We start from the raw sequence: 85,813 nt of genomic DNA, 5'->3' as shown, positions 1-85,813 counted from the left end.
TCATGCGCCGCCTGCTGCGCGACGTGGCCGAGGGCCGCGAACTGGGCGACACCTCAACCCTGGTGGACCCCAACGTATTCGAGTCCATCCGCGCCCGCAAGGCGTAAACAGGCACACCCCGCGAGCGGCCCCTGATCGGCGATCGCGGATTACAGGGGTCGTCGCAACACCGCTGCTGGTTGGTGGTGGACAAGAGCATAGCGAGGCGCTCGGCTGGGGTATCCCAGCCGAGCGTTTTGCGTGGTCGGTCGCTGAGTTGCTGGGCGACGCATTCGAGTCTTCGTGGCTGTGGACGACGAGATCCGTGCCCTTCGAAGTACTGGCGCAGAAGGCCGTTCTCGCAGCCCTGGTCCCAGGTCAGCGAGCCGCGCAGGTGAGCGGGCTCCGAAAACGACACGGCCGCCGCAACCTCTCGAATAGAGAGTGTTGCGACGACCGTGTGACCCCGCGACTCACGTGCGGGGGCGCTTCGGGGTGGAACTGATCGACTAGACGCTCACGCCCACACGCAGCGCGTGCGGCTCGATCGCGCCGCGGACCAGAGCCTGCGCGTCGATGGTCTCGGCCCGGTAGGGCAGGGTCGCCAGGGTGGCGGTCATCTTGGCCACCGGATCCGCGATCGCCTTCGGGGTGCCGAAGATGAAGGTCCACTCGTGCTCGTCGCTGACGTAGGGCACGACGGTCTCGAACAGGTTGTGGAACCGGGTCCACGAGCGCTTCAGGGTCTCGTTGCGCCACATGGTCTGACAGCCGGCCTGCGCGGCGAGCACGCCGCCCTCGGCCAGCAGCGCCTTACAGCGGTTGAGGAAGTCGTCCTCGTAGAGGCGGTTGTGCTGCGCGTCCTCGACCCGCTCGTCCGGCAGGTCGATGCAGATCATGTCGTAGCGCACGCCCGCGGCCTCGGCCTTGGCCAGGAAGTCCCAGCCGTCGGCGTAGTGCATCTTGATCGGGCCGGTTTGTGCGACCGCCTCGGCCAGATCGGCCTGGCTGTAGCCGTAGGGGAGGTGCTCGGCGCACAGCTCCACCTCCAGCTGGTCGATGTCGACGTGGTCGACGAGCGAGGCGCCCGCAGCCACCGACATCTGCGAGGCGACACCCTCACCGGAACCGATGATCAGCACCTTGTCCAGCTTCTCGGCCAGCGCGTAACCCGGGACCAGCATGGCCTCGTGATAGGTGAGCTGCGAGAACTCGGTGGACTGGCGGTCGTCGTCGGAGAACAGGGAGATGCCCTGCTCGGTGCGTGCGATCACCATGTGCTGGAACGGGGTGTTGGTGTCCACGATGGTTTCCGTGGTGTTCCACACCCGGGTCAGGCCCTCGCCGACCGGCTCGTGGATCCGGCGGGCGGTGTGGCCGCGCTGGATGACCTCGATGTTCACCGAACCCGGGGACAGCTCCTGCTGCAGCAGTTCGACGGCCTTGGTGGCGCCGGAACCGATGCTGCCGCAAGTGAACACGTCGACGAAGATGTCGCCGGACTCAGGGTAGGTGTGGATCGAGGCATGCGACTCGGCCAGGAGGGCCAGGATGGTGACACCCTGCGGCTCGAACTTCTTACTCACGACATCGCAGATGGTCACCCCCGCGGCGACCAACGATTTTCGAAGCGCGGTTTCGAGTCGTTCGAGGTCGTCGCAGAGGCTGGCGTCGACACCACCGAACTCGGCCAGCACGTGCCAGCCGGTGAATTCTGCCGTGATCATGGCTAAAACTCACTCTCGCTCAGCGCCAGTGACATGGACAGTCAAAGGCGGAAAACCGTTGAAGGACACCGACGAATAGCTCGCCGTATAGGCGCCGGTCTCGAGGATCCGAACGGGATCACCGGCTCGCAACGTGGTCGGAAGGAGGACTCGCGTGCGTTGATAGAGTACATCGTCGCCATCACACGTAGGACCGGCCACCACAGCTTCGTCCTTCGGATCCGCGTCCCGATCGGTTTGGAATCGGTAGGCGATGTACTCGTTCTCGGTCTCGGCCATGCCGTTGTAGCGGCCGATGTCGAGGTATACCCAGCGCCGCCCGTCCGGCGCTACGCGAACATTCACCACTTCGGCATGAATCACACCGGTGTTGCCCACCAGGGCGCGACCGGGTTCCACGACGAGTTCGGTGTGTTCCGGGAGAAAGCGGCTCGCCGCCTCGGCGATGGCCGCGCCCAGCTCCGCGAGTCCGGGAGCCGGATCGGCGTACGAAATCGGAAGTCCCCCACCGATATTCACCGCCGTGACTGGAATGTCCTTGACCGCCAACGCTTCCGCGATGGCGCCTGCCTGCTCGATCCCGATGCCCCAGGCCTTCGGGTCCAGCTGCTGCGAGCCGACGTGGAAGTAGGGGCCGACCACGGTCAGGCCGAGATCGTGTGCCCGCACCAGCAGCCGCTTGGCCTCACCCGGTGCGCAGCCGAACTTGGTCCCGAACGGCGTCTGCGACTGCGGAGCCGACGACAGGAACCGGCACTCGACCTCGGAACCCGGCGCGTGCTCGGCGATGCGTTCCAGGTCGTCCTCGGTGTCGAAGGCGTAGCGCCGCACGCCCGCCGCGTAGGCGGTGGCGATCTGGGAAGCCTTCTTGATCGGGTTGCCGTAGCACATGACGGCCGGATCGACACCTTGCGCCAGGCAGAGCTCGATCTCACCGACGCTGGCGACGTCGAACTCCGCGCCCTCGTCGTTCAGCAGCCGGATGATCTCCGGCACGGGACTCGCCTTGACGGCGAAGCGAATTCGTGCCGCGGGAAGTGCGGCGTGCAGTGCGCGGTAGTTCGCGCGGACCCTGTCGAGGTCGATGACCAGACAGGGTGACTCGGGCAGGTTTCGACCGGGCAATCTAAGGGAACTCTTTTCTGTCGGCCGGAACGGCAGGGACTCAGGCAACCTGCGAGACGATACACGCGTTGGGCCTCGAAAAACGAACCGGTGGACGATCGATTACGTCACTCTAACGCCGGGATTCGTTCGGCTGCCCCGCGCGACGTCTTACGGGAGTGTGACCTCGGACCGCCGGCAGCGGCGCGCCGCTCCCCGCGGTCACCGAAAGCCGGCCCGCGGTCACCGAAAGTCAGCCCGCGGTGACCGAAAGGTCGTCGAACACCACTTCACCCGCGGCATCGGACTCGGCCAGATCCACGATGGCGTCGATGGACCAGCCGTGGTCGCCGTTGGGGTCGTCGAGTACCTGCCGGACATCCCAGAATCCCGGCCGTTGCTCGACCCGGAACAGCTGTGGTCCACGGGCGTTCGGACCGGTCCCAATGGTCCCGTATTCGTCGAAATAGGGGCCGAGTTCGGCCGCCCAGTCCAGTTCGTCGCCCAGCTCGGCCAGGGCGTCCCAGCGCCGCAGCGCGGCCAGGTCCACGCGCCGGAACATGGCATTGCGCACCAGCACCCGGAACGCGCGCTCATTGGCGGTGATCGGCCGTACGGTCTCGGCCCCGAACGCCACCTGCTGATCGTCGGACTCCGCACCGGGATTGGTGAGCTGCTCCCACTCGTCGAGCAGGCTGGAGTCGACCTGCCGGATGAGTTCGCCGAGCCATTCGGTGATGTCGTCGAGTTCCTCGGTGCGCGCCTGCTCGGGCACGGTCCGCCGCAGCGCGCGATAGGCGTCGGCCAGATACCGCAGCACCACGCCCTCGGAGCGGGCCAGTTCGTAGCCCGACACCAGTTCGGCGAAGGTCATGGACCGCTCGACCATCTCCCGCACCACGGATTTGGGGGAGGGCTCGAACTCCGACACCCAGGGGTGCCCGGCCTTGTAGGTCTCGAACGCGGGCTCGATGAGTTCGGCGGCCAGGGGCTTGGGCCAGGTGACTTCTTCGAGGAGTTCCATGCGCTCCTCGTATTCGATCCCGTCGGCCTTCATCTCCGCGACCGCCTCGCCGCGCGCCCGGTGCTGCTGGGCCATGAGCAGCTGGCGCGGATCCTCGAGGGTGGACTCGATCAGTGAGATCACATCGAGGGTGTAGGTCGGCGACTCCTTGTCGAGCAGTTCCAGTGCCGCCAACGCGAACGGCGAGAGCGGTTGGTCGAGCGCGAAATCGCGCTGCAGGTCGACCATGAGCCGGGCATGTCGTCCGTACCGGTCGGGTTCGTCGAGCTGCTGGACCACGCCCGCGTCCCGCAGCGCCCGGTACAGCCGGATCGCCTTGAGGATGTGCTTGCGCTGCGCGGCCCGCGGCTCATGGTTCTCCTCCAGCAGGTGCCGCATGGCGTAGAAGCAATTGCCTTTGCGCGCAATCACATTCAGCAGCATGGAGTTGGTCACGTTGAACCGCGACACCATGGGCTCGGGCGAGGCCGCCACCAGCCGGTCGAAGGTGTCCTCCGACCAGGACACGAAACCCTCGGGCGGCTTCTTCTTCTGGACCTTCTTCAGCTTCTTGGGGTCGTCGCCCGCCTTGGCGATGAGTCGCGCGTTCTCGACCTCGTGCTCGGGGGCCTGCACGACGACCGTGCCCAGGGTGTCGTAGCCCGCGCGCCCCGCCCGGCCCGCGATCTGATGGAACTCGCGGGCATTGAGCCGGCGCGTGCGCACGCCGTCGAACTTGGTGAGTCCGGTCAGCATCACGGTGCGGATCGGCACGTTGATTCCGACACCGAGGGTGTCGGTGCCGCACACCACCTTCAGCAGCCCATCCTGGGCGAGCTTCTCGACCAGTCGCCGGTACTTGGGCAGCATGCCCGCATGGTGCACGCCGATGCCGTGGCGGATGAACCGCGACAGCGTCTTGCCGAAGCCGGTCGCGAAGCGGAACTCGCCGATGGCCGCGGCGATGGCCTCCTTCTCGGCCTTGGACGAGACATTGACGCTCATCAGCGCCTGCGCCCGCTCCATGGCCGCGGCCTGGGTGAAGTGCACGACGTACACCGGCGCGAGGCTGGTGGTCACCAGATCCTCGAGCGTCTCGGTGATGGGTGTGCGCACATACGAAAAGCTCAGCGGCACCGGCCGTTCCGAACCGGACACCACGGCGGTCTCACGGCCGGTGCGCCGGGTCAGGTCCTCGGCGAAGAAGTCGACCTCGCCGAGCGTGGCCGACATGAGCAGGAATTGCGCGCCGGGCAGTTCGATCAGCGGCACCTGCCACGCCCAGCCGCGATCGGGGTCGGCGTAGTAGTGGAACTCGTCCATGATCACCTGGCCGATATCGGCGGATGCGCCCTCGCGCAGCGCCAGATTCGCCAGGATCTCCGCGGTGGCGCAGATGATCGGCGCCTCCGGGTTCACCGCGGCGTCGCCGGTCACCATGCCCACCCGGTCGGCCCCGAAGACGTCGCACAGCGCGAAGAACTTCTCGCTTACCAGCGCCTTGATCGGCGCGGTGTAGTAGCTGCGCTGGCCCCGGTTGAGCGCGGCGAAGTGCGCGCCCAGCGCGACCAGCGACTTCCCGGACCCGGTCGGGGTGTTCAGGATGACGTTCGACCCGGTGACCAGCTCCAGCAGCGCTTCTTCCTGCGCCGGATACAGATTCAGGCCGGCCGAGCTCGCCCAGTCGGCGAAGGTCTCGTACAACCAGTCCGGGTCCACGTCGGATACGGCACGGTCGGGAACCAATTCGGACAGCTGCACGCCGCCCAACGTTACCGGTCGCCGCCGCGGCCGCCGGTAGCGACCACTACCGCAGCGGCGGGTTCTCCGGTCCGTCGCCGTCTGCGTAGCCGGCCTGCTCGGCCAGGAAGCGCTCGAACTCCGCGCCCAGCTCGTCACCGGTGGGCAAGTCGTTCTCGCTGGCCAGCAGGCTGGACTGGCGTTCCTGGGCGGTGACGAAGCTGTCGTACTGGCGTTCCAGCGCCGCCACCACGGTCTCCACCTCGGAGTTGCCGGCGATCTGCTCGTTGACCTGTTCGCGCACCCGTGCGGCGGCATCGGTCAGCGCGGCCAGCGGTAGTTCGAGGCCCGCGTTCTCGGCGACGTTCTCCAGCAACGTCTGCGCGGCCTCCGGGTAGGCGGTCTGGGTCAGGTAGTGCGGCACATGGACCGAGAAACCGACCGACTCGTGCCCGTGCTGGGCCATCCGGAACTCCAGCAGCGAGGACGCGCTGCCCGGCACCTGCAGCTCACCCGGCCAGCGCTGGTGATCGCCGATCAGATCGGAGTCGGAGGCGTGCGCGGTGACGCCGAGGGGACGGGTGTGCGGAATCGCCATGGGAATCGCGCTCAGACCGATGGTCCGGCGCACGCCCAGCTGCTCTGCGAGCAGGCGCACCGCGGTGACGAACCGCTCCCAGCGCAGATCCGGTTCCAGCCCGGCCAGCAGCAGGAACGGCGTGCCGGCGGTGTCCTTGAGCGCCCACAGGCTCAGCTCCGGCTCGGTGTAGTCGGAGAAGTGGTCGGTCTTGAAGGTCATCAGCGGCCGCCGCGAGCGGTAGTCGAGCAGCTCGTCCATGTCGAACGAGGCGACCAGTTCGTGCTCGAGGCTTTCCTTCAGGTGCGTGGTGGCGAGGCGTACCGCGTGCCCGGCATCGGTGAAGCCCTCGAGACCGTGCACCAGCACCGGACCCGAGCCGTCGGCGGACGACAGCTGCGGAGCCGGGAACTCCAGCTCGTACATTCGCGACTCGTAGTCCATCGCGTACTCCTTCCTGCGTGGCCTACTTTCGCGACCAACCCACATTGTCCCTCATGCGCATGACAGGTGTGCACCACCCGCATTGGGTGTGCAACACGCCGGGCCCGGACGCGCATTCCCGGCAGTGTGCCGCGCGGCGTGGCATTCGGTGTGAACAGCCGATTTTCGGCATAGTGGGCGGAGTGATCGCGCCTTCCCGCACCCCCGCACGCAGCAGCCTCAGGACCGCGCGCACCGTGGGGGTCGTGGCGCTGAGCGGGTTGCTCGCCGCGTGCGGGACGACGGTTTCCGGTCATCCGATCGCCGCCCGCACTCCGGTGCCGGCGGCCGGCTCCGACGCCGGTCTCACCAAACTGCTACCGGATCCCTCGCAATTCCCGTCGCGGTACCCCGCGATCGTGCTGCCCGCCGAGGCTGCGAGCCAGGCAGCCAATGATCTCGAGGGTTACCTGCCGGGGGCGCACGTGGATCCGAACACCTGCGCACCGGTCGCGCCCACCGCGGGCCCGGCCGTGGCGGTCGGCACCGACGACACCGCCCGCGCCACCCTCACCGTGGCGCTCACCCGGTCGGGTCGACCGCTGTCGGCACTGCGAGATCAGTTGCAGCGCTGCGGAACCGTGCGTGTCGGGCACTCCGGCGTCACCTCGGTGGTGACCACGCGGCTGGATCCGCCGCCGCCGGTCGATGCCGACGACTCACTCGCGCTGCGCCGCACGGTCGGCACCGACAAGAGCGCGACCGGTCTCACCAGGACCATGCAGACGCTGGTGGGTCAGATCGGCGATGTGCGAATCGCGGTGACGTACATGACCTCCGGGTCCACCTCCGACACCGAGGCCCTCGACGCCCTGTTCACCACCGCGGTGCGCAAGGTGCGCAAGGGCTGAGACCCGAGGGAGCCGACCTCTGCCCATTCCGGCTCCCGGGCCCGATCAGCAGACGGGAAGCGGAGTGGCCGACCCCGACGCGGAACCGCTGCCCGCCGAACCGCTTCCGCCCGAGCCGCTGGCCGAGCCACTGCCCGCGGAACCGCTTCCGCCCGAGCCGCTGGCCGAGCCGCTGCCCGCGGACCCGCTGCTCGACGAGCCCGGGAACAGCGAGGAAACCGGCGGGCAGGAGCCGCCCTTGCCGACGACGTAGACGATGGTCGCCTGGCCCACGCCCTGCCGTACGCCGACGGTGTAGGTGCCGTCGGAGGTCGGGTGCCAGGGCATGTTCGCGGCGGCGCCGGCGCCGTACGAGGTCGGGGTGAGGGTGCCGATGACCGCGCCGTTCACCAGGAAGTCGACCGGGCTGAGCTGGTCGGAGCCGGACAGCGAGGCCTGGATGGAGCAGCCGTCGGCGACAGAGCACGTCTTGTCGCTGGTGAGCCCGGCGACATTGATGTTGTCGACCGCCGCCCCGGCGGGGGCGGCCAGTACCGACCCGGCCACGACCGCGAGCGCCGCGGTCGCGCAGGCGCCGGCGGCGGACCGTCGCAGATCCGGGGAGAGCTGATTACTCATGGGTGAATCCTTTCGGCGCGTTGAAGGGGTCGCGCCGGGCGGACTGTAACAGTGGCGGGCCGCTCAGTAGAGCGAAATCGCCACTGCTGCAACATGATTCGAATATCGCATAACAGAGAAGCGGTTACTCGCCGGTTCGGTAGCGCTGCACCAGCTCGGCGCCCAGCCGGGCGAGTTCGGCGCGCACCGACTCCGGCTCGACCACCTCCAGGGCCGCGCCCCAGCCCGCCAGCTGCTGGGCGATCATGAGCGGCGTCGGCGCGGTGATCCGGGCCCGGACCCGCCCGTCGGCGGTCGTGCCGTCCAGAACGCAGTGCCGCCCTTGCTGTTTGCGCAGCACCGGCGCGAGCGCAGCCTGGATCAGCACGGTGGCCGAGAGGGCGGAGCGCTGCCGTTCGACCTCCTCGACCACCTCCGACCAGGCCGTCGGCAGGTCGAAATCCTCCGGCCGGCGGGCGATCTCGTCGGTGATCGCCAGGGTGGCGATCCGGTCCACGCGGAAGGTCCGCTGCCCGTGCTCGGTTCCGGCCACCAGGTACCAGTTGCCGTCCTTGTCCACCAGGCCCCACGGATCGACCACCCGCTCGGTCCGCCGCCCGGCCCGGTCGTAGGCGAACCGGATCCGGCGGCGGCGCACCACCGCTCGCTGCAACTCGTCCACCAGCGCGGGCGGCCGCTGGTCCGATTCGCCCCAGCGGGCCGGGTCCACCACGATCGCGCCCGCCGCCGCCTCGGCCTCGGTGCGGAAGGGTTGCGGCAAGGCTCGCAACAGTTTCCGCAGGGCCGACTTGGTGGCGGGAGTGGCCGTCGCCACCGGGCCCAGCAGCAGGAACAGGGCCTGGGCCTCGGCGGCGGTGAGGCCACTGAGATCCGTGCGCGCGCCGCCCACCAGGGCCCAGCCGCCGCCGCGTCCGGGCTGCGGGTAGATCGGAATCCCGGCCGTGGACAGGGCCTCCAGGTCCCGGCGCGCGGTGGCCACCGACACCTCGAGCTCGGCCGCGACCTCCGCCGCGGTCACCCGGCCCCGGGTCTGCAGGAACAGCAGGGTGGCCACCAGTCGATCCGCGCGCATATCCGGAATTCTGCCCGGTAAAGTGCTCATTCGGTGAGCACTTTGAGCGCGATGATGGATTCAGATCGAGAACCACCTTCGACCCAGGAGAACGACCATGCTGCGTGGAATGGCCACCGTCAACTACTTCGCCGACGATCTGGAGGCGGCCAGGGACTGGTACAGCGAACTGCTCGGTGTCGCACCGTATTTCACCGTGCCGGGCGGGTACTACGAATTCCGCATCGGTGACTACCAGGCCGAGCTCGGGATCATCAACAGGAAGTTCGCACCGTCCCACCCGGATGTTCCGGGCGGTCAGATCGTGAACTGGCACGTCGACGATGTGGCGGCCACCTTCGGGCGGCTGCTCGACATGGGAGCCACCGTCTACGAGCCGATCATCGAACGTGGCGAGGGGACCGGGTTCGTGACGGCCTCGGTGGTGGACCCGTTCGGCAATGTCCTGGGCATCATGTCCAATCCGCACTACCTGGAGATCCTGGGTGAGTCCCGGCCGTGATGAATCATGCTCGGCATGGCGCGATACTCCTTCCGGCACTGCGCAGGACACTCCTTCCAGCACTGTGCGGGACCAGTGCCGAGGCGGACTGTAGCAGCGTGACCGCGCCCGCTCGGTCAAAATGAAACGAATACATTTCACGTTCGGGTCCGGCGGTCCGGGCGCACGGTAGCAGCGGGCACCGACAGCTCGCGGCCGTACTCGCCCGGGGCTCGCCGAGTAGTCCACGGCGCGCCGAAACATCCACAACCACAGCGAAACCCGAGGTCGGCCGCCTGGGTCGGTCTGCGGCGCGGCGCACTCTCGACGGCATGAACGCACCCGATGAATCCACGCCACCCGATCGCCCCGAGCCTGCCGCCGATAATCCCTTCGAAGATCCCGGCGAGCCCGGGGCGCGGCTGCGGGCGCCCGGCGATCTGATCGCGGCCGTCCCGGCCATGCTCGGGTTCATGCCCGCACGGTCGCTGGTGGTGACGGTGCTGCGAGCTGATCAGGCGTCGCCGGATATCGCGGCGGTCGAGGTGGTGACCCGGATGGATCTGGACAATCCCGGGCGGAGTGCGATGGGGATGCTGGTCGAGCGGGTCGCGGGCATCTGCGTGCGGCACCGGGCCGTCGCGGCGCTGGCCCTCGTCGTCGACGACCGGGCTACGGTGCCGACCCGCAAGCATCGGGGCGTGCGGGCGCGCAAGCACCACGATCTCGTTGCGGCGCTGGAACATCGGCTCGATGTCGACGCCGTGCCGCTGGCGGGGGCCTGGGCGGTGCAGGCCATCGGTGCGGAACTGCCGTGGTGGACGCTGTCCGGACCGTGGTCGCGGGGACTGCAACCGGATCCGGCGGCCTCGATGGTGACGCTGCGGCATGTGCTGGAGGGCCGGCCGCTGCGCGGTTCCCGGCGGGAGCTGACCGATATCCTCGCCGTCGACCCGGTGGCACGCGACGCCACCACCGCCGCTCTGGAGGTGGCGGTGGCCGCCGCGGCCCGGCGGCTGGCCCGGGTTGTGCAGCACGGCGATCCGCGCGTGCGGCTGCGGCTCGAGGTGTGCCGGGTGCTGCGCTACCTGGAACGCGTCGAGGCCGGTGCCCGGCTCACGCCGGCCGAGGTGGCGGATGTGGCCGTGGCCCTGCGGGATTCGGCGCTGCGCGACATCATGTTCGGGCTCGCCCCGGGTCCGCGCGCCCCCGGTGCGGAGGCGTTGTGGCTGCAGCTGGCGCGGGCGTTGCCGGATCCGGATCGCGCCGAAGCGGCGGCACTGCTGGGCTATTGCGCCTATACGCGCGGGGATGGCCCGCTCGCGGGCGTGGCGCTGGACGCCGCGCTGGCCGCCGATCCGAAGCACCGCATGGCGATGCTGCTGGACCTCGGCTTACAGACGGGTCTGCGACCGGAGCGGCTGGGCCGCCTCGCGGACTCCGGCCGGGAGGCGGCGGCCGAACTCGGCATCCACCTCGGGCCGGAGCCGCGATGACAATGCGGTCGACGATGAAACCGCGGCCGGCGCCGCGGACTCAGCGTGCGCTGTGCGCGCGGTCACCCAGCGAGCGCAGGAAATCCCAGGCGTCGGAGACGATCTCGTCGAGATCGGTGTGCTCGGGCCGCCAGCCGAGTTCGGCGATGGCCTTGGCGCTGGAGGCGATCAGCACGGCGGGGTCACCGGCGCGGCGCGGCGCGTCCACCGAATTGATCGGCAGGCCCGTCACCCGCGCGCACGCCGAAATGACCTCGCGCACCGAGAAACCGGTGCCGCTGCCCAGATTGAAGATGCGGTGCACGCCCGGCTGCGACTGCGCCAGCGCCCGCAGGTGCGCCTGCGCCAGATCGCGAATGTGGATGTAGTCGCGTACCGCGGTGCCGTCCGGCGTCGGGTAGTCGGTGCCGAACACCGAGATCGACTCACGATGACCCAGTGCGGTCTGCAACACCAGGGGGATGAGATGGGTTTCCACCACACGGTTCTCGCCGAGCCCGGCGTACGCGCCGGCCACATTGAAATAGCGCAGGCTGGTCGCGGCCAGACCGTGCGCCGCCGCGTACGAGGTGATGGCGTAGTCGATGGACAGCTTCGACGCGCCGTAGGGGTTGGTCGGCTGCTTGGATGCGTCCTCGACGATAGGCACCTGCTCCGGCTCGCCGTACACGGCCGCGGTGGAGGAGAACACCAGCCGCGGGGTGCCCGCGTCGCGCATGGCCTCGAGCAGCGCGAGGGTCTTCACCACATTGCCGTGCCAGTACTTCTCCGGCGCCACCACCGATTCGCCGACCAGCGACTGGGCCGCGAAATGCAGGACGCCGTCGAAGGATTCGGCCGCGATGAGCTCGGCGCCCGCGGTGGCGATATCGCCCTCGACGAACTTGGCCCCGGCCGGGACGCCGTCGGCATTGCCGGTGGACAGATCGTCGACGACCACGACCTCATGGCCGTCCTCGAGCAGAACCTGCGCGCAGACGCCACCGACGTAGCCGGCGCCTCCGGTAACCAGAAGCTTCACGTATCAGACCAACTTCACTTGGACGGCGTGCGCCATCTCGTCGGACAGTTCGAATCCCTCATGGCCGGGCACCGAGATGATCACCGCACCCGGTTTGGTCTCCACGGTCACGCGGGCATCGGGCACCACGCCCGCCTCCCGGAGCTGATTGATGGTCTCCGGATCGGTCTGGATGTGCTCCGAGAGCCGGCGCACCACCACGGCCTGCGCCTGCCCGGTCGGCAGATCGCTGAGCCGGACCAGCTTCTCGTCGGCGGAGGCATTGGCCTGCAGGCCCAGTTCGTCCAGGCCCGGAATCGGATTGCCGTAGGGGGAGGTGGTGGGGTGGTTGAGCACCTCGACCAAGCGGCGCTCGACCTCCTCGCTCATCACGTGCTCCCAGCGGCACGCCTCGGCGTGCACGTTCTCCCACTCCAGCCCGATGATGTCGACCAGCAATCGCTCGGCGAGACGGTGCTTGCGCATCACGGCGACCGCCATGGCGCGGCCCTTCTCGGTCAGTTCGAGGTGGCGATCACCGGCGACGGTCAGCAGGCCGTCGCGCTCCATCCGCGCGACCGTCTGGCTCACCGTCGGGCCGCTCTGCTCGAGACGTTCGGCGATGCGCGCGCGCAGCGGCGTGACGCCCTCCTCCTCGAGGTCGTAGATGGTACGGAGATACATCTCCGTGGTGTCGACCAGATCCTTCACCTGTTAAACCCCTTCGTCGGCACGAATTCTACCCATGCACGGCGGCTGCACCGGGCGACAGCTTATTTCGCGAACTCACTGTCAACACCCAGGACGGGCAGCGTGTTCCCTGCGGGTTCGCCGTGCGCACACAGCGTCGGCGATACCCTGCCATCCCGGTACGACAGCATTGCGGTGTCCAAAGCCTACGAACTCGTGCGACGCATTAGCGTGGCAGGTATGCCTGGCCGAGTTCGTGGTGACGGAACCCCCATTGGCGATGGAACCGTTGCCGGCAAGGGAACCGTCGTCTGGTCCGATCGGTTCCTCGATTACACCTGGACCCCGGAGCATCCCATGCGGCCGGTGCGGCTGCAGTTCACCATGGCGCTCGCCGAGGGGCTCGGATTGCTCGACGGAGTGGAGCGGGTCACACCCGGGGCGGCCGCGGAATCGGAACTGCTGCGGGTGCACACCCACGACTACATCGAGGCGGTCAAGCACGCTCAGCAACCTCCCGGACCCGCTCCGACCGCACCGCCCTACGGACTCGGCTCGGCCGACAATCCGGTCTTCCCGCACATGCACGAGGCGGCCTCGGTGATCGTGGGCGGCACCCTGGCCGCGGCGCAGGAGATCGCGGCCGGGCGCACCCGGCGGGCGGTGAGCATCGGTGGTGGTATGCATCACGCCATGCCGGCCTCGGCAGCGGGGTTCTGTGTGTACAACGATGTAGCGGTGGCGATTTCGTGGTTGCTGGACAACGGGTTCGACCGCATCGCCTATGTCGATGTGGATGTGCACCACGGTGACGGTGTGCAGCGGGTGTTCTACGGTGACCCGCGCGTGCTGACCATTTCGGTGCATCAGCACCCGGCGACGCTGTGGCCCAACACCGGATGGCCGGAGGAGACGGGCTCGGGTCCGGCCGAGGGGACAGCCATCAATCTGCCCATCATGCCCGGCACCCGGGACCCGTTGTGGCTGCGCGGTTTCCATGCCGTGGTGCCGGGCGCGCTGGCGGCGTTCCGGCCGCAGATCGTGATCAGCCAGTGCGGGGTCGACACCCATCGCGAGGATCCGCTGGCGGATCTGGAACTCACGGTGGACGGTCAGCGGGCGGCCTTCATCGCCATGCGCGATCTGGCCGACCGGTATGCCGAGGGCCGCTGGCTGGCGGTCGGCGGCGGCGGGTACGGGCTGATCCGGGTGGTGCCCCGGGCCTGGACCCATCTGCTGGCAACGGCTCTGGACCGCACCATCGATCCCGCCACCCCGACGCCGCCGCAGTGGCGTGAGCAGGTGGGCGCCTACGCGCCCATGGTCGCCGTGCCCGAGAGCATGGGCGACGGCGGGGATGTCGGCTTCGCGCGCTGGGACGGCCCCGGGGGCGGCCGCGAGACCGGCGACGAGCGCGCCGACCGCGCCCGCCAGGCTCTCGACATATCCGTATTGGCTACGCGCCGGGCGAGTTTCGGCCTGCTCGGCCTGGATCCGGAGGATCCCCGTGACTGATTCCGCTGCCCCGCCCCTGCCCTCGGACACGCCCGGCACACCCGTGAATCCGCCTCCGCCGCCGGAGCATTGGTTCGCCGACGTGCTGGCCTCCGACGGTGGCGTGGTGGGATTGCGGCCGATCACCCCCGACGACGCGGAGGCGCTGGAGCGTTTCCACGAGGGGTTGTCGGACCGCACCCGGTATCTGCGGTACTTCGGTCCGTACCCGCGCATGACGCCGAAGGACCTGTACCGGACCACGCACGTCGACTATCGGGACCGGGTCGGGCTGGTGACCGAGCTCGGCGACGAGATCATCGCGGTGGGCCGCTACGAGTACCTGGCCGATCGGCCGGGACCCCGTGCGGCCGAGGTGGCCTTCGTGGTCGCCGACGGCCATCAGGGGCGTGGGCTGGGTTCGATTCTGCTCGAGCATCTGGCGGGCGCGGCGGCCGAGAACGATTTCGAGATCTTCGTGGCCGAGGTGCTGGCCGAGAACAATGCCATGGTGCAGGTGTTCCGGGATGCCGGATATCAGGTGCAGCGCAGCCGCGACGGGTCGGTGCTGCATCTGGAGTTCGCCATCGACCCCACCGAGGCGCTGCTGTCGGTGCGGGATTCGCGGGAACGGGCCTCGGAAGCGCGCAGTGTCGGGAACCTGTTGTCGCCCAAGTCCATCGCGGTGATCGGGGCGACGCCGTCGACCAGCCGGGTGGGTGGCGCGGTGCTGGCCAACCTGCTGTCGGGGGCCTACCAGGGGCCGGTGTTCCCGGTGAACCGCAATCGCACGGCGGTGCGCGGGGTGCGGGCGTATCCGACGGTGCGCGACATTCCCGACGAGGTCGATCTGGCGGTGATCGCGGTGCCCGCCACCGAGATCGGGTCGGTGCTCGACGATTGCATGGCCAAGGGCGTCAAGGGTCTGGTGGTGCTGACCGCCGGATTCTCCGAGACCGGTCCGTACGGCTATCAGGCCGAGCGGGAGCTGGTCGACGCCGCGCGGGCGCACGGTATGCGGGTGGTGGGGCCGAGCGCGCTCGGTATCGCCAATACCGATCCACGGATCGCGCTGAACGCCACCCTCGCACCGGTGCTGCCCGGGCGCGGGCGCATCGGATTCTTCTGTCAGTCCGGACCGTTGGGCGCGGCCATTCTCGGTGAGGCGGCGGCGCGGCAGCTGGGACTGTCCACCTTCGTCTCCGCCGGCAACCGCGCCGACGTCTCCGGCAACGACCTGCTCCAGTACTGGGACAGCGATCCGGACACCGATGTGGTGCTGCTGTACCTGGAGACCTTCGGCAATCCGCGCAAGTTCTCCCGCATCGCGCGGCGGGTCGCGCACACCAAACCCATTGTGGCCGTGAACAGCGGCCGCAATGCCGCGCGGGTGGAGGGGGACCGGGACCTGGACCGGTCGCTGGTGCGCAATCTGTTCGCGCAGGCCGGGATCATCCAGGTCGATTCCATCACCGAGCTTTTCGACTGCGCCATGCTGCTGGCCTATCAGCCGCTGCCCGCCGGGCCGCGGCTGGCGGTGATCGGCAACAGTGCCGCGCTGAGCTGGCTGGCGGTCGACGCGGCGCGCGGCGAGGGACTCGAGGTCGATGAGCCCACCGACCTCGGGCCGCAGGCGAGTCCGGCGGACTACCTGACAGCCGTCGCCGCGGCGGTCACCGACCGGGCCGTGGACGCGGTCATCGTCATCTATTCGCCGCCGGTGCCGGCGGCGGTCGCCTCCTTCGCCGAGGCCATTCGCTCCGGCGCCCAATCCGATCCGGCCACACCGGTTCTCACCACCTTCGTCGCCGATCAGGGCATGCCCAACCTGCTCGCCACGCGCGGTGTGGGCGGAATTCTCGAGCGCGGTTCCATTCCCTCCTACGGGGATCCGGAACGGGCCGCGCGGGCGCTGGCCCGGGCGCGCCGCTATGCCGACTGGCGTACCCGACCGCTGTCGCCGGTGGTCCGTCCGGGCGGCGTCGACACCGCGCGGGCACGGGAACTGGTGGCGGAGTGGATGAACGCGGACTCGGCGCACTGGCTCACCGACCTGCAGGCCGCGGAACTGCTGGGCTGCTATGGAATTCGCGTGGTGGAGTTCCGCGAGGTGCTCGACGCCGACGCCGCGGTGGACGCGGCCGAGGAGCTGGGCTTTCCGGTGGCGGCCAAGGCGACCGGCGAAATGTGGCGCAATCGGCCGGATCTCACCGGGGTGCGGCTGGATCTGTGGCGCCCGGACGCGGTGCGGCGCGCGTTCACGGACCTGAGCGAGATCTCGGGCAATCCGGTGCACATTCAGCGCATGGCGACCAAGGGCGTGGGCTGCACCTTCCGGGTGCAGGACGACCCGTCGTTCGGTTCGGTCATCAGTTTCGGGCTTTCGGGCACCATCATCGATCTGCTCGGCGACCGCGTCTACCGGGCGCTGCCGCTGACCGAGGCGGAGTCGGCCGAACTCATCGACGCGCCCCGCGCCGCCCCGCTGCTGTCGGGCACCGTGGGCGGCCGCGATATCGGCAAACCGGTGGACAAGGGCGCGCTGGCCGAACTGGCGCAACGGATCTCGGCGCTGTGCGACGACCTGCCGGAGGTGCGGGAGCTGCAGTGCGAACCGGTACTGGCCTCGCCGGAGGGCGCGGCCGTGCTGTACGGACGGGTGCGGATCGGGCCGGAACCCAACAGGTTCGACATCGGTCCGCGCCGGATGGGTTGAGCAGCCGCCCCGGCTACGACAAGGACGAGCGGCCCGGGACACCAGAAGCAGTGCTTCGGAGAGGTGAACGTAGTGCAGGCAAACCAGATCGAGACAGCGACCGCGCCACTGCGCGACGACATCCGGTTCCTCGGCGGGATCCTCGGTGACACCATTCGTGACCATGAGGGTGCGGAGATCTTCGACCTGATCGAGCGCGTCCGGGTGGAGGCCTTCCGAATTCGCCGCTCCGAGGTGGAGCGCAGCGCGGTGGCCGACATGCTGCGCGATGTCGACATCCGCACCGCCATTCCGGTGATCCGCGCCTTCAGCCACTTCCTGCTGCTGGCCAATCTGGCCGAGGACCTGCAGCGGGATCGGCGGCGTGCGGTGCACGAGGCGGCGGGGGAGCCACCCCAGGATTCCAGCCTGGCCGCCACCTACCGCAAGCTCGACGCCGCCGGACCGGACGGGGACGTGGTGGCCGACCTGCTCGCCGACGCCCTGGTGTCGCCGGTCATCACGGCGCATCCGACCGAGACCCGGCGCCGCACCATCTTCGATGTGCAGGCCCGGATCACCGAACTCATGCGGCAGCGGCAGCGCTACAACAAATACGAGCCGGAGTTCGCCGAGCTCGAGGTCGACATCCGCCGGCAGGTGCTGCAGCTGTGGCGGGCGGCGCTGATCCGGCTGGCGCGCCTGCGGATCCAGGACGAGATCGAGGTCGGGCTGCGCTACTACGACCTGACGCTGTTCGATGTCATCCCGCGCATCAACGATCAGGTGCGGGCCGCGCTGCGATCGCGGTGGCCCGGACACGAACTGCTGGCGCGCCCGATCCTGCGGCCCGGCTCGTGGATCGGCGGCGACCGGGACGGCAATCCCTTCGTCACCGCCGACGTGGTGCACCGGGCCACCCACCGCGCGGGTGCGGTCGCGTTCGACCGGTACCTGAAATCGCTGCTGGAACTGGAGAAGACGCTGTCGCAGTCGGCGCGACTGGTGCCGGTGACCCCGGAGCTGTCGGCTCTCGCCGATGCTGGATTCGACGATTCACCGCAGCGCGCCGACGAGCCGTACCGCCGTGCCGTTCGCGGTATCCGCGCGCGGCTGAGCGCCACCGCGTGCCGGGCGCTGGGGGAGATCCCCACGGACGGTATCGATGTCGGCGCGCAACCGTACGCCGGGCCCGCGGAGCTGCTGGCCGATCTGGGCGTGGTCGACGCGTCCATGCGCGCATCCGGTGACGGGCTGCTGGCCGATGACCAGCTGGCCACGTTGCGGGCCGCGGTGCAGACCTTCGGGTTTCATCTGCAGGGCCTGGACATGCGCCAGAATTCCGAAACCCACGAGCAGGTCGTGGCCGAGCTGTTCGCCTGGGCCGGAGTGCATTCCGACTACGCCTCCCTCGACGAGGCGCGGCGGGTCGAGCTGCTGTCCGCCGAATTGACCACGCGCCGGCCGCTGGTCGGACCGAACGCGAGACTGAGCGAGCTCGCCGCCAAGGAACTCGCAGTGGTGCGCGCCGCCAAGTCCGCGCTCGACGATCTGGGTCCGGACACCGTGCCCAACTACATCATCAGCATGTGCACCTCGGTGAGCGACATGCTCGAAGCCGCCCTGCTCCTGAAGGAGGCGGGCATTCTCGATCCGGGTGACACGGCCACTCCGCCGTCCAGTCCGGTCGGGGTGGTGCCGCTGTTCGAGACCATCGACGACCTGCGCGACGGCGCCGAAATCCTCGGCGCCGCACTGGAGGTGCCCGCCTATCAGCGGTTGGTGGCCGCGCGCGGCATGCAGCAGGAGGTCATGCTCGGCTACTCCGACTCCAACAAGGACGGCGGGTATCTGGCCGCCAACTGGGCGTTGTATCGCGCCGAGCTGAACCTGGTGGAGGTGGCCCGCAAGACCGGAATCCGCCTGCGGCTCTTCCACGGTCGCGGCGGCACCGTCGGCCGCGGCGGTGGCCGCAGCTACGACGCCATCCTGGCCCAGCCCGCCGGTGCGGTGCGCGGTGCGCTGCGCCTGACCGAGCAGGGCGAGGTCATCTCCACCAAGTACGCCGATCCCGGCACCGCCTACCGCAATCTGGAGGCGCTCGTCGCGGGCACCCTGGAGTCCACGCTGCTCGATGTCGAGGGCCTGGGCGCGGATGCCGAACCCGCCTACGAAATGCTGGACGAGCTGGCCGAATCGGCCCGCGCGGCGTACTCGAAGCTGGTCCACGAGACCCCCGGCTTCGTCGACTACTTCCGGGCCTCCACCCCGATCGCGGAGGTCGCCGACCTGAACCTGGGCAGCCGCCCCGCCTCCCGCAAGCCCACCAGCTCCGTCTACGACCTGCGCGCCATCCCGTGGGTCATGGCGTGGAGCCAGTCCCGCGTCATGCTCCCCGGCTGGTACGGCACCGGCACCGCGTTCGAACAGTGGATCGGTGACGACCCGGCCCGCCTGGCCGCCCTCTCCGACCTCTACCGCCGCTGGCCCTTCTTCCGCACCGTTCTGTCCAACCTGGCCCAGGTGATGGCCAAGGCGGACATGGACATCGCCGCCTCCTACGCCGGCCTGGTCCCCGATAAAGCCCTGCGCGACACCGTCTTCCACATGATCTGCGACGAGTTCACCCGTACCGTCCGCATGCACGCCGCCATCACCGGCACCGACGAACTCCTCGCCGACAACCCGGCACTGGCCGAGTCCATCCACAACCGTTTCCCGTACCTCGAGCCCCTCAACCAGCTCCAGGTCGAACTGCTGCGCCGCCGCCGGGCCGGCGACACCTCCGAACTCGTCGAACGCGGCATCCTGCTCACCATGAACGGCCTGGCCACCGCACTCCGCAACTCCGGCTAGCCGCACTCTGCCCCGGCTCGGCTGCCCCCGAAGGGACTCGGCTGCCCCGGAAAGCTGGGGCAGCCGAGATAAGTGGAATCTAGATATTTCACACTCTACGAACGTTAGTGTTCGTCGACCCCTTCGGCGGGGTCGACGAACAGGAGTTTCAAATGAGTACGAGTGGCATGCTCCGTCGCCGAATCGGCTGGGGCGCAACGAGTTTGATGGCGGGGGCCGCTGTGGTCGGAATGACCGCTGCGACTGCTTCGGCGGACGGCCTGCTGCAGATGAAGATCATCCCGCCCTCCGGTGGCTTCGTGGTCGGCGCGACCGCGAGTATCCAGGCGATGGCCGGTGGTTCGCTGTTCCCGACCGCGAGCTCGCGGGTGATCTTCCGTGACAACGGGGTTTGCTTCTATGCCTTCTACCCCGGGATGGACGAGGCCGGGTTCGGCGCCGAATGGACGCCGACGACCGCGGGCACTCACACGGTCACGCTCTCGCAGGGTTCGGATTCGGTGACGCAGACCGTGGTGGTCGCTCCGGCGCCCGCCGGTACCCCGGTCCCGAGTCCCTCGGCTGCGGGTTGCGGCGGTGGCGGCGGCAGCATCGGCACCGGCAGTCTCGGGTTCTGAGTTCCGTCCTTTCGTTTTTCGATGGCCGCGGTGTCCGACTCCGTGGCCATCTTTCGGTCAATTGGGTAGGAGAAATCCTACGGTTGACGGGTAGGTGGTTTCCTACCTATTCTGTGGTCATGCCGTACCGCTTGAAGTCCGGGACCGCCGATCGGGTGTTCGGCGCGCTGGCCAATCCCACCCGGCGCGACATTCTCGAGCTGCTGCTCGAGGGGGAGCAGTCGGTGCAGGTGATCGCGGAGCGCTTCGATATGGCGCGGCCCAGTGTGTCGGAGCATTTGAAGGTGCTGCGGGATGCCGGGCTGGTGGCCGAGGACAAGCGCGGCAGGCAGCGGTTCTACCGGGTGGAACCCGAACCGTTGCACGACTTGCAGTCCTGGCTCGATCCGTTCGAACGGTTCTGGCGGGCCCGGCTGCGCGACCTGGGCGCGGTGCTGGACGCCATGCCCGACGATCCCGAGGAGAAGGACCGATGATGACCGACGACATCACCACGATCGAACTCGATCACTACTACCCGCATCCGCCGGAGAAGGTGTGGCGCGCGCTCACCACGCCGGAACTCATGGGGCAGTGGATGATGCGGCCCATCGGTTTCGAACCGGTGGTGGGCACGGTCTTCGAGATGCGGAGCCGGCCGATGCCCGGTCAGAACTTCTCCGGCGAGATTCGCGGCGAGGTGCTGGAAGTCGTTGCGCCACAGCTGCTCAGCGTCAGCTGGAACGACGCGAAGTCCGATCGGGACAGTGGCTGGGTGATCAGCTGGACTCTGCGGCCGGAGGGGCACGGAACTCGAATCCTGTTCAGCCACCGTGGTTTCGATCCGGAGGATCCGGTCATGCAGCGGGCGCGCAGCATCATGGGCGGCGGCTGGAAGGGCATGCTGGACCGGCTGGAGTCCGTCCTCGCGGACGCCGAGCCGGTCCAGCAGACCCCGGAGTAGGCCCGGGAACGGCCGGGGCGGGAACGTCAGGCCGTGAAGGCGTCGGTGTGGTCGCGCACCCAGTCGGCGTAGCCGCGCGGCGCGCGGCCGAGCACCCGCTCGACATCGCCGGTGATGATGGCGTTCGCGCCCGCGGCCACGTAGGCCTGACCGGCCAGCGCGCCGGCCGCGAATTCCTCGGACATGCCCGCCCCCAGCATGAACTCGCGTGCCGCGTCGTGCGGAATATCGGTGACCTCGATCGGGCTGCCGAGCGCGGCGGCGAGGACGTCGGCCTGCTCGCGCGTGGTCAGCCAGGCCGGGCCGGTGAGCGTGAGCACCCGGCCCGAATGCGCGTCGGAGAGCAGCGCTTCCACCGCCACCGCCGCGACGTCACGCGGATCGACCACGCCCTGCGCGCCGGTGCCGGTCATATTCGGCACCGGCTGCCCCGCCTTGATCGCTGCGCTCCAGCTCAGGGTGTTCGACGCGAAACTGCTGGGCCGCAGGATGGTCCACGCCACGCCGCTGTCCCGGACCGCCCGCTCGCCGGGCGCGTGCCAGGTGCCGACCCGGCCCAGATCGGGGTCGCCGGTGCCGATGGCGGACAGCTTCACCAGGCGCTGGACGCCCGCGTCGCGGGCCGCCTCGATCAGCGCGCGATCCAGTTCGACATAGTCGGGTCCGAGCAGCCCGACCAGGAATGCGGCTTCGGCCCCGCTGAAGGCCGCGGCCATCGACGCGGTGTCGGCGTAGTCGCCGCGCACCACCTCGACGCCGTCGGGGACCTGGGCGTTCTCCGGATTCCGGGTCACCGCGCGCACTTTCACCCCGCGCGCCGCCAGCTGCCGGACGACTTCACTTCCAATGGTGCCCGTGGCACCGGTGATAACGATCATGGGAATCACCCTGCCGACCCACCCCGTCCGGCTATAGGAAAAACCGGCACACCCGTGAGCGCCGAAGCTGCCTAGAGTTGATCGGGTGACCACTGCGCAAACCCCGGCTCCCGTCGTGACCGCCGAGGATCTCGAACGCCGCCTGACCCCGCCTGCAGCGCTGCGTCCGTGGATCACCGAGATCGCCCACATTCCGACCGTCCACCCCGGGTCCGCCGCCTTCACCCACATTCCCCAGGCGGTCACCTCGATTGTGCTGCGCACCGAGGAATCCGGTCGCCGGGACGCGTGGGTGCTGGGCCCGCGCACCCGCGCCACCTACTCCAGCCCGGACACGGCCGCGGGCTGCACCCGAATCCGGCTGGCTCCCGGTGCGTCCCGGTCCCTGCTGGGTATCGCTGCCGCCGAGCTGACCGACCGGATCGCCGTGCTGTCGGACCTGCCCGGCCCGGTCGCCGATCTGGCCGACCGGCTGCTCGAGCTCGATCCCGACGAGGTCGCCCCCTTCCTGGAAGCCGTGCTCCCGCAGCGCCTCTCGGAGGATTCGGTTCGCCGCGACCACCGTCGGCTGCTGGATTCGGCGGTCGCCGCCATGGACACCGCCGGCCCGGTCACCGCACTCGCCGCGAACCTGGCCGTCTCCGAACGCCAGCTGCGCAATCTGTTCGCCGCCGGAATCGGCGTGTCGCCCAAGCACTATGCCCGCATCGCCCGGGTTCGTCAGGTCCTGGCCGCCGCGGGCAATACGCCGTGGTCACACGTGGCCACGGCCTCCGGCTACTACGACCAATCCCATATGACCGCCGACTTCCGCTCCCTCATGGGCGTCCCGCCCACCGCCTACTTCCGCGGCGACCTTCCGGCCCCCAGCCCCTGCCAACCCCTGACCCGGCTCTGACCCTGAGCCGCAGGGGATGCGGAAGCCGCGGCCCGGCAACCGCATTCGTATCGGAGGACCCGGCACATGGAAACGCCGGCCGACTCTGCCCGCCCGGAGGGGACGTTCGGGCAGCGGAATCGGCCGGCGGAATCGGGCCAGCGCCTCGAAAGTGGCCCGACGATCAGAGGGTGCGGAGCCGGGCGGGGGGACCGGCTCCACGGGTGTGAACTAGCTGGCGTAGGCGCGCAGGCGGTCGGCGCGCTCGCCCTTGCGGAGCTTGGACATGACCTCGCGCTCGATCTGGCGGACGCGCTCGCGGGACAGGCCGAAGAGCTTGCCGATCTGGTCGAGGGTGCGCGGCTGGCCGTCGTCGAGGCCGTAGCGCAGGCGGATGACCTGCTGTTCGCGCTCGTCGAGGGTGGCCAGCACGCTGCGCACGTCGCGGTGCAGCAGACCGGCGATGACGGCGCTCTCGGCGGAGGTGGCCTCGGAGTCCTCGATGAAGTCGCCCAGCGGGGCCTCTTCGTCATTGCCGACCGGCATGTCCAGGGATACCGGGTCGCGGCTGTGGTCGAGCAGGTCGGCGATCTTGTCGACCGGGATGCCCGACTCGTTGGCCAGTTCCGCGTCGGTGGCCTCCCGCCCGAGCTGCTGGTGCAGTTCCCGCTTGATGCGGGCCAGCTTGTTCACCTGCTCGACCAGATGGACGGGGAGGCGGATGGTGCGGGACTGGTCGGCCATACCGCGGGTGATGGCCTGACGGATCCACCAGGTGGCGTAGGTCGAGAACTTGAAGCCCTTGGTGTAATCGAACTTCTCCATGGCGCGGATGAGACCCAGGTTGCCCTCCTGGATCAGGTCCAGCAGCGGCATGCCACGACCGGTGTAGCGCTTGGCGAGGGAGACCACGAGGCGGAGGTTCGCTTCCAGCAGGTGCTGGCGGGCGGCCTGACCCTCGCGAACCAGGATCGCCAGATCCTTCTTCTTCGCGGCGGACAGACGCTTGCTCGTCTCCAGCAGGTGCTGAGCGTAGAGGCCCGCCTCGATGCGCTTGGCCAGCTCGACCTCGTCGGCCGCCGTCAGCAGCGCCGTCTTACCGATCCCGTTCAGGTACACACGTACCAGGTCGGCGGCGGGGCTCTGGGCGTCGAGGTCTTGTTCGCTGGTGCGCACGTCAGTGGTGGCGGGGCTTGTCATGACTTGCCTCCTGTCGGTGGTGTCTCGCTCCGTTCAACGGACCCGACTTCAGGAAAGTTCCCCGCCAGACCACCGGTAAACCGCGCCTGATCTGCGGTTTTTACGGCGCACGGCTGAGAAGTTCCTGAGAAGCGCGCATCGCCGGGAACACGCGCCACCGGCGGACGACCCTCGGTGACCGGGTGGTTGCCCACCGCCGCGCCCGAACTTCCTGACGCGACAAGCGAATACGTGTGTACGGGTCTTGCCCGCACGTAGTGATTCGAGCACGTAGTTGAACGAATCGCGGCTCGGGCGCATTCCCGCGGCCGCCCGGATCGGTATCTGGGCGACATGTGATCGTGACGGACCTCACCGCCCGTCAGCGCCGGTTTCCTGCGGAAATACCGACGGCCGCCGGGGCGGGCCCGGCGGCCGGCGGCGGGGGGGAGCCGTCGCTCAGCGCGGGTGTACGAGACCGTGCCGGATCAGTCCGGCCACCACGGTCATCGCCGCGCTCTCGAAGTCGGGGGTCGCGGCGTCGCCGGTTTCGCTGAAGGCCAGCAGTTCGAGGAGTTCGCGCAGGGGGAGACCGTCGGGGCGCATCCCGGCCAGCAGCGCGGCGGTGGTGTCGTCGACCTCGTGCTGCCAGCGCGGGCCGTCGCCGCGGTGCAGCCGCGCCACCGCCTGCGCCCAGCCCGCGTCGCCGGGGAGATAGACGCGTTCGAGCGCGGTGGCCGGATCGACCTGGTAGCGCGAGTCGAGGATGAGGTCGGGATCGGCGGCTGCGGCGCGCAGCCAGGCCGAGCGCTCGAAATAGGCGATGGCCTCGGGGCCGAGCGGGTCGTCGAAGCGGTGGGTCAGGTCCTCGGCGAGCAGTTCGGTCGGGCCGTCGGTGGCGCGCAGGTAGACGAAACCGAAGCCGATGCCCTCGACGTCGGCCTCACGGAAGGCGTCGAGCCAGCGTTCGGCGCGGGCCTGGGCGGCGGCCTCCCGCGGATCCAACCCGGCGTCGCGCAGCCAGGTACCGACATAGAGGGCCGGATCGGCGATGTCGCGCTGCACGATCCAGGCGTCGATACCGTGGTCGGGCAGCCAGCTCGCGACGCGGCTGCGCCAGTCCTGGCCGTCGAGGTGCACCCAGGAGGCGAGCAGTGCCGCGGTGCCGCCCGGGGTCAGCAGGTCCGGGAGGCCGGAGATGACGAGTTCGCTCGCGCCGTCGAGGGCGAGGCCGGAGTCGCGGTAGGTGTGCTCGACGCGGGCGGGGCCCACCACGAACGGGGGATTGGCCACCACCTGGTCGAAGCGGCGGCCGGCCACCGGTTCGAACCAGGAGCCTTCCAGCAGTTCGATATCGAGGTCGTTGAGCGCGGCGGTGGCCTCGGCCAGCCAGAGGGCGCGCTTGTTCACGTCGGTGCCGGTGACGGTGCGGCCATAGGCGGCGGCGTGCACGGCCTGCACGCCGCAGCCGGTGCCCAGATCCAGGACGGTGCCGACCGGTCGGGTCGGGGTGGCGCGCAGCAGCGACAGCGAGGCGTGGCCGACGCCGAGCACGTGGTCGGCGTCGAGGCTGCGGCGGCGCATGGAGTCGTCGAGGTCGGACAGCACCCAGCGGGTGCCCTCGCCGAGATCGAGGGGACGCAGATCCAGGGCGGCGCGGACCTCGTCGCCGTCGCGCTCCAGCAGCCCCGCCGCGGTGGCGCGGTCGATGCTCACCGGCGAAAGGGCCGCTGCCGCTTCACGTTCGGGGACCGGATCGCCGAGCAGCAGCAGGCGCACCAGGGTGCCGAGCTCGCCGAGATCGGCGGCGGCGCGGCGGACGGGGACCGGTTCGCCGCGGCCGAGGGCGGCGTGGGCGGCGTCGCCCAGCGCCTCGAGCAGGGTGTCCGCGTCGTAGCGGACGCGGGTCAGCGCCGCGCGTAGATCGGGCGCGAGGTCGGCGAGCAGGGACGAGGTGGTCGTCTGATTCGTCGGCATGACATCGAACTCTGCCACCGCTACTGATGGGCATCCGGCAGCGGGCCCGGTTCACCCGATCGGATTGCGGGGAAACCGGTTGGTAGCTGGCCGCCGGACGCCATGAATTTCGGCTCACTTATCGATGAATTTGCGATCTCACCTGCAGTTATTCGACCCGCTCCCAAGCATCTTCGTTGCTACTGTGACCGGGATCACCAGGAGGTATCGCAGTTGACAACTGAATCCCAGACCGAATCCCAGACCGGCAGTCCGGATCCTGACTGGACCGAGGTCTACGACAGCCCCGAGTTCCAGCGCCTGCGGCATCGCTTCCGGCGCTTCGTCTTCCCCATGACCGCTCTGTTCCTGGCCTGGTACGCGCTGTATGCGCTGCTCGCCGACTACGCGCACGACTTCATGTCGCACAAGGTGGGCGGGAACATCACCGTCGGGCTGATCTTCGGCCTGCTGCAGTTCCTTTCCACCTTCGTCATCACCGGCCTCTACGTGCGCTACGCCGACCGCACCCTCGACCCGATGGCCGAGCAGATCCGCGCCGAACTGGAAGGACCGACCCGATGACCGTGTATCTGGCAGCGGCCGTGGAGGGCAGCAGGCCCGGGCTCAACATCACCATCTTCGCGATCTTCGTGGTCATCACGCTGGGCATCGTGGTGTGGGCCAGCCGCGACAACCGCACGGCCGCAGACTATTACGCCGCCGGGCGCGCCTTCTCCGGGCCACAGAACGGCATCGCCATCTCCGGCGACTATCTATCGGCCGCCAGCTTCCTGGGCATCGCCGGGGCCATCGCGGTGTACGGCTACGACGGCTTCCTCTATTCCATCGGTTTCCTGGTGGCCTGGCTGCTGGCGCTGCTGCTGGTGGCCGAATTACTCCGCAATACCGGCAAATTCACCCTCGGTGACGTGCTGGCCTTCCGCATGCGGCAGCGGCCGGTGCGGGCGGCGGCGGCCACCTCCACGCTGGCGGTGAGCCTGTTCTATCTACTCGCGCAGATGGCCGGAGCGGGCGTGCTGATCTCGCTGCTGCTGGGCGTATCCGGTTCGGCGGGGCAGAATCTGGTGATCGCGGTCGTCGGCGCGATCATGATCGTCTACGTGCTCGTCGGCGGTATGAAGGGCACCACCTGGGTGCAGATCGTCAAGGCGGTGCTGCTGATCGGCGCGGCCGCGGCCATGACGGTGTGGGTGCTGGGGCGCTACGACTTCAACTTCTCGAGCCTGCTGCACGACGCGGTGACCCATGGTGGCAAGACCGGCGCCAAGCTGCTGGAACCGGGATTCAAGTACGGCAAGAACGGCACCAGCAAGCTCGACTTCCTTTCCCTGGCACTGGCCCTGGTGCTGGGGACGGCCGGGCTGCCGCACGTGCTGATGCGGTTCTACACGGTGCCGACGGCCAGGGAGGCACGCCGGTCGGTGGTGTGGGCGATCGGCCTGATCGGGGTCTTCTATCTGTTCACGCTGGTGCTCGGGTACGGCGCGGGCGCGCTGGTGGGGCCGGAGAAGATCGCCAAGGCGCCGGGCAAGGAGAACGCGGCCGCGCCGCTGCTGGCCCTGGAACTGGGCGGGCCGGTGCTGCTGGGATTCGTTGCGGCCGTGGCGTTCGCGACGATTCTGGCGGTGGTCGCGGGCCTGACCATCACCGCGTCGGCGTCTTTCGCCCATGACGTGTACGCCAACGTCATCAAGCGCGGGAACGGCGACAGCCGGGACGGCGAGGTGCGGGTCGCGCGGATCACCGCGGTGGTGATCGGGGCGCTGGCCATCGTCGGCGGCATTCTGGCAAAGAATCAGAATGTGGCGTTCCTGGTGGCGCTGGCCTTCGCGGTGGCGGCCTCGGCAAACCTACCGACCATTCTGTATTCGTTGTTCTGGCGGCGCTTCAACACCGCCGGCGCACTGTGGAGCATCTATGGCGGATTGGCCGTCACGATCGTCTTGATCGTGTTCTCTCCGGCGGTCTCCGGAGCGCCCACCGCGATGATCAAATCCCATGACTTCCACTGGTTCCCGCTCGCCAACCCGGGGCTGGTGTCCATCCCGGTTTCGTTCGCTCTGGGCTGGCTGGGGACCGTGCTGTCGAAGGAACGTGACGACGCCAAGTACGCCGAGATGCAGGTGCGGTCGCTGACCGGCACCGGAGCGGAAAAGGCTGAGCAACACTGATGTCCGAATAAAGTGGCGGAAAGTTCGCTGAAAAGCGTTTCAGAATTTCAAGATCAACAATTTGAAGATCAAAAATACTGCCCCGCAACGAGGTTGGGCTGTGTATGCTATTGATCATGCACGGCCCCACTACGAGGTGGGATGACGGCGAGGCGGTGTCGTATTGGACCTCAACAGGCTACGGATGCGTAGAGCGAGTGCTATTGCAATCGCTTTCGGCGTACTGGCATTGATGGTCACAGGGGCGTTCGATCGATTGTTGCTGGGTGTTTTCATGGCCACCGGTCTGACGCTCGGCTGGGTGAACGCCCGGCTTACCTGGATGTCCATCGTCCGCATCACGGATGCGGAAACACCCAGCAAACAGAAACTGGCGCTGTCCTCGGCGTCGCGGCTGCTCATTTTGACCGCTTTGTCGATTGTGGTGGCATTCCTGACCCGACCCTACGGCGTCGGAATCTTCTTCGGGCTGGCGGTCTTTCAGCTGATTCTGGTACTCCATACCGCTCTGCCCGAGGTGAAAGGGCTTCGACAGCAGTCATGAGCATTCCCGTCGCTTCCCTCGCCCATTCGTCGGCGCCGGCGCTGCTGGCCGCCGAGGATTCCTCGGGGGAGTCCAAGATCCATGTCGGCGACCACGCCCAGGCGCATCTGCTGGGCATGACCTTCAATGTGGACACCATCGTGTCCACGGGGGTGGCTGCGCTGATCGTGCTGGGCCTGGCCTTCTACCTGCGGGTGAAGCTCACCTCCGGGGTGCCCAACGGGGTGCAGCTGTTCTTCGAGACCATCACGGTCCAGATGCGCAGCCAGGTGGAGACGGCCATCGGCATGAAGGTCGCGCCGTTCGTGCTGCCGCTGGCGGTCACGCTGTTCACCTTCATCCTGCTCTCGAACTGGTTGTCCGTCTTGCCCGTTCAGTACGGTTCGGGGGAATTGATCGCGCCGCCGGCGTCCGATTTCAATTTCACGCTGTCGCTCGCGTTGTTCGTGTTCCTGCTCTATCACGCCGCGGGCGCATGGCGGCGCGGCCCGGGTGGGCACGTGAAACAGTTGCTGAAGGGCCACACCGGCTGGGGCCCGATGGTTTTCATCAATGTGGTCGAGGAAATCGCCAAACCGCTGTCGCTCTCGTTGCGACTTTTCGGCAACATGTTCGCGGGCGGCGTCATGGTTTCGGTGATCACGTTGTTCCCCTTCTGGATCAGCTGGGGCCCGAATGCCATCTGGAAGCTCTTCGACCTGTTCGTCGGAGCCATTCAGGCATTCATCTTCGCCCTGCTGACCATCCTCTACTTCAGCCAGTCGATGTCGCTGGAGAGTGAAAACCACTGAGCGGCTTCAGCTGTTCAGCGCTATAACCCTTTGTCAAAGGAAGTGAAAAATGGCAGACCCAGCAACCGCGAGTATCGTCCAGGGCGCTCTCATCGGCGGCGGCATCATTCTGGCGGGCGGTGCCATCGGCGCGGGTATCGGTGACGGTCTGGCCGGTGCCGCTCTGATCAACGGCGTCACCCGGCAGCCGGAGGCGGAGGGCCGCCTGCGCGTGAACTTCTTCCTGACCGTGGGTCTGGTCGAAGCGGCGTACTTCATCAATCTAGCGTTCATGGCATTGTTCGTATTCGCTACTCCCGGTAAGTAGACGTCATCATGTCTCCCAGAACGGATGTGGAGGCCGCGGGGAACTTCCTGGTTCCCAACGGCACCTTCTTCGCTGAGTTATTGATCTTCCTGATCGTGCTCGGAGTCATCTGGTTCTTCGTGGTTCCGCCCATACGAAAGGTGCTGGCGGAGCGGGAGGCACGTGTCGAGGTCACGACGGCGACCGCCAAGGAAGCCAGCGAAACCTTCGCCGAAGCCGAGGCGCGCTACGAGTCCGCGCTCGAGAAAGCCCGTACGGAAGCGGCCGACATCCGCAACCAGGCCCGGGCCCAAGGGCGCGCGATCCTCGAGGAAATGCGCGGCGAGGCACAGAAAGAGGCCGACCAGATCGTGGCCGAGTCCACGGCGCACCTCCGCGCCGAGGCCGACCAGGTCGCCGCCGAACTACGCGAAGCCGTCGAACCACTCGCTCAGGACCTGGCCGGCCGGGTCCTGGGCGGGAACGATCGTGCCCGGACCAGCGCGGGCCAGCAGAGAGGACGGGGGTCCGCATGATCCTCACCGATACCCATCTCGCCGAGGGTATTTACAACATCACCTTCGATTGGCCCGTCTTCTTCAGCCAGCTGTTCGGCTTCGCTGTCATCGTGTGGTTCTTCGTGAAATACGTTGTGCCACCGGTGAAGAGGATCATGAACAACGCTCAGGACCAGATCCGGCGGCAACTCGAGGAGAGCGAGGCGGCGGCGCAGCGACTGGCCGCCGCCAAGGCTGCCTACGACAATGCCGTCGCCGAGGCACAGGCCGAACTCGACCGCATGCGCGAAGAGGCCCGGGCCGACGCCGACCGCATCATCCTGCAGATGCGCGAGGCCGCCGCGGCCGAGGTCGAGCGGGTGCGCAAGCAGGGCCGCGATCAGATCCTGCAGTACCGCAGGCAGATGATCCGCGACCTGGAGCAGGATCTGGCCGCCGCCATGCTCGCCCTCACCGAGGAGAAGGTGCGCGAGCAGATCGGTTCGCCCCAGGCTCGGGCCGACAGCATCGAGAAGTTCCTCGAGGATCTCGAGGCGCTGGCCAACTCCGGCGAAGCGGCCCGCCGCCAGCCGCAGACCGAGCGCAAGTAGCCCGACCGGCTACGTCGAAGCCCCTGCGTGCTTCCCGGCTCCGAGGAGCCTCGAAGCACGCGGGGGTTTCGGCGATCCCGCGCCTCAGGCCGGCCGGCGGCCGGTCAGGCAATAGGGCTGGCCGGCGGGGTCCGTCATGACGATCCAGTGCTTGCCGAGTTCGGCGCGGTGTGCGCCCAGCCGCTCGTGCCAGGTCGCCGTCGCCTCGATGTCGGTGCAGGCGATATCCGGGTGCGCCGACGTGGGGCGGTCGTCGCCGAGGCGTTGCAGCAGCAGGTCGATCGGGAGGCCGGGACGCGCGGAGAGGCGGGCGAATTCCGGCAGGGTGCTGGGCCGCCAGGACCATTCGGTCAGGTCGGTCCAGAAGCGGGCCTCGGTCTCGTAGTCGCTCGCGCCGATGTCGAGGCAGATCTGGTCGAGCCGGCTGCGGTCGCCGGCGGGGCCGGTCACGGTCGGGATGAGCGGGCCCGCGGAGTCGCGGAAAGGCGTGAAGCAGAAGGGCATTCCGGCGGGGGAGTGCAGGACGGCGTACCCGATGCGCGAGGTGAGGATGTAGTCCGCGGCGAGGGTGGCGCCCAGCTGCTGGGCGCGCTCGGTGGCCGCGCCGACATCGTCGACGTCGAGGTCCAGATGCACGCGTGCGGGGCCCTCGATCGCCTGCATCTTGACCGTCGCGGCCCCGGAATCCGGTAGCAGCGTGACGAATTCGTCGCGTTCACCCCGTGGCGCCGAGAGCTCGGTGCCGGTGACCGTGGTCCAGAACCGGGCGCTGTCGTCGAAATCTGCGGCGGGACGGTCCAGGAAGGCCCACATCCAGCGAATCGTCATGCTGTCTCCAGGGTTTCGCGCTTGCGGAAGGTCTTGCGGTAGGTCAGCGGCGGCACGCCCAGCTCCAGGCGCATGTGGTGGCGCAGCGAGGCGGAGGTGCCCATGCCCGCGCTGCGCGCCACCTCGTCCACGGTCAGGTCGGTGGTCTCCAGCAGGTGCCGGGCGTGCCGGACCCGCTGCTGCAGGATCCACGCGCCCGGCGCCATGCCGGTCTCGGCCTTGAACCGGCGGGTGAAGGTGCGCACGCTCATATGAGCATGCGCGGCAAGGGAGTTCAGGTCCAGCTCCCGGTCCAGGCGGTCCAGCGCCCAGCGGCGGGTGGGCGCGGTGCCCTCGCTGCCCGACTCCGGGACCTGCCGCTCGATGAACTGCGACTGCCCGCCGTCACGCCAGGGCGGTACCACGCAGTAGCGGGCCGCGCCATTGGCGGCGGCGCTGCCGTGATCGGTGCGGATCAGATCCAGGCACAGGTCGATGCCGGCCGCCAATCCCGCTGAGGACCAGATGTTTCCGTCCTGCACGAACAGCAGGTTCTCATCGAGGAGAACCCTCGGGTAGAGGGCGCGGAACCGGTCGGCGAACTGCCAGTGGGTGGTGGCGCGGCGGCCGTCCAGCAGGCCCGCCGCGCCGAGCACGAACGCGCCGGTGCAGATGGAGACGATGCGGGCGTCCGGCCGGATGGTGGCCAGCGCCTCGGCCACCCGGGGTGGCAGCGTGCCCTCCCGCCGCGGCTGGGTGATGCGGGTGCCGGGCACGATCACGGTGTCGGCCCGGGCCAGCAGCTCGGGGCCGAATTCCGGGATGACGGTGTATCCGCCGGTGGCGGCCACGCCGCCGGCTTTGACGCCACAGGTGTGCACCTCGTACAGCGGGTTCCCGTCCTCGTCGGCGGCGGCGCCGAGCACCACGGGCGGGATCGACATGTCGAAGCCGACGGTCGGTTCCAGGATGAGGACGGCGACCAGATGGGGTGTCGGCACGATGCTCCTCTCGTGATGGCTGGATCTTGACGCATTGTGGCATTCTGGCCACTCGTGGCGGAAGGGCTTTTCGGTCACCCTCGATCGGGTGAGCGAACTGAAGGACGATCTCGGCCGGGAATCACCCCACGACGCAAGCCCATTGGCCGCACCCGCGGCCCTGTCCGCGGGTGGTCCGGGATCAGGCCAGGACGGGGGCGATTCGGCATCGCTCGGTTCCGGCGTGATCGGTTCGGCACAGCCCGGCCCGGACACGGGCAGTCCTGCGCAGCGCGGCACCGTCGCGGTGCAGTCGTCGGCGCGGGCGGGACTGCATCCGGCGTGGATCGTGGCGGTGGTGGGCTTCATCGCGCTGCTGGGCGCGGCCGGCTTCCGCTCGGTGCCCGGTGTGCTCATGGACCCGCTGCACGAGGAGTTCGGCTGGTCGCACGGCACCATCGGCGCGGCGGTGTCGGTGAATGTGCTGCTGTACGGCTTGATCTCGCCGTTCGCGGCGGCGCTCATGGATCGCTTCGGTATTCGCCGGGTGGTGGCGTGCGCGCTGGTGCTGATCGCCGCGGGCAGCGGACTGACGGTGTTCATGACCCGGCCGTGGCAGCTCATGGCGACCTGGGGCCTGCTGGTGGGCGTCGGCGTGGGCTCGATGTCCATGCCGTTCGTGGCCACCATCACCGGGCGCTGGTTCGTGAAGCATCGCGGCCTGGTGACCGGCGTGCTCACCGCCGCGGGCGCGACCGGGCAGCTGGTCTTCCTGCCGCTGATCGCGAGCCTGGCCCGCGATCACGGCTGGCGCACACCGTCTCTCGTGGTGTCGGCGACGGCGCTGGCGGTGGTGCCGCTGGTGCTGCTGTTCATCCGCGATTTCCCCAGCGACGCCGGGGTGCGGGCCTACGGCGCCGAGCCGGGCAGCGGGGTCGGACTGCGCACCTCGGCGCCGGGTGGCGCGGCCCGCGCGGTGACGGTGCTGGCGACCATTGTCCGCAAGCCCGTGTTCTGGCTGCTGGCAGGCGGTTTCGCCATCTGCGGCGCATCCACCAACGGCCTGATCGGCACCCACTTCGTGAGTGCCGCCCACGATCACGGCATGCCCGCCACCACCGCGGCCGGATTGCTGGCGACGGTGGGCATCTTCGATGTCGCCGGCACCATCGCCTCCGGCTGGCTCACCGACCGCGTCGACTCCCGCTACCTGCTGGTCGCCTACTACTCGCTGCGCGGCATCTCACTGCTGTTCCTGCCGATCCTCTTCGGACCCGACGTACACCCCAGCATGTGGGCCTTCATCATCTTCTACGGCCTCGACTGGATCGCCACCGTCCCGCCCACGGTCGCCCTGTGCCGCGCCCACTTCGGCGCGGACGGACCCGTCGCCTTCGGCTGGGTCTTCGCCTCCCACCAGATCGGCGCCGCCCTGGCCGCTTTCGGTGCGGGCGTCATCCGCGACGTGCAGGGCAGCTACACCATGGCCTGGTTCATCGCGGGCGGGCTGTGCGGGCTGGCGGCTCTTCTCTCCGCGGGAATTCGCCCCTCGGCCCGCTGATTCCGCGAGCCGGTGGTGAAACGGCGGATCAGCCGTCGATTGCCTTGTGCGGGTTCGACTCCAGCGCGATCTGATCGCGTCGTCCGTCCCAGCGGCTCGGCTCGTCCTTGGTGCGGGGCGGGCGGTCGTTGGCGATGAGGACCGCGATCCAGGGCAGTGGGATGGAAACGCCGATGATGAGGAGCGACAGCCACCAGCTGTGCCACACGCTGTAGGCGACGGCCGCGCCGATCAGGCATGGGATGCGCAACGACATGATGGTGATGTACCGCCGCACCCGGTCGCGATGCTGCTGCTCCAGCGAGGGCGCGGCCTCGGTGATCAGCGCCGGATGCTGTCGCTCCTCGCCCGGGAAGTAGCCCTGCGACTGACGCGGTGGCTTCGGGATGGAACCGGCGGGATGGAACTCGACGTCCGGGCGATCCTCACCGCTCATGCCGTCGGCCTGGGATTCGCCGTCACGCTGCATACCCCGAGTCTTCCACTACCGCGCGTCGGATGCACACGCCGCCCGCCCCGCGACAGGCCGACCTGGCATGATTGAACCGTGAGCGCAGACACCCTGGTCCGTCCGGACGAGACTACCGACGAGTCGACCGACAACGACACTCCCAAGGTCTTCCACTACGTCAAGAAGGAAAAGATCGCCGAATCCGCGGTCATGGGCACCCACGTGGTCGCCCTCTGCGGCGAGGTCTTCCCGGTCACCCGTTCCGCCAAGCCCGGCTCCCCGGTCTGCCCGGACTGCAAGCGAATCTACGAGATGATGAAGCGGGACTGACCGGTTCGGTCTACAGGCATCCCGTGAACGGCTGGGCGCGATGACCACGGCACGTGAGGTTCCCGATCCGTGGTCAGGCTCGCGCAGCACTCCGCACTGGGTTCCCGCCCGCGGATTGGCCAATGGGCTGAACTCACACTCGTGGGCCGTCCTCGCCGACTTGGCCGAGTCACAGGTGTACCGAGTGCTCTTCGCGCTGATCGACGCGGGAATCGCAGCCTACGTCCTGCCTGTGCGCACGGCGGTGCTGGAGCGCGGTGATCCCGAGGTCGTGTGGCGGCTCTGGGTCGACATCCCGCGGTATCGCGCGGCGGAGGATTTGTTGATGGAGTTGCTGCGCTACGGCCGCCCTCGCCGGCCGAAACCGGTGCAGGCCCGTCGTCGGCGCCGGCGAGTGCCCCTGGTTCGCAAGCCGCAGTGAGCCCCCCGGGGCGGCACGTAAGGCATCCACACCCCAATTCGTCGCGTGCGCGGTGCGCGATTCCGAAGCGCGTGTTCAGGCCGCGGTGTCGGTGTGCGGCAGTGCGTCGAGGGATGGCAGAGGACGCCCGCAGATCTCGTGCGCGTCATCCGCGGAGAGTCCGAACATGCGCAGCAGGTCTTCGGCGACCTGATCGGTCGCCTCGGCGTCGTCGCGTTCGGGCCGCTCGTGCAGGAGCTGGCCGAGGCAGATGGCGGCGCCGGTGACGATGGTCATGGCCAGCTCGGTATCGCGGGCGTCGAATCGTCCGGCGCGGACGCCGGCCTCGATATCGCGCCGGGCGCGGGGGGCCAGGCCCTTCTCGGAGCGCGCCAGCTGCAGGCCGTTGTTGATCAGGACCTTGCTGAGCATCGGGTTGCGGCGGTGCAGGCGCCCGGTGAGCCGGAAGCTCTGGGCGAAGACCTGCGCCGGATCGTCGAGGTTTTCGCAGAGGGTGTCGAGCACGACGCCGTACAGATCGAGCGCTTCCTCGACCGCGGCCTCGAACAGTTCTTCGCGGGTTTGGAAATGGTTGTAGAACGACCCCATCCCGACGTCGGCGGCCTGGGTGATCTCCAGGATCGGCACGCTGAGCTTGCCGGCCGCGAGGAACGATTGCGCCGCCCTCACGAGCGCCGCGCGGGTACGCGCCTTCCGGCGCTCCAGGCGATTGGGTTGCCCGGATTGCGTGACCATCACTGTCCACCTCTTCCCTGACACCGTAGGCCGCCCAGCATAGCGCTCTGGGTCAGTTCTGACGAAATTTTCAGAAGGTCTTGACTGACTATTGGTTCGTGAGTGACGATATCGTCAGAACCTGAAGGGAGCGGTCGATGAGCGGACAGCACGACGTGCACAACGGCCTGCACAGTGAGCAGGGCGCAGTGCGGGGTGAGCACCCCGGCCGCGCCCGCAATCCGGTGGTGAAGGTGCTCGATCTGGCCTGGCTGGAATTCCAGAAGCCCGACCTGGAACATGCCGAGATCTTCTCTCGCGCTTTCGGTTTCACCATCGCGGCGCGGACAGCCGAAGAATTGCACCTGCGCGGATCCGACGCCGGGTCGCCCTGTGTGCTGGTGCGGCGCGGTGATCGTTCCCGCTTCGTCGGCCCGGCTTTCCGGGCCGCCGAGACCGGCGATCTGCTGCGCCTGGGCGAGGAAACCGGTCGGCGGCCGCAGCCGCTGCCGGAGTCGATCGGCGGGCTGGGTCTCGATCTGGTGGATCCGAGCGGGCTGCGGGTCCGAGTCGTCGCCGACACCCACGAACTGCCCGGGCTGCCCGCGCAGCAGACGCAGGTGTTCAACAACGGGCACGAGATACTGCGTGTCAATGCCACCCAGCGGCCGCCCCGGGTTCCGGCGCAGGTGCAGCGCCTCGGCCATGTCGTCGTGCAGACCACCAGGTACCGGGAGACTCTCGACTGGTACCTGCGCCATCTGGGCCTGATCGTCAGCGACTTCCTCTTCTATCCGGGGCAGCGGGAACGCGGGCCGGTGATGAGCTTCATTCGCTGCGACCGCGGCGCGACTCCGGCCGACCATCACACGCTGGCGCTCACCCTCGGGCCGTCCAACCGATATGTGCACTCCGCCTACCAGGTCGCCGATCTGGATGCGCTCGCCGCCGGCGGCGAGTATCTCCTCGACCACGGCTATCAGCGGTCGTGGGGAATCGGACGCCACATTCAGGGCAGCCAGATCTTCGACTACTGGCGGGATCCCGACGGTTTCATGGTCGAGCATTTCAGTGACGGCGACATGTTCGACTGCACCCTCGAACCGGGCTGGGCGCCGATGAGCGCGTCGGGTCTGGCGCAGTGGGGGCCGCCCGCCACCAAGGATTTCCTGGGACTCTCCCCTGGGCGGGAATCGCTCAGGGAAGTGCGCTCGATCCTCGACGCGCTGCGCGAGGACAACGAATTCGATCTCCGCCGCCTGCGCGGCCTGCTGAAAGTAGCCAACTCATGAGCATTTCCGTTCTCCGTACCGCGGACGCCTGGTGGGTCCGGACACCCGCCGGTGCGGCGCGCGTCGATACCGTCGCGACCACCACGCGCGAACTGCTGGCGGATCGGGCAGCGATCGCCGCGGCCGCCGCGAGCCCGGATCTTGTTCCGGTCGAAGGTCTTTCGCTGATCTCTCCGGTGACCGCACCGTGTCGGGTCGTCGCGCAGATGACGAACTTCGCATCCCATGTGAAGGACTCGGGGATGAACCCCGAGACCGTGCCGCTGACCTTCTTCCGCAAGAGCTCCGGATCGATCAGCGGCCCCTACGACGACGTGATCCGGCCCGCGCACGTGAAGTTGCTGGACTACGAGGTGGAGATCGGCCTGGTGTTCGGCCGCGAGATGCCGGTCGGCGCTCAGATCGACGATGAGTCCCTCGGCGACTACATCGCGGGACTGGTCGTGACGAACGACGTGTCGGCCCGGGACGTGCAGTTGCCGAAAACTCAGTTCTACGAGGCGAAGTCGTATCCGACCTTCACGCCCGCCGGCCCCGCGCTGGTGCTGCTGGACGCCGATGAAATCAAGCGATTCACCGATCTGCGCCTCCGGCTGTGGGTGAACGGCCGAGTGCGCCAGGACATGACGGTCGCCGACATGATCTACCGGCCGGTCGAGACGCTGCGGGCCTTGAGCCGGTTCCAGCGCATGGACGCCGGAGACCTGCTGCTGACCGGAACTCCGATCGGCACCGCGCTCAGCGCTCCGCCGAAGCCGGTCGAGATCATCGCGTCGCTGCTGCCGCCGAAGCTGAAGTGGAAGCTGTTCTTCGAGGGCCAGGCCAAGAATCCGAAGTACCTCCAGGACGGCGATGTGGTCGAGGCGACCATCGGGACCGACGATGGTGTCCTCGATCTGGGCCGCCAGCGCACGGTCGTGAGGTACGCGCGGTGACCGGAAACCCGACCCTCGAGATTGACGCCGAAGCCCTGCTGTGGCCGCGCTACACCGGTCCGGAGGACCTGAGCGTCATCGAATCGGTGCCCCTGGCCGAGCGCGGGCTGCCCGAGTCGACCTACGCACTGCTGGTGCGCGCCGCGAGGCGGTGGCGGGACCGTACGGCCGTCACCGTGCTGTCCGATGCCTCGAGGTGGCGGGAACCGTTGCGGCGCACCTACTCCCAGTTGCTCGCCGATGTGCACCGCTATGCCAATCTGCTGCACACACTCGGCGTGCGCCGCGCCGACGCGGTCGCCCTGATCGCGCCCAACTGCGCCGAATTGATTCCCGCCACGCTGGCCGCGCAGCTGGCGGGCATCGCCGCACCGATCAATGGCGGCCTGTCGCAGGCGCACATCGCGGAGCTCCTGCACCGTTCCGGCGCTCGGGTACTGATCGCCGCCGGCCCCGAACTCGCCGCCGACATCTGGGAGTCGGCACACGAACTCGCGTCCCGGGGTCTGCTGGATGCGGTGCTGATGTTGCGGCCGACCGCTGTCACGGCGGAGACCGTACCGCTGCCTGTCATCGACGGTGTGCGCATCGGCTATCTCGATGCCCTTGCAGCCGAACAGGATTGGGCAGCTTTCGCCGGGGAGCCGCCCGCCGCAACGGATCTGGCGGCCCTGTTCCACACCGGCGGCACCACCGGTGTGCCGAAACTGGCAGCGCACCGGCAGTCCGGTGAGGTTGCCAATGCGTGGATGATCGCGGCCAACTCCCTGCTCGACGAGGACGCGGTGATCTTCGCCGCGCTGCCGCTGTTCCATGTCAACGCGCTCGTCGTGACGCTGCTCGCGCCCTTGTTCCGCGGCCAGTCGGTGGTCTGGGCCGGGCCGCTCGGATACCGGGACTTCGCTCTCTACGGCGAATTCTGGAATATCGTGGCGCACTACCGGATCGCGGCCATGAGCGCGGTGCCGACGGTGTACGCGGTGCTGGCGCAGTGCCCGATCGGCGCGGACATCTCGAGCCTGCGCTACGCGATGGTCGGCGCGTCCCCGCTGCCGGCCGCCGTGCGCGAGAATTTCCAGGCGCACACCGGGGTCACGCTGGTCGAGGGCTATGGCCTCACCGAGGCGACGTGCGCGACCGCCCGCAGCTTCCCGGATCTGCCGCGTCCCGGCTCGGTCGGCCAGCGCATGCCCTATCAGCAGGTCAAGGTCGTTCGCACGCCCGAGGACGGCGTCTGGACCGAACTCCCCGCCGGTGAGATCGGCATATTGGTGATCGGCGGGCCCACGGTCTTCGCCGGTTACGTGACCGGCCGCAGCGAGCACGGGCACCTGCTGGACGGGCTCGGTGCCGTGGTCGACGGGTGGCTGAGCACCGGCGATCTCGCGCATGTCGACGCCGACGGATTCGTTCATCTGCACGGTCGCGCAAAGGATCTCATCATTCGCGGCGGGCACAATCTCGATCCGGCGGTCATCGAGGACGCGCTCCTGTCCCACCCGCAGGTGACCTCGGCGGGCGCGGTCGGCCGCCCGGACGTGCACGCCGGTGAGGTACCCGTGGCGTATGTGACCCTGGTGCCCGGCGCGGAGGTGAGCGAGGCGGAGCTCGTCGCCTGGGCGGGCGAGCGGGTGCCCGAACGTGCCGCCGCGCCGAAAACCGTGACGGTGCTGGATGTCCTGCCGGTGACCGACGTCGGCAAGCCGTACAAGCTCGGCCTGCGCGCCGCCGCCACTCGTCGCGAGGTACTGGATGCGCTGGCCGGAGTCGAGGCCGTACTCGATGTCACCGCGCAGGCCGAGGACGGCGCGATCGTGACCGTCGTCGAGCTCGGCCCCGGTGCCGCCGAGAGGGCCGTCGAGGCGATTCTCGGTCGCTACGCGATCACCTGGAAGGTCGAGGTGCACCGATGACGATCGTGTCGACCGTGCTGGCCGCGATGCTCACCGTGGAGTTCCTGTCCTTCGGTGCGGCCAAGACGCTCGCCCTCGCGCCGATGCGGGAACGCGCCGCGCGTCTGGGCTACTCCACCGCCGCCTACCGGGGCATCGGAGCGCTCGAAATCGCCGGCGCGAGTGGGCTGCTGATCGGTCTGGCCCGGCCGCCGATCGGGATCGCCGCGGGAATCGGCCTGGCACTGTTGATGACCGGTGCCGTGGTCGCACATATCCGCAACGGCGACGCCATGGCGGAGTACGCGCCCGCGGTGGTCACCGGACTGGTCACGCTCGGCTATCTGGCTGCGCTGGCGGGGGTTTCGCCGTGAGCACCGCGATGATCCCGGTGGTGGTCGTCGGCGCGGGCCCGGCCGGTATCACCGCGGCCACATTGCTCGCGCACCAGGGGATCGACACCCTCGTGCTGGAGCGGTGGACCGATGTCTATCCGCAACCGCGGGCAGTGCACCTCGACGGCGAGATCCGCCGGATCCTGGAACGTCTGGGAGTCGGCCGGGAATTCGACGGGATCTCCCGGCCCGCACTGGGGTTGCGGCTCATCGACCCGAGCGGGCGGGTGCTGGCCCAGTTCGATCGCGACCTGGCCGGTGGGCACAGCGGGTATCCGGAGGCGAACCTGTTCGACCAGCCGGAACTGGAGGCGATCCTGCGGGTCAACCTGAAGCGGTATCCGCGGGTGACCTTGCGTGGTGACGTCGAAGTCACCGCCGTCACCCAGGAATCAGGCGGTGTCCGGGTTGATTTCACCGATCGCGTGACCGGCGATGCCGAATCTGTGCGTGCGCGTTACGTATTGGGCTGCGACGGTGCCAACAGCGTTGTCCGCGGCGCGATCGGTACACGCATGCGGGATCTGCGATTCGACCAGCGCTGGCTGGTGGTGGACGTCGCCACGCCGTCGGATCTGGGGCAGTGGGAAGGCGTGCACCAGGTGTGCGATCCGGCGCGCGCTGCCACGTTCATGCGGATCGGGAAAACCCGCTACCGCTGGGAATTCCGGCTCCGGCCCGGCGAGACCGTCGCCGACTTCGACGACCCCGTTCGGCTGCGCCCATTGCTCGACCCGTGGCTCGGCGGTGTTCCGGCGGCGGATCTCGAACTGATCCGCGTCGCGGAATACACCTTCCGTGCCCAGTTGGCCGACCGCTGGCGCCGGGGCCGGGTGTTCCTGCTCGGCGATGCCGCGCACCTGACCCCGCCGTTCATCGGCCAGGGCATGGGCGCGGGCCTGCGCGACGCGGCCAACCTCGCGTGGAAACTGGCGGGCGTGCTGCGCGGGGAACTCCCCGAAGACGTGCTCGATACCTACGAGGCGGAGCGGAAACCACACGCACGGGCCATGATCCGGCTGGCCAAGCTCATCGGCGTCACCATGACGGACGGTGGTGAACTGGGCAACCGCCTGCGCGGTCTGCTGGCACCGCGTCTGCACCGGATTCCCGGCCTCACCCACATCATCACCAGCGGCGAATCTCCGCCCCTGCACCTCTCGGGTCCCGGGCGCGGGCCGCGCCTGCGCCGGCGGTTGACGGGCCGGCTGGTTCCCAACGCCCGGCTCGCGGACGGCCGCCGTCTCGACGAGGCCATGAACGGGCGCTACACCGTCATCACCGTGCGCGAGCCCGCGCCGGAGTGCCGACTGGTCGTCGAGCAGCGCGGCGGGTTCATCGTCGTCGCGGAGCCGGGCACCGAACTGCATCGTTGGGTGAGGCAGGGTCGCGCCGTCGCGGCTCTGGTCCGCCCGGACGGCACCGTCCAGTCCTGCGGAGATGTGCCGTCATTGTGCGCGGCGTCGCCTGCTTTCCATCCGGGCGCACCGGCGTGAAGGTGACGAGCCGGTTGCTGACCATTGCAACGTTTATGAGGAAATCATCATCTGACGTGTTACCGTACCGATAGGTCTGTGATTGCTGGTCGGATGGTGTCTCCATGAGAGGACCCGCATGTCCCGCTATCTGTACGCACTCGGCCAGATCGCCGTCCGCCGCCGCTGGTGGGTGCTGGCGATATGGATCGTGCTGCTGGCCGCCGCCATCGGATTCGCCGCCGCGACGGGCGGAAAGACCAACGACAATTTCACGGTTCCGGGCACCGAATCGCAGGACGCGGTCTCCTTGCTGCAGCAGCGGATGCCCGCTTTCTCGGGTGCGCAGATGCAGGTCGTGTTCGCGACGTCGAACCTGGCCAAGGTGACCGATCAACCGGTGGCCGGCGAGATCGAGCAGATGATGGCCCAGTTGAAGGGGCTGCCGCAGGTCGCCGCGGTGGTCGACCCGTTCCAGGCCAAAGCGGTCTCGCCGGATCAACACGTCGCCCTGGGCAGCGTGCAGTTCTCCGCCTCCTCCGGCGAGGTCGAGCAGTCCACCCTCGACCAGGTGACCCGGGTCGCCGACCGGGCGCGTGACACCGGTCTGCAGGTCGAGTTCTCCGGTGCGGTCTATCCGGGCTTCACCGCGGAGATCCCGCACACGCCCGAAATGCTCGGTGTCATCGCGGCCTTCGTCATTCTGCTGATCACCTTCGGCGCGGTGGTGGCGGCCGGACTGCCGATCATCACGGCGGCCGTCGGCGTGGGTATCGGTCTCACCGGCATCCTGGGCATCGCGGCCTACACCGACGTGCCGTCGGCGGCGACCTCGCTGGCACTGATGCTGGGCCTGTCCTGCGGGATCGACTACGCGCTGTTCGTCCTCTCCCGGCATCGCCACCAGGTGGTGCTGGGAATGGCTGTGGCGGAGTCGATTCCGCTGGCGGTCGGGACCGCGGGCAGTTCGGTGGTATTCGCGGCGGTGACCGTGATCATCGCGCTGTGCGGGCTGGCGGTCGCGAACATCCCGTTCCTCACCGTCATGGGCCTGACCGCCGCCGGTGCGGTCCTGGTGGCCATGCTCGTCGCGCTGACCCTGCTGCCCGCGCTGCTCAGCCTCGCCGGTGGCACGGTCGCCAAGTTCATCTCGCCGCCGCTGCACCCGGGAAAGCCGGAGGAGGTGGCGCGCATCGCCGCCTACGAGCCCGAGCGCACCGCGGGCCACGCCTGGGGACGGTTCGTCACTCGCTTCCGGATTCCATTGCTGGTGCTGGGCATCGCGGTGCTGGTGGTGATCGCGCTTCCCGCCACCCGTATGGATCTCGGATTACCGAGTGGCGCAACGCAATCGGAGTCCAGCACCGCCCGCAGGGCGTATGACCTGGTGAGCCGGTCGTTCGGTCCCGGGTTCAACGGGGCGCTGCTGGTGGTGACCGACCTCTCGCACGCCACCGGCCCGGACGCGGCGCAGACCGTGATGGGCCGGTTGCAGCAGGAGCCCGACGTCGCGGTGGTGCAGCCCGCGGGCACGGGCGACAACCTGGTCCTGATCCAGGTGGTACCCAAGACCGGTCCCGACGACAGCGCGACCGCCGATCTGGTCACCCGTCTGCGCGATGACCGCGCGACCATCGAGAGCGGCTCCGGGGCAACATATCTGGTGGGCGGCAGCACCGCGGCGAACATCGATACCTCGCGCCGCTTGGGCGAGGCGCTGCCGGTCTTCCTCGTTGTCGTCGTGGGTCTGGCGCTGGTGCTGCTGACCATCGCCTTCCGGACCGTCCTGGTACCGCTGTCCTCGATCGTCGGGTTCATCCTCTCGGTGTTCGCCGCGCTCGGCGCGCAGGTCGCGGTCTTCCAATGGGGATGGGGCGCAAGCCTTTTGCATGTGACCAAGGCGGAAACGCTGAGCTTCCTGCCGATCATCACCCTGGCCATCATCTTCGGGCTGTCGAGCGATTACCAGATCTTCGTGGTGTCCCGCATCAAGGAGGAGCACACCCGTACCGCGGACGCGACCGCCGCGGTGCGCAACGGCATCGCGCACTCGGCGCGCGTCGTCACGGCCGCGGCGCTGATCATGTTCGGCGTCTTCGTCGCCTTCGCCACCGTCGACAACCCGATCGTCAAACCGTTGGCGTTCACGCTCGCGGTCGGTGTGCTGCTGGACGCCTTCATCGTCCGGCTGACCCTGGTGCCCGCGGTCATGGCCCTGATCGGTGATCGCATGTGGTACCACCCGCGCTGGTTCGCCCGCTACGTGCCCGACTTCGACATCGAGGGCGTCGAACTCGAACGCCGCTTCGCGCACGACACCGAAACCGAAGCGCCGCGGGCGGTCACCAGCTGATCGGGACGCGGCTAGCCGAGCATGACGTGCTCCGTGGTCAAGAAGTACGAGGAGCGAGCGAGATCGATGAAGTTCTTCTCGTCATCGGCGAGTCGCTGGTTGGCCTGGATTCCGTCCGGGGTCGCGATGCCCGCGAGCATGGCCTGTTCCGAGGGGAACCACACTTCCACGATGCCGTCGTAGGGCTCGCCGGTACCGCGGGTGCTGGCGAGCAGGGCGTTCTGCGGAGAATCCAGGATGTGGCTCTGCACGTAGCGGTAGCCGCCGAGGATCTTGATCTGCTCCGCGGCGAAGGGGCCGTGGTGATTCAGCCAATAGTCGTGGAACTGCTCGGGCGTCAGGTCGGCCCGGCGGCGGAGGGCGCACGTCATCTTGATCGCATCGGTCGAGGTGTCCGCGGCTGCCGTGGGGAGGCCGGAGGCCAGGGCGGCCGCGAGGCCCGCCGCCGTCGCGCCGACCATGAAAGCCCTTCTCGAACCGGCGTTTTCAGGGGTGTTCACTGTCATCTTCTCCGTTGTCGTCGGGGATCTTTCACGCGCCGCGTACGCGGTCGATGATTGCCAGTGGCCCGGCCGGTGCGGCATTGCCGCGCCAGGACACGTGCTGGTCGGGACGAATGAGTACGAGGTCGCGCTGGTAGAGGGCGTGGGCGTGCGGGTCGCGGATATCCACGATGTCGAGCGGCACCTTTCGTTCAGCGGCCGCGATCCGAAAGCCGTCGACGTCGTGATCCGCGAAGCGCAGCAGGGTGAAGCCGCGTCCGAACAGGTCGAAGATCGCGGTGCCGTCGGCGAGCCGCAGGCTGGGCGGCCGCGCTCCGGGCCAGGTGCCGGGCAGATATTCGTCCATCCGCTGCCGCGGCGCCCGGTCCTCGGTGTCTCGGCACACGATGGGGGAGTGGTCGTAGCGGTAGCCGAGTTCGATTCCCAGCGCTTCGTTTTCGAGATTGCCCAGATCGCCGATCTCGCGGCCGATCCGCCGGCGGGTACGCGCGCCGAACCAGCGTTCGCTGTGCATGGTGGCGCGGGAGGCGGCCATGATGGCGCCGCGGACGACGGTGTGCCGGGCGGACGCCTCGCGGTTACGGAGGGCGACGGGACGGCGTTCCCGCTCGTACGCCTCGAGCAGCCGTGGTCCGCCCCATCCCTGCAACCGGGCGGCCAGCGCCCAGCCCAGCCCGACGGCATCGCCGACGCCGGTGTTCATGCCGTAGCCGCCCGCGGGCGTCACCTGGTGGGCGGCATCACCGGCCAGCCAGACCCGGCCGCGGCCATACGACTCGGCGACGGTGAGCCGGGGCGTCCAGGCATTGGCGACCAGGACGGTCATCTCGAACCGGTATCCGAGACAGCGGAATACGAATTCACGCGGGTCGATGCTGTTCGCGTCGGCGCCCATGCTCAGGGGAGCGTGCAGGGTCCAGGTGTCGCCGTCGTTCTGGGAGATGACGGTCCAGCCCTCCGGTGACTGCAGATGCCACACGGTGCCGAAGCGGGCGGCGATCTCGCGATCGGGAGTCGTGAAATGCACCAGGTAGAACCGGCCGTCCGGGGGCCGCTGCCCGCCGGCCAGGAACGTCCGCGTGAAAGTCCTTGCGAGCCGGGGAATTCCGAGCTCCCGCACCAGCAGCCGGCGCAGATCGACCTCGTCGAGACCGATCCCGAGGTGCCGCCGGACCCGGCTGCCCGCGCCGTCGCATCCCACCAGGTAGCGGGCGCGCACCGTGCGGCGTTCGCCGGTCCCGGACACCAGCTGGGCCGTGACGCCCTCCGTGTCCTCGGTGAAATTGTCCAGCGCCCAACCGTATTGCACCTCGACGTGCCGGGACCTGGCCCGCAGCTGGTCCCGAAGCGCGGGCTCGAGGATGATCTGGGACACGCGCATGGCCGGTTCCAGTGGGAGAGCGCCGTCGACGCGTCGGCCGATCGCCTCGAAGGACTCCTCGACACTCGGGTACTCGAACTTCGCCAGTTCCCATCCGACCGCATTGCTCGCCCAGACCACGGTGGTCCGATGATCGGGCGGCGTCGCCACCTTGCGGAGGTCGTCGGCAATGCCGAGCCGCCGGTACAACTCCATGCTGCGGCTGTTGGTGATGTCCATCTTCGGATGCCGCGTGGTGGTCGAATTGCGCTCTACCAGAAGGGTTTCCATGCCATGGAAGTCGAGCTCCAGGGCCAGTGTCAGGCCTACCGGCCCCGCGCCGACCACGAGCACCGATGTGGTTTCGGTCATAGCCGTAGATTGAACAGAAGTGTTCAATTTGAGTCAAGAGCGTCTCAAGAGTTTCGGGTTTGGCCCGCCTGGGACGGTTCTGTACTGTCGAGCTGGCGAAGGAGGGGTGATGAGTGCGACTCAGCGGCGGATCAACGCGGCGGCAATGCGGCTGTTCGCCGAGCGTGGCAGCGTGGACCTGACCATGAGCGAGCTGGCGACCGAAGCCGGTGTCGCCCGGGGCACGCTCTACCGCAATGTCGAGTCCATCGAGCAGCTCTTCGAGCAGGTCCGCGCCCAGCTCGCCTTCGAACTGCACAGTGCCAACGCGCAGGCGATGGATGCTCACGGTGACCTCGACCCGCCGCTGCGGCTGTCCACCGGTACCCGCATGATCGTGCGGATGGCGCACGAGAACCCCGCGGCGGGCCGCTTCGTCGTGCGGTTCGCGCTGACCGACGAGTCGTTGCGCGAGATGCTGACCGGCCCGCCGATGCGGGACGTGGCCGCCGGAATCGCCTCCGGCCGTTATGTGGTCGCACCCGGAATGGAGCTGAGTATCGCCTCCATGCTGATGGGTACCGTGGTCAGCGCCATGTGGATGGTGCTGGAGGGTCACCAGTCGTGGCGCGACGCGGCGGCGGGGGCCGCCGAACTCATCCTGTGCGCCCTGGGGGTTTCGCACGACGAGGCACGCCGGATCGCCGCGAGTCCGTTGCCGGCCACCGCCTTCGAAGTCTGATCGGGTCCCTCGGCCACTCGTGGCGGGCAGGCATGTCACCTCATCTCCTGATCAATTCCTTCAAATATGATGAGGCTGTCAGTTGGGCGGCATGAGGCCAGGGCACCGGCCGGCAGTGCCGTAACGCTCGTAACGTGTGAGGCATGGGCGAACGCGTGGTGATCATCGGCGGGGATGCTGCGGGGATGGCGGCGGCGTCACAGGCGCGCAGGTTGAAGGGCGTGGAGGAGCTCGAGATCGTCGTTTTCGAGCGGGGGCACTTCACCTCGTACTCGGCGTGCGGGATCCCGTACTGGGTGGGCGGGGACGTCGGTGGCCCGGACGATCTCATCGCGCGGACGCCCGCCGAGCATCGGGCGCGGGACATCGATCTGCGGCTGGGAACCGAGGTCGTGGCGATCGATGTCGCCGGGCGGCGGGTGAGGTCTCGCGAGCTCGATACCGGTCGGGAGAGCTGGATCGGCTACGACAAACTCGTGATCGCCACCGGTGCGACGCCGATCCGGCCCGCGCTGCCCGGCATCGACGCGGCCGGGGTGCACGGGGTGCAGACGCTCGACGATGGGCAAGCCCTCATCGCCACCCTCGAGTCGATCGCGGGCCGGCGGGCGGTGGTGGTGGGTGCGGGGTACATCGGTGTGGAGATGGCGGAGGCGCTACTCCAGCGGGGATTCCAGGTCACCATGCTCAATCGCAGCGCCGAGCCCATGTCCACCCTCGATCCGGATATGGGTGTGCTGATCCGGAAGGCCATGCAGGGCATGGGGATTCAGGTCATCGACAATGCGGAGCTGACGGCCGTCCATACCGATGCGCAGGGCCGGGTCACCGGCGTCGCCACGGCTGATGCCCGATACCCCGCCGATGTGGTGGTTCTCGGTATCGGCGTCCGCCCCGCCACCGACCTCGCCCGTGCGGCCGGTCTCCCGCTGGGGGAGTCCGGCGGTCTGCTGACCGATCTCGCCATGCGGGTGCGCGGACACGAGAACATCTGGGCCGGAGGCGATTGCGTCGAGGTGCTCGACCTCGTTACCGGCTCCGAACGCCACATCCCCCTCGGTACGCACGCCAACAAGCACGGCCAGGTCATCGGTTCCGGTGTCGGCGGCGACTACGCCACCTTCCCCGGCGTGGTGGGCACCGCGGTCAGCAAGGTGTGCGAACTGGAGGTCGCCCGCACCGGCCTGCGTGAACGCGACGCCCGCGCGGTCGGACTGCAATTCGTCACCGTCACCATCGAATCCACCAGCCGCTCCGGCTATTTCCCCGGCACCGCACCCATGACGGTGAAAATGCTCGCCGAACGCCGCACCGGCCGCCTGCTCGGTGTCCAGATCGTCGGCCGCGAAGGGGCGGGCAAGCGCATCGACATCGCCGCCGTGGCCCTCACCGCCCGCCTCACCGTCGACCAGATCGTCGCCCTCGACCTCGGCTACGCCCCACCCTTCTCCCCGGTCTGGGACCCCATCCAGGTCGCCGCCCGTAAAGCCGTCACGGCGGTCCGCCGCGACGCCATGGAGAGGAATCGAACGAAGTGAACCGACCTCCCGGATTGAAACAGCCCGAATTTGCATACCGTGACCTGCGCCGGGGCGCTGCTCGGGCGTCGATGTCGTGATCGGGTGTTCGCAGCAGAGCGGCTGTGGCGGCCCGCCGCGCCGAATCCTGTTGATATGCAAGCGCGGAGCCGACGGTCGAGGTTCCGATGCCCGCGGCGGACGGGCGCGCTGAAGGCCAGGCGGGACCAGCTCTTTCTTCCGGTCACCAGGATTCGATGAGCGGGGCGTCATGCTCCCGCCGATGCCACTCCCCGGTGAGGCGAGCGAGTCGGCCCGGGGCGGCGATGCCACGCACAGTGGCGATCTTGTCGTCACGGATCTCCAGGATCGCGACGCCCACGACCCGGTTGTCGAGCGTGACGAGCATGGCCGGGCAGTGGTTGACCACGGCGGCGTGGATCGAGGGTGAGCCGCCGGCGAGTCTGCGCTTGGCCACAGAAGGTGTGAAGCCGGTCCGCACCGCGCCGGCGATCCGCTCCGGGTTCGCGTACCGGATCAGCCTCCGGGCCAACCCGAGCCCGGCGCCGTCGGAGATGCCGGTCGCGTCGTCGGTCAGCAGCGCGACCAGCTGTTCGGTCCGGCCCGAGGCGGCGGCATCGACGAACGCCTCGACGATTCGACGCGCGGCGGCATGGTCGAGGTGAGTTCCATTGCCGGCGGCGGTGATTCGCCGCCGGGCTCGGTGGGCGTGTTGCTGACTCCCGGACTCGGTGATGCCGAGAATCTCGGCGATCTCGGCGTGGCTGTATGAAAACGCCTCGCGCAGAACGTACACGGCGCGTTCGACCGGCGACAGCCGCTCCATGAGCGTAAGCACCGCCAGCGTCACCGATTCGCGCTGCTCGACGGTGTCGGCGGGGCCCAGCATCGGGTCGCTGTCCAGGAGCGGTTCGGGCATCCAGGCGCCGACCGCGCGTTCGCGCCGCACCTGCGCCGAACGGAGCCGGTCGAGGGCGAGGTTGGTGACGATCTTGGTCAGCCAGGCCTCGGGCACCTCGACGTACTCCCGGTCGGCGGCCTGCCACCGCAGGAACGCGTCCTGCACCGTGTCCTCGGCGTCCGCGGCCGAGCCGAGCAGACGGTAGGCGATCGAGGCCAGCCGATTCCGGCTGGCCTCGAATCGCGCCACGGTGGCGGTGTCCATGGGCGCGACTTTATCGAGCGACCAGCTCGGGAGAGAGCTCCCGGGCGGCGGCCGAACGGTAGTTGTGACTCGGCTTTCCGAGGGTCGGGTGGCTGATGGCCCAGCCGCTGGCTGCAACGATCGCCGACTTGACTCGCGCCGCCGGTCGGCCGCGCAGGGCTCCGGGCTTGGAGCGGGCCTCACCGTCGACCAGTTGGTAGATCGCGTCCTTGCGTCCGAGGCTGATGTGGTTGCCGTAGTAGGTCAGCGTGGTCGCCTTGATCTTGCGCCCTGTCCGGTCCCCGATGATCGTGGCCGTCGCCTGTATGGCCGTGTATCCCGCGGAGGCGCAGGACATCGGCAGGGGATGACCGTTCTCGCCGATGACGAAGACGCTGTCGCCGGCGGCGTAGACATCCGGGTGCGAGACCGAGCGCATCTGACGGTCGACGGTGATCTGGCCATTGGCTTCCACCGCGAGTCCGCTGGCGGCGGCGATCGGGTGGACGGCGAAGCCGGCGGCCCACACGGTCGCGTCGGAGTCGAGAACGGTGCCGTCCCCGGCGACCACCGCAGTCTGCTCGACGCGCTCGATAGTGGTGTGCTCATGGATCGTGATGCCGAACCGGTCGAAGGCGCGCAGCAGGTGGCGACGGGCCTTCGGGCCCAGCCAGCCGCCCAGTTCGCTGCTGGTGGCGAGGCCGACCCGAAGTCCCGGACGGGCTTCCGCGATCTCGGTGGCGGCCTCGATCGCGGTCAAGTTGCCGCCGACGACCAGCACCCTTCCGTCCTCGCCCAGCTCATCCAGTCGTACCCGCAGGCGCAGTGCGGATGGCCGCGCGGCCACGTGGAAGGCGTACTGATCGACGCCGGGAACGCCGTGATCGGCGGCGGTGCTGCCGAGCGTGTAGAGCAGGGTGTCGTATTCGAGCCGATCGATGCGCTCGCCGTCGGCGACCGTGACGGTCCGGTGCGCCGCGTCGACGTCGGTCACCCGCGCCACCCGCAGCCGGATGCCGGTGCCCGCGAACACTTCCGCCAGCGGCCGGTGGCGGAGATCGTGCCCGGCGGCGAGCTGATGCAGGCGCAGCCGCTCGACGAAATCGGATTCGGCATTGACGACGGTGATCTCGAAGTCGTCGGAATGGAGCTGGCGGGCGAGGTATCCGGCGGAGAACGCCCCGGCGTATCCGGCTCCGAGGACGACGATTCGGTGCTGCATGGTTCGCTCCTGTCTGGTTCGCGTGCTCCCTGAACGAGACAGCTCTCGAATTCCTGACAGCATCGATCGATGACGTGGATCACCTCGCCGGCCGCGTCGGCCACTCTCGGGCGCGGCCACCGCCACCATGGCGCAATTGCCCGCCGCCGAGTTCCCGTTGCTCGCGGAGACTGCTGCGCGGGCTCGGGCGCTGTCGGCGGCGACGAGTTTCGCTGTGGTGCCGAACTTCTCGTAATCGGACTCGCCGCGCAGGCGGGTCAGCCGTAGAGCTGGACGAAGCGGTCGAGGGAGCGTTCGACATCGCCGCGGAGGGCGCGGGCCACGACCGAGCCGATGGGACCGAAGAGGGGTGCGCCGCCGAGGGTGAAGTCAACGGTGACCTTGGAGCCGGTGGGGCTCGCGGAGACGCGGAGTTGGATGCCGAATTTGGTGCCGCCGATGCCGGAACCGTTGAGGACCAGGCGGTTCGGGGGTTCGGCGGTTTCGACGGTCCAGGTGACGCGATTGCGGAAGCCTTTGACGGTGGCTACGCCGATCAGGCGGGTCCCGGGGGTGAGCGCGTCGGGGACAGGGCCGCGCCAGCCCTCGTGGAGGGTGAGCCACTTGTCGAGTTCGGGCAGGTCGGAGGCGTGCGACCAGGCCTTCTCGGGCGGGATCGGGACGTCTACGGAGACCTTCAGCTTAGCCACGAAGCAGATGGTATCTGTTACATGATGTAGCTCTAACGGTGGCGCGCTGTGAAGCCTGTGGATTGGACGGGCGAGGTCGGGCGGGCGTGGAAGCTGCCAGGCGTTGCCCGTGTCGCTACCCCTGCCAGTGGCACCGCCGGCCGATGGGGACCAGCTCGGTGGAGAAGACAGTGCGGGCGCAGCGGTCACCGCGATCGAGGCGCATCTCGGCACACGGTGATGTCGCCGATGACGAAGAACTAGCCCCGGCCGCCTCGTCCTCGCCGGACCCGCCGGGCTCTTCGCCGCCCAGCAGCTCGTCCTGGATCGCCTCGAGCATGCAGGTGTTGTTGTCGAGCAGCCCCAGGATCTCGTCCAACCGGTCGTTCTTCATACAGCGATCGTCACCCGTGCCCGCCCCGGAGGCAACGTCGAGTCGACGTCCTTGCTCGCTGGTGCTGGCCGACCGGCCCGACAATCCCGCTCTCGCCTTCGCGCCCGTCCTGGTCGCGATCGCGATCACGGCTGCCGCATACTGCTCGGCGCGTCGCACCGGGCGTGAGTCGGCCGAACCGGGCCTACGGGCTGGGTCGCAGTGACCGCGACTCGGGCGGCGGGTCCTGCGGTTTCGGTGCGGTGGGCGGCGGGTCCGTGAGCCGGGGCTGCTTGCGGGCGTTCCACCAGTGGCGGAACTGCGCCAGCCGGGTGGCGCGGGCAGGCCAGAATTCCTCGACGCTGGCATTGAATTCGGCGCCGAGGATGATGGCGAAACCCAGGAAGAACGTGAACAGCAGGAAGGCGATGGGGGTCGCCAGCGCGCCGTAGGAGATGCCGGTCCGGGTCACCCACGCCAGGTAGCGGCGCAGGCCCTCGCTGGCGGCCATGAAGAACACACCGGCGACCAGCGCGCCGCCGAAGAGCCGATGCCAGGGGAGGGTGCGGTGGAGGGCGGTCTTGTAGAGGAAGGTGAGGCCGACGATCAGCAGCAGGCCGGTGCCCGGGTAATAGAAGGCGTCGATGAGCCGCAGGCCCGGCTCGCGCCAGGTGTGCGGGAGGACCCGTCCGATGAGGGTGGGCCCCAGGGCGATCAGCGGCAGGATGAGCACCGCGATCACGAGGAAGCCGACGTAGAGCAGCAGCGCGAAGATTCGCTGCCAGACCGGATGGCGCGCGGTGGCCTGGCCGTGCGCGGCGGTGATGGCATCGACGAAGGTGGCCATGGCCGAGGAGCCGGCCCACAGCGACAGCACGAAGCCGACGGACACCACCCCGCCGTGGCCGCGCTGCAGCACGTCGTTGACGGTCGGCTGCACCAGACTGTCGACCACGCTGGGGCTGAACGCCTTCCGCGCGAAGCTGACGATCTTGGACTGCACGATGTTCACCGTGTTCGGGCCGAACCAGTGCCCGACATAGCCGAGGCTGCCGAGCAGTCCCAGCAGCAGCGGGGCCAGCGAGAGTGTCTGCCAGAAGGCGGCCGCCGCGGATTTGGCGAAGATCGCGTCGTTCCACGCCTTCGTCGCGACGTGCACGACGAGTTGCCGGATACGGCCCCAGCGGGTGGCGGCGAGCACAACGGAACCCGTCGGCGCCGACGCGTCGGCGTGTTGCGGAGATTCGTCGTGCGCGTTCATCGTGGCCTAAGCATCGCCTACCAGCGCTTCGAATGGGACCGGACCCGCGATGTGGCGTGCGGCACTCCGCGGGGCTGTGTCGGATTGGAAAGCTGTCGGGTTCGATCGCTAATCTCTACCGAGTGACTTCGGGTGGTGGCGGTTCGTTACGTGCATGGCAGCGCAGGGCACTCACGAAGTATCTGACGACCAAGCCACGCGACTTCCTTGCCGTCGCCACCCCCGGCGCGGGTAAGACCACGTTCGCGCTGCGCGTGGCGGCCGAGCTGCTCAACGACCGCACGGTCGACCAGGTGACGGTGGTCGCACCCACCGAGCACCTCAAGCATCAGTGGGCTGCGTCGGCCGCGCGCAACGGGATTCAGCTGGATTCGAACTTCTCCAACTCGACCGGTTCCACCTCCTCCGACTACCACGGCGTGGTGGTCACCTACGCGCAGATCGCATCGCATCCTTTCAAGCACCGGGTGCGCACCGAGAACCGCCGCACGCTGGTGATCATGGACGAGATCCATCACGCCGGCGACGCCAAGAGCTGGGGCGATGCGGTCGAGGAGGCGTTCGGGGACGCCACCCGCCGGCTGGCGCTGACCGGTACCCCGTTCCGCAGCGACGACTCCAAGATCCCGTTCATCACCTACGAAGCCGACGAGTCCGGTTTCGAGAAGTCGCGCGCCGACCACACCTACGGCTACTCCGAGGCGCTCGCCGACGGCGTGGTCAGACCCGTGGTCTTCCTCGCCTACTCCGGTGAGGCGCACTGGCGGGACAGCGCGGGCGAGGAGTACTCGGCCCGCCTGGGCGAGCCCCTCAATGCCGAGCAGACCGCCCGCGCCTGGCGCACCGCGCTCGATCCGGCCGGCGACTGGATGTCGAAGGTGCTCACCGCCGCCGACACCCGCCTGCGCCAGCTGCGCGCCACCGGCATGCCCGACGCGGGCGGCCTGGTGATCGCCACCGACCAGGAGAAGGCGCGCGACTACGCCGAACTGCTGGAACACATTTCGGGCACCAAGCCGACCATCGTGCTGTCCGACGATCCGGACTCCTCCGATCGCATCGGCGAGTTCAGCGAGAACACCGACCCGTGGATGGTCGCGGTGCGCATGGTGTCCGAGGGCGTCGACGTGCCGCGCCTCGCGGTCGGCGTGTATGCCACCAGCGCCTCGACCCCGCTGTACTTCGCGCAGGCCATCGGCCGTTTCGTGCGTGCCCGCAAGACCGGTGAGACCGCCAGCGTCTTCCTGCCCTCGGTGCCGGTGCTGCTGGATCTGGCCGCCCAGCTGGAACTGCAGCGCGACCATGTGATCGGCAAGCCGCACCGTGAGGCGAACGCGCTCGAGGACGAACTGCTCATCGACGCCAACCGGCAGAAGGACGAGCCGGGCGAGGAGGAGAAGAAGTTCGTCGCCCTGGCCGCCGACGCCGAGCTCGACCAGGTCATCTACGACGGTGACTCTTTCGGCACCGCCACCTTCTCCGGCAGCGACGAGGAGGCCGACTACCTCGGCATCCCCGGCCTGCTCGACGCCGACCAGATGCGCGCCCTGCTGCGCGAACGCCAGTCCCGTCAGCTCCAGGAACGCAGCGCCGCCGCCGAGGCTCGCCCCTCGGGCTCCGGCGTGGAGGCCGCCGTCGAACGCGCCGCCACCTCGGACCGCCTGTCCGAGCTGCGCCGCGAACTGAACAGCCTGGTCGCCATGCACCACCATCGCACCGGTAAACCGCACGGCGTCATCCACGGCGACCTGCGCCGCGAATGCGGCGGCCCCCCAACCGCTCTCGCCACCGCCGACCAGCTCTCCCAGCGCATCGCGGCCCTGCGCCGGATCTGACCGGCGCGGACTACACCACCTGCAGCTCGACCTCGACCGGGTCGCCGGCGTTCAACCCCTCGGCGACGCGGACGGCCTTCTTCACCGGCAGCACATAGGTTCCGCGTTTGCCGTCGGGAAAGATCGAGGTCGACCACCGGCTGCCGCCGACCGCGACTTTCACCTTCACCGAGCCGAATCCGGAGGCGGTGTGCCCGAAGCGCTCCTCGATCTCGTCGGCGACCGACTCGGGCAGACTCACGAAATGCCAGGAGGCCTGTGCTTCCCATTCCCAGAGTTCGGCGGTGAACGCGTACGTGGAGATCGCCATGGGCCGACGGTAGCCGCCGGGTCCGACAAGGCCGGGGTCAGCGGGTGAAATAGCGGGCGGGGGAGACGCCCACCTCGCGGTGGAAGGCGGCGATGTAGGCGCTCGGGGTGGCATAGCCGACGCGGGTGGCGATGCGGGCGACCGGCAGGCCGGAAGCGAGCAGTGGGAGCGAGGCGGCCAGGCGGACCTGGGTTCGCCACTGGCCGAAGGTGATTCCCGTCTCGGCGAGGAATCCGCGGGCCAGGGTGCGCGGACTGATGGCGACCGCGGCGGCCAGCTGGGCGAGAGTGCGCTGGTCGGACGGGTCGGCGCGCAGTATGTCCGCGACGCGGCGGGTGCGTGGCTCGCCGGGGGCCGGCGCGCCGATGGGGATGACGTCGACCGGATCGAGCAGGTCGAAGACGACCGCCTCCGCCCGCTCCCGTTGTGCGCCGGTGGTGGTGTCGGCGGTCAGGTGCAGGAACAGTTCGTGCATGAGCCGGTCCACCCGCAGCATGGTCGGAGCGGGATACGTGACCGGTGTCCGCTCCGGAGCCAGGTAGATGCCGTGCATGAGCGCGCCGTCGAGGGTGCCGGTGCGATGCGTCGTCCCGCCCGGAATCCACAGCGCGCGGGTCGGCGGCAGCACCCAGTGGCCGCCCACGGTCTCGACGGTGAGGACTCCTCGTGCCGCCCAGGCGATTTGATGCTGCGGATGCTCGTGCTCGTCGAACCAGTGCCCGGCCGGCAGCGTGCCCGCGCCGAACACCATGGCCGTCGGACCGGATGGCGCGGCAAGTACCGGAGATTGACCGTCTGGCGACACAATCTGTCACTGTAGTCTCTCGCGGTCACTACCGTGGCGGCCTAGCGTTCCAGGCATGGGGATGAACTACTTTCACCAGCTGCTCTGCCGCTCGAGCATGTGGGAGCGCACCAGCGCCACCCGCATCGTCCCGTGGGCACTGCACGGACTCGACCTCGGCGATCAGGCGCTGGAGGTCGGCCCCGGCTACGGCGCGAACGTCCGCACCCTGCGCGCCCGCGTCCCGGCGCTCACCGGCCTGGAGATCGATGCTGCGCTCGCCGCTCGCCTGCGCGACCGCCAATCCGGTCGACTGCGCGTCATCGAGGGGGACGGCACCGCGATGCCCTTGCCCGGCAACGAGTTCAGCTCGGTTGTCTGTTTCACCATGCTGCATCACGTCCCGTCGCCCGCCCAGCAGGACGACCTGTTCGCCGAGGCGTTCCGCGTCCTGCGCCCCGGCGGCGTCTTCGCCGGCAGCGACGGCCTGGACCGCCTCGCCTTCCGCCTCATGCACCTCGGCGACACCTGCGTCCCCGTCCCGCCCGGCACCTTGATGGACCGCCTCACGCGCGTCGGTTTCGCCGGCATCGAGATCGACACCGGCGCAACCATGTTCCGCTTCCGAGCCCGGCGCCCGAGCTGAGGTGGGCGTGCGGGCCCGATCGAACCCGGGCAAGCACGTCTCGACATCCACAACCTTCAACCGGACCGGGTCCGCCCGCGCGAGCGCGTCGAGGTAGCTCGCGCCGACGCGCTCGGAACCAACGCAACCGTATCCGCTTCGGTCGCAGCGGCTGTCAGCCGAAGTAGACCGCCGGATCGAGTGCGTCGATAGGCGTCCAGCGGGGGACCGACACCGGGGCGTCGGTGTCCGTGGCGGGCGGAGCGCTCCGATAGCCCTGGAGATCCAAGGCGAGCCAGGGGTTTTCGTCGATCAGGCGGACCACCGCGTAGCAGGTGGCGAGCATGTGGAGGCAGCGGGCGTTGCGGGCGCGGCAGGAGCAGTCGGTGCTCGCGAGGATGGGCGTCACCGAGATCCCGGCGGCGATGACCGCGGCGTGCAGCTCGTCGCCGAGCGTGAGGGTGTCGGCGGGCACCACGGCGGCGATGGCGTCGATGGTGGCGCGCGGGAACGACGTCAGCTCCAGGTGCGTCACCGATGCCTCCGACCCGCGATGAATGTGCGCCCGCACCACGGTGCCCTCGACCTCGGTCCGGACGCCGTTGTTCCGGGCGATGCTGCGCGCGCGGGGGAGCAGCGGCTCGGGTTTGGTGAGGCTGAGCGGTTCCGCCAGCCGCACCCAGTCCTTGCCCCACGCCGTGTACCCGAATTCGTTGTCCACCATCTCAGTTCCCCCGCTTCCGGCGCAGCAGCTCCAGCAGTCGTTCGTCGTCCAGTCGCGCCAGCTCCGCGACTCCGGCCGCATCGCTGAGGTCGGTGAGCGCCGACTTGCGGTCGTGCATGCCCGCGATGTGCTCCTCGATGGTGGTACCCGAGGTCAGTGTGGTGACGGTGACGGTGCGGGTCTGCCCGATGCGATGCGCGCGATCCGACGCCTGCGCCTCCACCGCCGGATTCCACCAGCGGTCGAAATGGATGACATCGGCGGCCCGCGTGAGCGTCAGCCCGGTACCCGCTGCCCGCAGGCTGAGTACCAATATGGGTGGGCCGTCCGGTGATTGGAAGTCCGCGACGATCTCCCCGCGCTGCTGCTGGTTCAGCCCGCCGTGGAAGAACGGCGCCCGCACCCCGAACTCCTCGGCGCAGTGCCGGACCAGCAGCTCACCGGTCTTGCGGTACTGGGTGAACACCAGGGTGGGCGCGTCCACGTCGAGGTTGTTGGCCAGAATGTCGGAGCAGACGTCGAATTTCCCGGAGCGCCCGGCCAATTCGTCCAGCTCCCCGGTGATCAGCCCCGGGTGGTTGCACACCTGTTTGAGCTCGGTCAGCACCGCCAGCACCCGCGTGTGCCGCTGCGCCCCGGTCCCGAACCCGGCCGCCTCGGCCCGATCGAGCAGCCGGTCGTAGAGCTGCTCCTGCTCCGCGCTCAGATCGCACACCAGATCGCAGTGGATCTTGGCCGGCAACGCGGCGGCCACCTGGGATTTGCGGCGGCCCAGCACGATCGGTTCGACGGCATCCCGCAGCCGCAGCACCGCGCTCGCCGATCCCTCGCTGATCGGCCGCACGAACCGCCGCCGGAACTGCGCCCGGTGCGTGAACTCCTGTGGCGCGATCAGATTCAGCAGCGCCCACAGTTCGTCGAGGTGATTCTCCACCGGCGTACCGGTCAGCGCGATCCGCGCCTCGGCCGGAATCGCCCGCGCCGCCTTCGCCACCTGCGTGTGCGGATTCTTCAGCACCTGCGCCTCGTCGAAAATCACGGTGGCCCACCGCTGCCCGGCCAGCGCGGCACCGTGTCCGCGCAGGGTCGGATACCCGGTCACCACAATCGTTTCCGGCTCGGCCTCCGGCGCCGACCCGCCCCGCCAGGCCACCGCGCCCAGTCCGGGCGCGAATCGCTCGATCTCGTGCGCCCAGTTGCCCACGAGTGATGTTGGACACACTACGAGTTGTGGCCCCTCCCCGGCCGTCCCGAGCAGGTACCCGATGGCCTGCACCGTCTTGCCCAGGCCCATCTCGTCGGCCAGCACCGCGCCGCCGTGCGCGGCCGTGGTCTCGCGCAGCCAGGTGATGCCGCGCGCCTGATAGGGCCGCAGCTCGGCCTTCAGCCCGGACCGCAGTTCGGCGCCGAGTGCCACGGTGTCCCGCAGCGCCCGCAGGGTCCGCCCCGCCGAGACGACGGCGGTCCCGGTGGCATTCGGGACGGCGTGCGCGGCCGCGGGCAGCCGCCGCGCCTCGACCTCCGTCTCGACGGCCTCGCGCAGCAGACGTATCGATTCCCCGGGGTTTTCAATAGCAAGAGTGCATAACCGTTCCGGTTCCACCAGAGCGCATTCCACGTCGGTGACACCGATGCCGTCCCGGCCCGGAACGGCGAGGGCGAGGTTCTCCACCTCGCCCAGGTCTCGCGGCGCGCTTCCGGTGGCGTGGCCGTTCCACGTCCAGAGCGCGACCATATGTCGATCCTGCAGGTAGGTGGCTTGCGAGGTCTGCGGCACCCATCCGTTGTACCCGCCCGCTCTCGCCGTGCGCACATGACGAATCTCGCGTTGCGCGCAACGGAATTCATGTGTCCCCGGCCACAGCTCAATTGGTGTGTCGCTGGTCACATTCCGCGCCGACCGGTCCCGTACACAGCAGCAGCGGGCGACCTGCTGGTCGCCCGCTGCCGGGTTTTCTGTTGGGAAGATTCAATTGTCGAGCGGGCTCTCGGAGAACGGTGACTCCCGATCGAGTCTCTCCGAGGTGGAGGAGCTGTTACAGCGCCGGTGCCGACTCCGTGTCGATCACGGCCTCGAGCTCACGAAGGCGATCCATGTGCTCGTTGGCGTGATGCTGGCAGAAGAGCAACTCTCCACCGGCAGGAAGGGTTGCGCGCACGCGCGCAGCCGCCCCGCAGCGGTCGCAACGATCGACCGCGGTCAGTGGGGTGCTTGTCAGGGTTCCTGGCATGACTCCTCCGTCCTGGCTCTGGGTGCCTCACGCACCGTTCGCCTGGTGTGGGGCCCGCGGTCCAATCCGCGAACCTCGCTACCGCTACTTCCCAGCAGTGGTTGTTGACTACTCTCTCAGACGTTCGGCGCGAGCACTTTGTTCCCGTGCAGTTTCCCGTGTGTTTTCTGTAACACGACCTGCGATTTCGCTGAAAGCGAACAGGTCCTGAGGACTGCCCGTGGGGACGTCGCAACCTCCCGTTCGAACACGCTGATCGAGTTGTCTACCCGGAGACTACCCGGGCACACCGACACTCACACTCCGATTGGTCTCTGTGGCTGGGACGCCAGCAAACCGTAATCAAGGCGGCTGGATTGGAGACCGGTCCGCGACCGGCCTGACCTCGGCCCATGGCTGCGCGGTGGCGCCTCGGGTCACGGAGCCGTTCGCACAGCGCGAACGGCGGATTCGCGCCCCGGGGCTCAGAACCAGGACTCGTCGAGTTCCAGGGTGGTGCGGTCGCCGGAGTCGAGCAGGTCGAATTGCGGTGTGGTGCGGGGAAGTTCCCAGCGGAAGAAGTACCGGGCGGCCAGCCGCTTCCCCTGCCGGAAGGTCTCCCACTCGGCCGCGTGCGGACGGTCCTGGGCGGACAGCGCGGTGGCGGTGATCGCCTGCTCGAGCCAGATCCAGGCCAGCACCACGTGGCCGAACGCCTCCAGATAGACCGCCGAATTGGCCAGGGCCGCCTCGGGATTGCCCGCGCGCCACAGGCCCGCCGTGGTGGCGGCCAGGCGGCCGGTGGCGGCCTCCAGGGCGGCGGCGTACTCGGCGAGCTCGGCGTCACCGGTCGCGCGGGCGGCGGCGCTGGTGGCGGCCATGGTCTCCAGCAGCGCGGCCAGGGCCGCGCCATCGTCCAGGGTGACCTGGCGGCCGAGCAGGTCCATGCTCTGAATGCCGTGGGTGCCTTCGTGAATCGGGTTGAGGCGGTTGTCGCGGTAGTGCTGTTCGACGTCGTAGTCGCGGGTGTAGCCGGCGCCGCCGTGGATCTGGATGGCCAGATCGTTGGCGGCCAGGCACCACTGGCTGGGCCAGGACTTGGCGATGGGGGTGAGGATGCGCAGCAGGGTGGCGGCGCGAGCCCGGTCGGATTCGCCTGTCGCGGTGCGGTGTTCGTCGATCAGTTGGCCGCAGTACAGCTGCAGCGCGAGTGCGCCTTCGGCATAGGACTTCTGGGCCAGCAGCATGCGCCGCACATCCGGGTGCTCGATGATCGGCACCTGCGCGCCGCCGCGGGCGCTGACCGGGCGGCCCTGCGGGCGGGTGCGGGCATAGTCGAGGGACTTGAGGTAGCCGGTGTAGCCCAGCGCGGTGGAGGCCAGGCCGACACCGATGCGGGCCTCGTTCATCATCGTGAACATCTGGGCCAGACCGTGATTCGGCGCGCCCACCAGATAGCCGATCGCGCCCGGCTCCCCGCCGGGGGTGAAGTTGCCGTCGCCGAAGACGGGGGCGGTGTTGACGGTGCCGCGCCAGCCCATCTTGTGGTTGATGCCCGAGAGCACGACATCGTTGTGGACGGTCGGGTTGCCCTCGGCGTCGGGCAGGAACTTGGGGACCACGAACAGCGAGATGCCGCGGGTGCCCTCCGGTGCGCCCGGAATGCGGGCCAGCACCAGGTGCACGATGTTCTCCGAGAGGTCGTGGTCGCCGCCGGAGATCCACATCTTGTGCCCGAACAGACGGTAGGAGCCGTCGGCGGCGGGCACGGCGCGGGTGGTGATGTCGGCCAGGCTGGATCCGGCCTGCGGCTCCGACAGGGCCATGGTGCCGAAGCTGCGGCCCTCCAGCATCGGGCGCACGTAGGCGTCGATCTGCTCCGGGCTGCCGTGCGCGGCAAGCAGATTCGCATTGCCGGTGGTGAGCAGTACGTAGGCGGCGGTGCCGACATTGGCGGCGTGGAACCACGACATGCACGCGGTGTAGACCGAATGCGGCAGCTGCATGCCGCCGATCTCGTAATCCATTGCCGCGCCGATCATTCCGGCGTCGGCGAAGGCCTGCAGCGCCTTGCCGACCGCGGGGATGATGTGCACGCGCTCGCCGTCGAAGGTGGGCTCGTGCAGATCGTTCTCGCGATTGTGCGGCGCGAAGAAGCTGGTGGCCAGGTCCTGGCACAGCCGCAGCACCTGGTCGAAGGTGTCGCGGGAGTGGTCGGCGAAGCGGTCGCGCGCCGTCAGCGACTCCACCCGCAGCCAGTCGTAGAGCAGGAACTCGAGGTCGCGGGCGGACATGATGCTGGACGGATTCATGGTTCCTCGAGCGGTCGGGTACGGGGGGTCGTACCTGCCGGTCTACCAGATGGCGCGGGACCGTCCGTGGCCCGGCCCGAGCCGTTCTGAACCCCGGGGCACTCACCTAGATTGGACGGGTGGGAACCGAACAGGACACGACGCCGCCGACGCTGCTGCACATCTGCTCCCGGGTGGAATGGGAAAACGCCCGCGCCGCAGGCGAATACCGCGCCCCCTCGCTGGCCGAGGCCGGATTCATCCACCTCTCCGCGCCCTACCAGGCCCACCTGCCGGCCAATCGGCTCTTCGCCGGCCGCACCGATCTCGTGCTGCTGCACCTGGATCCGGCCCGGCTCGGTTCCCCGGTGAAGTGGGAGCCGGGCGTGCCCGCCGACCCGGACTCCATGACCTTCCCGCACCTGTACGGCCCGCTGCCGCTGATCGCGGTCGTCGAGGTCACCGATTTCCTGCCCGGCCCCGATGGATCGTTCGCGCCGCTCACCACGGAGTGACCCGGCGCGCCCGCACCGTGCGACCGGTGCAGGCGGGGTGCGCCGCAACGTAGCTCCCCGTGATTCGCACGGGTTGTCCTAATCTGGACTGCGTGAACGTCGATGTGACAGCGCTGCCCGGTATCGGTGTGCGGAAGGATTTCGAGGTCAGATCGGGACGGCGGATCGGGGTGGTGGCGCACCGGGACGGCGGCATCGATCTGATCGTGTCGCAGCGGGACGACCCGGACGCGTGCCTGGCCCAGGTGCCCCTGACGACCGACGAGGCGGCGGTCCTGGCCAATCTGCTGGGCGCGCCCCAGCTGGTGCAGCAGCTCAAGGAAGAACACTCGGACCTACCCGGGATCACCACCAGACAGCTCACCATCGGCGGCAATTCGCCCTACCGGGGACGCATGCTCGGCGAGACCGCCATGCGGACCCGGACCAAGGCCTCCATCGTGGCCATCATGCGGGCGGGGCAACTGCACCCGTCACCGGGACCTGATCAGGTGCTCGACTCCGGGGACGTGCTCGTCGTCGTCGGCACGCCGCACGGGCTGGACGCGGCCGCTCGCATTCTGGCCGACGGCTGACCCTGTGGATTCGACCGGTCTAGCCCTGTTCGAACTCGGCGCGATCTTGTTCGCGCTCGGCATGCTGGGGCGACTGGCCGCCCGCTTCGGCATGTCGCCGATTCCCCTCTACCTGCTCGGCGGCCTGGCCTTCGGCGAGGGCGGCATCGTGAAGATGCGCGCCGCCACCGAATTCGGGCACACGGCCGGCGAGATCGGCGTGGTGCTGCTGCTCCTGCTGCTCGGATTGGAGTACACCGCAGCCGAATTGGTGACCGGACTGCGCCGCTCCTGGATGGCCGGCCTGGTCGACATCGTCGTCAATGCCACGCCGGGCGTGGTGGTGGCGCTGATCCTGGACTGGGGCCCGATCGGCGCGGTCACCATGGGCGGCGTCACCTACATCTCGTCCTCCGGCATCGTCGCCAAGGTGCTCAACGACCTGGGCCGCCTCGGTAACCGCGAGACGCCGGTGGTGCTGTCCATCCTGGTGTTCGAGGATCTGGCCATGGCGGTGTACCTGCCGATCCTCACCATGATGCTGGCCGGGCTGAGCTTCGCCAGCGGGCTGCGTTCGCTGGCCATCGCGCTGGTGGCGATCACGGTGGTGCTCATCGTGGCGCTGCGCTACGGCCGCTACGTGTCGGCCATCGTGGACAGCAACGATCGGGAGGTGTTCCTGCTCAAGCTGCTCGGCGCGGCGCTGCTGGTGTCGGGCGCGGCCTCGGAGCTGAACGTGTCGGCGGCGGTGGGCGCGTTCCTGCTCGGCATCGCCATCTCCGGGTCCACCGCGCAGGAGGCGGCGAAACTCCTCGAACCGCTGCGGGATCTGTTCGCGGCCCTCTTCTTCGTGGCCTTCGGGCTCAGCACCGATCCCCACGCGATCCCGCCGGTGCTGGGCTGGGCGATCCTGCTGGCCTTCGTGACCACGCTGACCAAGCTCGGCACCGGCTGGTGGGCGGCGTCGCGGCAGGGCATCCGCCGGATGGGCCGGGCGCGCGCGGGCGCGGCGCTGGTGGCGCACGGCGAATTCTCCATCGTCATTGCCGGTCTGGCGGTTTCGCTGGGCGGCGTGAGCGGGCGGCTGGCCGCGCTGGCCTCGGCCTACGTGCTAATGATGGCCGTGCTCGGCCCGATCGCGGCGCGCCTCGTCGAGCCGGTTGTCCGGTTCGCCCAGCGCGGGCGCGGCCGCGTCGATCCCGTCCCCGGCTGAATCCCCGGTCGCGGCCGGATTCGCGGCCGCCCGGGCCGGCTTCGCCGCGGCCCTGCGCGCTTGCACCGCGACCAGGCGGTGGGAGAGCGCCACCGCGATCGCGCCCACCGTGAAACCGATGAGCAGCGCGAAGAAATGGCCGTAGTCGGTGAAGGTGCGGCCGTGCCAGACGCCGTAGGCGTACCAGACCACCATGGCCAGCGCCCACAGCCAGCGGGCCGGGCCGCGCAGCCGGAAGGTCAGCGCGGCCATCATGGCCGAGATGCCGTAGCTGGGGCCGACATCCGAGGCGAAGGCCACCCGGGTCGGGATCAGCTGCTTGTCGAGCTTGTGGGCGATGCCGACCACCGTGATCAGGGTGGCGCCGACGTGACCGGTGGCCACCACCAGGATCCAGCGCAGCGACCCCAGCCAGCGCTCGGCCAGCGCCATCAGGGTGATGAGGATGAGAATGTCGCCCCAGGGGAAGCCGCCGTCGGTCCAGAAGGCCGAGGCCACCAGCACCTGGATCGGATCCTTCTGCATATTGCGCAGATTCGTGGAGGCGGAGAAGATCAGCCGCCGGCCCACGATGTCACTGGCTCCGCGCAGCGTCCACCAGGTGATGAACAGGGTGAAGGCGTAGGCGATGCATGCCGGGGTGACCGCCAGCAGATTCCGATAGGCCCGGACCGCGCGCCGCAACCGGTGCGGCTGCCGCCACCAGACACCGAGGGTGCGGAACCGCTCGCCGAGATCGACGGTGCGCAGCCAGGGCGACTGATAGGTGCCTGCCATGGCGCCATGGTATCCCGGGGCCACCGGCCGACCTCCGGGTCGCGGGGAGGAGGCCGGTCCCGCGGCAGTCCGCCACGCGTAACGCGCAGTAATGCCGGGGGAAAGCGGTGGTTACCGACCGGCAATATGGGCCCGGACCATCGGGAGGGTGATCTTCCATCAGCGCCTGGGCGGCAGCACCTACACCTTCGACGGGCTGGTCGAACTGCTGGCCAAGGCCACACCGCGGCGCAGCGGGGATGAACTGGCGGGGTGCGCGGCGCACTCCGACGCCGAGCGGGCGGCAGCGCAGTGGGCGCTGGCCGAGGTGTCGCTGGGCGTCTTCCTGGAGGAGCCGGTGGTGCCGTACGAGACCGACGAGGTCACGCGGTTGATCATCGACGGGCACGATCGCGGTGCGTTCCAGGCGATTTCGCATCTGACGGTGGGCGGGCTGCGGGACTGGCTGCTCGCGGTGGCCGCCCGGCCCGATGCCGCGGTCACCCTGCGGGCCGTCGCACCCGGGCTCACACCCGAGATGGTCGCGGCCGTCGGCAAACTCATGCGCAATCAGGACCTGATCGCGGTCGCGCGGGCGGCCGAGGTGCGCTCCGGATTCCGGACCAGCATCGGGGTGCCGGGCACGCTCGCCACGCGATTGCAGCCCAACCATCCGACCGATGATCCACGCGGGATCGCCGCGGCGGTGCTGGACGGGCTGCTGCTGGGGTGCGGGGACGCGGTGATCGGCATCAATCCGGCCACCGATTCGCCGCAGGCCACGGCGGATCTGCTGTACCTGCTCGACGAGGTGCGGCAGCGCTTCGAGATTCCGACGCAGTCGTGTGTGCTGTCGCATGTCACCACCACGCTCGGGCTCATCGAGGCGGGAGCGCCGGTGGATCTGGTGTTCCAGTCCATCGCGGGCACCCAGCGCGCGAATTCCGGCTTCGGCGTGACCATCTCGCTGCTGCGCGAGGCCAACGAGGCGGGCCGGTCGCTGCGTCGCGGGACCGTGGGCGACAACGTCATGTACCTGGAAACCGGTCAGGGCTCGGCGCTTTCGGCGGGCGCGCACCTGGGCGCCGGCGGCAAGCCGGTCGACCAGCAGACCCTCGAGGCCCGCGCCTACGCCATCGCCCGCGATCTGGACCCGTTCCTGATCAATACGGTGGTCGGTTTCATCGGCCCCGAATACCTCTACGACGGCAAGCAGATCATCCGCGCCGGCCTCGAGGACCACTTCTGCGGCAAGCTCCTCGGCCTCCCCATGGGCGTCGACGTCTGCTACACCAATCACGCCGAAGCCGACCAGGACGACATGGACACCCTGCTCACCCTGCTGGCCGCCGCGGGCTGCCCCTTCGTCATCGCGGTCCCCGGCGCCGACGACGTCATGCTCGGCTACCAGAGCCTCGCCTACCACGACGCCCTTTATGCCCGGCAGATCCTCGATCTCCGCCCCGCCCCCGAATTCGCCGCCTGGCTCGACGGTCTCGGCATGATGGACTCGACCGGCCGCATTCTCCCCGTCGAGCCCCTGTCCTCCCCGCTGCGGGCGCTGGCTGCCAAGGGGGCGGCGTGAGCATCGGCGCCACCTCGCGGGTTACCCCTGCGCGAAAGCGATTCTGCGCGAACAGGATTGGAACTCGGATGGCCGAGGCTCGTCCGGTGATGTCGATCGGAGTCGCCGACAACGCCGACCCGTACCCGGAGGGAGACCAGTGAGCCCGATCGAACCCGTGCGCCCGATCCGCCGCACCGAGGATATTGCCGCGCAAGCGTTCTGGGACGGACTGCGGCGCAGTACACAGGCGCGGATCGGGCTCGGGCGTACCGGGGACGCGCTGTCCACCGCGGAGGTGCTCGAGTTCCGGGCGGCCCATGCCGCGGCCCGCGATGCCGTGCACAGTCCGCTCGATATCGCGGCCCTGGCCGCCGAGGTGAGGGGTCTCGGGATCGGCGAGCCGGTGCACGTGCGCAGCAGGGCGAGTGATCGCTCGGAATACCTGCGGCGTCCGGATCTCGGGCGGCTGCCCGAAACCGCTGACCCGGCGGTGCCGCACAGCGGGGTGGACGTGGGTTTCGTTCTGGCGGACGGACTTTCGTCGAAGGCGCTCGCCGATCACGGGGTTCCGATGCTCGTGGCGTTGCTCGCGGCGTTCGAGGGGCGATACACGCTCGCCCCGCCGGTGATCGCCACGCAGGCCCGGGTGGCGCTGGGGGATCACATCGGCGCGGCGCTCGATGTGCGGACGGTGCTGGTGTTGATCGGGGAGCGGCCCGGGCTGTCGGTCGCCGACAGTCTCGGGATCTATCTCACCCATTGCCCGCGTCCCGGACGATTCGATTCCGAGCGGAACTGCATCTCGAATATTCATCCCCCCGAAGGGCTCTCGTACGCGCGTGCGGCTCAGGTCGTCGCGGGGTTGGTCGATGGTGCTCGTCGGCTCGGCCGGTCGGGGGTCGATCTCAAGGACACATCGGCCGACCGCGCGCTCGCCGATGCGGGCGCGATCTCGGTGGAAGCCCCACGGCTCGTCGCGGGGACGGAGCGTGACCACGCGAAACACTGAGCGGTGCGCGACCTGCCGACGTCTTCGCTTTCTGACCGAATCCGCTGCCGCCCGGCCTCGCCGCCGGCGCGGGAAGTACTGTTCACCCGGGCTTGTGGCAGGCCGCTCGAACAGTGCCGACTCGGCGCGGAGCAGGAGGTACAGGCGGGATGCGACGATGGCGAGTGGTGCTGGCGCTGGCGGGAACCGTGGTGCTGGTGCCGTTTCTCGGGTTCACCGGCTATACGGTCGGTCGTGCGCGGCTTTCCCCGCGGCCTGGCGCGGACGTGGTGGTCGTGCTCGGTTGCCGGCTGCGCCACGATCGGGTTGCACCGATGCTTGCCAGACGGCTGAACCGGACGCTCGAGGTGGTGGGAGAGGAACGCCGCCGAGGGCGTACACCGCTGCTGGTGGTGTCGGGCGGGCAGAGCGGGCCCGAAACCGTGGCCGAGGCCGAGGCGATGGCTGATTATCTTGTGGCGCAGGGCATTCCGGACGACCGCATCCTGCGCGAGAACCGGTCCCGCAATACCGAGGAGAATCTGCGGTTCACCGTCCGGGAACTACGCGGGCGCGGTATGGATCCGGAGCAGGTGCGAATAACCGTGGTCACCAGTGACTTTCACGTGTTGCGCACGGCCGGGCTGGCCCGGCGGCTGGGGCTGCGCGCTCAGGTCACCGGGGCGCGTACCTCCCGGCTGCTGACCCGGAAATCCTTCCTGCGGGAATTCGTCGCCGTCCTGGTGAAGCTGGGCCGGACCGGGTAGCGGTCGGTTACCGGCGCAGATCGAGCCGGCGCATGACGCGGTCCACCACATCGGGCGGTATCCCCGGTTCGCGGCGCGCTGCCAGCGCCTCGGCCCGGCCCGCCTCCAGCACCTCATTGGTGATGGAGCGCATCTTCGTGGTGAAGGCCAGCGTGCGATCGGTGTGGGTCCGGGGATTGTCCCCGGCGGCCTCCGGATCCGCCTGGGCCAGACGGCGTTCGAATCCCGTGCGCAGCCGGTCGTAGACCTCCGCGGGGAGGTGCTCGGTCTCCGAGATCTCCTCGAGCCGGGCCAGTTCGGCCTCCAGCACCCGGGTCCAGAGCTGGCGTTCGAAGGCACGCTCGGTGCCGGTGTCGGCGTGCACGCCGGTCGCCCGCACCACGGCGGGCAGGGTCGGGCCCTGTAGCAGCAGCGTGAACAGCACGACCGCGATGGCGGTGAACAGGATTTCGGTGCGGCCCGGGAACGGTTGTCCGCTGTCGGTGGTGAACGGTACGGCCAGGGCCAGCGCCACCGTGGCGACCCCGCGCATGCCCGCCCACCAGGTCACCACGGTCTCGCGCCAGGTGTGGGGCTCGTCCTTGTCGCGGGTGCGCCACCAGGATCGGAAGATCACGGTCGTGGTCAGCAGCCAGATCAGCCGCAATCCCACCACCACCGCGATGATCACCGCCGCACCGCCGATGAAGCGCGGCCAGTCGGGTCCGGCGTCGCGCAGTACCGTGCTCAGCTCGAGTCCGATCAGGCCGAAAGCGAAACCGGTGACCAGCATCTCGGTGATCTCCCAGAAGGAGTCGCCGACCAGCCGGTAGTCGCTGTCACTGAAATCGGTTGCGGCATGGGTGAGATACATCGAGCAGACCAGCACCGCCAGCACCGCCGACCCGCCCCGTGACTCCGAGAGCCCGTAGGCGGCGAACGGCAGCAGCAGTCCCAGCGCCACCCGCCACGGGGCCTCGTCCAGCCGCTGCATGAGTTTGCTTCCGGCCCAGCCGAACAGCAGCCCGACCAACGCCCCGACCAACGCCGACACCAGGAAATCGCGGAATGCGCCCCAGGCTGAGAAGGAACCGGTCACCACGGCCTGAATCGCCGCCGTGTAGAGGACGATCGCGGTCACGTCGTTGAACAGCCCCTCGCCCTCGAGCACCGCGACCAGACGCCGGGGCAAGCCCAGCTTGCCGGCCAGCGCCGAGACCGCCACCGGATCCGGTGGCGCGACCAGGGCGCCGAGCGCCACCGCGGCACCGATCGGCACGGCCGGATACCAGAGGTGAAAGGCCCAGGCCACGGCCGCCGTGGTCACGATGACCAGCACCACCGCGCGCAGGCTGATGGCCACCCAGTTCTCGGCGAACTGCCGCCAGGAGGTGCGCCGCGCGGCCGCGTACAGCAGGGGAGGCAGCACCAGCGGCAGGATGAGTTCGGGATCGATCTCGATATTCGGCACCTGCGGAATCAGGGCCAGCACCACGCCGAAGGCGGTCATGAGGACCGCCGGGGCCTGGCCCAGCCGCCGTCCGAGCGGCTGGGCCAGGATGGTCGCGAACAGGACCGCGAAGATCAACTCCAGCTGGTGGTGCTCCACGGCAGTCAGTTTGCTGCCGATGTGCCCCAAAGTCGAACACCGGAACCGGATTCTCAGCGAACCGGGTCGGCAATTCTCAGCCTGCCCGGCTGAGAATGGAGATTGCCCACAGTCGGGCGGGTTCGGCTATGAGTAGCGGGTACTGCGCTGCGGCGGAACCGGATTCCGATCGGGGCGCGCCGCCGGGCCGCCGGCCGCCGGGTAGAACTGGTCCGAACGCCGGTCGCCGGGCGGGGGCATTTCGTGGCGGCCGGGCGCCTGATAGTCGGCGGCCGGTGCGTACAGGCCCGCGGTCCGGTAGTCGCGGGGACCGGGCTCATCCTGGCCGGAGCCGCGGGTGTCGGCCACCGCCGAGGCCGCTCGCAGCGACCAGCCCGCGCGCGCCGGTTCGGGCCGTTCCGGTTCGGGCATCATGGAGCGTTCGTCCACCTCGGTGAGGCCGACGTGAATGAGCAGGACGAGCGTCACCATGCTGACGCTGATCATCAGCGGGGCCAGCAATTCCATCGGGCCCGCCCCCCGCGGGGTGGCCGGATTGTCCATGTGGTGCGCGCTCATCGAGGCCATGCCCGTGTAGTGCATGCCGCAGACCGCGACACCCATGATCAGGGCCGCGCCGATGGTGGCCCAGATGCCGGTGATGACCAGCGTGAACCACAGCGCCACGGTGGCCGCGACCACCGCGATCACCATGGACAGCGTGACGATGCCGGCGTTGTAGTCGATCATGGCGTCGGACCGCATGGCGTACATGCCCGAGTAGTGCATGGCGCCGACGCCGAGCCCGGTGACCGCGCCGCCCGCGAACAGCGACAAGCGGCCGAATGGCTCGCGGGCCACGATGAACAGGCCCATCCACACCACGGTGACCGAGATGACGGCGCTGAGCAGGGTGAGCGGCACGTTGTACTTGACCACCGCACCACGGATGGTGAAGCCCAGCATGGCGACGAAGTGCATCACCCAGATTCCGGTGCCGCCGATGGCCACGGCCGCCGAGATGAGCCAGCCACTGCGCCCGTCCCCGGACCGGGCCCGTGCCGTACACCGCAGACCGAGCAGGGATCCGGTGACGGACATGACGTACGCCAGTACGGGGGTGATCCAACCGTAGCTGAAGTGGTGAATTTCCAGCACTCGAACTCCATTGCCAGAACAGGGGTTTCGCGATCGCTGAGGCGACGACGGCACACTACCGGGCAAGGTTCGGATTGGGAAATTGAAAGGGAATGTTTCATTCAAATTACTTCCGGCTGGGACGTATCCGCCGGTTCAGCAATCTGCGAGCCTTCTGAATGCCATGTGCGCGTTGGACTTTGGACATTCGAGGGTGGTGATCCGCATGTGCCACCCGCTCGGCACGCGGGCGGCACATGCGCGGCAGCTATCACTCGGCAGCCAAGTCGGCGAACATCTTTCGCTTCATGGCGGGCACCGCGTTGGCGGTGCGGAAGACGAGTTTGCCTGCGCCGCGCGCAAACCGGCTGTCGGACACCGACTGGGTGGCCGCGGTCAGCGAGGTCCGCACCGCCGCGAAGCCGTAGTCGATCATGTCTGATTCGTATCGGTGGATGCCCTCGAGCAGTCCGAGCTCACGGCGTTCGGCGGCCACCAGTGCGCGGCACAGCCCCCGGGCGTCGCGCAGTGCGGTATTCGCGCCGATACCGGCGAACGGGGTCATGCTGTGCACCGCATCGCCGAGCAGCGTGACATTCGTGGTCTGCCAGGCCGGGATCGGGACCGACGTCTTGATCGGCAGCAGGGTGGCGGTCTCCGGATCGGAATCGGCTACCAGCGACCGCAATTCGGGCGCCCACCCCGTGGTCATGCGCACGGCTAGAGCGTGCAGGCCGACAGGTGAGAGCGCCTCCACGTCGGCCCCGTAGCGTTCGCGTTTGGCGGCGAAGGCCCAGAACACGTACGGCTGGGTGTTGTCGAGGAGCAGCCCGGGCTCGAGGCCGGCCTGGTTCCCGGCGATGAATTCGGCACCGGCGGGGATGTCGAATTCGTGTGGGGCGAGGAACATTCCGCAGCCGCTGGGCGGGATGACGCTGAGCGGATTGCGCAGCAGCCGGGCGTCCAGGCGGGCCCGCGATTCCGGTGTCAGGCCGTATTTGCCTGCGATGGTGACGATTCCGGTGTCCACGCGCTCGGCCTGTGGGAGGTATTGCGCCCGTACCCGGGAGGTGCCGCCGTCCGCGCCGACCAGGACATCACCGATCTCGGAGTCGCCGTGGCCGAAATGGGCGCGGATCCGGCCGTCGGGCAGCCGCTCATAGCGGTCGAACATGCTGCCGTAGTGCACGATGTCGCCCAGATCGGCGAGCAGCAGCTGCCGCAGGGTGATCCGGCTGATGCCGTAGTGCCCGCCGGCGGTGTGCGCACCCTCCTCCGGATCGATCTGGAGCAGTTCCCGCAACTGTTCCGTGACGAAACCGAACCCGTTGCCGCCCTTGCCCGCACATGCGGTGAAGGTCGAATACAGCTCCGGCGACAGCAGTTCCGCCAGGGCATTGCTGCCGTGCGGGTTGATGTGGATACGGAAACCCTGCAGCCGGTCGGTGCGCTGGGTTTCGCGTTCGTGCACGCTGACGCTCACGCCGGCGCGGCGCAGGCCGTTGGCGAGCGCCAGCCCGCCGATGCCGCCGCCGGCGATGATCACGTGCAGGGGTGTGTTGGTGGCCATGGCAATGGGTCCTCTCCTGAGGTCAGATCCGGCTCCAGCCGAATCGGCCCGGGCGTTTGCGGCTCGCCCGCTGCTGCTGGTGTGCACCCGCCGCGGCCCAGGCCTCGATCATGCGATCGAGCAGCCGGGTGAGCGTGTCGACATCCTCGGCGGACCAGTCGGCGATCACCTCGCCGAAGACCTGGTCGCCGATCTCCAGGAACTGCGCGAGCTCGGCCCGCCCCGCCTCGGTGGCCTCGACCAGCACCGCCCGCCGATCCGCCGGATCGGGGGAGGTGCTGACCAGCCCGGAGTCGATCAGCGCCTGGACATGCCGGGTGATGGAAGACGGCAACGCGTCCAGGCATTCGGCGATCTCCCCGGCCCGCAGCGGCCCGGACTCGACCGCGCACTGCAGCACGCCGACCCGGACCGGGTCGTAGGCGCGAGAAGTGCCCTGCCGCATGGCTTCCGCGAATCGTGCGGTGCTGCGGGCCAATCGCGAAACCTGGTTTTTGTTTGCTTCCATGAATCAACTATAAAAGTTGATTTCGTGAAACAAAAGAGCATGGCGGAAATTGGACATTTGCCACGTCTGTGGCGGCGAGGTACGAGGCCCGCTCAGTGGGCGGCGGCGTGTCGTTGGCGATCCCCGGCGGCGCGGAGCAGCCATCATGGTGGGCGACCGAACCCGGGCATTCCGGGCGCGCCACCACCTCGCCCCCAGGAGGCAGCCATGAGCGATCACGAAGTCAAGATGATCATCCTGTCCACCGACAACCTCGATGAATCCATCGATTTCTACACCGAAACCCTCGGCATGCCGCTGAAGTTCCGCGACGGCGCCCACTTCGCCGCCCTCAACGGCGGCCCCGTCACCCTCGCCCTCGCCAGCGCGGTAGACCACCCTATCCACGGCCAGGTAGTCGTCGGCATCAAAACCGCGGACGTGGACGCGGCCGCCAAGGCCATCGAGGCCAGCGGCGGCGGCATCGTCAAGGGCCCCTACGACGATGCCCACGAACGCCGCGCCGTCGTCTACGACAACAAAGGCAACGGCTTCGTTTTCTATAGCCCCCTGTCCCGATGACCAACCCCCGAATCACCGTCGAACCCGTCGTCGACCACGAGTATCGAGTCCTGGTCGACGACGGCACCGACTCGGCCGAATCCCAATTCATAGTCGCCCCAGACGTTCTCGCCGACCTTCGGGCGCGGGTACCACCGCGGGGAGTGCGCTACGGGCGAGGCGGCGGAAGGCAGCGGTCGCGGCGCGGAATCCGTTGAACGCCACGCAGGTTGGGCGGCATGGCGAGGGTGGGACCGCGTCGGGTAGGGCTGCTGCCGAGGCGGCGAAGGCCCCTGCCGCTATGGTGAACCGATGGCGTCGGTCAAACAGATCCAGGTCACCTTCGACTGCGCAGAGCCTGAGCGTGTCGCTCGTTTCTGGTGCGATGTGCTGGGGTATGTCATTCCGCCGCCACCGGAGGGGTTTGCCAGTTGGGCCGATTTCAATTCCTCCCTGCCGCCCGAGCATCAGGGTTCAGCGTTCGCATGTGTTGATCCGTCAGGTGTGGGCCCGCGACTGTTCTTTCAGCGTGTGCCCGAAGGGAAGATCACCAAGAATCGGGTGCATCTCGACGTGCGAGTCGGCACTGGGCTCGTGGGTGAAGAGCGCTTGGCCGCACTCGAGGCCGAGTGCGCACGGCTGGTCGCGCTCGGCGCGGTACGCCTGCGACTACTGCGCGCCGATGGCGTCAACGAGTTGTGCCTCGTGATGCAGGACATCGAGGGCAACGAATTCTGTCTCGACTGAGTTGCCATGAACGCTGTTGCTCGGCAGCCGAATTCGGATGCTGGTTGCGGCAGTCCCTATCAGGGTGACGTCTCTGTGCTGGGGGGACATATGTCAGCTCCCACACAGTGGAGTCGACGCGCGCACGAGCGCCGCCGCGTGGAGAGCGTCGAGATTGTCGTTCCCGGCGACAGCGAGCACCCCGGCGGCGACTCGCGCCGGGCAGTCGGAGCGCGTCAATTCGGTCCGCTCCCTATCCAATTCGTCGATGATCGCGACGTTGAGGCCATCGATCACCGGCCGTACCCCGGCCAGATCCGTCGCGGGCGCCGGCGCCGTCGCCAGCCCATACCGCCATTCGGTCACCAGCCCACGCTGGACGATCTTGCTAGCCTCGATCTGACCTTCGAACACCTGCCGGACCAGCCCCGCAGGCAGCTTCCGCTCCGCCCCCAGCTGAGCCATCGCATGATAGATCGCCTGTTCACGACCCGGATCGTCGATCATCGGCTCGCCCCCATCCCGCACCGCCCCCGCCCACTTGACCGCCGCGACGGTATCCGCGGTACCGAGCCGCTCGCTCACCAACTCCACCAGCCGATCCAAGGCCCCGGAATCGTCCTGCGCCGCACCCACCCCGAACTGCCCCGCGGCCACCACCATCGCCGCCCCCACCGCAACCGCCAGTCGTCTCATCGATGTCATCCCTTCCACCGCCCGAACCCTACCGCCCCTCAGGCAACGACCATCCCCGACGTGCAGTGAGTATGAAACATGTTGCGCGATACGGGGATTGGCGTCGATGGCCTACGCTCTAGCCTTCATGTCACAACGCTTCCCTCCGAATGCGAAAGCGGCGGGCCGGCCGTAGCGAAGGATGCGTGAGCTGCTGTCTCGGACTGACAGTGTTGTGCGCCGGGGACAGAAACAGGGTTTGAAGCTCAGAACCCAATTCGGGAGTTGGGTGATGCCGGCCCGCTGACGTACCGAAGCTATGCGGTCGAGTGACGGCGTGTGCAAGACTCGCTGGATGGGTTTTGCTGTGCCGCACAGCAACCGGGATCGGACAGAACGCGAGGAGTCAGGTGTCCTTCGAACAGTGGTGTACACGTTGGGAATCAGTACCGCTGTCCGAGGCGGCAGAGCGTTACGACATCTGCAAAGCCAGCGACAACCACGTGGAAGACCTGGAAGAACTCTTCGAGGACGAACCAGGGTGCTTCTTCGTTCACGAGGGTGGCCTCACCATCGACGGGCCTTTGTCGATAGGGAACGACCCTGGTCTGGCGCCGGACACCGTTTACGTCATCGATGGCGACCTGACGGTCGACGGGCCGATGCGCTTCTTGAACGCAGATGTGTACACGCCGCTGTTTGTCACCGGCTCGGTGACCGCGCAGCACCTGATGTGCCTGATGGACAGCAATCTGTTCATCGGCGGCTCGCTCACCGTCGGGGGCCTGCTGATGACGGAACTCTCCGACATGGGAGTGGTCGTCGTAAACGGTGCTGCCTCTGCGGGCGCGTGGCTCGAAACATGGGACAGGGGAGAAGTCATCTTCGTCGATGATCTGAAGGCCCGTCGGCTGCGCTTGTCCGGGGGCGACTACCTCGAACACTCCGACGCGGATGATGCGGCTGACGCCCTGTTGCCCGAGTTCCTGGACGGCGACACCGAAGATGCCTCGGAGAAGCTCTGGAAAGCCGCGCTCGAAGGACGTCCCCTGCTGCGCCCCTGACTTCCTGCCGGTTCGATCGGCGCCAACGATCAGGACTACCAGCCTTACGGTCAGGTTCCGCCGTATCCGACGACGATGCCCGGATCGGTGCGGGCGGCACAGATCATCTCCTGGGTGTTTGCTGGACTCGGCATTGCCTTGTCGGCGCTCGCGGCTGTCGTGGTGGTATTACGACGACGACTGTGTCGCTGAGGAATGGCATGCGGCGGGCTGAGGAGTCCCTGATCGTCTTGTCCTTGGTTCTTGGTGAGATGCGATGACTACCGATGAGTTTCGAGCGCGCAGGAGGTCTACCCCTTCATGAGGAAACTGATCTATGGGTTCGGTGTGTCCGTGGACGGCTACGTCAACGACCGCGACGGCAGCATCGACTGGACCGACCCGGACGAGGAGTTGCACCAGTTCCACAACGACAGGTACCGAGAGATCGAGGTCTCGCTGCACGGTCGTCGGCTGTACGAGCTGATGGCCGCGTACTGGCCGCACGTGCCAGAGGACGCGCCACGCATCGAGCGCGAATTCGGCGGGCTGTGGCGGGAGAAGCCCAAGGTCGTCTTCTCCCGGACGCTCACCGAAGTCCATTGGAACAGCACCCTGGTCAGCGCCGACGCGGTCGAGGAGGTGCGCAGGCTCAAGGCCGCGGGAGACGGCGTCATGGAGGTCGGTGGTGCGAGCCTCGCGGCCGCGCTGATGCCGCACGGGCTCATCGACGAGTACCAGCTGTTCGTCTCGCCCGTGGTGCTCGGCGGCGGCACACCGCTCTTCCCGTCACTGGACAAGCGCATCCAGCTTCGATTGGCCGAGACGCGGCACTTCAACACCGTGGTGATGCTGCGCTACCGCGTCGAGTGAAGTCCGTTCAACCGCAGCGGCCTTCGTACCGCTACTGATCGTCTCGTCGACCGCCGAAAAGGCTCGGGGCGGGGTTCGCATCAATACACTGTGGGGTGAACTCCTAGGCAGGAGGGGGCTTCTGGGCACGCTCTGGAATTTCGTCGTCGATCATCGCAGGCAGCTGCTCACCGACTCGTATCTGCATGTATCCGCGGTGGTGCAATCGATGCTGATCGCGTCCGCGTTGGCGGTGCTGATCGGGATCGCGGTGCACCGCAGCCCGTGGGGGTCGGCGCTGGCGACCGCGCTGGCCAGCATCATTCTCACCGTGCCGTCGTTCGCGTTGCTGGGCTTGCTGATTCCGGTACTGGGGCTGGGCGTGCGGCCGACCGTGGTCGCGCTGGTGCTGTACGCGCTGCTGCCGATCCTGCGCAATACGATCATCGGGCTGGGCGGGGTGGATCCGGCGGTGTCGGACGCGGCGCGCGGGGTCGGGATGAACCGGCTGCGGGTACTGGTCGGCATCGAACTGCCGCTGGCGTGGCCGTCGATCCTCACCGGGATGCGGGTCAGCACCCAGATGATCATGGGGATTCTGGCCATGGCCGCCTACGCGAAGGGGCCCGGACTGGGGAACCTGATCTTCTCCGGGCTGGCCCGGCTGGGCAGCCCGACCGCGGTGCCGCAGGCCCTCACCGGCACGGTGCTGATCATCGTGCTGGCGTTGCTGCTCGACGCCCTGCTGGCCGGCGTCGGCCGGTGCACTACCCCGAGGGGAATTCGTGACTGAAACCGTCACTGCGGCAAAAGATTCCGCACACGTGCCACATGGCGCGCGGATCGTGCTCGACGCGGTCACCAAACGCTATCCGGGGCAACGGGATCCGGCGGTCGACGAATTCTCGATCACCATTCCGGCCGGGGAGATCGTGGTGTTCGTCGGCCCGTCGGGGTGCGGCAAGACCACCATCATGCGCATGATCAACCGGCTCATCGAACCGAGCTCGGGCACCATCACCATCGACGGGCGTGATATCGGTCGTCAGGATCCGGACCAGCTGCGCAGACAGATCGGGTACTCGATCCAGCAGGCCGGGCTGTTCCCGCATCAGACGGTGGCGCGCAACGTGGCTACGGTGCCCGCGCTGCTCGGCTGGAATCGCGCGAAGATCAACGCCCGCGTCGACGAGATGCTCGATCTGGTCGGCCTGGATCCGGGCACCTTCCGCCGCCGCTACCCGCGCCAGCTCTCGGGCGGTCAGCAGCAACGCGTCGGCGTCGCACGCGCACTCGCCGCGGACCCGCCCGTCCTGCTGATGGACGAGCCGTTCGGCGCGGTCGACCCGATCACCCGCGGGCTCCTGCAGGACGAACTGCTGCGCCTGCAGGCCGAACTGCACAAGACGATCGTCTTCGTCACCCACGATTTCAACGAAGCCGTCAAACTCGGCGATCGAATCGCGGTGCTGGGCAACGGCTCCCGACTGTTGCAATACGACACCCCGGCCGCCGTCCTGGCCGCACCCGCCGACGACACCGTCGCCGGATTCGTCGGAGCGGACGCCGGGCTCAAACAGCTCACGCTCACCCGCGTCGAGGACGTCGAACTCGGGCAGTGCCCGACGGCCACCGAGACCGATGAGATGCAACCCCTGCGCAACGCCCTCGCCGAGCGGGAATGGCACTGGGGCCTGGTGCTGGACGCGGAACACCGCCCCCTGCGCTGGGTTTCGGCCGAGGAGTTGGCCCATGCCCCCTCACTGCGCGAGGCCGGACACCCGGTCACCGGCACGGTCGCCCTGCGCTCGTCCCTGCAGGAGGCGCTGGAAATGCTGCTCACCGAGAGCACCGCCCACGCCGTGGTCACTGGCGATCACGGCGAATACGCAGGCTTGATCGCGATCGACACCCTCGTCACCCACCTCTCCCTCACCCGCGCCGAGAGCGGCCGCGCCACCGCGAAACCCGCTGATGCGGTACAGGATTCCAGCGTGGCGGAATCGGGCGAGCGGGCATGAGGGGGCCGAGTACCGAGCGGCGGTCGGAGCTGATTCGGCTGGTGGCGCAGCCGGCGTTGGCGGTGGGACTCGGGGTGGCGGTGCTGGTGTGGGCGTTCGATCGGGATCTGACAGCCACACAGCAGGCGAGCATGAATGCGGCGAATATCGTGACCGTCACCCGACAGCATGTCGTGATCACGGCGACGGTGGTGGCCATCGTCGTCGCTGTCGCGGTTCCATTGGGGACCTTGCTCACCCGGCCCGGATTTCGCAGGCTGGCACCGCTTTTCGTGGGGATGGCCAATATCGGTGCGGCCGCACCGGCCATCGGGCTCATCGTGCTGTATTACCTGCTGACCCAGCAGACGGGGTTCTGGGTCGGGGTGGCGCCGATCGCGTTCTACGGGTTGCTGCCGGTATTGCGGAACACCATTCTCGGGTATCAGCAGGTTGATCCCACGCTGGTGGATGCCGGGCGGGGGCAGGGGATGTCCGCGGCTATGGTGTTGCGGCGCATCGAGTTTCCGCTTGCCGTGCCGTACATCCTCGCGGGTCTGCGGACCTCGCTGGTGCTGGCGGTGGGGACGGCGACGCTGTCGTTCCTGGTCAGCGCGGGTGGGCTGGGAATTCTCATCGATACCGGATACAAGTTGCGGGACAATGTGACGCTGTGGGTGGGGGCGATGCTGGCGGTGGCGCTCGCGCTGCTGGTGGATTGGCTGGGAGCGCTCGCCGAACAGTTCCTCGGCCCACGGGGTCTGCGATGAGGAGGCGATGGACGGCGGTGCTGGCCGCGCTGGGGCTGATGCTGGTGGCGGGATGCGGGCTCGAATCCGGCGGGGCGGTGCCATTGCAGGTCGGAGCGGGCAGCATCCGGCCGGATCCCGGGTTGCAGGGCGTGGCGATCACGGTGGGGTCCAAGGATTTCACCGAGCAGAACATTCTCGGCTATGTCATCGAATTCGCGCTCACCGCGGCAGGCGCTCGAGTGCGCGACCTCACCAACATCACCGGGTCCAACAGTTTGCGCGATGCCCAGCTGCACGGGCAGGTCGACATCGCCTACGACTACACCGGCACGGGCTGGATCAACTATCTGGGCAACGAGACGCCGATTCCGGACTCGCAGCAGCAGTTCGAGGCGGTACGCGACGCCGACCTGGCCGCGCACGGCATGCTGTGGGCGGACGTCGCCCCGATGAACAACACCTACGCGCTGGTCACCAACGCGGCAAGCGCACAGCGGACCGGGACGAAGACGCTCTCCGACTACGCGCGGGCCGTGAACACCGACCCCGGCACCGGACCCACCTGCCTGGGCACCGAATTCAGTGTCCGTCAGGACGGATTCCCCGGCATGGCCCGCAAGTACGGCATCGACACCGCCAAGGTGCACAAACAGATCATGCAGGACGCACTGGTCTACACCTCCACCGCGAACGGCGGCTGCCAGTTCGGTTCGGTCGCCACCACCGACGGCCGCATCAAAGCCCTCGACCTCCGCATTCTGGACGACGATCTCGGCTTCTTCCCCAAATACAATGCGGCCCTGGTGATGCGGAAATCCTTCGCCGACGCACACCCCCAGGTGGCCACGGTAATGGAGCCGATCTCGCGCTTGCTGACCAATGAGACGATCACCGAACTCAACCGCAAGGTCGACCTCGAAGGCGCCGAACCCGCCACCGTCGCCCGCGACTGGCTGGTCTCCCAGGGGTTCGTCACGGCCCGATAAGCCCGCCGAGCCACCTCGGGTTGCGGAAGTACCGTCCATTCAGCTCGGTGGGTAAAGCGCCGCTCACTTTCAGTGCGATCGAATCGATCTCGTCAGCAACCGGCGCGTAGGGACCGGCCATGTAGCTCGGCGGGGAGTTTCGTTTTGTCCATCACTGTTCCTGCGATGCTTCAGCGTCTATCAGTCGGCGAACCGCGGCAGCGACTTGCTCGGGTCGCTCGGCGGGGATGATGTGCTCCGAGACGGCGTCCTCGTATTGCGCGCCGACCTGTGCGGCATATCGGCGCTGGTATTCGCGCATGAGGTCGAGATTGCGAGCCTGGTAGCGGGCGGCGTGGATCGCGGAGATCACGATGACGCCGGATTTCGGCGGTTCTGGTGGGCGGCGGCGGAATTCGTCGATCGCCGCCGCGACGGCTGTTATCTCATGGCGGGTTGTGGTGAGCCCGGCGGACGTGAAGTCCTCGGCCAGCATGGTCGCGTAGCTGTCGGCGGGGAACTTGCGGCCGTAGGAACTGGTCAAAAGCCGCATGAGCGGCGGGAAGTGGCTCAATGCCTGCTGCACAGCGAGGATACGGTCGGTCTTTCGGACAGTCGGCGCCCAATTGTCGTAGTTCGGAGCGTTTTCCGGTGTCGGGTCGATGAGGACGAGCCCGGCCGGCGCCAGCGTTTCCGCGGCGCGGCGCACGATCAGCCCACCCATGCTGTGGCCCACCAGGATCACCCGCTCCGGCGCGAGCGCCTGGACCAACGCCACCAGGGTCGCCGCCATGTCGTCGATGGTCTGCGGTTCCGCGGGACGGCCACTACGGCCACGACCGGCTCGGTCGTAGGCGACGGTGCGCGCGGTGTCGCCCAGGAGCGGCACCACCGGATCCCAGAGCGTTCGCCCGGCGCCCGAACCGGATTCGAACACCACCCAGGTGCTCCCGGTGCCGGACTCTTCGAAGTAGATCTCGTTGCCGTTCAATGTCATTCGACGCCCAGGAACATCCCGCATCAGGGTCACCCTCCCTATCGATACCAACTTTGGGAACGGTACCAGATATGGGATAGTTGAGGAATGGACCCGACCGAGTTGCTGCTCCACCCGGTGCGATTGCGCATCATCCACGCACTGTCCGGCGGCCGATTGCGCAGCGCCGGAGAGTTGTGCGACCGCATGCCCGATGTGCCCCGGACCAGCGTCTACCGGCAGATCGGCCTGCTCACCGAGGGGGGAATGCTCGAGATCGGCGATGAGCGACGCGTGCGCGGCGCGGTGGAACGCTTCTACCGACTGCGATCCGATCGCCCGACCGTCTCCCCGGAGGCGAGCAGCGCGATGACCGCGGACGATCACCGCCAAGGGTTCGCGGCCGCCATGGCCGTCCTGATCGCGGAGTTCAACGCCTACCTCGATCACCCCGATGCCGACCCCGTCGCCGACTCGGTCGGCTACCGCCAAGCCACGCTGTGGCTCAGCCGCGAGGAGCTGGACCGCATGCTCACCGGCTTTCGCGACCTCGTCGCACCGCTCGCGGCGAACCAGCCCGGCCCGGGCCGCAGACCGCACTTGATCAGCCCGATCCTTTTCCCGGGCGAGCAACCAGCGTCGTCGAGCTGACAGCGCTGCCCCACGTTCGCCGCACCCGGAATGGTCAGCAGGGAAACGGACCTCCGATCGATGCAGCTCAATTCCGTTGCTGCTACCCAGGATCGAGAGCGGTGGACTCGGGTGATCGTCAGTTCAAAGAGTCGCGCACCAGTACCAGCTGGGCGGTGTGCTGGTCCGAGGTCATCGAGGTGACCCATGAGCGTATCCGTGCCCAATATCCTTGACTGACAACTGAAGACGGATCCGTGCGTGTTGATCGCGCGCTCGTGCACGGTCGGCCGGATCGGGCTGTCGCCCCGGCGGTCGAGTCCTGTGGCCACCGCACGCCGCAGGTCAACGGGATGCGGGCCGCAGATTGTTCATGAGCAGGCCGAGGGTGAACTCGAAGCGGTCGTGTCCGGTGCCGGAGATCAGCTCGGCGGCGTGGCGTCGAGTGTGTGGGAATTTCTCGGCGGGCAGTGCGGTGAAGCGGTCCAGCAACTCCTCGTGGCTGAGTACCCATTCCTGATCCTGGTGCCGGCGCCGTTGCTGGACCAGCGACTGTTCCAGTGCGTAGGCGCTGACGTAGAGCGACAGCGCGTCGCGGGCCCATCCGGCCGTCCTCGGTTCGATGCCACCCGCGAGCAGGATCGCCAGGATTCCTTCGCCGACCCGCAGCGTCTCCAGGTTGGTCGACACCATGGCCAGCGCGGCCCGCGAGATTCCGGGGTATTTCAGGTACAGGTCGCGGATCTGCGTGTACACCTCGAGCAGCTGTTCGCGCCAGGCGTCCGAATTAGGTTCGGGGAGCACGACTTCGGCGTAGAGCCTGCCGATCAGCAGATCATCGATGTCGTCCTTGTTGACGATGTGCGCGTACAGCGATGACGGACCGGTGCCCAGCGCGGTGGCGACGCGGCGGATGGTCAACGCGTCGTAGCCCTCGGTGGCGACGACCTCCAGGGCGGCGTCGGTGATCCGTTCGACGGTGATGGGCTTCTTGCGTGGTGCCGGCGCGGCAGTCTCCGCTGCGGGTTGGGCGTGGCGGGCTGCGCGGCGTTGGCGGGGATCGGCGGGCATACCGGCCACTATAGCTTGACACGAACTAAGTTCGTTACGTAGAACTTAGATCGTCAAAGCGAACAAAGTTCGTGTAGATGTCCAGGAGGTGCGTGATGCGAGTTTCCGTTGTCGGAGCCGGTCTGGGAGGTCTGGCTCTCGCGCAGGGTCTGCGTGGTGCCGGGATCGAGGCCGACGTGTTCGAGCGCGATCCGGGGATCGTCGCGCGGTTCCAGGGCTACCGGCTCGTGCTGAATCCGATCGGTTTCCAGGCGGTGCGAAACTGCCTGCCGACGCGCTGGCATCCGCTGCTCGACCAGATCGTCATGGACGCCTCCGCCGAACAACTGATCCTGGACCCGTGGCTGAACGAGATCGGCAGCCTCGGCGCGGGCCGGACCGGCATCGTCGTCGACCGGCAGGTGCTGCGACACCTGTTGCTGACCGGTCTCACCATGCACACCGATGCCGCGCTGACCGGCTACGACGTGCTGGCCGACGGCAAGGTCCGAGCCCGGTTCGCCCGCCGCGACCCGGCCACCGCCGACCTGCTCGTCGGCGCGGACGGCGTCACCTCCGCGGTCCGCGGGGTGTTGTCGCCGCAGACCGCCCCGACCGACACCGGCGTCCGGTTCGTCATCGGCCGCACCCCGCTGACCGACGAATTCGCCGGCCTGTCCAAGGCTTTCGGCTCGAAGATCGCCGGCGACGGCGTCAGCCTGCTGCTCGGCGCGATGCGCTTCCGTACCCCGCCGAAGCAGGCCGCCGAGCAATTGGCCCCCGAAGTCACGCTGCCCGACATCGGCGACTACGTGCGCTGGGCGATGATCCTGCCGCCGAACAGTCCGCTGGAGGACCTGACCGCGCAGGACGCCGTGCTGTCCAGGATGGAGGGCTGGCACCCGGCGCTGCGCGCGCTGATCGAGCAGACCGACCCGGACAACAGCACACTGCTCTCGATCAGAGTGGTCAAGCCCGGTGAGCGCTGGGCGTCCGGCCCGGTCACGCTGCTCGGCGACGCGATCCACGCCACCTCCCCGACCGGCGGCAACGGCGCGAACACCGCGCTGCGCGATGCGGACCTGCTGCGCCGCTGCCTGATCGAGGCCGACGAAGGCCACCGCGATCTGCGTAACGCGATCGACGACTACGAGCGGCAGATGTTCGAGTACGGCGCCGAAGCCGTCCGCAGCAGCCTCGAGAAACTGCCCGCCTTCGCCCCCGAAGCGAAACTGTCCTGAGGCCGGTGCACGGCATCTGGCACCGGATCAGTTGCCGCGCAGTTCATTCCGTGGTTTGGAACACTCGACACCCGACCAGGCGAGACAACAATTCGTTCGGCGCGAATGCCAAAGCTCGTCCTGACCTCGAGTCGGACCGGAAACGGTCTGCCGACCCGGCTATCTGCGCAATGCGGCGCAATTCTTGCAGCACAACTTGTTTCGATACCCGACGGGCTCGGGCTGTGGACGCCGCAGGGCTGTCGAAGGTAATTCTGTTGCTGATATCTAGGACTGAGAGCGCTGCGCTCGGGTTCGGATACGAGTTGGGGCGCGCGCCAGCCGCGCGCCGCCCCGCACAAAGGGGGGGACGGAAACAAGAAATAGGGGCACCCCCCGGAGCGGGGGGGGTGGCCGCGCGGTGCCAAGGGGTTTGAGACCCAATTGGGGAGGTG

82 protein-coding genes and 1 pseudogene are annotated in these 85,813 nt (G+C 68.5%); 46 read left to right on the top strand and 37 right to left on the bottom strand.

What is annotated here, in order from left to right:
• Window positions 1-184: 184 nt before the first annotated feature.
• The 5 genes and pseudogenes from ACFXKA_RS34635 to ACFXKA_RS34615 all read right to left on the bottom strand — a co-directional run.
• Window positions 185-445: pseudogene (locus ACFXKA_RS34635) on the bottom strand (IS30 family transposase); the annotation flags it as partial.
• A gap of 43 nt (window positions 446-488) precedes the next feature.
• On the bottom strand, window positions 489-1,703 hold the full coding sequence (speD, locus tag ACFXKA_RS34630; RefSeq protein ID WP_354837098.1) for an adenosylmethionine decarboxylase: 1,215 nt from the start codon (window positions 1,701-1,703) through the stop codon (window positions 489-491).
• 12 nt (window positions 1,704-1,715) lie between these two features.
• A complete protein-coding gene (locus ACFXKA_RS34625; RefSeq protein WP_354837096.1) occupies window positions 1,716-2,816 on the bottom strand; it encodes a type III PLP-dependent enzyme in 1,101 nt (366 codons plus the stop codon).
• 247 nt (window positions 2,817-3,063) lie between these two features.
• A complete protein-coding gene (locus ACFXKA_RS34620) occupies window positions 3,064-5,532 on the bottom strand; it encodes a DEAD/DEAH box helicase (RefSeq protein ID WP_379430530.1) in 2,469 nt (822 codons plus the stop codon).
• 88 nt (window positions 5,533-5,620) lie between these two features.
• Window positions 5,621-6,574, bottom strand: a complete 954-nt coding sequence (locus ACFXKA_RS34615; RefSeq protein WP_354837060.1) for a PAC2 family protein — start codon at window positions 6,572-6,574, stop codon at window positions 5,621-5,623.
• Window positions 6,575-6,756: 182 nt separating this feature from the next.
• Here ACFXKA_RS34615 and ACFXKA_RS34610 point away from each other — a divergent pair, with 182 nt between their 5' ends.
• Window positions 6,757-7,464 (top strand): sensor domain-containing protein, encoded by a 708-nt coding sequence (locus ACFXKA_RS34610; RefSeq protein ID WP_379430524.1) that lies wholly within the window; start codon window positions 6,757-6,759, stop codon window positions 7,462-7,464.
• A gap of 45 nt (window positions 7,465-7,509) precedes the next feature.
• Here the strand turns inward: ACFXKA_RS34610 and ACFXKA_RS34605 are convergent, their stop codons facing one another.
• Window positions 7,510-8,082, bottom strand: coding sequence for a hypothetical protein (locus ACFXKA_RS34605; RefSeq protein ID WP_379430523.1), 573 nt, complete (start codon window positions 8,080-8,082; stop codon window positions 7,510-7,512).
• A 124-nt stretch (window positions 8,083-8,206) separates the two neighbouring features.
• Window positions 8,207-9,154 carry a helix-turn-helix transcriptional regulator gene (locus tag ACFXKA_RS34600; RefSeq protein WP_379430522.1) on the bottom strand — a complete coding sequence of 316 codons (948 nt, stop codon included), beginning with the start codon at window positions 9,152-9,154 and terminating at the stop codon, window positions 8,207-8,209.
• Window positions 9,155-9,251: 97 nt separating this feature from the next.
• Between ACFXKA_RS34600 and ACFXKA_RS34595 the strand changes: the two genes are divergently transcribed.
• Both ACFXKA_RS34595 and ACFXKA_RS34590 read left to right on the top strand, forming a co-directional pair.
• Entirely contained in the window at window positions 9,252-9,656 is a 405-nt protein-coding gene (locus ACFXKA_RS34595) for a VOC family protein (protein WP_354837052.1), read from the top strand.
• A gap of 311 nt (window positions 9,657-9,967) precedes the next feature.
• Window positions 9,968-11,131, top strand: a complete 1,164-nt coding sequence (locus ACFXKA_RS34590) for a DUF4192 domain-containing protein (protein ID WP_379430521.1) — start codon at window positions 9,968-9,970, stop codon at window positions 11,129-11,131.
• A gap of 40 nt (window positions 11,132-11,171) precedes the next feature.
• On the opposite strand, the gene galE is transcribed toward ACFXKA_RS34590, so the two are convergent.
• Window positions 11,172-12,152 (bottom strand): UDP-glucose 4-epimerase GalE, encoded by a 981-nt coding sequence (gene galE / locus ACFXKA_RS34585; RefSeq protein WP_354837048.1) that lies wholly within the window; start codon window positions 12,150-12,152, stop codon window positions 11,172-11,174.
• A 3-nt stretch (window positions 12,153-12,155) separates the two neighbouring features.
• A complete protein-coding gene (locus tag ACFXKA_RS34580) occupies window positions 12,156-12,842 on the bottom strand; it encodes an iron dependent repressor, metal binding and dimerization domain protein (protein ID WP_354837046.1) in 687 nt (228 codons plus the stop codon).
• A 219-nt stretch (window positions 12,843-13,061) separates the two neighbouring features.
• On the opposite strand from ACFXKA_RS34580, the gene ACFXKA_RS34575 reads away from it, so the two are divergent.
• The 6 genes from ACFXKA_RS34575 to ACFXKA_RS34550 all read left to right on the top strand — a co-directional run bounded on the left by ACFXKA_RS34575 (window position 13,062) and on the right by ACFXKA_RS34550 (window position 21,426).
• Window positions 13,062-14,336 carry an acetoin utilization protein AcuC gene (locus ACFXKA_RS34575; RefSeq protein ID WP_379430520.1) on the top strand — a complete coding sequence of 425 codons (1,275 nt, stop codon included), beginning with the start codon at window positions 13,062-13,064 and terminating at the stop codon, window positions 14,334-14,336.
• Window positions 14,329-17,031: a GNAT family N-acetyltransferase gene (locus ACFXKA_RS34570; RefSeq protein ID WP_379430519.1), complete on the top strand. Its 2,703-nt coding sequence runs from the start codon at window positions 14,329-14,331 to the stop codon at window positions 17,029-17,031. Before ACFXKA_RS34575 ends, ACFXKA_RS34570 begins: the two co-directional genes overlap by 8 nt.
• A gap of 72 nt (window positions 17,032-17,103) precedes the next feature.
• A complete protein-coding gene (gene ppc, locus ACFXKA_RS34565) occupies window positions 17,104-19,866 on the top strand; it encodes a phosphoenolpyruvate carboxylase (RefSeq protein WP_379430518.1) in 2,763 nt (920 codons plus the stop codon).
• Between the two features lie 152 nt (window positions 19,867-20,018).
• On the top strand, window positions 20,019-20,483 hold the full coding sequence (locus ACFXKA_RS34560) for a hypothetical protein (RefSeq protein WP_379430517.1): 465 nt from the start codon (window positions 20,019-20,021) through the stop codon (window positions 20,481-20,483).
• A gap of 119 nt (window positions 20,484-20,602) precedes the next feature.
• The gene (locus ACFXKA_RS34555; protein ID WP_354837038.1) at window positions 20,603-20,959 is read left to right on the top strand and encodes a metalloregulator ArsR/SmtB family transcription factor; all 357 of its coding nucleotides are present in this window, start codon (window positions 20,603-20,605) and stop codon (window positions 20,957-20,959) included.
• Window positions 20,956-21,426 carry an SRPBCC domain-containing protein gene (locus ACFXKA_RS34550; RefSeq protein ID WP_379430516.1) on the top strand — a complete coding sequence of 157 codons (471 nt, stop codon included), beginning with the start codon at window positions 20,956-20,958 and terminating at the stop codon, window positions 21,424-21,426. The genes ACFXKA_RS34555 and ACFXKA_RS34550 overlap by 4 nt, the downstream gene beginning before the upstream one ends.
• Before the next feature lie 26 nt (window positions 21,427-21,452).
• Here the strand turns inward: ACFXKA_RS34550 and ACFXKA_RS34545 are convergent, their stop codons facing one another.
• Entirely contained in the window at window positions 21,453-22,304 is an 852-nt protein-coding gene (locus ACFXKA_RS34545) for an SDR family NAD(P)-dependent oxidoreductase (RefSeq protein WP_354837034.1), read from the bottom strand.
• A gap of 85 nt (window positions 22,305-22,389) precedes the next feature.
• On the opposite strand from ACFXKA_RS34545, the gene ACFXKA_RS34540 reads away from it, so the two are divergent.
• Window positions 22,390-23,202, top strand: a complete 813-nt coding sequence (locus tag ACFXKA_RS34540) for a helix-turn-helix domain-containing protein (protein ID WP_379430515.1) — start codon at window positions 22,390-22,392, stop codon at window positions 23,200-23,202.
• 210 nt (window positions 23,203-23,412) lie between these two features.
• On the opposite strand, the gene ACFXKA_RS34535 is transcribed toward ACFXKA_RS34540, so the two are convergent.
• The gene (locus ACFXKA_RS34535) at window positions 23,413-24,381 is read right to left on the bottom strand and encodes a sigma-70 family RNA polymerase sigma factor (RefSeq protein ID WP_354837030.1); all 969 of its coding nucleotides are present in this window, start codon (window positions 24,379-24,381) and stop codon (window positions 23,413-23,415) included.
• A gap of 438 nt (window positions 24,382-24,819) precedes the next feature.
• Window positions 24,820-26,337: a methyltransferase gene (locus tag ACFXKA_RS34530; RefSeq protein ID WP_354837028.1), complete on the bottom strand. Its 1,518-nt coding sequence runs from the start codon at window positions 26,335-26,337 to the stop codon at window positions 24,820-24,822.
• Between the two features lie 213 nt (window positions 26,338-26,550).
• Between ACFXKA_RS34530 and ACFXKA_RS34525 the strand changes: the two genes are divergently transcribed.
• The 7 genes from ACFXKA_RS34525 (at window position 26,551) to ACFXKA_RS34495 (ending at window position 31,240) form a co-directional block, all read left to right on the top strand.
• Complete coding sequence (locus ACFXKA_RS34525) at window positions 26,551-26,901, top strand: DUF485 domain-containing protein (protein ID WP_379430514.1); 351 nt, start codon at window positions 26,551-26,553, stop codon at window positions 26,899-26,901.
• Entirely contained in the window at window positions 26,898-28,511 is a 1,614-nt protein-coding gene (locus tag ACFXKA_RS34520; protein WP_379430513.1) for a cation acetate symporter, read from the top strand. The genes ACFXKA_RS34525 and ACFXKA_RS34520 overlap by 4 nt, the downstream gene beginning before the upstream one ends.
• Before the next feature lie 274 nt (window positions 28,512-28,785).
• Window positions 28,786-29,055 carry a hypothetical protein gene (locus ACFXKA_RS34515; RefSeq protein WP_354837022.1) on the top strand — a complete coding sequence of 90 codons (270 nt, stop codon included), beginning with the start codon at window positions 28,786-28,788 and terminating at the stop codon, window positions 29,053-29,055.
• On the top strand, window positions 29,052-29,846 hold the full coding sequence (atpB, locus tag ACFXKA_RS34510; protein ID WP_379430512.1) for a F0F1 ATP synthase subunit A: 795 nt from the start codon (window positions 29,052-29,054) through the stop codon (window positions 29,844-29,846). The genes ACFXKA_RS34515 and atpB overlap by 4 nt, the downstream gene beginning before the upstream one ends.
• 49 nt (window positions 29,847-29,895) lie before the next feature.
• On the top strand, window positions 29,896-30,153 hold the full coding sequence (locus ACFXKA_RS34505; RefSeq protein WP_040810042.1) for a F0F1 ATP synthase subunit C: 258 nt from the start codon (window positions 29,896-29,898) through the stop codon (window positions 30,151-30,153).
• Between the two features lie 8 nt (window positions 30,154-30,161).
• Window positions 30,162-30,668 carry a F0F1 ATP synthase subunit B gene (locus ACFXKA_RS34500; RefSeq protein ID WP_354837020.1) on the top strand — a complete coding sequence of 169 codons (507 nt, stop codon included), beginning with the start codon at window positions 30,162-30,164 and terminating at the stop codon, window positions 30,666-30,668.
• On the top strand, window positions 30,665-31,240 hold the full coding sequence (locus ACFXKA_RS34495; RefSeq protein WP_354837018.1) for a hypothetical protein: 576 nt from the start codon (window positions 30,665-30,667) through the stop codon (window positions 31,238-31,240). The genes ACFXKA_RS34500 and ACFXKA_RS34495 overlap by 4 nt, the downstream gene beginning before the upstream one ends.
• Window positions 31,241-31,324: 84 nt before the next feature.
• Here ACFXKA_RS34495 and ACFXKA_RS34490 read toward each other — a convergent pair whose 3' ends face one another.
• A complete protein-coding gene (locus ACFXKA_RS34490; RefSeq protein ID WP_379430511.1) occupies window positions 31,325-32,068 on the bottom strand; it encodes a VOC family protein in 744 nt (247 codons plus the stop codon).
• Window positions 32,065-33,048 (bottom strand): GlxA family transcriptional regulator, encoded by a 984-nt coding sequence (locus ACFXKA_RS34485; protein WP_379430510.1) that lies wholly within the window; start codon window positions 33,046-33,048, stop codon window positions 32,065-32,067. Before ACFXKA_RS34485 ends, ACFXKA_RS34490 begins: the two co-directional genes overlap by 4 nt.
• 286 nt (window positions 33,049-33,334) lie before the next feature.
• Between ACFXKA_RS34485 and ACFXKA_RS34480 the strand changes: the two genes are divergently transcribed.
• Complete coding sequence (locus ACFXKA_RS34480; protein WP_379430529.1) at window positions 33,335-34,588, top strand: MFS transporter; 1,254 nt, start codon at window positions 33,335-33,337, stop codon at window positions 34,586-34,588.
• A 28-nt stretch (window positions 34,589-34,616) separates the two neighbouring features.
• Here the strand turns inward: ACFXKA_RS34480 and ACFXKA_RS34475 are convergent, their stop codons facing one another.
• Window positions 34,617-35,057, bottom strand: coding sequence for a DUF3099 domain-containing protein (locus ACFXKA_RS34475; RefSeq protein WP_354837012.1), 441 nt, complete (start codon window positions 35,055-35,057; stop codon window positions 34,617-34,619).
• A 78-nt stretch (window positions 35,058-35,135) separates the two neighbouring features.
• On the opposite strand from ACFXKA_RS34475, the gene ACFXKA_RS34470 reads away from it, so the two are divergent.
• Window positions 35,136-35,369 carry a DUF3039 domain-containing protein gene (locus ACFXKA_RS34470; protein WP_354837011.1) on the top strand — a complete coding sequence of 78 codons (234 nt, stop codon included), beginning with the start codon at window positions 35,136-35,138 and terminating at the stop codon, window positions 35,367-35,369.
• A 184-nt stretch (window positions 35,370-35,553) separates the two neighbouring features.
• On the top strand, window positions 35,554-35,790 hold the full coding sequence (locus ACFXKA_RS34465) for a hypothetical protein (RefSeq protein ID WP_379430509.1): 237 nt from the start codon (window positions 35,554-35,556) through the stop codon (window positions 35,788-35,790).
• A 75-nt stretch (window positions 35,791-35,865) separates the two neighbouring features.
• On the opposite strand, the gene ACFXKA_RS34460 is transcribed toward ACFXKA_RS34465, so the two are convergent.
• Window positions 35,866-36,525: a TetR/AcrR family transcriptional regulator gene (locus ACFXKA_RS34460; protein WP_354837007.1), complete on the bottom strand. Its 660-nt coding sequence runs from the start codon at window positions 36,523-36,525 to the stop codon at window positions 35,866-35,868.
• 137 nt (window positions 36,526-36,662) lie between these two features.
• Here ACFXKA_RS34460 and ACFXKA_RS34455 point away from each other — a divergent pair, with 137 nt between their 5' ends.
• The 6 genes from ACFXKA_RS34455 (at window position 36,663) to ACFXKA_RS34430 (ending at window position 44,846) form a co-directional block, all read left to right on the top strand.
• Complete coding sequence (locus ACFXKA_RS34455) at window positions 36,663-37,796, top strand: VOC family protein (protein ID WP_379430508.1); 1,134 nt, start codon at window positions 36,663-36,665, stop codon at window positions 37,794-37,796.
• Entirely contained in the window at window positions 37,793-38,731 is a 939-nt protein-coding gene (locus ACFXKA_RS34450; RefSeq protein ID WP_379430507.1) for a fumarylacetoacetate hydrolase family protein, read from the top strand. Before ACFXKA_RS34455 ends, ACFXKA_RS34450 begins: the two co-directional genes overlap by 4 nt.
• A gap of 20 nt (window positions 38,732-38,751) precedes the next feature.
• Window positions 38,752-40,644 (top strand): acyl-CoA synthetase, encoded by a 1,893-nt coding sequence (locus ACFXKA_RS34445; RefSeq protein WP_379430528.1) that lies wholly within the window; start codon window positions 38,752-38,754, stop codon window positions 40,642-40,644.
• Window positions 40,641-40,997, top strand: coding sequence for a DoxX family protein (locus tag ACFXKA_RS34440; RefSeq protein WP_379430506.1), 357 nt, complete (start codon window positions 40,641-40,643; stop codon window positions 40,995-40,997). The genes ACFXKA_RS34445 and ACFXKA_RS34440 overlap by 4 nt, the downstream gene beginning before the upstream one ends.
• Entirely contained in the window at window positions 40,994-42,514 is a 1,521-nt protein-coding gene (locus ACFXKA_RS34435; protein WP_379430505.1) for a bifunctional 3-(3-hydroxy-phenyl)propionate/3-hydroxycinnamic acid hydroxylase, read from the top strand. The genes ACFXKA_RS34440 and ACFXKA_RS34435 overlap by 4 nt, the downstream gene beginning before the upstream one ends.
• A gap of 118 nt (window positions 42,515-42,632) precedes the next feature.
• Complete coding sequence (locus tag ACFXKA_RS34430) at window positions 42,633-44,846, top strand: MMPL family transporter (RefSeq protein WP_379430504.1); 2,214 nt, start codon at window positions 42,633-42,635, stop codon at window positions 44,844-44,846.
• Window positions 44,847-44,857: 11 nt separating this feature from the next.
• Here the strand turns inward: ACFXKA_RS34430 and ACFXKA_RS34425 are convergent, their stop codons facing one another.
• On the bottom strand, window positions 44,858-45,346 hold the full coding sequence (locus ACFXKA_RS34425; RefSeq protein WP_379430503.1) for an EthD domain-containing protein: 489 nt from the start codon (window positions 45,344-45,346) through the stop codon (window positions 44,858-44,860).
• Between the two features lie 31 nt (window positions 45,347-45,377).
• Window positions 45,378-47,081, bottom strand: coding sequence for an FAD-dependent monooxygenase (locus tag ACFXKA_RS34420; protein ID WP_379430502.1), 1,704 nt, complete (start codon window positions 47,079-47,081; stop codon window positions 45,378-45,380).
• 109 nt (window positions 47,082-47,190) lie between these two features.
• On the opposite strand from ACFXKA_RS34420, the gene ACFXKA_RS34415 reads away from it, so the two are divergent.
• Both ACFXKA_RS34415 and ACFXKA_RS34410 read left to right on the top strand, forming a co-directional pair.
• Window positions 47,191-47,802 carry a TetR/AcrR family transcriptional regulator gene (locus tag ACFXKA_RS34415; RefSeq protein WP_379430501.1) on the top strand — a complete coding sequence of 204 codons (612 nt, stop codon included), beginning with the start codon at window positions 47,191-47,193 and terminating at the stop codon, window positions 47,800-47,802.
• Window positions 47,803-47,945: 143 nt separating this feature from the next.
• Window positions 47,946-49,340 (top strand): FAD-dependent oxidoreductase, encoded by a 1,395-nt coding sequence (locus tag ACFXKA_RS34410; RefSeq protein ID WP_379430500.1) that lies wholly within the window; start codon window positions 47,946-47,948, stop codon window positions 49,338-49,340.
• A gap of 223 nt (window positions 49,341-49,563) precedes the next feature.
• Here ACFXKA_RS34410 and ACFXKA_RS34405 read toward each other — a convergent pair whose 3' ends face one another.
• From ACFXKA_RS34405 to ACFXKA_RS34385, 5 genes are all read right to left on the bottom strand, one after another.
• Window positions 49,564-50,505: a sigma-70 family RNA polymerase sigma factor gene (locus ACFXKA_RS34405; protein WP_379430499.1), complete on the bottom strand. Its 942-nt coding sequence runs from the start codon at window positions 50,503-50,505 to the stop codon at window positions 49,564-49,566.
• A gap of 10 nt (window positions 50,506-50,515) precedes the next feature.
• Window positions 50,516-51,706, bottom strand: a complete 1,191-nt coding sequence (locus ACFXKA_RS34400) for an NAD(P)/FAD-dependent oxidoreductase (RefSeq protein WP_379430498.1) — start codon at window positions 51,704-51,706, stop codon at window positions 50,516-50,518.
• A 257-nt stretch (window positions 51,707-51,963) separates the two neighbouring features.
• A complete protein-coding gene (locus ACFXKA_RS34395; RefSeq protein ID WP_379430497.1) occupies window positions 51,964-52,395 on the bottom strand; it encodes an SRPBCC family protein in 432 nt (143 codons plus the stop codon).
• 115 nt (window positions 52,396-52,510) lie between these two features.
• Window positions 52,511-52,768, bottom strand: a complete 258-nt coding sequence (locus tag ACFXKA_RS34390) for a hypothetical protein (protein ID WP_379430496.1) — start codon at window positions 52,766-52,768, stop codon at window positions 52,511-52,513.
• 184 nt (window positions 52,769-52,952) lie between these two features.
• Window positions 52,953-54,008: a YihY/virulence factor BrkB family protein gene (locus tag ACFXKA_RS34385; RefSeq protein WP_379430495.1), complete on the bottom strand. Its 1,056-nt coding sequence runs from the start codon at window positions 54,006-54,008 to the stop codon at window positions 52,953-52,955.
• A gap of 122 nt (window positions 54,009-54,130) precedes the next feature.
• On the opposite strand from ACFXKA_RS34385, the gene ACFXKA_RS34380 reads away from it, so the two are divergent.
• Window positions 54,131-55,843, top strand: a complete 1,713-nt coding sequence (locus ACFXKA_RS34380) for a DEAD/DEAH box helicase (RefSeq protein ID WP_354836968.1) — start codon at window positions 54,131-54,133, stop codon at window positions 55,841-55,843.
• A gap of 10 nt (window positions 55,844-55,853) precedes the next feature.
• Here ACFXKA_RS34380 and ACFXKA_RS34375 read toward each other — a convergent pair whose 3' ends face one another.
• Entirely contained in the window at window positions 55,854-56,153 is a 300-nt protein-coding gene (locus ACFXKA_RS34375; RefSeq protein ID WP_354836966.1) for a DUF1905 domain-containing protein, read from the bottom strand.
• 37 nt (window positions 56,154-56,190) lie between these two features.
• Window positions 56,191-56,958, bottom strand: coding sequence for an AraC family transcriptional regulator (locus ACFXKA_RS34370; RefSeq protein WP_379430494.1), 768 nt, complete (start codon window positions 56,956-56,958; stop codon window positions 56,191-56,193).
• Window positions 56,959-57,013: 55 nt separating this feature from the next.
• Between ACFXKA_RS34370 and ACFXKA_RS34365 the strand changes: the two genes are divergently transcribed.
• Window positions 57,014-57,583, top strand: coding sequence for a class I SAM-dependent methyltransferase (locus ACFXKA_RS34365; RefSeq protein WP_379430493.1), 570 nt, complete (start codon window positions 57,014-57,016; stop codon window positions 57,581-57,583).
• Window positions 57,584-57,737: 154 nt separating this feature from the next.
• On the opposite strand, the gene ACFXKA_RS34360 is transcribed toward ACFXKA_RS34365, so the two are convergent.
• From ACFXKA_RS34360 to ACFXKA_RS34345, 4 genes are all read right to left on the bottom strand, one after another.
• The gene (locus tag ACFXKA_RS34360) at window positions 57,738-58,286 is read right to left on the bottom strand and encodes a hypothetical protein (RefSeq protein ID WP_379430492.1); all 549 of its coding nucleotides are present in this window, start codon (window positions 58,284-58,286) and stop codon (window positions 57,738-57,740) included.
• 1 nt (window position 58,287) lies between these two features.
• On the bottom strand, window positions 58,288-60,021 hold the full coding sequence (locus ACFXKA_RS34355) for a DEAD/DEAH box helicase (RefSeq protein WP_379430527.1): 1,734 nt from the start codon (window positions 60,019-60,021) through the stop codon (window positions 58,288-58,290).
• A 301-nt stretch (window positions 60,022-60,322) separates the two neighbouring features.
• A complete protein-coding gene (locus ACFXKA_RS34350) occupies window positions 60,323-60,517 on the bottom strand; it encodes a hypothetical protein (protein WP_033087939.1) in 195 nt (64 codons plus the stop codon).
• A 464-nt stretch (window positions 60,518-60,981) separates the two neighbouring features.
• Window positions 60,982-62,808 (bottom strand): acyl-CoA dehydrogenase, encoded by a 1,827-nt coding sequence (locus ACFXKA_RS34345; RefSeq protein ID WP_379430491.1) that lies wholly within the window; start codon window positions 62,806-62,808, stop codon window positions 60,982-60,984.
• 119 nt (window positions 62,809-62,927) lie between these two features.
• Here ACFXKA_RS34345 and ACFXKA_RS34340 point away from each other — a divergent pair, with 119 nt between their 5' ends.
• The 3 genes from ACFXKA_RS34340 (at window position 62,928) to ACFXKA_RS34330 (ending at window position 65,069) form a co-directional block, all read left to right on the top strand.
• Entirely contained in the window at window positions 62,928-63,302 is a 375-nt protein-coding gene (locus ACFXKA_RS34340; RefSeq protein WP_379430490.1) for a DUF952 domain-containing protein, read from the top strand.
• Window positions 63,303-63,394: 92 nt separating this feature from the next.
• Window positions 63,395-63,877, top strand: a complete 483-nt coding sequence (locus ACFXKA_RS34335) for a cation:proton antiporter regulatory subunit (RefSeq protein ID WP_354836952.1) — start codon at window positions 63,395-63,397, stop codon at window positions 63,875-63,877.
• A gap of 4 nt (window positions 63,878-63,881) precedes the next feature.
• Complete coding sequence (locus ACFXKA_RS34330; protein ID WP_354836950.1) at window positions 63,882-65,069, top strand: cation:proton antiporter; 1,188 nt, start codon at window positions 63,882-63,884, stop codon at window positions 65,067-65,069.
• Here ACFXKA_RS34330 and ACFXKA_RS34325 read toward each other — a convergent pair.
• On the bottom strand, window positions 64,968-65,846 hold the full coding sequence (locus ACFXKA_RS34325) for a rhomboid-like protein (RefSeq protein WP_379430489.1): 879 nt from the start codon (window positions 65,844-65,846) through the stop codon (window positions 64,968-64,970). The two genes, ACFXKA_RS34330 and ACFXKA_RS34325, sit on opposite strands and share 102 nt — an antisense overlap.
• A gap of 148 nt (window positions 65,847-65,994) precedes the next feature.
• Here ACFXKA_RS34325 and ACFXKA_RS34320 point away from each other — a divergent pair, with 148 nt between their 5' ends.
• The 3 genes from ACFXKA_RS34320 to ACFXKA_RS34310 all read left to right on the top strand — a co-directional run bounded on the left by ACFXKA_RS34320 (window position 65,995) and on the right by ACFXKA_RS34310 (window position 69,147).
• Entirely contained in the window at window positions 65,995-67,410 is a 1,416-nt protein-coding gene (locus tag ACFXKA_RS34320; RefSeq protein ID WP_379430488.1) for an ethanolamine ammonia-lyase subunit EutB, read from the top strand.
• A gap of 166 nt (window positions 67,411-67,576) precedes the next feature.
• Window positions 67,577-68,401, top strand: coding sequence for an ethanolamine ammonia-lyase subunit EutC (gene eutC / locus ACFXKA_RS34315; protein WP_379430526.1), 825 nt, complete (start codon window positions 67,577-67,579; stop codon window positions 68,399-68,401).
• 149 nt (window positions 68,402-68,550) lie between these two features.
• Entirely contained in the window at window positions 68,551-69,147 is a 597-nt protein-coding gene (locus ACFXKA_RS34310; protein WP_379430487.1) for a YdcF family protein, read from the top strand.
• A 7-nt stretch (window positions 69,148-69,154) separates the two neighbouring features.
• Here ACFXKA_RS34310 and ACFXKA_RS34305 read toward each other — a convergent pair whose 3' ends face one another.
• The 4 genes from ACFXKA_RS34305 to ACFXKA_RS34290 all read right to left on the bottom strand — a co-directional run bounded on the left by ACFXKA_RS34305 (window position 69,155) and on the right by ACFXKA_RS34290 (window position 73,929).
• Window positions 69,155-70,735, bottom strand: coding sequence for a Na+/H+ antiporter (locus ACFXKA_RS34305; RefSeq protein WP_379430486.1), 1,581 nt, complete (start codon window positions 70,733-70,735; stop codon window positions 69,155-69,157).
• A gap of 126 nt (window positions 70,736-70,861) precedes the next feature.
• Window positions 70,862-71,872 (bottom strand): MHYT domain-containing protein, encoded by a 1,011-nt coding sequence (locus ACFXKA_RS34300; RefSeq protein WP_379430485.1) that lies wholly within the window; start codon window positions 71,870-71,872, stop codon window positions 70,862-70,864.
• 250 nt (window positions 71,873-72,122) lie between these two features.
• Entirely contained in the window at window positions 72,123-73,421 is a 1,299-nt protein-coding gene (locus ACFXKA_RS34295) for an FAD-dependent oxidoreductase (protein WP_379430484.1), read from the bottom strand.
• Window positions 73,422-73,443: 22 nt separating this feature from the next.
• Window positions 73,444-73,929: a MarR family winged helix-turn-helix transcriptional regulator gene (locus tag ACFXKA_RS34290; RefSeq protein WP_379430483.1), complete on the bottom strand. Its 486-nt coding sequence runs from the start codon at window positions 73,927-73,929 to the stop codon at window positions 73,444-73,446.
• 207 nt (window positions 73,930-74,136) lie between these two features.
• Between ACFXKA_RS34290 and ACFXKA_RS34285 the strand changes: the two genes are divergently transcribed.
• Window positions 74,137-74,490, top strand: coding sequence for a VOC family protein (locus tag ACFXKA_RS34285; protein ID WP_379430482.1), 354 nt, complete (start codon window positions 74,137-74,139; stop codon window positions 74,488-74,490).
• 291 nt (window positions 74,491-74,781) lie between these two features.
• Complete coding sequence (locus ACFXKA_RS34280) at window positions 74,782-75,216, top strand: VOC family protein (protein WP_379430481.1); 435 nt, start codon at window positions 74,782-74,784, stop codon at window positions 75,214-75,216.
• A gap of 93 nt (window positions 75,217-75,309) precedes the next feature.
• Here the strand turns inward: ACFXKA_RS34280 and ACFXKA_RS34275 are convergent, their stop codons facing one another.
• Complete coding sequence (locus ACFXKA_RS34275; RefSeq protein WP_379430480.1) at window positions 75,310-75,858, bottom strand: chorismate mutase; 549 nt, start codon at window positions 75,856-75,858, stop codon at window positions 75,310-75,312.
• Window positions 75,859-76,280: 422 nt separating this feature from the next.
• Between ACFXKA_RS34275 and ACFXKA_RS34270 the strand changes: the two genes are divergently transcribed.
• The 6 genes from ACFXKA_RS34270 to ACFXKA_RS34245 all read left to right on the top strand — a co-directional run bounded on the left by ACFXKA_RS34270 (window position 76,281) and on the right by ACFXKA_RS34245 (window position 81,503).
• Window positions 76,281-76,934: a hypothetical protein gene (locus tag ACFXKA_RS34270; RefSeq protein ID WP_379430479.1), complete on the top strand. Its 654-nt coding sequence runs from the start codon at window positions 76,281-76,283 to the stop codon at window positions 76,932-76,934.
• Between the two features lie 300 nt (window positions 76,935-77,234).
• A complete protein-coding gene (locus tag ACFXKA_RS34265) occupies window positions 77,235-77,786 on the top strand; it encodes a dihydrofolate reductase family protein (protein WP_379430478.1) in 552 nt (183 codons plus the stop codon).
• 121 nt (window positions 77,787-77,907) lie between these two features.
• Entirely contained in the window at window positions 77,908-78,558 is a 651-nt protein-coding gene (locus ACFXKA_RS34260) for an ABC transporter permease (RefSeq protein WP_379430525.1), read from the top strand.
• Window positions 78,551-79,786 (top strand): ABC transporter ATP-binding protein, encoded by a 1,236-nt coding sequence (locus ACFXKA_RS34255; protein ID WP_379430477.1) that lies wholly within the window; start codon window positions 78,551-78,553, stop codon window positions 79,784-79,786. The genes ACFXKA_RS34260 and ACFXKA_RS34255 overlap by 8 nt, the downstream gene beginning before the upstream one ends.
• The gene (locus tag ACFXKA_RS34250) at window positions 79,783-80,535 is read left to right on the top strand and encodes an ABC transporter permease (protein ID WP_379430476.1); all 753 of its coding nucleotides are present in this window, start codon (window positions 79,783-79,785) and stop codon (window positions 80,533-80,535) included. Before ACFXKA_RS34255 ends, ACFXKA_RS34250 begins: the two co-directional genes overlap by 4 nt.
• Complete coding sequence (locus tag ACFXKA_RS34245) at window positions 80,532-81,503, top strand: glycine betaine ABC transporter substrate-binding protein (RefSeq protein ID WP_354836912.1); 972 nt, start codon at window positions 80,532-80,534, stop codon at window positions 81,501-81,503. Before ACFXKA_RS34250 ends, ACFXKA_RS34245 begins: the two co-directional genes overlap by 4 nt.
• Window positions 81,504-81,654: 151 nt before the next feature.
• Here the strand turns inward: ACFXKA_RS34245 and ACFXKA_RS34240 are convergent, their stop codons facing one another.
• Window positions 81,655-82,503 carry an alpha/beta fold hydrolase gene (locus ACFXKA_RS34240; protein ID WP_379430475.1) on the bottom strand — a complete coding sequence of 283 codons (849 nt, stop codon included), beginning with the start codon at window positions 82,501-82,503 and terminating at the stop codon, window positions 81,655-81,657.
• Window positions 82,504-82,566: 63 nt separating this feature from the next.
• Between ACFXKA_RS34240 and ACFXKA_RS34235 the strand changes: the two genes are divergently transcribed.
• Window positions 82,567-83,109 carry a helix-turn-helix domain-containing protein gene (locus ACFXKA_RS34235; protein ID WP_379430474.1) on the top strand — a complete coding sequence of 181 codons (543 nt, stop codon included), beginning with the start codon at window positions 82,567-82,569 and terminating at the stop codon, window positions 83,107-83,109.
• Between the two features lie 324 nt (window positions 83,110-83,433).
• Here ACFXKA_RS34235 and ACFXKA_RS34230 read toward each other — a convergent pair whose 3' ends face one another.
• Window positions 83,434-84,159, bottom strand: coding sequence for a TetR/AcrR family transcriptional regulator (locus tag ACFXKA_RS34230; RefSeq protein WP_379430473.1), 726 nt, complete (start codon window positions 84,157-84,159; stop codon window positions 83,434-83,436).
• A 95-nt stretch (window positions 84,160-84,254) separates the two neighbouring features.
• Between ACFXKA_RS34230 and ACFXKA_RS34225 the strand changes: the two genes are divergently transcribed.
• Complete coding sequence (locus tag ACFXKA_RS34225) at window positions 84,255-85,379, top strand: FAD-dependent oxidoreductase (RefSeq protein WP_379430472.1); 1,125 nt, start codon at window positions 84,255-84,257, stop codon at window positions 85,377-85,379.
• The last annotated feature ends 434 nt before the right edge of the window (window positions 85,380-85,813 follow it).

This window comes from Nocardia sp. NPDC059228, assembly GCF_042754245.1.
Taxonomy (GTDB): Bacteria; Actinomycetota; Actinomycetes; order Mycobacteriales; family Mycobacteriaceae; genus Nocardia.
Note: the sequence above shows the minus strand (reverse complement) of the source record. Positions and strands in the feature narration are given on the sequence as shown.

What these genes read in the sequence shown, in the direction of transcription:
- ACFXKA_RS34460 (WP_354837007.1), bottom strand. Translation starts at nt 36,525, where the DNA reads ATGGTCACGCAATCCGGGCAACCCAATCGCCTGGAGCGCCGGAAGGCG.
- ACFXKA_RS34430 (WP_379430504.1), top strand. Translation starts at nt 42,633, where the DNA reads ATGTCCCGCTATCTGTACGCACTCGGCCAGATCGCCGTCCGCCGCCGC.
- ACFXKA_RS34280 (WP_379430481.1), top strand. Translation starts at nt 74,782, where the DNA reads ATGGCGTCGGTCAAACAGATCCAGGTCACCTTCGACTGCGCAGAGCCT.
- ACFXKA_RS34410 (WP_379430500.1), top strand. Translation starts at nt 47,946, where the DNA reads ATGGGCGAACGCGTGGTGATCATCGGCGGGGATGCTGCGGGGATGGCG.
- ACFXKA_RS34360 (WP_379430492.1), bottom strand. Translation starts at nt 58,286, where the DNA reads ATGGTGGACAACGAATTCGGGTACACGGCGTGGGGCAAGGACTGGGTG.
- ACFXKA_RS34235 (WP_379430474.1), top strand. Translation starts at nt 82,567, where the DNA reads ATGGACCCGACCGAGTTGCTGCTCCACCCGGTGCGATTGCGCATCATC.
- ACFXKA_RS34405 (WP_379430499.1), bottom strand. Translation starts at nt 50,505, where the DNA reads ATGGACACCGCCACCGTGGCGCGATTCGAGGCCAGCCGGAATCGGCTG.
- ACFXKA_RS34490 (WP_379430511.1), bottom strand. Translation starts at nt 32,068, where the DNA reads ATGACGATTCGCTGGATGTGGGCCTTCCTGGACCGTCCCGCCGCAGAT.
- ACFXKA_RS34455 (WP_379430508.1), top strand. Translation starts at nt 36,663, where the DNA reads ATGAGCGGACAGCACGACGTGCACAACGGCCTGCACAGTGAGCAGGGC.
- ACFXKA_RS34450 (WP_379430507.1), top strand. Translation starts at nt 37,793, where the DNA reads ATGAGCATTTCCGTTCTCCGTACCGCGGACGCCTGGTGGGTCCGGACA.
- ACFXKA_RS34355 (WP_379430527.1), bottom strand. Translation starts at nt 60,021, where the DNA reads ATGGTCGCGCTCTGGACGTGGAACGGCCACGCCACCGGAAGCGCGCCG.
- ACFXKA_RS34605 (WP_379430523.1), bottom strand. Translation starts at nt 8,082, where the DNA reads ATGAGTAATCAGCTCTCCCCGGATCTGCGACGGTCCGCCGCCGGCGCC.
- ACFXKA_RS34420 (WP_379430502.1), bottom strand. Translation starts at nt 47,081, where the DNA reads ATGACCGAAACCACATCGGTGCTCGTGGTCGGCGCGGGGCCGGTAGGC.
- ACFXKA_RS34475 (WP_354837012.1), bottom strand. Translation starts at nt 35,057, where the DNA reads ATGCAGCGTGACGGCGAATCCCAGGCCGACGGCATGAGCGGTGAGGAT.
- ACFXKA_RS34285 (WP_379430482.1), top strand. Translation starts at nt 74,137, where the DNA reads ATGAGCGATCACGAAGTCAAGATGATCATCCTGTCCACCGACAACCTC.
- ACFXKA_RS34265 (WP_379430478.1), top strand. Translation starts at nt 77,235, where the DNA reads ATGAGGAAACTGATCTATGGGTTCGGTGTGTCCGTGGACGGCTACGTC.
- ACFXKA_RS34555 (WP_354837038.1), top strand. Translation starts at nt 20,603, where the DNA reads ATGCCGTACCGCTTGAAGTCCGGGACCGCCGATCGGGTGTTCGGCGCG.
- ACFXKA_RS34550 (WP_379430516.1), top strand. Translation starts at nt 20,956, where the DNA reads ATGATGACCGACGACATCACCACGATCGAACTCGATCACTACTACCCG.
- ACFXKA_RS34595 (WP_354837052.1), top strand. Translation starts at nt 9,252, where the DNA reads ATGCTGCGTGGAATGGCCACCGTCAACTACTTCGCCGACGATCTGGAG.
- ACFXKA_RS34590 (WP_379430521.1), top strand. Translation starts at nt 9,968, where the DNA reads ATGAACGCACCCGATGAATCCACGCCACCCGATCGCCCCGAGCCTGCC.
- ACFXKA_RS34500 (WP_354837020.1), top strand. Translation starts at nt 30,162, where the DNA reads ATGTCTCCCAGAACGGATGTGGAGGCCGCGGGGAACTTCCTGGTTCCC.
- ACFXKA_RS34350 (WP_033087939.1), bottom strand. Translation starts at nt 60,517, where the DNA reads ATGCCAGGAACCCTGACAAGCACCCCACTGACCGCGGTCGATCGTTGC.
- ACFXKA_RS34600 (WP_379430522.1), bottom strand. Translation starts at nt 9,154, where the DNA reads ATGCGCGCGGATCGACTGGTGGCCACCCTGCTGTTCCTGCAGACCCGG.
- ACFXKA_RS34400 (WP_379430498.1), bottom strand. Translation starts at nt 51,706, where the DNA reads ATGCAGCACCGAATCGTCGTCCTCGGAGCCGGATACGCCGGGGCGTTC.
- ACFXKA_RS34495 (WP_354837018.1), top strand. Translation starts at nt 30,665, where the DNA reads ATGATCCTCACCGATACCCATCTCGCCGAGGGTATTTACAACATCACC.
- ACFXKA_RS34560 (WP_379430517.1), top strand. Translation starts at nt 20,019, where the DNA reads ATGAGTACGAGTGGCATGCTCCGTCGCCGAATCGGCTGGGGCGCAACG.
- ACFXKA_RS34245 (WP_354836912.1), top strand. Translation starts at nt 80,532, where the DNA reads ATGAGGAGGCGATGGACGGCGGTGCTGGCCGCGCTGGGGCTGATGCTG.
- ACFXKA_RS34310 (WP_379430487.1), top strand. Translation starts at nt 68,551, where the DNA reads ATGCGACGATGGCGAGTGGTGCTGGCGCTGGCGGGAACCGTGGTGCTG.
- ACFXKA_RS34225 (WP_379430472.1), top strand. Translation starts at nt 84,255, where the DNA reads ATGCGAGTTTCCGTTGTCGGAGCCGGTCTGGGAGGTCTGGCTCTCGCG.
- ACFXKA_RS34230 (WP_379430473.1), bottom strand. Translation starts at nt 84,159, where the DNA reads ATGCCCGCCGATCCCCGCCAACGCCGCGCAGCCCGCCACGCCCAACCC.
- ACFXKA_RS34440 (WP_379430506.1), top strand. Translation starts at nt 40,641, where the DNA reads ATGACGATCGTGTCGACCGTGCTGGCCGCGATGCTCACCGTGGAGTTC.
- ACFXKA_RS34250 (WP_379430476.1), top strand. Translation starts at nt 79,783, where the DNA reads ATGAGGGGGCCGAGTACCGAGCGGCGGTCGGAGCTGATTCGGCTGGTG.
- ACFXKA_RS34275 (WP_379430480.1), bottom strand. Translation starts at nt 75,858, where the DNA reads ATGGTGGTGGCCGCGGGGCAGTTCGGGGTGGGTGCGGCGCAGGACGAT.
- ACFXKA_RS34390 (WP_379430496.1), bottom strand. Translation starts at nt 52,768, where the DNA reads ATGAAGAACGACCGGTTGGACGAGATCCTGGGGCTGCTCGACAACAAC.
- ACFXKA_RS34385 (WP_379430495.1), bottom strand. Translation starts at nt 54,008, where the DNA reads ATGAACGCGCACGACGAATCTCCGCAACACGCCGACGCGTCGGCGCCG.
- ACFXKA_RS34415 (WP_379430501.1), top strand. Translation starts at nt 47,191, where the DNA reads ATGAGTGCGACTCAGCGGCGGATCAACGCGGCGGCAATGCGGCTGTTC.
- ACFXKA_RS34375 (WP_354836966.1), bottom strand. Translation starts at nt 56,153, where the DNA reads ATGGCGATCTCCACGTACGCGTTCACCGCCGAACTCTGGGAATGGGAA.
- ACFXKA_RS34295 (WP_379430484.1), bottom strand. Translation starts at nt 73,421, where the DNA reads ATGGCCACCAACACACCCCTGCACGTGATCATCGCCGGCGGCGGCATC.
- ACFXKA_RS34530 (WP_354837028.1), bottom strand. Translation starts at nt 26,337, where the DNA reads ATGCCGACGAATCAGACGACCACCTCGTCCCTGCTCGCCGACCTCGCG.
- ACFXKA_RS34325 (WP_379430489.1), bottom strand. Translation starts at nt 65,846, where the DNA reads ATGGCAGGCACCTATCAGTCGCCCTGGCTGCGCACCGTCGATCTCGGC.
- ACFXKA_RS34505 (WP_040810042.1), top strand. Translation starts at nt 29,896, where the DNA reads ATGGCAGACCCAGCAACCGCGAGTATCGTCCAGGGCGCTCTCATCGGC.
- ACFXKA_RS34615 (WP_354837060.1), bottom strand. Translation starts at nt 6,574, where the DNA reads ATGGACTACGAGTCGCGAATGTACGAGCTGGAGTTCCCGGCTCCGCAG.
- atpB (WP_379430512.1), top strand. Translation starts at nt 29,052, where the DNA reads ATGAGCATTCCCGTCGCTTCCCTCGCCCATTCGTCGGCGCCGGCGCTG.
- ACFXKA_RS34240 (WP_379430475.1), bottom strand. Translation starts at nt 82,503, where the DNA reads ATGCGGGATGTTCCTGGGCGTCGAATGACATTGAACGGCAACGAGATC.
- ACFXKA_RS34535 (WP_354837030.1), bottom strand. Translation starts at nt 24,381, where the DNA reads ATGACAAGCCCCGCCACCACTGACGTGCGCACCAGCGAACAAGACCTC.
- ACFXKA_RS34365 (WP_379430493.1), top strand. Translation starts at nt 57,014, where the DNA reads ATGGGGATGAACTACTTTCACCAGCTGCTCTGCCGCTCGAGCATGTGG.
- ACFXKA_RS34520 (WP_379430513.1), top strand. Translation starts at nt 26,898, where the DNA reads ATGACCGTGTATCTGGCAGCGGCCGTGGAGGGCAGCAGGCCCGGGCTC.
- ACFXKA_RS34345 (WP_379430491.1), bottom strand. Translation starts at nt 62,808, where the DNA reads ATGAATCCGTCCAGCATCATGTCCGCCCGCGACCTCGAGTTCCTGCTC.
- ACFXKA_RS34575 (WP_379430520.1), top strand. Translation starts at nt 13,062, where the DNA reads ATGCCTGGCCGAGTTCGTGGTGACGGAACCCCCATTGGCGATGGAACC.
- ACFXKA_RS34515 (WP_354837022.1), top strand. Translation starts at nt 28,786, where the DNA reads ATGGCCACCGGTCTGACGCTCGGCTGGGTGAACGCCCGGCTTACCTGG.
- ACFXKA_RS34545 (WP_354837034.1), bottom strand. Translation starts at nt 22,304, where the DNA reads ATGATCGTTATCACCGGTGCCACGGGCACCATTGGAAGTGAAGTCGTC.
- ACFXKA_RS34290 (WP_379430483.1), bottom strand. Translation starts at nt 73,929, where the DNA reads ATGGAAGCAAACAAAAACCAGGTTTCGCGATTGGCCCGCAGCACCGCA.